Source organism: Xanthomonas sp. NCPPB 3218 (assembly GCF_056725185.1).
Genome location: NZ_CM161516.1, coordinates 1,199,695 through 1,314,327, shown reverse-complemented (window position 1 = coordinate 1,314,327; position 114,633 = coordinate 1,199,695). Strand labels below are relative to the sequence as shown.

Here is a 114,633-nt window from a genome sequence, read left to right as displayed (position 1 = left end):
AGCTTGCGGTCGCTATCGCCAGCCAGATCGTTGTCCCAGCCAAACAGGTCTTCGGTATAGGCGTTAAAGTACAGCGTGTCGCGAGCATCTTCCTGGCGACCGATGTTCTTGAATGCCATCGACAACTGGGTTTTGCCGACACCATTATGGCCGTAGAGCAGCACAAAGTGCTTGGCTCTTTCTGGCGTATTCGCTGGACCGTCTAGCGTCGTCCGAACATGGGTGGCTAGTGCAAGAAGATCGGCGAAAGGCGGGAGTGGACTCATGGTGTGCTCGCTTCCATGGCTGGGAACAAGCCCTGCATCAGTCCCTTTTTATGTTGCTGCAAAAAGATAATCTTCCCGGACTGCGCAATGATCAGCTCGTCAAGCCCCGACAGAATATTGAAGATGCATCGTTGCTCCTCCGGATCAACAGGAAAGAGAACGGCTTTTTCCTTCAGAATGGAAAAGTGGCGCCGATATTCCTGCATGACCAGGGGACGAGCCAACAGAAACTGGTAAAGGAAGCCCGTCGAAATACCTTTCTTTGCACAGAAAATCTTGATGCCATCCGCACCTTGAGCGAATAGCCTAGTCGCTAATTTCAGCTTACAAGTATGATCGCCGAAAACAATCAATGGGAATGGACCTTCGACAAGTTTATCCTTATCATTTGTCCATCCAGCTATTGGCTCCTGCGACTGATCAATAATGGGATAGCGACCTTGCGCCATATATTCCGATGTCTGCAGTTTCTCAGGAGGCGCCACCGTCTGAATGCAGCTCCCCAGTTGAGATTCTTGCCACCCGCCATTAAAGCCTGGAAAGCGCAGGCGCGGCAAGCGCTGGCCTTCAGCGGGAAAAAGCTGATCCATCAGGCCCTGTTTGTGGGTCTTAAGGGCGTCAAGCTTGCGGATTTCCGCACCAATGCAGTCATCAAGGGAGGATAGGCAGTCCGCGATTTTTTGCTGTTCGGCAGCACAGGGGACTGGCACTTTCATACTTGCAAAAATTGAAATCCAGTGCCGCCCGTGCGCACCCACCTCATAACTAATAATCTGTAACAGCTCGTAGAAGAATCTGATACTAGCATTATTCCTTGGCAGCAAAATCTTCATCGCTGATGACTTCACTTTAAATGGGAAATTTACAAATTTTGATGAAGTCGTAAAATCATCAAAAATAATAACAGGCAAATTCTGATCGAAAACTCCATCAACCTCATCCGTATAACCAAGCACAAATGTCTTTCCAGCCGTTAACACTGGCACCAGATAATTATTGTTGTAGCTCGTGGCACTTACCAAGTACGGCGTCGGCTGGAGATAGTCCAAATGATCCCCTAATTTTTCAAACTGCCAGCCGCTAGCATCAAAATAAGCGGGGAAACGCAACCTTGGGACTATTTCCAGGGTCTTAATTGCGTTTGATATCTTAACTTTTCCATTACTGCTCATGCGCACTCAACCTCTTGATCTCCCGCCTCTGCGCCAATCGCTCCAGCACCGAAGTCAGCTGCTCCCTCAAACTCAGCTTGTGACGTGCGCGGTCATTCCAGCCCAACACTAGCGGCGCCATCAAAGCACTCAATGCCTCGCCATCAAACACGCAGCAGTGCAGGATCTCGTTCAAAACCATCTTGAACGCTACCAACGCGCTCAGCGCGCAATTCGCAGACACTATCGGGCTACTCATCGCCCTCCAGCCTGCCGGGGTTCTTGAGCGCCGCTTTCTCCGCCGAAGCCAGACGACGCTCCACCTTCTTCACATCTTCAGCCGGTGCCAGACTCTCTGGACGAATGCCACGACTGAGCAAGGTGTTGCGCACCGCTTCATTGTTGGTCACATGCTCGCTTGAAATCTTCTGCTCGCTGCGCATCTGCTTCTCGCGCGCATTGTGAATGGTGATTTCGGTGGCGAAGTCCTTGGCCTTCAGAACGATAGTAGGCGCGAAGTCCGCCAGAGGCCGCGTATCCGGCACACGCCAGTGGGCTTTCATGGCTTGGGTGCTTTTACCAAACAATGCCTGATCTCCTTTGCTACGGATCAACGCAAAATTCTGGTTGCCACCAGTTTGTTCGAAAATGACATGCGACAACTCTTTTTCCGTGTCGGAGAGCTTCTTGCGCGCCGAAACCCGCTCCGCATCCAGTAAATGCTGCTCGATCAACTCTGCCTTGCGTGTCTGCATGGCAAAGTAGGTCTGCGCGAATGCAATCTCCTGTTTCCTGGGGTCGCCATTCTGGGCAATCAGGTAGCAGGCGTAACGGGTCAGCATGACATCGTCGATCTCACGCTGGCTGCCGGAGCCGATATCGACCATTTTGTTGACGTCAACAAAATGGTCGGCCACCCGCTGGCCCGAGACCTCGCAGGCAGTTTCGGCCTTATCGATGATCTTCAGGAAGTTACGCCACTCGGTATAGCCCAGCAAGGCTTGTACGTCGCGCGCCAACCAATATTCCACGCCATTGTCGGCCTGTTGTGCATGGCCTTCGAAACTGGCGGTCAATGCTTGAATGTGCTGTGTTTCCATTCTCTTATCCCTATCCCTTACTGCGCATATGCACTCAGCCCCGCAATCTCGCGCCCCTGCGCCAACCGTTCCAGCACTGGCGTCAAGTACTCCATCAATTCCAGCTCGCGGCGTGTGCGGTCCTTCCAGCCCAACCCCAGCGGCGCCATCAGCGTACTCAGTGCCTCGCCATCGAACACGCGGCGGCGCAGGATGTCGTCCACGAAAGCCTTGAACGCATCAGCTTCCAGCCCGTGCGCCTGCGCGATGACGTTGAGCTCGTCCGTCCGGCGGTACGCCTTGAAGGTCTCGTATCCTTTGCGGATAGCGGCTTCCTCCAGCGGCTGGTCCATGGGCAGGCTGCGCAGGTAGTCGGCAATCAGGTCGCGCTCATCCAGGAACTTGGCATCGGCCTGAATTAGGCCAATCAGCTGCTCGCGGGTCATGCTGCGCTCGGCTGCCGGCTTGCCGCTGTCGCGTGCCACCAGCGCCATGATGTAGTCGTAGTCGATCAGGTTGGAGGCGAACAGCACGAACTCGAACTCCAGGTTCTGCACCTCCTGCGACGCGGTGCTGCCTTGGGCCTGCTGCTGGGCCTTGAGCCGCTGCGCGGTCTCCAGGTAAGTGCCGCGCCAGGCGCGCAGGTCGTCAGGGCTGATCACCTTGTCTACCTGCGCCTGTTGCTCGGGCGTGATGTCGGTGTACTGGTCCACCTGGGTCTTGAGCCGCTGCACTTCCTTGAATAGCTCCACGAAGCGGCTGCGTGCGGTGTCGCCGCGCAGGTTGGCCACTTCATCGGGCGCGTTCTGCAAACCTTGCGACTGCATGAACTCGTCCAGCCGCTGCATGGCGCCCGCAAGCTGATCAATGACCTCGGGCACCGGATCCACCAGCCAGATGCGCGCGGGCGCTTCATTGCCTTCGCCGGAGAACAGCTTGATGGCCTCGTTCACCGGGTCCTGCTGTTGACGGAAATCAAGAATGCTGCCGTAAGGCTTGGCATCGTTGAGGACGCGATTGGTGCGCGAAAATGCCTGGATCAGGCCGTGATACTTCAGATTCTTGTCCACATACAAGGTGTTGAGATATTTGGAGTCGAAACCAGTCAGCAGCATATCCACCACGATGGTGATATCGATTTTCTCAGCGCCCTTGCCAGGCAGATCGGTATCGGGGATCTGCTGCAGCTTGATGCGCTGTTGCACGTCCTTGTAGTACCCGTCGAATTCGCCGATACGGAAGTTGCCACCGTACTGGGCGTTGTAGTCGGCGATGATCTGCTTGAGCGCGGCGTATTTGCCTTCCGGGTCTTCGCGGTTGTCAGCTTGCTCTTGCGGCAGGTCTTCTTGCAGCTGGCGTACGTCGGCGGCGTTCTTGCTGGCGTCTTCACCGCCCTCGGCGGCCACCGCTTGCGCCGGTGGGGAGAACACACACGCAATTTTCAGCGGACGATAGTCGGCCTCTTGTGCCTGGCGCTCGGCTTGCATCTTGCTGAACTGGGCGTAGTACTCAATCGCGTCGTTGATCGATGCGGTGGCAAACACCGCATTGAACCGACGCTGCGACGTCGCTGCGTCATGCTTATTCAGAATCGTCTCGATCACTTTTTGCTTGAGGATAGCCTCGCCCGGCTTGGGCGGATGCTTGCCCTCAGGCTTGAAGTGATCCACATGGAACTTCAGCACATTCCGGTCATCAATGGCGTGGGTGATGGTGTACGCATGCAACTCGCGCTGAAACAGATCTTGGGTAGTGCGGTAGCGGCCGCTCTGGCCCTCGCGCTGAACGCTGGCGGCGTTCTTGTCGAAGATCGGCGTGCCGGTGAAACCAAACAACTGCGCACGCGGGAAGAACTCCTTGATGGCCTGGTGGTTGTCACCGAACTGAGAGCGGTGGCACTCATCGAAGATGAAGACCAAGCGCTTGTCACGCAGTGGTTCCAACCTTTGCGCATAGTTGCGCCGATTGTTGCCATCCAGCGCCAAGCCCAGCTTCTGGATGGTGGTAACGATGACCTTGTCGGCCTTGTCGTCGGACACCAGCCGGCGCACCAGCGCCTCGGTATTGGTGTTTTCTTCGACGCAGCCTTCCTGGAAGCGGTTGAACTCTTCCCGTGTCTGGCGATCCAGGTCCTTACGGTCCACCACGAACAGACACTTCTCGATATCCGGGTTGTCCTTGAGCAGGGTGGATGCTTTGAATGAGGTGAGCGTCTTGCCGCTGCCTGTGGTGTGCCACACATAGCCGTTGCCGCCGTTCTTCTCGATGCAATCGACAATCGCCTTGACCGCATAGATCTGATAGGGACGCATCATCATCAGCTTCTGTTCGTTCGCCACCAATACCATGTAGCGGCTGAGCATCTGCCCTAGTGTGCATTTGGGCAAGAAGGCATCGGCGAATGCGTCAAGGCGGCCGATTTTGCGGTTGGCCTCGTTGGCAAACTGGTAGATGGGCAGAAACTGTTCCTGCGCACTGAAATTGAAGTGGCGCGGGTTATTGTTGGCAAAGTAATACGTTTCCGTCCGGTTGCTGACGATGAACACCTGCATGAAGCACAGCAGCGTGCGGGTATAGCCATTGCCCGGGTCGGCTTTGTAGTCAACGATCTGCTGCATGGCCCGACGTGGGTTGATTCCCAACGTCTTCAGCTCGATCTGCACGACCGGCACGCCGTTGATCAACAGGATCACGTCGTAGCGATGATGGCTGTTGTCGCTGTTGATACGCAGCTGGTTAACCACCTCGAAGGTGTTCTTGCACCAATCGCGGGTGTTGACCAACGTGTAATGCAGTGGCGTGCCGTCGTCGCGGATGAATGTTGAGGTCTCGCGCAAGCGTTGCGACGCGCTGTAGACGTCGCTGGTCACGATGTCTTCAAGAAGCCGCTGGGATTCGGTCTGAGTCAGGTAGACGCGGTTAAGCACCTCAAACTTCCTTAGGAAGTTGCGCTCAAGTGCCGATCGATCCCGCAAATCCGGGCGCAGCGTGTACTTCAGCTCGTCGAGCTTGGCGATGAGATCCCGCTCGATATCACTTTCCTTGACGTACATGAGAACCTCTTGATCTGGCGGCCAGCCCCTCTTGGACTAGAGCATGGTCATGCGGAGCATTTTAGCTGCTGACTACAGGTGGTGCTGGTTCTGACCAAAGAACCAGAGCTACGGCCCAGCCGCGTCGCCAATCCCCAGTAACTGCTTGAGATAGCGCGCTGCCAGCGTGCGCTCGCGGGCGCGCCCGCTACGCAGCGCGTCCTGCAGCGCCAGCAGCTCATGCAAGGCAGGGTCGGCCAGCGCAGCGTTGGGCACACCGGTCGACAACGGCGACAAGCTGGGGCCTTTGGCCGTGCCCTGCGCGCTTGGCCACACCGGTGCATCCCCTGGGGAGCTGGAAATGGCAATGGACAGTGGGGGCACGCCGAAGGCCGTAGGAATGCCACGCCTTAGCGGCCCGATGACGGCAGGAAAGGCGTAACGCACACCGTGAACCGCGAACTCATGCAGCGCCGTGCGTACCGTCTCCCACTCGCCGCGGCCTTTTTCCAGCGCCAAGCCGGATGCCACCGCGCGCTTGACGCTGCGATGCACCTGAGACGGGCTCATGCCCAGCGCTTTTCCAAGGGATGCATACGTCCAGACCTGGCCCGCCTGCGCGACCTGCTTGTACAGCACCACCAGATCCTGGGGCTTCAGTTCCACAGCCGAGCCCGCCTTATTCCATATTCCGGAATATGGAATATCCAGCGAGCGAGCTGTTTTTGCAAGCAGTCTTCGCTAAGCGCTCTGACTAAACGAGAGTCTACCGCTCAACGGCGGAAGCCAGACACGCTCACCCAATTCCCCGCAGCGCCGCCCGAATCCCCTCCCCCGCCAAGCGCGCACTCGCCAACAGACGCTCCAGGCTCTGCCCATGCCGGGCGCTGGCGGACAGCCCGGCCATGGTGGTGCTGACGAAATCCGCCAGCCGGTCTGCGTCGTGCGGGCACTGCTTGGCGATGTGGGAGCGGATCAACTCCTGGGCCGCGACATGAAAGCCGCAGGCGGCCTCGCGCGCCTGCGCGTCGTTGCTGCGCGTGCCTTCCAGCACCAGGCAGCCGGTGGCAGCGGGATCTGCGGCATAGCAGCGGGCGGCCTGCTCCAGCACGTCGGCCAGCGCGTCGGCCAGCGGGCGGGCGGTGTCTAGGATCTGTGGCAACGGGATGGCCCCGGTCTGCGCGTAGCGGTCGAGGATGCGCGCATACAGGCCGGCCTTGCTGCCGAAGGCGGCGTAGAAACTGGGCGGGTTGATGCCCAGCGCTTGGGTGAGGTCGGCCACGCTCAGTGCGTCGTAGCCGCGCGCATGAAACAGCTGCTGCGCGGTGGCGACCGCTTGGTCCGGGTCGAACGCCCGTGGCCGGCCGCGCGCCCGGGGGGTTTCTGTAGTCATAGTTACAAAATCCTTGACGGCAGACGAGATCTATTATGTATTACTCGCTACATTAATTGCGAGGTGGTGCATGTCAGCGTTCAAAGACAAGTCGGTATTGGTGCTCGGTGGCAGCCGGGGGATTGGGGCCGCCATCGTGCGGCGCTTCGTGGCCGAGGGCGCACGGGTGACGTTTACCTATGCCGGCTCTGCCGAGGCGGCGCAGCGCCTGGCCGGTGACACCGGCAGCACCGCGGTGCTGGCCGACAGCGCCGACCGCGATGCGGTCATCGACACGGTGCGCCGCAACGGGCCGCTGGATGTGCTGGTGGTCAACTCCGGCATCGCCTTGTTCGGCGATGCGCTGGACCAGGATCCGGACGCGGTGGACCGGCTGTTCCGCATCAACGTGCACGCGCCCTACCACGCCGCCGTGGAGGCAGCGCGGCAGATGCCACCCGGCGGGCGGATCATCGTGATCGGCTCGGTCAACGGCGACCGCATGCCGCTGCCCGGCATGGCGTCCTACGCGCTGAGCAAATCCGCACTGCAAGGGCTGGCGCGCGGGCTGGCCCGCGACTTCGGGCCGCGTGGCATCACCATCAACGTGGTGCAACCGGGCCCGATCGATACCGATGCCAACCCGGAAAACGGGCCGATGAAAGACCTGATGCACAGCTTCATGGCGATCAAACGCCACGGCCGCGCCGACGAAGTGGCCGGCATGGTGGCCTGGCTGGCAGGCTCGGAAGCGAGTTTTGTCACCGGGGCGATGCATACGATCGATGGTGCATTTGGGGCATGACGCGGCGACGTCTGCGTTGACCACGCTGCAGCTCGACACTTAGTGCGATCAAGGGCGGCAAACGCCCTTCTTCGGCACACGTGGCGAGCTGCCGTTGCACCGCCCGCGTTTTGATCCACGCGCCTTTCCTGCCGGCGGAGCGTGATCGCATTCCCATGTCGTGCGGCGCATGGCACGGACAATCTCAGGCTTCGCCCTTGCTGTCGCGCTGATCCCAAGTTGCCTATAGTTGCGGCGAACCCTGCAATGGATTGACCAATGCACATGATGTCATCCGGCCGGTGCCTGGCTCTTGCACTCGCCGTCGCCGTGACCGGCAGTGCCTGTGCACGGACGCCATCACCCGAACAAAAAAGGACTTCCCCCATGTCAGGCACCGTTACCACAGGCCGCACCATCAACGGGCACACCTATTCGGACGCGCCGGTTGACGTAAAGCTGGGTCCGAACACCTTCCGCATCCCCGCCAACTACCTGGACAGCCAGATCGCACCATGGCCGGGCGAAGGCGTGACGCTGGTCATCGAGTGGCCAGATATGACCCCCACCCCGCCCGGAGCACGGGCCAACCCGCGTACGAATGATTTCCGAAAGGAGATCTCAGTTCGAATCAATTACATCGACCGGGCTCCTATCGAGACATCATTAGAGCGACATTCTTCCAATGATGCGATAACCGAGGCCAATTCAGTGGAACGTCGAGATCCGAGGCAGCGCCTCGATCTCCGCCTTGCCCAGCAAGACACGTTGGACCTAACGCCTTACGCAATCGACGAAGCGAAAATGCTGGCGTATTCGAAAGAGTACGAAGACCACTACGGGAAACCGCCGATTCGCAACCCTGCCTACGAAGATGACTGGTACGTCGCGCGCGACTCAAGCGGCGGCCTCATCACCTTCATCAAGTGCGACAGCACCAAATTTCGTGGAGACGGTGTGCGGCTGGAGGGAGCTGAAGTAGTACACGAGAAAGGCGCTGTTGCTGCAAGTTGTGTCCACTACTTCTCTGATATCGAGAACAAGCTTTCTATCACCCTGAACTATAAGCGCGCCTTCTTGAAGGACTGGAAACGCATGGAAGACGCGGTAAGGACCGTACTGGCCCGCACCAAAGTCAGGTGATCGGCGCGACGATAAGGAGCAGGACATGAGCGGATTGAAAGAGCAGGACCTCAAGATTCTTTCCAGCTATGCGGACGCGGGCAACCGCGAGCTGTACTGGAATTATCTTTCGCAGCTAGATGGTGCAGATGGCTACGGGACACTGGCACTGGGCGTGGTGCGTAACGATAGCTTGCCCGGTCAGGTTGCAAATAGTTACGCACAGAATTATGCCAGGACACAGCACGATAACGGCTCTCACTTTGCCAACGCGAACCTGAGCGAGAGGCAGTGGGAAGCGTTTGGGCAAACCCTCCTCAAAAAGGATCTTGAAGCCAGGCAATACTGGATGAGCGAACACCGTCCGGACCTAGCGCAGAATTTGCCTGGTGCTGATGTCATGCGGGCACACGATCAAGCCTTCCTGGACCATGAGCTCGACCCCAACTGCTGGACCCCACGCGTCCTCCTGCAAGCGGCCCTGGAAAAAAGCGGTCCCCAAAAGCTGGAACAGATCTGGACCAACATGCTCGACAACGAGTACGGCGGCGCTGCCCGTATCAGGAACACGGGCTACGAGACCTTTGCGCAGATGGGACTGGCGGCCGGCAGCCAGTACCTGGCCAAGCTCGGCACCACCGAGGCGATCCAGATGCTGGAAGGCCGCTCAGCCGTCGACCCCAACGTCATCGGCAGCAACAGCTTCTACGCGATGTACTTTGAAAAAGAGCAGAAATGGGTGAACGTCAGCGCAGGCGGTGGGCATCTTTCCATGCGCGAAGAAACAAATCCCGGCCGTATCGCCGAACTCGACGATGCCCGCGCCGTGCGTCTGGAACGGCAGCAGAAAGCCACGCAGTTCCATGAAGACGATTCGCACCGCTCCATTACCCGCAGCCCGCTCACGGTATCGGTCGACGGGCTGCCCGATCGGATGCAGCCGCCCACCAAACTCGCCGATATCGGCCCTGAGCACCGGGACTACGCATTGCTGCAGCAGGTGCGCGCAGGCGTGAACGCGATCGATGCGCAAGCCGGGCGCACACCAGACGAGAACAGCGAGCGCCTCATCGCCAGCGTGATGACCCTCGCCCGCCAGAACAACCTGGACCGGGCCGACCACGTGGTACTGAGCGAGCAGACGACCGACAGCCCGGCCGGCCGCAATGTGTTTGTGGTGCAGGGCGAGTTGAACAACCCGACGCACCTGCGCGCCCACATGCCGACCGACGTGGCCGTGCAGACGCCGGTGGAGCAGTCGCTGCAGCGACTGGAAGTCGCCAGTACCGATCGCCAGCAGGCGTTGGCACAGAGCCAGCAGCAGGAGGCGGACAACCGGCAGCGTGAGAGTGCGTCGATGCGCATGGGATAACGGCGCTAGGCGGGTGGCGAGGCATTGCGGCGGCTTCTTGGGCTATGGCGTGCAGGCGATACCGGTTGGCAACGTCGGCGTGGCGCGCGACGATCTCCAGCACCGGCTTGTGCGGGTCGGGTGGCAGTGCATCGAATAACAGGGACACCGGCTGCAGCGATCAGGGAACTGCCGACATCACGGCCCCGCAAAGCCCGCCTCACGTTGCGAGCGAACGGCCAGCACAAACACCATGGCGATCTGCGCGACATGGCAGTACAGCGCCAGATTGCCGTGCGCGCCGTGACCGATCGCCAGTTCGCACTTGTCGCCGCCGGCCGGCCGATCAGCGGATTGGTTTCCAGCGCACCGATTGCCGCAATGACCTCGTACAGGCGTGCTGCGACATGTGCGGCCTCATGGCGCTGGAGCTGGTCGAAGATCTGCTCAAGATCCTATGCAACCTCCGGTGCCAGCGCGATACGCGCCATGCTACCGGGCTGGTTTGCGGGCCGTGGGACGCTTTGCCGGCTCGCCGGCCATGCGCTTTTCCAGATAGCCACGCATGTCGTCCCAGGCGATGGTCTTCCCGGACGCCACGATGCCGGCATCACGCTGCTCGGCGGCCTCGCTCCCACCTCCAGGTGACTGCCGGCGCGGCAAAGAAAAAGCCCGGCAAGACCGGGCTGTTTCCTGTGCTGCGATGACCGCAACGCTCAGCGCTTGCGCGCCTTCAACCATGCCTTGATCTGCGGCAGCGACGCCGCCCGCAGCTTCACCCGCGTCTGGATCGTGTTGACGGCGTTGTCTGCGGCCTGCCGCGAGGTCGGCGCGATGTACTGCTCGGCATAGGCCTTGATCCGGTCGGCCGTGGCAAGCTCGGCCGAGTCCATGCCCAGGCCGGGGTAGTAGCGGGCACGCGAGGTGGAGTCCACCAGGGTGTCCACCTGCGTGCGATGCGCCACCGCGAAGTCGAAGGCAAGCTCCGGGTGCCGGGAAGCGACCCGGTCGATCATGCTCGCACCGGTGGTGGCGCCCGGCTCGGCTGTCAACGCCAGTTCCAGCGCGCGCCTGGCCAGTGCCTCGTTGTTGGGCATGGAGAGGAAGTCGTAATAGGTGTCGCGCACCATCGACGAGGTTTCCTGCCTGGCCAAGGCATGCAAGGCGTCCCAGGTGGCGGCGTCGGCATTGTGCGCAACCGCGCCCAGCACGCTGTCGCGCAGCTCCGGCGACAGCGAGGCAGGGTTGGCCTGGAAGGCGGCAAAGCGCCGGCGCGCCTCGGCGATCACGGCGGCATCGCCCATGTCGCTGAGGGTGGCGATCAGGCGGGTACGCAACTGCTGGATCTGCGCCGAATCGCCAGCGCGCTCGTCCCAGCCCAGCGTTGCGAATTCGGCCGCCAGCCGCGGCACGGCATAGGCACGCCACGTGGCGCGCGCAGCCGGGTCGCGCTCGAAGCTGCCATCCACATCGTCGTAGATGCTGGCCACCATGTCCCAGACATCGGGCGATGCACCTGCCGCCACCTGGGCGGTGAGATCCAGCACGTCGGCCTGTGCCTGCACGCCGGCACCGGCCAGTGCGTTGGTGTCGTTCAACACACCCACCTGGTCCACCACCGGCAGCAGTCCAAACCTGTCGGTCAGCGCCTTGAACTGCGCGGGCGCATACCAGGTGCGGAAGTAACCCTTTTGCCCGGCATTGACCACCACCGGTGCGTCGCAGCCGGGCACCTGCACCTGGGCGGTGCCGTCTACCAGCACGCGCACCGGCGCGCCATTGCCGCTGCGCAGGACGACCGGCACATGCCAGTGCAACGGCTGCTTGTCGGGGCGGTCCAGCGTGAACTCGCCCTGCTCCAGCGTCACCGCGGTCTGGCCGCCGACGCAACGGCTGGTGGCCTTGATCAACGGCACGCCCGGCTGCAGGGTGAAGTCGTGCGCCACCTGGGTGAATTGCTTGCCCGGGGCCACCGCGTCGATCTGCTGCCACAACTGGTCGGTCACCGCGTTGCCGTACTGGTGCTGCTTGATATAGCTGCGCACGCCGGTGCGCCAGTGGTCCGAGCCGACGTAGTCTTCCAGCATGGCAATCACCGCCTCGCCCTTCTGGTAGGTGATGGCGTCGAAGGCCTGGCTGGCCTGCTCCACGGTGGCCACGTGCTGCACCACCGGGTGGGTGGTCGCATACGCATCGCGCCGCATCGCCGCGCGGCTTTTCAGCGCCGGGCCGGTCTTGTCGATATCCCATTCCGGATGCAGTTTTGCCGTGGTGCGCGCCTCCATCCAGTTGGCGAAGCCTTCGTTGAGCCACAGGTCGTCCCACCACGCCATGGTCACCAGGTTGCCGAACCACTGGTGCGCGATCTCATGCGCGGCCACGGTGAACACGCCTTGCTTGGTGTCGATGTTGGCCACCGCCGGATCCAGCAACAACGAGTATTCGAAGGTGAAGATCGCGCCCCAGTTTTCCATGGCGCTGAAGAACTGGCTGCGCCCGGGCGCGGCGATGTTGTCCAGCTTGGGTAGCGGGTACGGGATGCCGAAGTAGGCGTTGTATTCGTGCAGCACGTCGCGGCCGGATTCCAGCGCGAACTGCGCCTGGCCCACCTTGCCCTTCTGCGCGATCACGCCGATCTCGGTGCCGTTGTCGGCGGTGACGGTGGCACGCTCGAAATCGCCCACGCTGACGAACAGCAGGTACGTGGACATCTTGGGCGAGGTCTGGAACGCGATGCGGGTGCGCCCGTTTGCGCCCGGCTTGGATGAGGCCACCGGCATGTTGCTCACCGCCATCTGCCCGGCCGGCGCATTGATCGCCAGGTCGAAGGTGGCCTTGAAGTTGGGCTCGTCCCAGGAGGGAATGAAGCGGCGCGCATCGGAGTTTTCGAACTGGGTGAACAACGCGCGGCGCGCACCTTGCGCGGTGGTGTAATCCAGCGCGAACAAGCCGTTGGCCTGTGTGTTGATCACGCCGCTGTAGTCGATGGACAGCACGTACTCGCCCACTGCCAGCGGCTTGTCGAACGCGAACGTGGCGGTTTGCGCCTCGGCATCGGTGCTGACCTTGGCAGCTTGCGGCTTGCCGCCCTTTTGCGTGAGCGTGCCCCGCGCCAAGCTCAGGTTGGCGGCCTGCAACACGATGCGGTCGGTGGCCTGCAGCACGCTGACGTCGATGGCGACCTTGCCGTCGAACGTCATCTTGTCGGCATGCGGCGTGATCTCCACCGCGTAATGCGTGGGCTTGGCCGTGCGCGGCAACTGGGTGGTGATGGACGAGGCGGCGGCGCTCGTCGGCGCGGGCGCGGCGGCGAGCACGCAGGCAGCCGGACTTGTACCGAGCAGGGCCAGTGCGATGGCGGTCACCAGGGGAAGACGCATGGGAAATTCTCGATGTGGGCGAAGTGGGCAGGCAAGCGGCGCCAGGCCGCGGATGATCCGCCGGAACGGTGCGCGCAGGCACCGCCGGAAGTCATGGCAAATCTCAGCAATCCTCAAATGCCAACGGCCCGGACAAGCCGGGCCGTTGGACGATGCCGCGTCTGGCGTCAGCCGATCAGGCGAACGGATCCTGCAGCACCATCGTGTGGTCACGATCCGGGCCGGTGGAGACGATCGAGATCGGGCAGCCGGCCAGTTCTTCCAGCGCGCGCAGGTAGGCACGCGCGGCCACCGGCAGCTTGTCCCACTCGGTGATGCCGTGGGTGTTTTCGGTCCAGCCCGGGAACTCCAGGTACACCGGGGTGCACTCTTCCCAGCCCTGCGCGTCCAGCGGGGCGTATTCGGTACGCTTGCCGCGGTATTCGTAGGCGATGCAGACCTTGAGCTTTTCCATGCCGTCGAGCACGTCGAGCTTGGTGATGCACAGCCCGGAGATGCCGTTGATGGCCACCGCACGCTTGAGCGCGACGATGTCCATCCAGCCGCAGCGGCGCGGGCGGCCGGTGGAAGCACCGTACTCGGCACCGCGGTCGCGGATGCCCTGGCCCACTTCGTCGTCCAGCTCGGTCGGGAACGGGCCGCCGCCCACGCGGGTGGCGTAGGCCTTGGCGATGCCCAGCACGTAGTCGATCGCATCGGCGCCCACGCCGGTGCCGGCCAGTGCGCCGCCCACGGTGGTGTTGGAGCTGGTGACGTACGGATAGGTGCCGTGGTCGATGTCCAGCAGCGCGCCCTGCGCGCCTTCGAACAGCACGCGCTTACCCTGCTTGCGCAGGTCATGCAGAATGCCGGCCACGTCCGACTTCATCGGCTGCACGTAGTCGCCGAAGGCCAGCGCTTCGTCGAAGGTCTTCTGGAAGTCCACCGCTTCCACGCCCAGGTACTTGGTCAGCACGAAGTTGTGGTAATCCAGCGCGGTGCGCAGCAGCTCTTCCAGCTGCGGCGGGTAATGCAGGTCGGCGATGCGGATACCGCGGCGGGCGACCTTGTCTTCGTACGCCGGGCCGATACCGCGGCCGGTGGTGCCGATGGCCTTGCCGCCGGCGGCCTTCTCGCGGGCCTGATCCAGGGCGATGTGGTACGGCATGATCAACGGCGCGGCCGGGGAGATCTTCAGGCGCGAGCGCACTTCCACGCCGGCACCTTCCAGCTCGCTGATTTCCTTGATCAGCGCGGCCGGAGAGATCACCACGCCATTGCCGATCAGGCACAGCGCGTCGTCGCGCAGGATGCCGGACGGAATCAGATGCAAGACGGTCTTCTTGCCGTTGATGACGAGCGTGTGGCCGGCATTGTGGCCACCCTGGAAGCGGACCACCGCACCGATCTCTTCGGTAAGCAGATCGACGATCTTGCCTTTGCCTTCATCGCCCCACTGGGCACCGAGCACGACAACTGACTGACCCATGACGGGTGAACTCCTGAGTTTTGCTGCGGCCATCGGGGCCGCGGGATGGGACCGGTTCACGGCTGGCGGAGCCGCCTGGCGCGCGGCTCCATCGGGGAGCGTTGCAGCGGCGCGTGAAGCCCTGACACGGAAAAAGCCGAACGAGGTGCCCTGTGTGAGCGTGCCCGGCCGGCTTTTGTGCATTATCCGGGTTTCCGGTGACGTGCACTACCCCTGGCGGCCGGCGGACCGGGCGCGGGTCAGATTGCGGCTGGCCGTCGGTTACACGGTGCTCCGAGCGCTGCCGGCCCCTAGCCCGGGAGATCCCGTCGCGACAATCCCAATGGCTCGTAGGAGCGCACCAGGGCGCGACCGGCATTACCGGTAACGCCGTCGCGCCCAGGTGCGCTCCTACGCTGCCCGTTGCGGTCGGAATGGACCCACTCAGTGACGCACGATCCACAGTGCAATCGCGCCTAGCACCAGCGTCACACCACCAATCGTGCGCCCCATCCATCGGCTGACGCACGCCCTGCGTAGGAGCGCACCTGGGCGCGATTGCCTTACCGGGCATGCCCGTCGCGCCCGGGTGCGCTCCTACGGTGGGGGGGACGGCAGTGACAGGCACATACGACAACGCCCGCATTCCGCGGGCGTTGTCGATTCAGCGCAGAGCGATCAACGATCGCTCTTGAGGTACTGCAGGAACGGGTCGTTCTTGTCCAGCACCACCACGCCGTTGCCGTCGGTCATGGAGCCGCGGTACGCCTCCAGGCTGCGATAGAACGCGTAGAACGACGGATCCTTGGCACCGGCCTGGCCGTAGATGCGGGCGGCGTCGGCATCGCCTTCGCCGCGCAGCTTCTGCGCATCGCGCTCGGCGTCGGCCACGATCACGGTGGACTCGCGGTCGGCCTGGGCACGGATGGTCAGGGCCTGCTCCTCGCCTTCGGCGCGCAGCTTGCTGGCTTCCTGCTTGCGCTGGGCGCGCATGCGCTCGTAGACGTCGGTGATCACCTGGCTGTCGGTCGGCAGGTCGATCTGCTTGATGCGCAGGTCGGTGATCTGCATGCCCAGGCCCTTGATCGCGCCGTTGATGCCCTTGAGCTGGTTGGCGATCAACTCGCTGCGGTCGCCGGAGACCAACTGCTGCAGGGTGCGCGAGTTGATCTGGTTGCGCAGCGAATCGGTGATGATCGGGGCCAGGCGCGAATTGGCGACCGACTCCTCACCACCGGTGGCGCGATAGAACGCCCGCACATCGGAGATGTAGCCGATGGCGAAGAAGTCCACGCTGACGTCTTTTTGCTCGGCGGTGAAGTAGCGCGCCGGGGCGGTGTCCAGCACCTGGAAGCGGCGATCGAACACGCGCACCGATTCCACCACCGGGATCTTGAAGTGCAGGCCGGGCTTGAGGTCGGCACGCACCACGCGGCCCAGGTTGAGCACCATGGCGGTCTGGTCCTCGCGCACCACGAACACCGAGCCCATCAGGGTCAGCAACACGGCGACGATCAGGCCGATGACTAGCGAATTCTTCATTATTCGGTTCCCTCACGGCCGGTCGGGCGCGGGCCGCGCTCCGGATTGCGGATGCCCTCGCTGCCGCCACTGGTTTGCGGCGGATTCAACAGCACATCCTGCGGCACCATCGACGGCATGCTGCCGTTGCCCGCAGTGCCGCTGTTGCTGGCGGACTTGCTGGCGTCGGCCGGCAGCGGCACATAGATGACCTGGCGGCCATCGCTGCCGATCACCTTGCGGTTCTCCGACAGCACCTTCTGCACGGTTTCCAGCCACAGGCGCTTGCGCGTGACCTCGGGAGCGTTGGCGTACTGCTCCTGCAACAGCGTGAAGCGATCGGCGTCGCCCTCGGCCTTGGAGATCACCGCCTGCTTGTAGCCTTCGGCGCCGGTCCGGGTGCGCGCACCCTGGCCGCGTGCCTCGGGCACCACCTTGGCGGCGTAGGCCTGGGCTTCGTTGATCAGGCGCTCGCGCACCTGCTGGGCGCCGTTGACCTCGTCGAAGGCCGGCTTCACTTCTTCCGGCGGACGCGCGTCCGGCAGGGTCACACCGGTAACGGACAGCCCTGTGTTGTAGGCGTCCAGTGCCGCCTGCAGGCGGTCCTTGGAGGCGATGGCCAGCGGGCCGCGATTGTTGAGCACGGTATTGAGGTCGGAACGACCCACCTGCTCACGCACGGCGCTTTGCGCGGCCTGCTCCAGCACCAGGTCGGCATTGCGCGAACCGAACAGGTACTTGCGCGGATCGCTGATCTGGTACTGCACGTTGAGCGAGACGTTGACGATGTTCTCGTCGCGGGTCAGCACCGGCACCTGGTTGCTGAAGGTCTTGATCTCGGTGGCGTTGACCTTGCGCACCGACTCGACCGGCCAGGGCAGCTTGAAGTTGGGGCCGGGCTGCAGGATGCGCGAGAACTGGCCGAAGCGCAGCACCACGCCGCGCTGCTGCTCGCCGATGAGCTGGAAGCTGGAGAACAGCACCATCAGCACCACCGCGACCAGTATCCAGCGCCCCACGCCGCCATCGAACAGCTCCTTCAACGGTGCGGGCAGATTGCCCCAGCCACCACCGTTGCCACCACCGCGCGGGCCCCAGGACCTGCGACGGTTGGGGTCCGGGCCGTCTCCGCCCTTGTTGCCGGGTGTGTTCCAGGCCATGCACGCTCCATGATCGAGGGGCTGTGCGGGCCAGTCCCGCAGTGCCGCCGTGTTGTGTGATTCGATGATTCTACTAGATGGGGCAGACCGACCGTTTTGAAAGGCCCCGATTGGCACATCCCGGTTTAGCCGCTGGGGTGGATCGGGCGGCGACGCATCGGGCGACAGCAGGGCCCGGTCCGGTCCAGGCGCGTGTCGACGCGGTCCCGGGGGCCGGAAAGGCGCGCGTGTGCTGACCTTGGCACGGGAGTCAGGCAAGGCTGGAGGTGAGCGGCCTTCGATGCGTGTTGCTGCCGGTGGTCGCGTGATGCGCGCGGGCGCGCGGCGCCAGCCGGTCTGCCGATTCCACGCTGCGCGAAGCTGGATCAGGCAGGCCTTCGTCGATCGCGCCAGCCGCGGTCAGCGCCGGCTTGTCGCACTGCGGAGCGAACCCGCGCCCCGGTCGCACCTCGTCGGCGCGCTTAGACGGTCGGCGGTTAGTCTTTCTGGTTGAACACGCGCTCCATCACTTCCAGCAACTCGTCTTCGGAGAACGGCTTGGTGATGTAGGCGCGTGCGCCCTGGCGCATGCCCCACATGCGATCGGTGTCCTGGTCCTTGGTGGTCACCAGGATCACCGGGATGTGCTGGGTGGTCGGCTCGCGCTTGAGCGTGCGCGTGGCCTGGAAGCCGTTGAGGTTGGGCATCACCACATCCATCAGCACCAGATCCGGCAACGAGGACTTGGCCGCTTCCACGCCGGCGGCACCATCGGTTGCGGTGATGGTTTCGTGCCCCAGCTTCTCGACGATGCGCTGAATCCCCAGCAGCTGCGACGGCGAGTCGTCGACGATCAGAATGCGTGCCATGTGTTTCCCCTAGTGTGCGCGGCGAGTGTAGTGCGCCGGCCGCGCTTTCGGTAGCAGGCCAGGCGGTGCGCCCGGCGATGCTGTTGCGATGTGCGATCCGGTGACGCGTTGCTGTTGTGCTGTGCAACGCGTACTACGTTGCACAGGGGGCAACTGGATTCAACAACGTCGCAGAAGGTCGTTCACCGCTGCATCGCGTGCATGCTGCCCCGCCCTCAATCCCTCACCACAGGAGAGGCAATTGGTCCCTTCTCCCATCGGGAGAAGGTAGCGCAAAGCGCCGGATGAGGGGACGGCAGAGATCCAATGCCGCAGATCGACGCTGACTGGTGCACCGCTCGTCCGCCGAACCCCTACCGCGATCCCTCCCTCGAAAATGTCGGCTGCTCCCTTCTCCCACCCGGAGAAGGTGGCGCAAAGCGCCAGATGAGGGGACGGCGGCGATTCAACGCCGCAAATCGACGTCCACTGGCGCACCACCTGCCTGCCGAACCCTCACCCAGTTCCCGCTCGACCCACGCGGCCTACACCGATTCGCCGAACGCCTTGGCCAGGTTGCGGTAGGCCTTCTTCTGCGCATCGTCGGTGGGGGCCGGGGCCAGGATTTCCAGCTCCACGATCTGGTCGCCCGGCGTGGCGCCCGGCAGGCCACGGCCGCGCAGGCGCAGCTTGCGCCCGGCGTCCGAGTCGGCCGGCACCTTCAACTCCACCGACCCGCCCAGGGTCGGCACGCTGATGGTGGTGCCCAGTGCCGCCTGCCAGGGCATGACCTGCAGGGTGTACAGGATGTTGCGCCCGTCCACCTCGAACTGCGGGTGCGCGGCGTATTCGATCTCCAGCAGCAGGTTGCCGCCGCCATTGCCCTGCCCGCTCAGGCGGATCACCTGGCCGGGCTGCACGCCCTTGGGCACGCGCACATCCAGCTGCTTACCGTTGATGGTGATGCGCACGCTGTCGCCCGCATACACCGCTTCCAACGGCACCGTCAGCTTGGCGCGGGTATCCCCGCGCGCCTGCGGACCCGCGCCTGCACCAGGGCCGGCGCCCGGACCACGCGGACGGCCGCCGCGCTGGCCGGCGAACAGGCTTTCGAAGAAATCGCTGAAGCCGCCACCGGCGCCGCCGTTGCCGAACACTTCCTCGTAGTCGTAGCCCTGCCCACCGCCGTAGCTGGGCGGGGCCTGGAACTCGTCGCCCGGGCGGAAGCCCTGCGCCTTGAGCTGGTCGTAGGCCTTGCGCTTGGCCGGGTCGCGCAGCGCCTCGTAGGCTTCGTTGATCGCCTTGAACTTGTCTTCGGCACCGGCCTCCTTGCTGACGTCGGGGTGGTACTTGCGCGCCAGCCGGCGGTAGGCGGTCTTGATCTCCGCATCGCCCGCGCTGGGCTCCACGCCCAGCGTTGCGTAGTAATCCTTGAATTCCATCTAATCACCTCTGAAAAAAACGGCCCGCAGCCGAGGCCACGAGCCAGTCATATCGCAGCCGGGCAGGCAACCGCACCTATTCTACGGTGCGGTTGCCGCCGGGAAGCGAAGCATGCCGCTCCGCTCCAGGTTTTGCTGCCTTACTGCACCGTATTGCCGGCCGGGTCCTGGCCGTTGCCGACCTGGATGCGGCGCGGGGTGGCCGCCGGGCGCTTGGGGATGCGGATTTCCAGCACACCGTTGTGCCCGGTCGCGGTGATGCCGTCGGGGTCGGCACTGTCGGGCAGCGCGAAGCGGCGGTGGAAGCTGCCGTAGCGGCGTTCGATGCGCGAGAAGCGCTCGGTCTCGGTGCTGGACTCGCCCTTGCGCTCGCCCTTGATCGACAGGATGCCCTTGTCCATCTGCACCTCGATCTGGGCGGGGTCGATGCCCGGCAGGTCGGCATACAGCACGAAGTGGTTGGCTTCTTCCTTGATGTCCACGCGCGGCACCCACTGCGCGGTCACCACTGCCGATTCGTCGGTGTCGCCGTTCTGCTCGAAGAAACGGTCGAACACGTGCTTGATCTCGTTTTGCAGCGCATGGGTGGGCCACTGGGGATAACGAACGATGTTCATTGCGAGCCTCCAAAAGGTTGGGTGAGGGGCCGGCTGCCGCGGCGCGCGCCGTTGCGCCGGCCATGTGCGTCAGATAGGCGTGCCGCTGTGGATTTCAAGCGCGTTGACGCGCTTTTCCCTCGCCCCTTTCTAGACTTCGTTCAGCCGCAGGAGCCCCGCCCCATGACCATCCACGTTGGTGACCGCATTCCCGAAGTCGTGCTCAAGCGCCTGCGCGAGGGCATCGAGGCGGTGGACACCCACAGCCTGTTCGCCGGCCGCAAGGTGCTGCTGTTCGCGGTGCCGGGCGCCTTTACCCCGACCTGCTCGGCCAAGCACCTGCCGGGCTATGTGGAGCACTTCGACGCATTCCGCAAACGCGGCATCGAAGTGCTGTGCACCGCGGTCAACGACCCGTTCGTGATGCAGGCCTGGGGCCGCAGCCAGCTGATCCCCGACGGCCTGCACCTGCTGCCCGACGGCAACGCCGAACTGGCCCGCGCACTGGGCCTGGAGATCGACGCCAGCGGCTCGGGCATGGGCCTGCGCTCGCGCCGCTACGCACTGTATGCCGACGACGCCGTGGTCAAGGCCTTGTTCGTCGAAGAACCCGGCGAATTCAAGGTGTCCGCCGCCGATTACGTACTGCAGCACCTGCCCGATTGATGCATTGATTCCCCCCAACCACTCAGAAGGAAACCGGCCAGCCATGTCTAACCAGCCAGCCAAGCAACTCCCCGACGGCATCACCGATACCGCCACCTTGCGCAGCCGCGCACGCCAGAGCATCGAAGACGGTGCCATCACCGAGAGCTACCACGCCGACCGCGAGGCGGTGATCGATCTGCTCAACACCGCACTGGCCACCGAATACGTGTGCACCCTGCGGTATTACCGCCACTATTTCATGGCCAAGGGCATGCTTGCCGACGCGGTCAAGGGCGAGTTCCTGGAGCATGCGCAGCAGGAACAGGCGCACGCGCACAGGCTCGCCGAGCGCATTGTGCAGCTGGGCGGCGAACCGGACCTCAACCCGGACACGCTGACCAAGCGCTCGCATGCCGAATACAAGGAAGGCAGCGACCTGCGCGACATGGTCAAGGAAAACCTGATCGCCGAGCGCATCGCCATCGACAGCTACCGCGAGATGATCGATTTCATCGGCGACAAGGACACCACCACCAAGCGCATCCTGGAAGACATCCTGGCCCAGGAAGAAGAGCACGCCGACGAATTTGCGGACCTGCTGGAGGGCTGGATCGGCGAGTGAGCCGAGCGATTGCAATGCAGCGATGCGTTGCGATCGATGATCGGTATCGACATTCACCGTGATGTTGAAAGTTGAAATCGGCTCGATGATTTAAGCAGACAGGGCGCCTCGAGCGCCCTGTCTGTTTTCTATGCCGCAGGATGCTGTGTGGTTGCCTGCGGCGGTAGGAGCGCACCCGGGCGCGACGGGGCATTCCCTGTAACGCTTCATCGCGCCCAGGTGCGCTCCTACGGGTGTTTGCACTGGTCGGGCGCAGCACGTGCGCGGTCAGCGCAATACGCGAAAGCGCAGCTGCGTCCAGGCACCATCGCTGGCCATTGCGGTGAGCGTATGCGTGCCGACCTCGGCAAATTCGCGCTGAAATCCCTGGCGTCCGTTGGTCTGTGCGATCCAGCGGCCATCCAGCAACCAGTCGATGCGCGCGTCGCTGCCCAGGGCACGCAGTTGCAGGCGCACCGGACGCGAGGTAGCGTTGGCACGCGCCAGCGTGGCGCGATCGCTCAGCCCGTCGATACGCAGCACGCCGCCACCGGTCATGCGCCCATCGGGCAGACAGTCCGCCGCAAGTGGCGGCAGCTGCGCAGCATTGCGCTCGGCTGTGCTGAGCCAGGGCGACACCAATGCCGGCCAGCGCGCCACTGCATGCGGCACGCGCTCATGCGCCTGGCTGCACTCCTGCGACAGCCGCTGGCCACTGCGCGCATCCACATCGAAATGCAGCTGCCCGCTTTGCCATAGCCGCGCATCGCGCTCGGCAAAGGTGGGAGGCACTGCGCCATCGAGCACGTAGGCGTCGGCGCGGCGTGCGCATTGTGCCGGTGGTGTCTGATCGGCCGCGCCGCCGAGCGGCCAGCAGATGTCCAGCGCCTGCACGGTGGCTGGCATCGGCACCGGCGCGCTATCGCCGGCGCTGCGCGGCAAGGCATCGATGACTTCGAACATCAGCGGCAGCGCGGTGACGGCGCCGTACTGGCCCGGCAGCGGCGTACCGTCCGGACGCCCCACCCACACCCCGACCGTGTAGCGACGCGTGCCGCCGATCGCCCAGGCATCGCGGTAGCCGTAGCTGGTGCCGGTCTTCCAGGCCACGCCCGGGCGCGTGGCGGTGTCGAAGGTGCCGCTGCCGTACCCGGGGCGTGGATTGCTTTGCAGGATCTCGCGCACGATCCAGGCCGCACCCGGCGACATCAGCCGGCGCTCGATGCGCGGATCGTCCGGCGTATAGCGCACACGCCCGGCGATGCCGCCGCGATTGAGCGCTGCGAATGCGCCGACCAGTTCCTGCAATTGCGCGCCTGTGCCACCCAGGATCAACGCCAGATTGGGCACGCTGCCGTGCGCAAAGCGCAGCTCGATCCCGGCATTGGACAGCCGCGCAGCAAACCGCGCCGGGCCGATCCGGTCGAGCAGGTCCACCGCCGGCACGTTCAGCGACAACCGCAACGCCGTCGCCGCGCTCACCGGCCCATTGAAGGCCGCATCGAAATTGCCGGGCCGGTAGCTGCCAAAACTCTGCGGCGCATCCACCAACAGGCTTTCGGAGTGGATCAACCCATCGTCCAACGCCATGCCGTACAGGAACGGCTTGAGTGTGGAACCGGGCGAGCGCCAGGCCTGCACCATGTCCACATGCCCCAGCCGCTTGCGATCGCCGAAGCTGGCCGAGCCCACATACGCGCGCGCTTCCATGGTGGTGTTGTCCACCACCAGCAATGCCGCAGAGGTGCGCTCGGGCAGCTGCGAAAAGTATGTGGTGACGCGTTCTTCCAGGGTGCGCTGCAGCTCCACATCCAGCGTGGTCACGATGCGTGGCGCGCGCGGTTGCGCGCTGTGCAACCGCTGCGCGAGCAGCGCCGCATGCAACGGCGGTTTGAGCGAACGCGTCACCACCGGCTCGATCCGCGCATCGTCCACCTGCGCGCGCGACCACACGCCCAGCTCCACCATGCGATCGAGCACCTTGTCGCGCGCGCGTTGCGCTGCTTCGGGATGGCGATCCGGGCGCAGGCGGCTGGGCGATTGCGGCAACACCGCCAGCAACGCAGCTTCGGCCTGCGACAAGGCCTTGGCCGGCTTGCCCAGGTACGCCCAGCTGGCCGCTTCCACGCCTTCGATGGTGCCGCCATAGGGCGCGCGCTCCAGATACAGCGTCAGAATCTCGCGCTTGCTCAGGTGCGCTTCCAGCTGCAGCGCGCGCAGCAGCTGCTTGGCCTTGCCCCACGGCGTGCGCGTATGCGGGTCGAGGATGCGCGCCACCTGCATGGTCAAGGTCGAACCGCCGGAGACGATGTGCCCCTGCCCGATCCATTGCCCGCCGGCACGCAACAGGCCCCACGGGTTGACTCCGGGATGGCGCCAGAACCAGCGGTCCTCGTAGTTCAGCAATGCCTGCAGGTACAGCGGCGACACACTCTGCGGGCTGGCCGGATAACGCCACACCCCGTTGCGGTCGGCGAACGCGCGCAGCGGCGTGCCATCGCGTGCCACCACCAGCGTGGAGGTGTCCCGTGATCTGGGCAGTGGCAGTGGGAAGGCCAGGTCCAGCAGCAACACCGCAGACAACAGGGCCACTGCGCTCCAGCGTAGCCCCGTCAACCAGCGCCGGCCACGCCGGGCCACACCCTCCTTGCCAGCGACGCGTTCCTGCGTCTGGTCGATCCTTGCCTGCGCGTGCTGCTGCTCATCCATCCTGCCAAGGATGCAGGGCAAAACGCATTTCGGCCACCATCGCGCGCGGCAAGCTGCGGCGTTGAGCGATCAACGTGACTGGACGCTCCTGCTTGCGCGACGACAGGTGCGCTAGCCCACCACGTCCGCGTGCGGCGAGCGACGCGGCCTTACGAACAGCCGCAGCAACCCCATCGCCAGGAATACCGCAGACAGGCGCAACGCAATGCCGAGCCAGCCGCTGGCCGCCGAATCGGAGACCGCAAAGACCGTCCAGGCCGCGTTGAGCGAGACATGCAACACCCAGCCGCTCCAGATCGTGTAGCCATCCTGCGCGTCCACGATGGCAAACAGCAGCGCACCGATTCCGGTAATGGCGAAGATCAACAACGCCTCGCCACCTCCACCGCCGGCCCCGAGCCAATGCACACCGCCAAACACAACCGCCTGCACCAGCGCGGCGATTGCCGGACGCCAGGCCAGCGCACGGCAGGCAAAGACGAAGCCGAAACCGCGAAACACGATTTCTTCCGCTAGCGGAAACAGCAGTGCCAACCAGAGCAGGCCAAGCAGATCGTCGGTACCGACCGAGCTGGACTGCGTCCACAGCCCCAGCCAACACGGCAGTGTGGCCAGCAACGTCAGCGCCGGGCCGCGCAAGCCGTTCCAACGCAACCCCAGACGCGCCGCGAGCTCGCCTGGCATGCCAGGACGCAGCAACGCCGCTGCGACGAGCACGACCACTACGCTGAGCAGATTGTCGAGAATCCCACCGCCGTAAGGCACCGGAATTTTCAGGATTGGAAAACCAAGGGCCTTGGCCACATCGCGCACCTGCAGCGCGACCAGCAGCACCAACAACCAGACGACATGCGGCGTGAGTCGGCGCAGGGATGTATCGAGCGGCATGCAGACGCCCTTGCGTGCAAACGAACGCTGACTATAACGGCAACACCACCGCCGCAGTTCCACGGATCACATTGCGCGGCGACATCCGCTCCCGTCGCATGCCAGCTGCATGCGGTGATGCAACGCGACGCTCACCGCTGCTCCAGCGACGCGCGATAATGCAGCAAGGCTTCCGGCGCATCGGTCTGGATGATCGAAACGCCCTCGCGGTACAGGCGGCCCCACACCTTGTCGGGATCGCGCTCGGCGTCGGCGTCGCCGCCGTAGCCGGCGATGAAGCCTTCCCACAGCGAGTTGACCATCAGCCGCACCTTGTGTGCCTTGCTCACTGCAACCAACGCGGGCAATCGCGCTGCCGACATCTTGGGCAGCTCGAACGCGACCGGATGCGCGTTGCGTGTCTGCGCAGTGGCGATCGCGGCCAGGTCGGCAGTGCCATGGGCGTTGATCAGGATCGGAAAGAAATACACCTTGTCGAACGGCAGCATCGCCGCCAGGGGCGGCGTGGCGATGCCGGCTTCGGCCTTGACGATCACCTGGTGCTGCATGCCGGCACGGGCAACCGCATCGACCACCTGCACGTAGATCGCATCCTTGACGTCCAGGTTGAGCAGGATGTGGCCCTTGGACCTGGCCAGCATCTGCTCGAGCGTGACCACGCGTTGATCGGTCAGCGGCGCCTGCGCGCCACCTTCGTCGCTGCGCAGCCGCAATTTTTGCAGGTCGGCCAAGGTCAGCTCGGACAGCTTGCCGGTACCGTCGGTGGTGCGGTCCACGGTGGCGTCGTGCAGCATCACCAGGGTGCCGTCGGCGGCGCGCCGCACATCGGTCTCCATCACGTCGGCACCGATGGCGATGCAGCGCTCCAGCGCGGCCAGCGAGTTCTCCGGTGCGCTGGCCTTGAAACCATGATCAGGCGCAGGCGCATGGCAACCGCGATGAGCCACCACCACGATGCCGCCGTCAGGATTGATCAGCCGGGCCTGGATTGCGGCCACGCCGGTGGGCGCCGCGCCCGCATGGTTGGCCAGTGCCGCGCACAGCATGGCCGCGACGGTGGCGGCAGTACGTAAGCTCATCGAACAACTCCACTATGAAGGAATTAACAGAACCATTGCGCTACCGTCAGGTGAGCGCGGTCGGCACACGGCATGGCATCAGCCAGGTGCACATCTTGATTTCCACGCACTGCACGCACCTACCTGGGCTCTACTCGTCATGCCAGCCTCGCCGCGCCTAGAACGTCGGCGTAAAGCGCAGACCGAACCAATACGTCGTAGGCACCGAATAGCTGTCCTTGAGCAGGTTCTGCCCGGGGCCGGTCACGCTGGTGATGCGGCTGTGGGTGAGGTTGCTGACCTGGCCGATCAGGCCGAGCTGTTTGCTGATCGCATAGGTCGCGGTGAAATCCAGCTGCGAACGCGGCGACCAATACAGGTCCTGCCAGTCGATATTGCTGACGATGGCACGCAAGGCCTTGCCCTGGCGATTGTAGGCCGCGCGCAGCTCCAGCCCGCCGCTGTTGTAGAACAGCGTGGCGTTGGCGGTGTAGTCGGGCTGCCCGACCAGGTTGTCGAGCTTGCGCTCGCGCTGGCTCATATTGCTGCCGCTGCCAACGCTGTAGGGCACATCCAGGCTGCCATCGAGCACCGCAAAATTTGCACTGAAACCGACCCCACTCAGCCACGGTGCGATCGGCGCCAGGGTGTTGACGATGCCGTTGAACTCCACCCCGCGGATACGCGCCTTGGCGGCATTGGCCGGCGTGCTGATCAGCGCGTTGGCGTAAGTGGTGCCGTCGAAGGTGAAGCTGTCGGTGCGCGACAGCGTAAAGATCTCGTCCTGGATGCGCTTGTCGAACACGGCCGTGGACGCGAACGCGTCGAAATCGCCGGGCAGTTGCCATTCCAGCGACAGATCCAGGTTGTTGGACACGCGCGGCTTGATGTCCGGGTTGCCGATGGTGACGGTGACGCCTTGCGCATTCGGGTTGCCGGCATCGGCCGTGTTGACGAAGCCGATCGAGGTGCGCGCCGCGTACGCATCGTATGGCGGGCGGCCGAGCGTACGGCTTGCGCCGGCGCGCAGGTCCAATGCATCTGTCAGGTGGTAGGTCATGATGGCCGAGGGCAGCAGATAGTGGTAATCGGCACTGGTCGGGTTATCGACATACACATAGCGGTTGGTCGCGGCATCCAGCTGCCGCTGGCGGCCGACCGTATCGAGCCTGGTGCTGTCGAAATGCAGACCGCCCTGCACATTGAAACGCTCGCTGCGATAGCTGACCAGGCCATAGCTGCCGAAGGTCTTTTCGGTATGGGTGAAGTTGTCCTGATTGCTGAAGGCCTGCTGGTCGGTGCTGTTGAACGCGCTCAACGGCGTTGCAGCCAATGCGCGATTGGCCTTGTCTGGATCGATGGTGATCAGGTTCAGGCCGGCGTAGCGCATCGGTGCCCGGCCGGTGCCCGCCACATCGGCCAGGCCGAATGCCGGCGCACTGGTATTGGGTTGATACTCGACGCGATAGATGTCGTAGGACGGTTTGTCGGTGGTGTACGACACGCCTGCTGCAAAGCCGATCCCTTGATCGCTTTCACCCTGATTGAAGCCGTAATCGAGCCGACCGGTCAGGATGCGATCGGCCGCGGTGCGTTTGTAGTCCGGGCGCCAGTACGACAGGCTGTAGTTGCCCAGATCGTTGTAGGCCTGCGGCGACACCCCGAAGCGCTGATCGAAGCCGGAGGTGTCGTAGTTGAATGCGTAGTTGGGCGTGGCATTGATGGTCACACCGCTGCCGGTCTGGCCCACCGGTACCGGTGCGGCGCGGGTGATGCCGGTGGCGTACTTGATCATGCGGATCGGCTCGTCGTAGGTCGCATCCGACCACGCGCCGCGCGCGGAGAACTGTTGCCGATCGGTGGGCCGCCAGATCGTGCCCAACTGCGCGACCTTGGTGCGCGTGGTCACGATCTGGTTGGAATAGCCCACCTCGATGTCGCCGCCGGGATAGCTGCCGGAGCTGGCGGTCTGATTGAACACCTGGCCACGGTTGCGCGGGTCGATGATGACCTCGTTGCGCTCCATGTTGTCCTTGAAATAGTAGTAGCCGGCCGTTGCATAGGCTTCCAGTGCGGCACTGGGATGCACTTCGAACTTGCCGGTGACGCCATAGCGGTCGCGCTGGTTCTGCACGTACCAGTACTTGTCCTGCTGCGGCACCGCCCAGCCATTGCCGAGATTGGCGCCGGTCTGCAGCGCGCCGTTGTTGTCGTAGAACCCGTAATGCACCGTGTCGGTGGTCATATGGGTTTCGGTGTAGCTGCTCAGCGTCTGGTAGTTGGCCGACAGGGTGACCCCGTACTGCTGCTCGCTGCCGAAGGTACGGCTGCCGGTGGCGTTCAGGCGATAGCCCGGGTCGTCCTGATCGCGCGGCTTGCCGACATCGTTGGCGTGGCCCAGCGCCGCTTCGGCACTGAAGAAGGGCTTGCCGCCGTTTTCGAACGCGCTGCGTGTCTTGAGGTTGATGGCCCCGCCCGTTGCGTTGGGGTCTAGGTCGGGCGTGAAGGTCTTGACCACCTGCAACTCGCTGACCATCGATGCCGGCAGCAGGTCCAGACGCACGCCGCGGGTGATCGAGCCGAGCGTGCCGTTCGGCGTGCCGGGCGAGGCAATGGTCAGCCCATCGATGGTGACGTTGTTGTAGGACGGGCCCAGGCCGCGCAGTACCGGTGTAGCGGCCTCGTCGCGCGGATGCTCGTTGTCGGTGGCCGGCAATACCGACAGACCGGGCACGCGGCGCAGCGCTTCGACGATGGTGCTGTCGGGCAAGGCGCGCACATCGGTGGCGCTGATCACATCGGTGATATTGGTTGCCGCGCGCTTGCTTTCCACCGCAGCGGCATTGGCACGGCGCACGCCGGTGACCTGCATGGCATCAAGAGTCTGCACGCCGGTTTTGGTGGGGGTGGCCGGTGCGTCGCTAGTGGATGCCTCGCCTTGTGCCGATGCAGGGGATGCAGGGGATGCAGGGGATGCAGGGGATGCAGGGGATGCAGGGGATGCAGGGTCTATGGAATCAGCGGATGCATCTGCTGGCAATGGAGAACGTTGCCTTGCAGTCGCAACTTCAGCCTCGGGCGTGGATGCCTCGTCATTATTAGCTGTAGGTGCATCTGTAGTTGTAGCTGCGCTCGCTGATGCGCCCGCGGTCGCGGTCATGGCCGCAACAGACGTTTGAGCGAAGTCATCGGCTGCAATAGCCGCCCACTCGTGTGCGCAAGCCTGCGGAGCTGGCGAACACGCCGCAATGGCAACGGCGAGAACGGACAAGTGCAAACGGTAAGAATCGGAGCGCTGCATGGAATCCCGAGATCGCGCAGCGGGAATGCCGCGCCTGTGAGAAAGCACGCCACCGTAGCCAGCAAAAATGACCCCTGCATGTCGCTGGCATCGCATCGAAAAGACAGTGCGCAGCGATGTCGCCGTAAGCGAAGAAGCGCTGGCGTAGGAGCGCGCCTGCGCGCGATGAGGCTTTCCAGGTGATGCCCAATCGCACGCAAGCACGCTCCTACGGCAGCTAGATTGCATCCCAGAATGGATAATCGCCGACCCGCTCGACCAGCTCGGCGCGCAGTGGGTTGGCGATCAGGTAGCGAGCCACGGTGCGCAATCGTCTTCCAAACGATCCTTGCGTGTCGCTTACATCGCATCGAAAAGACAGTGCGCAGCGATGCCGCCGTAAGCGAAGAAGCGTTGACGTAGGAGCGCGCTCGCGCGCGATGGGGCGTTACCGGTAACGCCCCATCGCGCGCGAGCGCGCTCCTACTTTGTCGCCCTACGGCTGCACCACCGTCATCGTCGCTGGCGTGCTGCGCCCCACGCCGCGCAGCTCGGGGCGGTACATGTCTTCCACCAACGATGGCGGCACCGTGTACGTGCCCGGGGTGACTGCACGCACCAGGTAATACAGCTGCGCCTTGCTGCCCGAGGACAGCGCCAGCGCGGCCACATAGCGGTCGTCGCGGAACTCTTCGTGCTTGACGTCGGCGGCGCTGGAACGCTCGCTGATGCCGATGCCGTCCACCACCACATCGGCCCATTGCTTGGCATCGCCGAGATTGAAGTTCTCGATCTCCAGGCCGGCCGGCAGCAGGTCGGTCAGCAGCGCGTCGGGCATGTCGCTGTTGGCGGTGATGGTGACGCGCACGATCAGCGCTTCGCCTTCCTTCAATGCACGCGGGGTCCACGGTTTACCGTCGGTGGTGTACCAGCTGCGCTCCACGCTGAGGTTGCGCGTGTCCGGCTCCGGCGCGCTGCGCGGGATGCCGGCCACTTCCAGGCTGGCGTACATCGGTGCCTCGCCCTGCGGTGCGAACTGCACGCCGCGCGCCAGGGCGGCGCTGTCGAAACTGCGACCGAAAAGGCGTGCCGGCGCAATCTCCTGCGTCTCGCCGCCAACAGTCAAGGTGCCGGACACCTGCTTGCCCTGGCCGACCATCAAGGCCTTGCCCAAGCGCGCCAGCGCCACCTGCTCCTGCGTGCTCAGCCACAGCCAGCCGGTGGCGCGGCGTGCATCCAGCGCCCGGCCCAATGCCACTGCGCGGGTGTCGTACTCGGGCTTGGACAAGCCACGCTCGTGCAGCAGCGCCATCATCAAGGCATCGTCGCGGATCGCGCTGCCGTAATCGGCGAAGTACGGCGGGCGCTCGCTGCTGTCCTTGGCAAAACCCGCCTTGATCGCCGCCTGCCCACGCTTGGTGTCGCCCTGCAGCGACAATGCCGCGCCCAGATGCACCAGCGACAAGCCGGTCAATGCCTTGTCGCGCTGGTTGTCGTACAACGCGCGCAGCGTGCCCAGCGGCGCGCGGTTGACGCGTGCCAGCACATAGCCGGACCAGGACTGGTTGGCGAACTTCAGGCTATCGCGACGGTCCTGCCCGTAGAACTCGTTGCCACCGGACAGCAGGTCCTCGCTGAGCCGATTGAGCGCCTTCTGCAGCACATTGTCGGGCACCGCAAAGCCGGCGTCCTTGGCGTCGAGCAGGAACTCGGCGATGTACGGGGTCAGGCCCGGATTGACGTAACCGTCGTCGCCCCACATCGAAAAATGCCCGCTGGCGATCTGCATCGAGGCCAGGCGACCGAATGCGCCTTCCATGCGCTCGCGGCGCTTGGCCGCCTCCAGCCCCTTGGTGCCCAGCGCCCTGGCGGTGGCATCGTCGAGCAAGAGCGCGGCGTAACCCTTGCTGGTGGTCTGCTCGGCGCAGCCATACGGATAGTCCAACGCCCCCTGCAGGGCGCTGGCGAACGGAATCGGCGGCAGCGGGCTGACCACCATGCGCGCGGTCACCGAGCCGGCCATCAGGCCATCGGCAAAGCCGCTGTCCAGGGTGATCGGCGCCAGCGGATCGAGCACGCGCGTCTGCGCACGCAACACCTGCGGCCAGCCGGCACGCACCGGCAGGTCGTAACTGCGGTCGGCCTTGAAGCCGTTGCCGTCCACACGCACGCGCACCTTGGCCACGCTATAGCCTTCGGTGGCGCTCAGCGGGAAGCTCAGCGTCTGCTTGGCATCCACACCAAGCTTGACGCTGCGCGCCGCCTCGGCGATGGCCAGCGGGCCGATCCCGTCCACGCGCACATTGAACTCGCCCGGCTTGCCGGTGAAGTTCTGCACATCCAGCGTCACCGTGCTGCGGTCGCCCGGCGCCATCACGCGCGGCATGCTGGCCTCGGCCAGGATCGGGGCGCGCACCACGGTTTCCACCGCGTGGTTGCCGAACCGCGTATCCGAATACACCAACGCCGACACCCGCAGCGTGCCGTTGAAATCCGGCACCGGCAGTTGCACGCGCGCATTGCCCTTGGCATCGAGCTTCACCGAGCCGGAGAACAGGTCCACGGTCTGCACGCGCGCGGTCGGGCGCTTGGCCTGCGGCAAGGCTTCCAGCGCCATGTCGCCGCCGAACTTGAGCTTGCCGCTGGCGCCTTCGAAGCTCTCGATCACGCGGCCGTAGATGTCGTAGGCATCGGTGCCCAGACGACGCTGCGCGAAGAACTGCGCGTTGGCATCGGGCACCGGGAAGCGGGTGATGTTGAGGATGCCCACGTCCACCGCCGAGATGGTCACGTGCGCCGCCTTGCCGGCCAGCTCCGGCACGCTCACCGTCACCGGCAACGCCTGCTCGGGGCGCATCTGCTTGGGCGCAGCCAGGCCCACCGCAACGCGTCGCGCCTTGCGATCCATCGGCACATACGCCACGCCCACCGCACGCGCCGGGGTGATCTTGCTCGGCGCACTGCCGCCGCGGAACACCAACGCGGTGACGTAGACATCGTGGCGTTCCCACGCGTCGGTCACCGGAATTTCGAAGCTGCTGCCCGGCTTGACGTCGATGTCCTGCACGTACAGCAGCTTGTCGCTTTCCACCAGCAGCACGCCCTTGCCGGCATGCGGCGGGGTCAACGTGACGGTGAGCGTGTCGCCGGCGCGATAGGCGGTCTTGTCCAAGGCCAGCTTGACCTTGTCCGGGCGCGCGTCCAGGCCGCGGTTTTCGTCGTTCCAGCTCCAGCCGGCGCGGAACGGGTAGCGCGTGGTCAGCCCGGTGGACGGGTCGAACACATCCAGGCGGTACTCGCCCCACTCCACCGGGACCTCGAGCTTGGCGTTGCCGCCGGCGATGTCGAGCGTGCGCGTGTCCTTGTTCTCGAAGCGGCGGGTGAAGTCGTAATCCCAATGGTCGTCGGTGTAGTTCCAGTGGTAGTCGCGCAGCTCGCGCACCAGCGTGGCCTTCAGGCCCTTGGCCGGCTGCGGCTTGCCATCGGCATCCACGCGGGTGATTTCGAAGCGCGCGGTGCCGTTGGCGTCGGTGCCGTCCTTGTCGTCGAACAGGGGGCGCACGCCGACCAGCGCCTTGGCCGGCCACAGCACGCGCTTGACGCTGCGGGTGACGGTGCGCCCGCCGGTCTCGTACACGCTGCCCGAGACCACCGCCGCAATCGTGCTGACCGGCTTGGCTTCGGCAGGCAGCGCGATGTCTTCGCGCAATACGCCATCGCTGCCGAACTCGGTGTCGATCACGTCCTTGGCGTCGCGCGGCAGCTCCAGCGTGGGGTCGCCGAAGAACCAGCCCGGCAAGGACTCGAGCGGATGCTGCTCAACGCTGACCGCAAGCTTGGCGGTGAAGCGGTTGCCGTCGGCCGGCGCGCCATACAGGTACGCGGCATTGGCGACCAGCGTGAACGGCTGGCCGGCGCTCAGGGTCTTTTGGGTGCTGTCCAGATCCAGCTTCATGCGCTCGGGCAGGAACTCTTCCACGCGCACGGTCATCCCCTGCACGGCGTCCTTGCTGGCCGGATCGGTGCGGAATTCCACCTGCCAGCGGCCGGTCGGCGCATCGGCCGGAATCTGCTGGCTGAATTCGAAATAGCCCTGCTCGCCCGGCTGCAGCTTGGTCTCGCGGAAGGTCTTGCCGTCCGGCTGCTTGAGGCGCAGGAACACCGGCTGCGGCTTGGTAGGCTTGCCGTCGTTGTCGCGCAGGATCGCCGACACGCGCATGGTCTCGCCAGGGCGATACAGGTCGCGGCCGGCCCAGGCGAACACGTCGAACCAGGCGCTCTCGCGCCCGGCCACTGCGAATTCGCTCAAATCCAGCGCCGGCTGGTTGAACGGCAGCACCGAGATATCGGTCTTGCTGCGGGCCACCAGCACGTGGCCGGCATCGAGCGTGTAGTTGAGCAGCGCATTGCCGTTGCCGTCGGTGGCACCCTTGAGGAACAGCTCGCCCTTGGCATCGAGGACGCGCACTTCCACGTTTTTGATCGGCTCGCCGCTCTGCAGCGAGGCGGTGTGCACGAACAGCTTGTCCTTGTAGGCGCGCGTGTGCAGGCCGATGTCGCTGACGGTGAAGAACGCGGTGTCGAAACCATTGTCGAAACTGCCGGCACGCTTCATCACCGCAAAATACAGGCCCGGCTCCTGCAGTTCCTTGATGTCCTGCGTGGGCAGGTAGGTCAGCACGCGCTCGTTCTGCTTGCCGCCGAGAATGAAACGATTGACGTAGACCGGGTCGGCCAGCTTGGACAACGGCTGCTTGTCGGTATATTCGCTCTCCAGCTCCCAGCTGCCGCGACGACCGCCGCGCTGGAACTGCTGGAAGAACGCGGGCAGCGACTTCTCGCGCACGCGCAGGAACTCCACGTCCACTTCCGGTACGTTGACCGACACCACCGGCAGACCGCGGCTCTCGCGTGCCGGCAGCACGCTGCCTTGTGAAGCGAACCCGGCCACTGGCTTGAGCGCGCCGGTGTAGACCTTCTGCTTGAGCGGCTTGCCCAGGCGGCTGCCATCGGCGGCCAGCAGGTTGGCGTCGACCAGGACGGTGTAGTCCTTGGCCGCTTCCACGTACGGGTAGCGCAGCGTCTTGCCGTCGTCGGACAGGGTCCAGCTGCTGTCGCCGGTGCCGACTTTTTCCTCAAAACGCACCAGCGCATCAAAGTCCTGCGTCCCCACCAACGGCCGCGAGAATTCCAGCGCCAGCGATAGCCCATCGCTGGCCTGGTCGGGATAGGCGCGCGCCAGCGCGAAACCGGTGATGGCCTGCTTGTCGGCCTTGATCGCCTCGCCACTGGCGGCAGGCAGTTGGCCGCTTTCGTTGCGCTTGCACGCCACCGCGCCGATCGCCACGCCCAGCAAGACCACCCACAGCAACATGCGCCGCGTGCCCGACCACGTCATCCCTGATTCCCGGCTGTCCATTCGCACTACCCCATGACTGAGGACGCAAGTATAGCGATGCCGTTCACTTCACCGATGGCGGCATGAGACGACGCAAGGACTTGCCGATGGGCGGCGATGATGCGCCATCGGGCCAGCGCTGCGACGGCACCGGCGCGCCCGACCAGTGGTGAGCGCAATGGTTTGACACCGGTCCATGGCAGGCCGCTGAGTTGCGGCTTGGCTGCAGGGCCCTTGCCCGCCCACCATCGCAGGACACGCCGCAAGTACGTCCATGTAGGCTCTTACGCGGCATCCATGCCGCGTAAGGTCCCGCGACGGTGGCCGGGCAAGGACCAGTCGAGATGGTCGGTGTGCAGGGGCGCAAACAGGGCATGGCGTGCATTGTTCGGATGATGGTGCATCCAACAAACGTTCCATCACAAGCAGAGCAACAAGCAGGCATTCAACAAAGCAGCCGACGCATTTTCTGGTGCGGTGTCCTCGCCGATTGCGGGACCGTGTGGCGGCATGGATGCCGCCACCGAGCCTACAAGGACGTACTTGCGGCGTGTCCCGCGAGCGGTGAGGGCACCACGCACACGACCAACCAGGCTTTTGACTGCATCCCAAAGTACGGCCAATAAAACCACTGCGCTCGCCACCAAGCCGGCGCTCACCACATTTGATAGCCACTCCTAGCGCAACTGCAGCATCGTGCGCATATACAGGTCGATCAACGCCGGCTTGTCCGCGCGCAGGCAGGCCTGCACGTTCGGCGTGCCTGCGCCTTCGCGGGTGTAGCCCTGCGCATCGACGTCCAGATGCAACGGCGTGGTCGGGCACAGGTCGGGGCGCAGCAGCCAGGCCACCGGCACTGCGTCGAACAAGGTCGGCGTGGCGCTGGCCCAGGGCTGGTCGGTATTGCGCCACTGGTAATACAGCTGGGTGAGCGCATCGGTGAGCCCATCGCCATGTGCAAACAAGGCGATGCGCTCGGGTTCTTCCAGCGTGATCTGGGTGGCGTCCAAGGGCAGCAACACGATCGGCACGCCGGCCGCGAACACCCGCTGCGCCGCCGGCACATCGGCCAGGATGTTGTACTCCGGCGCCGGCGCGCTGGCCGGACGGTAGGCCGACTTGCCGTAGCCGACGCGTACCGACCCGCCCATCGCCACGATACGCTTGAGCTTGGCAAAGCCGGCCGGGTCGCGCTGCTGCGCCACTGCGGCGTCGGTCATCGGCCCCAATACCAGCAAGGTCACCTTGCCAGGGTGCAGGCGCGCCTGCTGCAGGATCATCGCCGCCGCATCCGGCAGCTTGCCGGGCAACTGTCCCCTGGCGGCCCAGCGCGCCTGGCTGAAGGGGATCGCGCTGGTGGTGCGTGCGCCCACCGCCAACGGAATCTCGCTGCGCCCGGCCTGCTGCAACAGGCGCTGCAGCAGTTGCGCACGCAAGCCGGTGTCGCCCCAGGCCGATGCGATGCCCAGCACATGCAGCTGCGGGCTACGCAGCAACAGCCCGAGCGCAAACGCATCGTCGATGTCGTCGCCGATGTCGGTGGAGACCACCAGCAACTCGGAGGACGTCGACGTAGACGTGGGCATTGGCGCCAGCTGCGCGGCAGTGGCGGCAGGCGTCTGCGCCCATGCCACTGCCGACGCACACCACAGCCCCAGCATCCACCACATGTTTCGCCATCTCCGCTGCATGCATCCACTCCTGCGACCATAAAAAAACCGCCGGCATGTTGGCCGGCGGTTCGATAGTGCTACACCACGACGCCGATCAGAAGTTGGCGCGGAACTGCGCACCGACGATGCGCGGGTCGTTGATGAAGCCGGTGAGGTTGTTGAAGTCGATCGCACCGGTCACGCGGATCTGGTTGGTGCAGTTGCGGCAGAACACCGACAACTCGTACGCGCCCGCGCCCCAGTTGTAGCCGATCTTGGCGCCGCCCTCGACCAGCGGCTGGCCGGTGAACTCCTTGGAGTCGTACAGGAAGAAGTTCACTTCGCTGCGGTAGGACCAGTCGGTGTAGAAGAACAGCTCGCCGTCGTTGCCCATCGGGATGCCGTAACGCAGGGTGGCATTGGCCATCCATTTGGCAGCCTGCGGCAGGTCGTTGCCGTCGATGATGGCGTTGCCGGCCGCATTGAGCGGGTCGGTCACGGTGCAGGTGCGGCACACGCCCACCGACAGGGTCGGGTCGTCGATGCGGGTCCAGTTGTAGGCGCCGCCGGCGGTGACGCGCAGGTTCTGGGTGAGCAGCGCTTCGAAGTCGAACTCGGCGCCGCGCGCCTTGGTCTTGTCGGCGTTGAGCAGGCGCACGTCGTTGGAGACGCCGCCCACTGCGGTGAGCTGCTGATTCTTGACGCGGAAATCGTAGATGTCAAAGCTCAGACGCGCGCGGTTGTCGAACAGGTCGGACTTGATGCCGATCTCGAACGAATCCACCGTCTCCGGCTCGGCCACGGTCAGCGGCGCGGTGCCCGAGGGCACGCCGAAGCTGGCGCCGCGGAAGCCGCGTGCGGCACGGGCGTACACGTTGACGTCGTCGTTGATGGCGAAGGTGGCCGCCAGATCGCCGGTGACCTTGGAATTGTCGGTCTCGCCGCTGGACGGCTCGACCAGCGTGACGCGGTCCAGTGCCAGCACGTCGAAGGTCTTCTTGTCGTAGGTGTAGCGGATGCCGGCGCGCAGGTTCAGGCGATCGGTGGCCGCATAGTTCAACGAGCCGAACGCCGCCCACGAGGTGTTGCGCTGGCGGGTCAGCTGGTAGCTGGCCAGATCGCCGCCGCTGAAGGTGTTGTAGGTGTAGTTTTCGCCTTCCACATCGTCGTGGAAGTAGTACAGGCCGGCCTGCCAGTTGAGCGGGCCTTCGTATTGCGATTCGGCACGCAGTTCCTGGCTGTACTGGTCCAGGCTCTTGATGCCGCCGGCGGTTTCCACCGGGAACGGAATCACGCCCGGGCCGGACGGCGGTGCGAACACCGCGCCGAAGCCGCCATCGATATCGCCGCGGCTGTAGTACTTGCCGATGCCTTCGTAGGCAGTGATCGAGTGCAGCGCGATGTCGCCCAGGTCCCAGGTCAGATTGGCGCTGCCGCCGTAGGTCTGCAATTCCTGGTTGTTGGCGCCGTCGATGAAGGACTTCTCTTCGTCGAAGCCGTCCACCAGCTGGTTGGTGCCGGGCTGGATGATGTTGGCGCGGAACAGCCGCGCGGTGCCGTCCAGGTGACGCGCATGCGCGTTGAACAAGGCGCTGAAATCGTCGCTGGCCTGGTACAGCAGCTGCAGGCGCACGGCCGAATCGGTATAGCCTTCCAGATCGCGGCCATCGCGGTTTTCCACCCAGTCGTCGCGGCGCTGGCCCAGCGTGGACAGACGCGCCGCCCAATGGTCGCCCATGGCGATGCTCAGGCCGCTTTCCAGGGTCATGGTGCCGTAGGTGCCGTAGGACAGGCTGGCGTAGCCGTCATTGGCGCCGATGGCCGGCTTGACCGAGTTGAACTTGACCACGCCGGCCGGCGTGTTGCGGCCGAACAGCGTGCCCTGCGGGCCGCGCAGCACTTCCAGGCCTTCCAGATCGAAGATCGGGAAGCCCTTCAGGAATGCGTTTTCCTGCACCACGTCGTCATAGATCAGCGACACCGGCTGCGAGGCATAGGTGTTGAAGGCGGTGTTGCCGTAGCCGCGGATGTACACGCGCGGGAACACACGGCCGTTGGACGATTCGATGTTGAGGCTGGGCGCCTTGCCCGCGAGCACGCGGATATCCGAGCCGCTGGTGGAGATGGCATCCAGGAACTCCGGACGCAGCACCGATGCCGAGACCGGCACGTCCTTGGAATCTTCCGAGCGGCGCTCGACCGTGACCTTGACCGCGTCCAGGCGCACGACACCGTCGTCGCCGGGCGCCTGCTGGGCAGCGGCATGGAGCGGGAGAAGGGAAGCAACGGCAACGGCGAGCGCGCTGATCTTGAGCGACCGGCTGGCGGACATGGGAAGACTCCGAATTCGGTTGGCGGAGCGGCCTGATCTGCATGCCGCGTTGCAACAGAATTAACACGATTTACACAAATTTGGCAGAGCGCGTGCGAAAAAGTTTTCCGAATTCGAAAAGGCGTTCGAATTAATGCAACACGCGCATGCAATTTGTGCGTTGGGGCCTGCCCGGCCTCAGTGGGCGATCAGCCACCCCCGGCCGCATCGACCGGCACCCGCACCCAGCCTTCCATCAGCACCCGCGCACTACGACTCATCAGCGCCTTGGTCACCTGCCACTGGCCGTCCACCAGCTGCGCCACGGCGCCGACGCGCAAGGTTCCGGAGGGATGCCCGAAACGCACCGCAGAACGCGCCGCGCCGCCCGCTGCCAGATTGACCAGGGTGCCGGGCACGGCGGCCGCGGTGCCGATCGCCACCGCGGCGGTGCCCATCATGGCGTGATGCAACTTGCCCATCGACATCGCGCGCACCAGCAGATCGAGTTCGGCAGCGTGCACCGGTTTGCCGCTGGAGGCTGTGTAATCGGCCGGCGGCGCCACGAACGCCACCTTCGGCGTGTGCTGCCGCGTCGCCGCGTCTTCCACCTTCGCAATCAAGCCCATCCGCACCGCGCCGTGCGCACGCAGGGTCTCGAACATCGTCAATGCACGCGGGTCGCCATTGATCGCTTCCTGCAGCTCGGTACCGGTATAGCCCAGGTCGCGCGCGTTGACGAAGATGGTCGGAATGCCGGCATTGATCAGCGTTGCGGCGATCGTGCCCAGGCCGGGAATCTCCAGCTGATCGATCAGCTGGCCGGTGGGGAACATCGCCCCGCCCTCGCCTTCGGCATCGTCGGCCGGGTCGAGAAATTCCAGCTGCACTTCGGCGGCAGGAAAGGTCACCCCATCCAGTTCGAAGTCGCCGGTTTCCTGCACCTGGCCATCGGTCATCGGCACATGCGCCACGATGGTCTTGTCGATATTGGCCTGCCAGATCCGCACCGTTGCCACGCCGTCGCGCGGCACCCGCGCGGCATCGACCAGGCCATTGGCGATCGCAAACGGCCCCACCGCCGCCGACAGGTTGCCGCAGTTGCCGCTCCAGTCCACGAACGCGCTGTCGATGGACACCTGCCCGAACAGATAGTCCACATCGTGCCCGGCACGCGTGCTGGCCGACACGATCACGCTCTTGCTGGTGCTGGAAGTCGCCCCGCCCATGCCATCGATCTGCTTGCCGTAGGGATCGGGGCTGCCGATCACCCGCAGCAGCAACGCATCGCGCGCAGGCCCGGGCTGCTGCGCGGCAGCGGGTAGATCCTGCAGGCGAAAGAACACGCCCTTGCTGGTGCCGCCACGCATATAGGTGGCCGGGATGCGGAGTTGGGGGAGCGGGGTCATGGGAGGGCCGGGATTGGGGATTGGAGAATGGGGATTGGGTGGCAGACCCACGGCAAGGGCCATTGACGCTAGTGCGCTTGCGGTACTGATGTCGCTTTCAACAAATCTCGATTCGCGACTCCCGATTCCCGGCTCTCAAGAAAATCCTGCGCAAATCGTTGCAGCACGCCGCCCGCCTCGTAGATGGACACTTCCTCGGCGGTATCCAGGCGGCAGATGACCGGCACCTGCACCTGCTCGCCGTTGCGCCGATGGATCGACAGCGTCAGCGTGGCGCCCGGCGTGCGCTCGCCGACCACATCGAAGGTTTCGCTACCGTCGATGCCCAGCGTCTTGCGGTCGGTGCCCGGCTTGAACTCCAGCGGCAACACGCCCATGCCGATCAGGTTGGTGCGGTGGATCCGCTCGAAGCCTTCGGCCACGATCACCTCCACCCCGGCCAGACGCACGCCCTTTGCGGCCCAGTCGCGCGAGGAACCCTGCCCGTAATCGGCACCGGCAATGATGATCAGCGGCTGCTTGCGCATCATGTAGGTTTCGATCGCCTCCCACATGCGCAGCACCTGCCCTTCCGGTTCCAGCCGCGTCAGCGAACCGGCGGTGACCTGCCCATCGACCACCGCCATTTCGTTGACCAGCTTGGGGTTGGCGAAGGTGGCGCGCTGCGCGGTGAGGTGATCGCCGCGATGGGTGGCGTAGGAATTGAAGTCTTCCTCCGGCACGCCCATCTGCGCCAGGTATTCGCCTGCCGCGCTACCGGCCAGGATCGCATTCGACGGCGACAGATGGTCGGTGGTGATGTTATCGCCCAGCACCGCCAACGGGCGCAGGCCCTGCAAACTGCGTGCACCGGCGAGCGCGCCTTCCCAGTACGGCGGGCGCCGGATGTAGGTGCTGGCCGGCCGCCAGTCGTACAACGGGCTCACCTGGATGCCCTGCCCCACGCTGCGCTTGAACATCGGGTCGTAGACGCTGCGGAAGTGCTCTGGCTTGACGCTGCGCGCCACCACTGCATCGATCTCCGCATCGCTCGGCCACAGGTCCTTGAGCGTCACCGCCACGCCATCGGCATCGATGCCCAGCACATCCTTTTCGATATCGAAGCGCACCGTGCCGGCGATGGCATAGGCGATCACCAACGGCGGCGATGCCAGAAACGCCTGCTTCGCATACGGATGGATTCGCCCGTCGAAATTGCGGTTACCCGACAACACCGCGGTGGCATACAGATCGCGGTCGATGATCTCCTGCTGGATCGCAGGGTCCAGCGCACCGCTCATGCCATTACAGGTGGTGCAGGCAAACGCGACGATGCCGAAACCCAGTTGTTCCAGCTCGCCCAGCAACCCGGCCTCTTCCAGGTACAACTGCACCGCCTTGGAGCCCGGCGCCAGCGAACTTTTCACCCAGGGCTTGCGCGTCAATCCGCGTGCATTCGCATTGCGCGCCAGCAAGCCCGCGGCAATGACATTGCGCGGGTTGGAGGTATTGGTGCACGAGGTGATTGCGGCGATGATCACCGCGCCATCGGGCATCTGGCCCGGCACGGCATCCCAGACGCCGGCAATGCCGCGCTCGGCCAGCTCGCTGGTGGCCACGCGTTTGTGCGGATTGGATGGCCCGGCCATGTTGCGCACCACGCTCGACAGGTCGAACTGCAGCACACGCTCGTACTGCGCTGTGACCAGGTCATCCGCCCACAGGCCGGTGTGCCGCGCGTAGGTCTCCACCAAGGCGATCTGTGCGTCCTCGCGCCCGGTCAGGCGCAGGTAATCCAGCGTCTGCTGATCGATATAGAACATTGCCGCAGTGGCACCGAATTCCGGCGTCATGTTGGAGATGGTCGCGCGATCGCCGATGGTCAGCGCGCTGGCGCCGGCCCCGTAGAACTCCAGATAGGCACCGACCACACGTTGCTGCCGCAGGAACTCGGTCAGGGCCAGCACGATGTCGGTGGCGGTAATGCCGGGCGCCGGCCGGCCCAGCAGTTCCACACCGATGATGTCGGGCAGGCGCATCCAAGAGGCGCGCCCCAGCATCACGTTTTCCGCTTCCAGCCCGCCCACGCCCACTGCGATCACACCCAGCGCATCCACATGCGGGGTGTGGCTGTCGGTGCCTACGCAGGTATCCGGGAATGCCACGCCATCGAGCGTATAGATCACCGGCGACATCTTCTCCAGATTGATCTGATGCATGATCCCGTTGCCCGGCGGAATCACTTCCATGTTTTCGAATGCGCGCTTGGTCCACTCGATGAAGTGGAAGCGGTCGGCGTTGCGCCGATCTTCCACGCTGCGATTCTTGGCGAAGGCCTGCTTGTCGAAACCGGCGTATTCCACCGCCAGCGAGTGATCGACGATCAACTGCACCGGCACCACCGGGTTGACCTGCGCCGGGTCGCCACCCTGCTCGGCGATCGCATCGCGCAGCCCGGCCAGGTCGACCAGCGCGGTCTGCCCCAGAATGTCATGACAGACCACACGCGCCGGAAACCATGGAAAATCCAGGTCGCGCCTGCGCTCGATCAGCTGGCGCAGGTAGGCCTCCAGCATCTGCGGTTCGGCGCGCCGCACCAGATTCTCCGCGTGCACACGTGCGGTGTACGGCAGCCCTGCGTAGGCGCCGGGTTGCAGCGCATCCACGGCGGCGCGTGCATCGAAGTAGTCCAACGAGGTGCCCGGCAAGGGCTTGCGGTACTGGCTGTTCATGGCTGGCGATATCGAAGCGGGCGGGGGTATTTCGGGATTCGGGATTCGGGATTCGGGATTCGGGAATCGGGGGAATCGGGAATCGGGAATCGGATTCAGGATTTCCGGCGTGTGGGGGGGGGGACTGCCATCTCTCGTTGCGGTTGCCATCGTCTGATCGCCTTCGTTGAGCGAAGGCGATCGGCAGATTAATCCAACCGCTGGCGCGTCCTCAGGAGCGTTGATCCAGCGGTACGAAGACCTGATCTTCCGGGCCGGTGTAATTGGCCGAGGGACGAATGATCTTGCCGTCCATGCGCTGCTCGATGATGTGCGCGCTCCACCCGGCAGTTCGCGCCAGCACGAACAGCGGCGTAAACATCGCCGTCGGCACGCCCATCATGTGGTAGCTGACCGCACTGAACCAATCCAGGTTCGGGAACATCTTCTTGATGTCCCACATCACCGTCTCCAGGCGCTCGGCAATGTCGTACATCTTGCGGCTGCCCTGCTCGTCGGAGAGTTCGCGCGCCACGTCCTTGATGACTTTGTTGCGCGGATCGGACACGGTGTAGACCGGGTGCCCGAAGCCGATCACCACTTCCTTGCGTTCCACACGCGCCTTGATGTCGGCCTCGGCCTCGTCCGGGGTGTCGTAGCGTTTCTGCACCTCGAAGGCCACCTCGTTGGCGCCGCCATGCTTGGGACCGCGCAATGCGCCGATGCCGCCGGCGATGGCGCTGTACATGTCGCTGCCGGTGCCGGCGATCACCCGGCTCGCAAACGTGGAGGCATTGAACTCGTGTTCGGCGTACAGGATCAGGCTGGTATGCATCGCACGCACCCACGAGTCCTTCGGTGCGAACCCGTGCAGCAGATGCAGGAAGTGCCCGCCGATCGAGTCGTCGTCGGTTTCCACCTCGATGCGCTTGCCGTTGTGGCTGTAGTGGTACCAGTACAGCAGCATCGAGCCCAGCGAGGCCATCAGCTTGTCGGCGATATCGCGCGCGCCAGGATGATTGTGATCGTCCTTCTCCGGCTGCAGGCAACCCAGCACCGACACGCCGGTGCGCATCACGTCCATCGGATGCGCCGACGGCGGCAGCTGCTCCAGTGCGGTTTTCACTGCCGCCGGCACGCCGCGCAGCGAACGCAGCTTGGCCTTGTAGCCGCGCAGTTCGCCGTTGTTGGGCAGCTTGCCGTGCACCAGCAGGTAGGCAATTTCCTCGAACTCGCTGGTGGTGGCCAGATCCAGGATGTCGTAGCCGCGGTAATGCAGATCGTTGCCGCTGCGGCCCACCGTGCACAGCGCGGTGTTGCCTGCAGCAGTGCCGGACAGTGCGACGGATTTCTTCGGCTTGAAGCCGGGATTGACGGTGTCGTTCATGCGATGCGCTCCCAAACGGTGTCGTGTTGCGGTGTCACGGATGAAGTGGCCAAACCTGCACGCAGCAAGGCGCGATCATGCGCCTTTGCGTGCAAACAAGGCGTCCAGGCGCTGCTCGTAGCCGTGGTAGCCGATGCGCTCGTACAGCTCTTCGCGCGTCTGCATGGTGTCCAGCACGGCCTGCTGATGGCCATCGCGCCGAATCGCGGTATAGACCGCCTCGGCCGCCTTGTTGGCCGCACGGAATGCCGACAGCGGAAACAGCTGGATCGCCACACCGGCCCGCGCAAGCTGGTCGCGCGTGAACAGCGGTGTCTTGCCGAATTCGGTGATGTTGGCCAGCACCGGCACGCCCACTGCATCGACAAAACGCTTGTAGGTGTCCAGGTCGTACGCGGCTTCGGCAAAGATGCCGTCGGCACCGGCTTCCACGCAGGCGATCGCACGTTCGATCGCCGCATCCACGCCTTCCATCTGGATCGCATCGGTGCGCGCAATCAGGAAGAACGCCGCATCGGTCTTGGCATCGGCCGCCGCTTTGACCCGGTCGACCATCTCGGCCTGGCTGACGATCTCCTTGCCCGGCCGATGCCCGCAACGCTTGGCGCCGACCTGGTCCTCGATATGGCAGCCGGCTGCGCCCGCCTTGATCAGCGACTTGATGGTGCGCTCGATATTGAACGCGCTCGGCCCGAAGCCGGTGTCCACATCCACCAGCAGCGGCAGCTCGCAGACATCGGTGATGCGGCGCACGTCGATCAGCACGTCTTCCAGCGTATTGATGCCCAGGTCCGGCAGCCCCAGCGAACCGGCCGCCACACCGCCGCCAGACAGGTAGATGGCCTGGTAGCCGGCACGCTGCGCCAGCAGCGCATGGTTGGCATTGATCGCGCCGATCACCTGCAGCGGCGATTCGGCAGCCAGCGCAGCGCGGAAGCGCGTGCCGGCGGAAGCGGTGGGTGAGGACGTCATGGCGATTCCAGAGGTGGGATACGGGATTAGGCGCAAATGGCATGCCAACGCCAAGCCATTGATTTCATTCGGCCAGGGCAAACCATTTGTTGCAAACCCGAAACGCAGCGCGCAGCATGCAACATCTTTGCAACGTGGCACCAACGATGCGCAGCCCCAGGTTTACCGAGCCGATGGAGCCCTCTCCACCGGTCGTCTGGACCGTCAGCGTCTCTCGCCTGACCGGCCTGCTGGCCGACGTCATCCCCGAGTTCGACCAGCGCGCGCGCATCGAGCAGGTCAACCTCGGTTTTGCCGAGGCGGTGGAGGTCATCGGCCAGCGCCTGCGCCGCGAGCGCTGCGACGTACTGGTCGCCGGTGGCTCCAATGCCGCCTATCTGCGTAGCCGGCTCGCACTGCCACTGGCGCCGATCCAGGCCACCGGGTTCGATCTGATGGAAGCGCTGGCGCGCGCACGCCGCATCGCACCGCGCATCGGCGTGGTCACCCATGCCACCGACGTGCCCTCGTTCCGCGCCTTCCAGGACAGCTTCGACCTCGACATCGAGCACCGCCGCTTCGTCACCGCCGAAGACGCGCGCGACTGCATTGCCGACCTGCGCGCCAGCGGCATCCAGGTCATCGTCGGCACCGGCATGGCGATCGATTTCGCCGAGCAGGCCGGCCTGCCCGGCGTGCTGCTGTACTCGGCAGATTCGGTCCGCCTGGCGCTCGAACACGCCATCGCGCTGGGTACCGCACCCGGCAACGAGCGCGGCGGCAGCCGCACCGGCACGCGCCGGGTGCGGCGCACCGACGCATTACTTGGCCAAGACGCCGCAATCGCGCATGTGCGCGAGCTGGTGCAGCTGTACGCCCCCCATCCGGGCACCGTATTGATCAGCGGCGAGACCGGCACCGGCAAGGAACTGGTCGCGCGCCAGTTACATGCCGGCAGCCGACGACGCGGCCGTTTCGTCGCCATCAACTGCGGCGCCATCAGCGAATCGCTGCTGGAAGCGGAATTGTTCGGCTACAGCGACGGCGCCTTTACCGGCGCACGCCGCGGCGGCCATGTCGGCCTGATCGAAGCCGCGCAGGACGGCACGCTGTTTCTCGACGAGATCGGCGAACTGCCGATGCCGCTGCAGACACGCCTGTTGCGCGTGCTGGAAGAGCGCGAAGTGCTGCGTGTCGGCGCCACACTGCCGGTCGCCGTCGACATACGCGTCATCGCCGCCAGCCTGCAACCATTGCAGACCCTGGTCGAACAGGGGCGCTTCCGCCGCGACCTTTTTTATCGCCTGGCAGCGTTACGCATCGCCCTGCCGCCGCTACGTCATCGCCCCCACGAGATCGCCTTGTTGCTGGCACATTACTTCCAGCAACTCGGCGCGCTGCCGTCGCCATTGTCTCCAGCAGCGCTGCAGCGGCTGCAACAGCACACCTGGCCGGGCAACGTGCGCGAACTACGCAACTTGGTCGAACGCCTGTGCATCCACTGGAAGGCCCAACCGCACGACAGCCTGGACCTGGATCAATTGCAACGCTGGGCACCCGAGCTGTTCGACATGCGCATTGGCGGCAGCGTGGCGCCCCCCGAACACAGCGATCTTGCAACCTCGCGCATGCAACTCACTGCCGCAGCGGTCCGCGCCGCGCTCGATCGCGCAAACGGCAATCGCGCCCTCGCCGCCCAGGCGCTCGGCGTCTCGCGCACGACGTTGTGGCGCTGGATGCAGGCGCACGCGTCGGCATCGCCTGCTTGAGATGCAGCTGCGGGCTTTGGCTTGCGCGCTCGGGCCGCAAGCGCAGAGGTTGGTCGGCGAGTCGTCAGCACGCAAGACTGGCGGTCGGCGGCGACCGGTCATGCGACACGATCACACGACAGGGTCGGCGCGACGTTGGTGATGCGATCCCGCCGCAGATGCAGCACGCCACCCAGCACTCACCTAGTGAGCGAGCGCGCAGCGATCACTTGACCCGCGTGTATTCGGTATCGCCCGTGCTCAGGTGCCCGGTCGCCTGGTCGATCGCGTAGTTGACGGTGCCATCGGCGTTGGATACCTGCAGCACGCCCTTGTTCAAGATCGCCGGATGATTCCTTGTCTTGACGCCACCGCCCAGCAGCTCCGGCGTGGTGTCGCGAATGATGAAGCTCTCGCCGTTGTGCTCGATGCTGAGCACGTTCTTCTCCGACTTCATGTTGACCCACTTGCCCACGTACTGCTCGCCCACGTCACGGGCACAGCCCGCCAGCAGCATCATTGCAACCAGAGCACTTCCAAGCAGCGCCTTCATCGCCACTCCTTCTTCAACGCGGGGGATTGCAGGATGGCGATTCGTTCCCGAGCCTGCAACAAGCAGGCACAACCGGATGAACACGGCTGTCAGCGACTTGAACAAATCACTGAATCAACAGGCCATGCACTCGACTCGCACGGATGTCGGCGACAACGACGATTCGACGGCATCGGCCACGTCCATACCAGCACTTCAACCGAGCCAGGTGCCCAGGCTTTGCAGGACACTGCAGGACAACAAAAAAGCCGGCCCATGGCCGGCTCTTCTCTCGCGCTTAAACCCCTTGCTGTTGCTGGGTTTCGATGGTGGGCGGTACAAGGTTCGAACTTGTGACCCTTGCCGTGTGAAGGCAATGCTCTACCGCTGAGCTAACCGCCCGATGACGCGAGCCGCACATTATAGGGCAGCTGCGGCGATCGTCAACAGGTTCATCCACTGCCATGATGATGCGGTCGAAAACGCCGCGTTCCGGTGACCGGGCGCGGCATTCGCGCTAGCTGGCAGCGATGACGCGGCGATCGATTCGGCGCCGTTCAAACGCCCGATGCGCAGCTTCGATGCCCCGCGTCCAACACGGTTGCGATCGCGCGCACCCGCACCCCGCCTCACATCGTATGCGTCGGCTTGTCCGAGGTCGTCAGGCCCGCCAGCAACATCTCGATCTTGTTGCGCACGCCCTCGCCTTCCGGGCCGTCCGGGAACTGCACGCCGATGCCGGCGGCGCGGTTGCCCTGCGCGCCAGCGGGGGTGGTCCAGACCACCTTGCCGGCCACCGGCAGGCGTTCGCTGGAGTCCGGCAGGGTCAGCAGCAGGAAGACTTCGTCGCCGAGCATGTAGCGCTTGGGCGTGGGTACGAAGATGCCGCCGCCTTTCACGAACGGCATGTAGGCGCTGTAGAGCGCCGGCTTGTCCTTCAACGCCAGCGACAAGATGCCCTGGCGTGCATTCATTGCACTCATCGAGTTCCCCTAGAACGTGCCGGACGCTCTCCCTCGCGCCAGGCCAGCAACAATTCCGTCACCGCCAGATCGGCGCGGACGGTGGTGCGCAGCAGGTCGCGGGTGCGATTGGCGGCGTCGAACCAGGTCGCCAGCTTGTGCAACCGCGATGGATCGGTCAAGCCGGCCGATGCCTGTGCCAGCGCAAGGTCTGCCGCGTGGCGCAGACGTTGGTCGGCCTGGCCGTCGTTGGTCCAGCGCTGCGCGATATCCACTGCGCTGGCGCGCCCGGCGGCGATCTGCTCCAGGTCCTGCGCCACCGCGCGGCGCACCGCCAGGCCATCCTCGCGCAGCCACTGCGCCGCAAGCCCCGGATGACCGCGTGCGGCATCCAGCGCTTCCTGTGCAGCCCGTTCGTCGACACCTTGCGACAGCAGCCAGGCCAGCGCCTCGTGCGCGGGCGGCAGCTTGAATTCCAGACGCTGGCAGCGGCTGCGGATGGTTGCCGGCAGGCGCGCCGGCTGCGCGCTGATCAACCACAGGTAGCGCCCCGGCGAGGGTTCTTCCAGCGTCTTGAGCAAGGCGTTGCAGGCGGCGCGATTGATCGCATCGGCCGGGTCGACGATCACGATCTGGGCAATGCCGTATTGCGGGGTCAGCGACAGCTTTTGCGAAATCTCGCGTACCTGCTCGATCACGATCTCGGTGCGCAGCTTGTCGCCAGTGCGGTTGGGAATGAACGAGATCAGCTGCAGGTCCGGGTGGGTTCCAGCGGCGATCAGCTGCCGGCTGCGCTGCGCCAGCGCCGGGTCCGGCGAGCTGGCCAGCACATGCTCGGCCAGCGCCAGCGCCACCGCACGCTTGCCCAGGCCATCCGGCCCGCAGATCAGCAGGCCGTGCCCGAGCCGGCCGGCGTCCAGTGCCGCTAGCGTCTGGTCGTAGGCGCGCTGCTGCCAGGGTGAAAACGCAGTGGTCATGGAGTGGGCTCCGATTGCGGCAGGCGACGGCGCTGCAGGTAACGCGCCACCGCGGCATTGTGTTCGGCCAGGGTGGCCGAGAACGCATGCGCGCCGGTGCCATCGCCGACCGCCACGAAGTACAGGGCGTTCCCCGGCGCCGGACGCACCGCCGCCAGCAAGGCCTCACGGCCGGGCATGGCGATCGGCGTCGGGGTCAGGCCGGTACGCGTGTAGGTGTTGTACGGCGTATCGGTGGTCAGGTCGCGGCGGCGGATATTGCCGTCGTAACTGCTGCCGATGCCGTAGATCACGGTAGGGTCGGTCTGCAGCTTCATACCCAGTTGCAGGCGGCGCAGGAACACGCCGGCAATCAACGGGCGCTCCGAGCCCAGCGCGGTTTCCTTTTCGATGATCGAGGCCAGGATCAAGGCCTGTTCCGGCGAGCCGAGCGGCAGATCCGGCGCGCGCTGCTCCCAGGCCTGCGCCAGCGCCTTGTCCATGGCCAGGTGGGCACGCTTGAGCACGTCCAGATCGCTGTCGCCGCGCTGGTAGAGATAGGTTTCCGGCAGGAAGCGCCCCTCCGGGTGCTGGTTGGCGAACCCCAGCCGCGCCATCAACGCCGCATCGTCCAGCGCAGCGATGGATTGCTGCAGCGGCGTGGCGGTGGCGATCGCGGCGCGCAGCTGGCGGAAGTTCCAGCCTTCCACGATGGTGAAGCGGTACTGGATCACCCGGCCCTGGCGCATGCGTTCGAGCAGCTCGCGCGGCGACAGCGCCGGCGCCAGCGCGTATTCGCCCACCTTGAGCTTGCCGGCCGCATCGACCTGGCGCGCGAGCAACTGCCATTCCAGATCGGTGCCCTGCGCCACGCCGGCGGCGCGCAATTTGCGCAACGTGGCCTTGAGCGAATCGCCGGGCGCGATCACCACGCTGGGCGCGCTCGCGCTCACCGGTGTCCCGGCAAAGTGCAGGTAATGCCGCCACGCCACCAGCCCCGCAATGGCCAGCAGCGCCACGAGCAACAGAGCCGTGCCCAGCACAGCCAGACATCCACGTTTGCCAGTCACCGCCACACGCACCTCGTCATTGCCCCAGCGCCGCGCAGGATACCGCGCGCCGGTGATGTCCCGTTGAAGCGCTCATGCCTGGTCCAAGGCGCGCAGCACGCCGCGCGCCTTGGCGCGGGTCTCGTCCAGTTCGCGCTGCGGGTCCGAATCCACCACGATCCCGGCGCCGGTGCGGAAATGCACCTGCTCCCCGGCCACCTCGGCGGTGCGGATCAGGATGTTCAGATCCATGTCGCCGTCGCGATTGAGCCAGCCGAATGCGCCGGTATAGGCGCCCCGCGCGGTGCGTTCGAGCTCGGCGATGATCTGCATGCAGCGCACCTTCGGGCAACCGGTGATGGTGCCGCCGGGAAACACCGCGGCGATCGCCTCGCCCGGAGTGACGTCGGCGCGCAGACGGCCGCGTACATTGCTGACGATGTGGTGCACGTGCGCGTAGCTTTCCACGCCCATCAGCTCGTCCACCTCCACCGTGCCGGGCGCGCAGATGCGTCCCAGGTCGTTGCGCTCCAGGTCGATCAGCATGACGTGCTCGGCGCGCTCCTTCGGATGGCCGACCAGCTCGCGGATGCGTGCGGCATCGTCGTCGCCAACAAAGCGCGCGCGCGTGCCGGCGATCGGGCGCGTCTGCACCACATCGCCCTGCACCGACACCAGCCGCTCCGGCGAGGAACTCACCACCGCGCGTCCTGCCGCAACAAACAGGCCGGCAAACGGCGCGGGATTGGCCGCGCGCAGGCGCGCATGCAACGCCGCCGGATCGACCGCCGCAGCGAACCTCGCATGCCAGGCGCGCGAGATATTGGCCTGGAACACATCGCCGGCGCGCAGATAATCGAGCACGCGCTCCACTGCATCGGTGAAGCGCTCCGGCGCGTCCTCATCGACAGCCAGCGGCCCGACCCAGCCGGGCAATGGTGGCAATGCGGCGCAGGCGGCGATGTCCTCGACGATGCGGGTCAGCAGATCCTCGCGGTCCGGCTCGGCCAGCGCGATGCAGCGGCCTTGTACCCGGTCGCGCAGCACCGCGGCGGGCGCACGCAAGGCCAGTGCGCTCGGCAGGCCATCGCTGCGCGTGGGCAACTGCAGAATCGGTTCGACCTGCGCGGCCAGTTCGTAGTCCAGCAATACCGCCCAGCCACCGCGAAACGGCCAGGGGCTGGTCGCATCGTGCGGCACGCGCTCGGCCTGCCAGGCCGCATCCAATGCCTGCAGAAAGCCGCCGTCCAGCACGCGTCCATCGCCGTCGCGCGTGCGCCCATCGGCATCCAGCCGCAGGCGTGCGCCGTCTGCAAGCAGCAGCACATCCCAGCGACCGTGCGCGGTGCCGGAGGCGGTGGATTCGAGCAGTGCCGGATACCGCTGCGGCGCCAGCCGATGCAGCGCCAGCAGGTCGATGTCGGCGTGCAGGGGTCTGGTGAGCGTCATCGGCCGGTTGGGCGTGGGGTGCTAAGAGGCGCCGCCCTGCGAGAGAGGCAGGGCACACATGAAGAGAAGGATCAGCTCGCGGAGCGACGTTCGGCCGCGTACACGCCCTGCCCGACCGCCGTAACCTGCGTGCGGCGTGTACCGCGAAGCATTGTTCGCGGTACACCAACGCCGGGACGTCAGACGCGCTTGAACACCAGCGTGCCGTTGGTGCCGCCAAAGCCGAAGCCGTTGGACATCACCGCATCCACCTGCACCTCGCGCGCCACGTTCGGCACGTAATCCAGGTCGCAGCCTTCGCTGGGCTCTTCCAGATTGATGGTCGGCGGAATGATGCCGGTATGCAGCGCCATCACCGAGAAGATCGCTTCCACGCCGCCGGCCGCGCCGAGCAGGTGGCCGGTCATCGACTTGGTCGAGCTGACCATGGTCTTGTAGGCGTGGTCGCCCAGCGCGCGCTTCATCGCCAGGGTTTCGGCCAGATCGCCCAGCGGCGTGGAGGTGCCGTGCGCGTTGAGGTAGCCGATCTGCTCGGGATTGAGCTTGGCATCGCGCATCGCCGCGGCCATGCTGCGCGCCGCACCCTCGCCATCTTCGCTGGGTGCAGTCATGTGGAAGGCGTCGGAGCTGGCGCCGAAGCCGACCAGTTCTGCATAGATGCGTGCGCCACGCGCCTTGGCGTGTTCGTACTCTTCCAGCACCAGCACGCCGGCACCGTCGCCCAGCACGAAGCCATCGCGCTGCTTGTCCCACGGACGCGAGGCGCCGGTCGGGTCGTCGTTGCGGGTGGACATGGCCTTCATCGCGCAGAAGCCGCCCACCGAACTCGGCGAGGAGCCGCGCTCGGCGCCGCCGGCCAGCATCACATCGGCGTCGCCATGCTGGATCATGCGCATCGCGGTGCCGATCGAATGGTTGGAGGTGGCGCAGGCCGATACGGCCGAGAAGGTCGGGCCTTTCAGGCCCTTGATCAGGCTGACCTGGCCCGGCAGCATGTTGATGATGGTGCTGGGCACATAGAACGGCGAAATCTTTCGCGCGCCGCCCTCATGGAATTTGATGGTCTGCTCTTCGATACCGAGCAGCCCGCCGATGCCGGAGCCGAGAATGGCGCCAACGCGTTCGGCATTGCTTTCGTCGATTTCCAGGCCGGAGTCGTCCAGCGCCATGAACGAGGCACCGACACCGTAATGGATGAACGAATCCATCTTCTTGACGTCCTTGGCGGACACAAAAAGCGTGGGGTCGAAATTCTTGATCTCGCCGGCGATCTTTGTGGTGAACTGCGAGGCATCGATCTGCGTGATCGGGCCGATGCCTGAGCGCCCGTGGATGATTCCATCCCAGCTGGTGGCCAGATCATTGCCCAGCGGCGACACCATGCCCATGCCGGTAACGACAACACGACGACTCATTGCAGATCTCCTCACCACGGAACGGACGGTGCTTGCGGTTTGCGGATGACGCTTGAAAAACACAGGGCCGCATCAGCGGCCCCATGGAATGTCTGACGCAGCAGCGGCTTGACGCACGCCACCGCCGTCAGGAACAACGCATCAGCTCTTGACGTGAGCCTTGACGTAATCGATCGCCTGCTGGACCGAGGTGATCTTCTCAGCCTCTTCGTCCGGGATCTCGCACTCGAACTCTTCTTCCAGCGCCATCACCAGCTCGACGGTGTCCAGCGAGTCGGCACCCAGGTCATCGACGAACGATGCGCTGGTGGTGACTTCCTCTTCCTTGACGCCGAGTTGTTCGACGACGATTTTCTTGACGCGTTCTTCGATGGTGCTCATTGGGGATATCGCTCCAGATGGAGTAGTGGTGGTACGAAAAAAACGCCATCGGGCTGCGATGGCCGCGTTGGATAGTGTAGTGGAAGCGACCGAGCCTTGCATTGCATCACAACTCCCGGCCGATCAGCCACTTAGCGCCTCCCGGCGCCGCACGCTCACGGCATGTACATGCCGCCGTTGACGTGCAGGGTCTCACCGGTGATGTAACCGGCGCTCGGGCCGGCCAGGAACGCCACCGCGTTGGCGATGTCTTCCGGCGCGCCCAGATGCCCGAGCGCGATCTGCTGCAGCAGGGCGGCCTTGGCCTCCTCCGGCAGCGCCTTGGTCATGTCGGTATCGATGAAGCCGGGCGCCACCACATTCACGGTGACCCCGCGCGAGCCGATTTCCTTGGCCAGCGACTTGGAGAACGCGATGATGCCGGCCTTGGCCGCAGCGTAGTTGGTCTGGCCGGGGTTGCCGGTCACACCCACCACCGAGGCGATGTTGACGATGCGGCCCTTGCGCGCCTTCATCATGCCGCGCATCACCGCCTTGGAGGTGCGGAACACGCTGGTCAGGTTGGTGTCGATGATCGCCTGCCAGTCGTCGTCCTTCATCCGCATCAACAGGTTGTCGCGGGTGATGCCGGCGTTGTTGACCAGGATCGAGATCGCGCCGAACTCCTTGCCGATCGCATCGATCAGGCCATCGACCGCCGCAGCGTCGGTGACGTTGAGCTCGCGGCCGTGGCCGCCCTGGTCAGCCAGGCGCGCGCCGATCGCCGCAGCGCCGGAGGCCGAGGTCGCGGTGCCGATCACGGTGGCGCCCTGGGCGGCCAGCGTATCGGCGATGGCCGCGCCGATGCCGCGACTGGCACCGGTGACGAGGGCGATCTCGCCCTGCAGAGGCTTGCTCATGAATGCTGTTCCTCGAGTGGGGAGCCCGCGACCGCAGCCGCGAACGGTGAGGGCTGCCGGCAGCGCCGGCAGGTGCGTCGAATCAGTGCGTCCACGCCTCGAGCGCGCCGGCGTAATCGGCAGGCGTGGCCAGCGGACGGGCGTCCAAGCTCTTGTCGATGCGCTTGATCAGCCCGCTCAGCACCTTGCCGGGGCCGCATTCGGCGACCCGGGTGATGCCCTGGGCGGCCAGCGCCTGCACGCAGCCGGTCCACTGCACCGGCAGGTACAACTGCTCGGCCAGCGCCTGGCGGATCGCGTCGCTGCCGGTGTGCACGCGCGCATCGACGTTCTGCACCACCGGAATCTGCGGCGCGTGCCAGCTCAGTCCGGCCATCGCTTCGGCGAGCTGGTTGGCGGCATCGCGCATCAACGGGGTATGCGATGGCACGCTCACCGCTAGCTTGACCGCCTTGCGCACGCCGCGCTCGGCCAGCAGAGCCAGCGCGCGATCCACCGCCGCCGCATCGCCGCCGATCACGATCTGACCGGGCGAGTTGAAATTGGCCGGCACCACCACCTGGCTGCCGGCCGCCTCGGCACAGACCTCCAGCACCAGCGCATCCTCGGCGCCCAGCACAGCCGCCATCGCGCCGACACCGGCCGGCGCGGCGGCCTGCATGAACTGGCCGCGCAGCCGCACCAGGTGCGCACCGTCGTGCAGCGACAGGGCGCCGGCAGCGACCAGCGCGGTGTATTCGCCCAGGCTGTGCCCGGCCAGGACCGCCGGGCGCTGCCCGCGCTGCGCATTCCACAGCCGCCACACCGCCACGCCGGCGGCCAGCAAGGCCGGCTGGGTGTATTCGGTGCGGTTGAGCATCTCTTCCGGGCCGCCCTGGGACAGCGCCCACAGGTCGACGCCAGCGCCTTCGGAGGCTTCGGCGAAGGTTTCGCGGATCTGCGGATGCAGCTCGGACAGTTCGGCCAGCATGCCCAGGGACTGCGAGCCCTGGCCGGGGAACACGAAGGCGAGAGTGGATTCGGTCACGCGTTGCTGCCTACAAAAATCGAGCCGGGATGATACGTGCGAAATCGCCCCGGCGTCTGTACTGCCGCGTATGCAAGGCCCGTCCGGCGCGACCGCCGGCGCACTTACAGCAAGGCGTTGAGCAGGTCCATTTCGCCATCGGCGAGCCAGTCCACGCACATCACCAGTACCAGCACCACGGCCAGGGAGGTCGCCGCGTGGATGGCCAGGATGGCGCGCGCCAGCGCCCCGGCCGAGCGCCCCAGGCGACCGGTGAGCTGCGCAAACCGCTGCAGGCGCCCGGTCACCACGTGCGCATGCGCCGCCACCGCCGGGCCGGCCGCATCGAAGGCGCCCGTCATCAACCGCTGCAGCACCTCGCGGCGGCCACGGTAGTACTTGGCCACGCCGTAGCCGAACACCAGCCAGTCGCGCGCCTGGGCCTGGGCCAGGTCCATCACTTCCAGCGGGTCTTCTTCGAAATCGATGAAGCCGACCGCCTGCCCGTCGAAGGTCATGTTGCGCGGAAGCGGCTGGCCGAAATACGCGCCATCGCGATGGGCAGCGGCAATGGCCGCCACCGCCAGCGCGATCAGGCGGTCGCGCTCGGGCGCGTCGGCCTCGCGCAGGCAGCTGGCAAAGGAACGGCCGTTGTCGCTGAGCACCAGGGCTGCCTGCCCGCAACCGACCACGCGCGGCACATTCACCGCCTGCGCCTGCAGTTCACCGAGCCGGCGCGCTTCCAGATCGCGCGCGGCATCGCCGCCACGGTGCGGCGGTGGACGCAAGGCGTCCAGGCCCCAGCGGCGGGCGACGAAGTTGAGTGCTCCGAGCGAGACCGCCCGGCTGTCGCGGCGGTACTGCTTCAGCCAGACGCGCTGTCCGGCGATGATGATGGGTTCTGCCATAACGGGTCCGTCCCTGACGCTGTCAGGCATCGCCGGCGGACGCGGCGCTGCCTGCGGAACTCAGTAGCGCAGCAGCGCCGAGCCCCAGGTAAATCCACCACCGAACGCTTCCAGCAGCAGCAATTGACCCCGCTGCACGCGGCCGGAGCGGACCGCTTCGTCCAGTGCCAGCGGCACCGAGGCCGAGGAGGTATTGCCGTGGCGATCCACGGTGACGACCACCTGCTCCATCGGCAGATCCAGCCGCTTGGCGGTGGCTTCGATGATGCGCAGGTTGGCCTGGTGTGGAATCAACCAGTCCAGGTCGTGTTTGTCGTAGCCATTGGCGGCCAGGGTCTCGTCGACCACCGAATCCAGCGCCTTGACCGCGTACTTGAACACGTCGTTGCCCTTCATCAGCAACGCGCCGCCGCCGTTCTTGCCTTCACCGAAGCCCACCGACACGCCGACCGGATCCCACAGCAACTCTTTCTTGCTGCCATCGGCATGCAGATGGGTGCTGAGGATGCCGGTGTCTTCGTCGGCCTTGAGCACGACCGCGCCAGCGCCATCGCCGAACAGCACGCAGGTGGTGCGGTCGGTCCAGTCGACGATGCGGGTCAGGGTTTCGGCGCCCACCACCAGCACGGTCTTGGCGTCGCCGCTGCGCACGAACTTGTCGGCCACGCTGAGCGCGTAGACAAAGCCCGAGCAGGCGGCGTTGACGTCCATCGCGCCACACCCGACATTGCCCAGCCGCGCCTGCAACAGGCAGGCAGTGGACGGGAAGATCAGGTCCGGAGTGGTGGTGCCGACGACGATCAGATCGAGCTCGTCGGCGGTGACGCCGGCCGCTTCCATCGCCTTCAGCGAGGCGAAATACGCCAGGTCGCTGGTGGTCTGGTCGTCGGCGACGATGTGACGCTCACGGATACCAGTGCGCGAGAAGATCCATTCATCGCTGGTGTCGACGATCTTGGACATGTCGTCGTTGGTCAACACCTTTTCGGGCAAATAGCTACCCGTGCCCGCGATCCTGGAATAGATCCGCTTGCTCATACTGTTCCCTGTTGCAAGAGCCGCGGTGGTCGGCGGCTCCGGAAGAAGCGAGGGTCACCCGGCAGCGTCGAACGCGCCGGGTGCCACGAATCAATCTTCTTGGACGGCCGACGACTTGGTCGCAATCACCTTCTTGCCACGGTAGTAACCGTCAGCGGTGATGTGGTGGCGCAGATGGATCTCGCCGCTGGTCGGATCGGTCGACAGCTGCTTGGCGGTCAGGGCATCGTGCGAACGACGCTGGCCGCGACGCGACGGGGTAACTCGGGATTTCTGCACAGCCATGGGATTGCTCCAACTTAAGTTCGATAACTTGTCTGTCGAGTCGAACAGGACGCTTCACGCCCGCGCCGACCTGTCTTTCCGCCCTTCACAGCGGCGGTTACTGTTTTTTGAACGCTGCCAGCGCCGCGAACGGACTGGCCTTGTCTTGCTCTTCCTGGGTCGGAACCCACTCGGCCTCGACGGCTTCGCTGCCCGGCGCCATCGGCACCACCGGTATCGACAGGACAAGTTCGTCCTCGACCAGATCCGCGGCCCGCAGCATGCCATCTTCCGGCACCAGCAAGGCCTCGTACTCGGCCGGCAACGCAGCTTCGTCGGCTTCGTCACGGATCAAACCAAGACGCTGTCTGATTTGCACCGGATACAGAAAACGCTGCAGGCTGCGCTGGCAGGCCAGCGGAAGCTCGACATCGACACTGAGTTCGACATAGGCGACCTTCAACAGGTCGTCATGATCGAATTGGAGCGAATAGACACACTCGCCCTCGGTATCGACCAAGCTCCCTTGCAGGCGGGTCATCGCAGAGAGCGGGATGCGGCCATCGAAGCGCCTGCGCGCTACGACCATCCGCCAAGCATCCAGCATTTCGGGTACGTTCGCGGACATAAGCCGCAGAATGTTAAAGACCCGCCGACGCCCTGTCAAATACCCCTATTCACGCGCCTCGCAAGGCGCCAACGCTGGCAGACTTCCCTGCCCGTCCTGTGCAGCGCCCCATGATGCCACGCCTGATTCTTGCCTCCACCTCTGTCTATCGACGCGAGCTGCTCGGCCGGCTGCGCCTGGAGTTCAGCACCGCCCGGCCGGAGGTCGACGAGCAGGCGCAGCCTGGGGAGCGCCCGGACGCGCTGGCCAGCCGGCTGGCTGCCGAAAAGGCAGCAGCGGTGGCTGCGCAGGCGCCCGACGCCTGGGTGATCGGTTCGGACCAGGTCGCCGACCTGGATGGCCTGGCCCTGGGCAAACCAGGCACGCTGGAGCGGGCGCATGCGCAGCTGACCGCGATGTCCGGCCGCGTGGTGCGCTTCCATACGGCAGTGAGCCTGGTCGGCCCTGGCCGCACCGCGCACGCGCTGGACCTGACCGAGGTGCAGCTGCGCCCGCTGATGCCCGCCGAAATCGACCGCTACCTGGCCGCCGAGCCAGCGCTGGATTGCGCCGGCAGCTTCAAGTGCGAGGGCTTCGGGATCAGCCTGTTCGACGCCATTCGCTCGCAGGACCCCACTGCCCTGGTCGGTCTGCCGCTGATCGCGCTGGCACGGCTGCTGCGCCAGGCGGGGTTCGAGATTCCGTAAGAATTGCCGTGCGACCAGGAGTGAAGGCCGCGCACGCACGGAAAAGATCGGGCACAAGCAAAACTCCCCAATCTCGAATCTCGAATCTCGAATCCCCAATCCCCAATCCCTGCACCAGGCACGCAGCCCTAACCGGGCCGAGTCAACTCACAGAACTGATACGGATAATCAGCCTGCCCCACGCGCGAGGACAGCGTGCGGCAGCGTGCAGGGTCCAGCGTCAGCCCGTACGCGGCCAGGCGCTGCTGCGCGGCCTCGCGCACGGCACGGTCGGCGGCGGCGATGTCCAGCGCCCTACCCTTGGCAATGTTGAGCACGCAGCGGCCCGGCTGCGATGCATCCAGTTCGGCACGCAGGCCGCGCGCGATCAACCAGCGCAGGCGCGTGCATTGCGGTTGCACGCTCCAGCCCAGTTGCTGCGCCCAGCGATTCATCCGGTCGATCCGCAGCTGCTGCTTGTCGCGCGCCGCGCCCAGCACGGCGTAGAGCTGCGGCCGCCCGGCAATCAGCGTGCGCACGCGCTGCCGGTACTGGTCGGTCTCGGCGATATTCGTCGCCACACCGATGTAACGCGCCTGCCGCGGAAGCAGCGGCACCCGCCAGGATTGCGGCTCGTCGCCGACCAGCAACACCGTGGAGGCGGCAGGTTCGCCCATCGCCGGTTGCTGCACCTGGAAGCTGTCGCGTGCCCAGGCTTCATGCCCCCAATCCTTCCACCCGACCACCGCGACCAGGGCACATAGCCCGATCAACCAGGCCGCCTTGCGATCGGCGCGTGCGGCAAATGCGTGCCGGCACACGATCCAGAGCACCAGCGGCGCAAGTAGCTCCAGCACCACCAGATAGCGATGAATGCTGAAAATGGCCTGCCACAGCGCGTACGCAACGCCGAAGAACACCAGCAGGACCACGGCCGAGCGATCCAGCCCGACCTGTCGCACGGGCCGGCGCAGCAACCTGCGCCCTGCAGCGACCAGCGTCACCGCATACAGCACCGCCCAACCGGCCTGCACCAGACCGAGATCGCCGATCCGCTGCGGCTTGAAGGTAAACAGCAGTGGCCAGATCAGCTGCTCGCCGAGATTGCGCGGCAACCACCGCACATCGGCGATCGACACCGGCTGCGCCAGCGGCGATTTGAAGACTCCGTTGAACTGCGGAAACAGCGGATTGCCCAGGTGTTGCCAGACCTGCCAATACCAGGGCCCGGCCACCAGCACCAACACCAGCGCCGCAATGCCGGAAAGCACACCAAGGCCCAGCACGCGGGAGCGCAGGCGCCCGCCATCGCACAGGACCGCTGGCACCAGCGCCAACGCGTAGAGCGCATTGGTGAGCTTGAGCGAGACGGCCAGGCCGATCAGTGCGCCGGCGATGGCCCATCGATGCACCGCATGCGCGCCCTGCCGCGCCCGCGCCTGCGCCGACAACACCAGCGCCAGCGCCGCCAGCACCGGGATCGCGCTGGCGGTGTCGCCCATGGTGCCGCCGAGCTCGGACAGAAACACCGCGCTGCACATGCCGGCCACTGCAAGCAGCGGTGCCCACTGCGCGCGCCGCGTTTGCCCGGCCAATACGCGCCATGCCAATGCCGCCACCGGAACGAACACCAGCGCATGCAAGCCGCCCAGCAGCAGCCCGGCCACCGGCCCGGGAAGCTGCAGCATCAGCCAGGCATGCAGCACATCGAGTAATGGGCTGAAGTAACTCTGCATCTGCGCCGGCGCCAGATCCACGCCCAGCCGGTCGTGTGCCCAGGCGTCGCCGATGTAGAGGTGGTAGTTGCGCAGGTCCCAGTTGGCGTCCTGGCCGAGCCCAAGCGAGAGCAGCGCACCCAGCAGCACGACCGCCGTCACCGCCGCGGCGATCTGGCGTGGTGAATGAAAGCCGAAATGGCGATCGGCCCAGCCCAACAGCCGCTGCCGCCGACCCACCGGCGTCGATGTCGCGATGGCTGCCATCAGCGGGCGGCTCCAGGTGCACGCGCAGCGACAACAGTGGCGACGCCCGGCTCGGCCAGATACGCCAGATGCTTGGCCTCGACGCGTCCGCGCGTGACCGTATCCAGGATCAGCCCGCACGCCAGCAACAGGAAACCCAGCAGCATCAGCGCCACGCATAGGATCGCCGTGGGAAACCGCGGCACCAGCCCGGTCTGGAAATAGGTTTCGAACAATGGAATCGCCAGCACGATCGACAACGTGGCGCTAAGCACAAAGCCGATGGAGAAGAACAACAACGGCCGCTCGGCCTTGAACAACTTGGCGATGGTGGTGAGGATACGCCAGCCATCGCGCCAGGTATTCAATTTGCTTTGCGAGCCCTCCGGGCGCACACCGTAGGCGGTTTCGACCTCGGCCACCGGCATGCGCAACTGCAATGCGTGCACGGCCAGTTCGGTTTCGGTTTCGAATCCCTGCGCATGCGCAGCGAAGGATTTGACGTAGCGCCGCGAGAACACCCGATAGCCGGACAGCATGTCGTCGAAACTGCGGCCGAACAGCAGCCCCGCGCACCGCGTCAGCAACACGTTGCCGACGCGATGACCGGGCCGATACGCGGCCTGCTGCTGATCGCGGCGCGCGCCGACCACCATGTCCAGGCCTTCGTCGATCAGCTTGCGCACCAGCGCCGGTGCGGCGGCCGCATCGTAAGTCGCATCGCCATCGACCAGCACATAGATGTCCGCTTCCACATCGGCAAATCCACGCCGCACCACATTGCCCTTGCCCTGCAGCGCCACGCGGCACACCTGCGCGCCGGCCGCCGCGGCGATCGTCGCGGTGGCATCGCTGGAATTGTTGTCCAGCACATGGATTGCCGCGCCCGGCAAGGCAGCAGCAAACGCAGCGACCACCGAGGCGACCGTCGCCGCCTCGTTATGGCAGGGCACCAGCACGGCGATTCGGATCCCGGGCACAGGCACGGGAGGGACAACAGTCATGGCGTCGGTCATTGCGTGATCTAAGGTGCGGAAACGGTGATGGGCTGTTCCCACCAGTCCTCGACGCTGCCGTCGTGGCCATGCAGGCGTAGTCCCAGCCAATGCGTGCCCGGCGGCAGCGCATGCGTATCGAAGGTGGCGTTGAAACCGACGTTGGGGTGCTGCGGGTCGGTGGAGATCTTCCAGTACGGGCGCACATCCAGTGGCGTGCCGTACTCGGCCTGCGCGACCGGGCGCCCGTCCAGCAGCAGCTCCACCTGCGACAGCCCGACGCCGTCCTTGAATGCCCAGCCGCGCACCTGCACCCGCCCGGCCACGCGCACGTCCGGCAGCGGCGTATCGATCCAGGCCATCGCCGGAGCGATGCACGGCCCGGGCTGGCGTTGCGCCGGCAGCGCGAACAGCAGGAAGCGCTGGTAACCGTGATCGGTGGACACCACGGTAGGCGGCGGCAGCGGCCCGACCATCTCGCAGATGTCGTGGTAGCGCTTCAACAGGTCGCGGTAGCGCTGATCGCTGGGCGAGAGCACCAGCAGCCGCGGCCCGGCGCGCGTGCCATCGCTGAGCAGCCCCCACTGCTGCAGCTGGGCACTGCGCCCGTGCTTGTCGTTCAACTCCGCGCGCAGCACTTCCACGTTGGCATCGTGCAGTTGAAAGCCCAGCTCGGCACCGACCTTGAAGTTTTCCGCCAGCACGCGCGTGCCCGGCGGCATCTGCGCAAGCCGGAGCTCGACCGTGCGCGCCAGATCCTTCCATCCGGCAAAGTTGCGCGGATAGTATTTTTCGCCGGCCGCATGCGCGCGAATCGAGGGCACCGACACGGCCAGGTAATAGCCGTACGCACCCAGGGTGCCGAGCAGCGCAATCGCCCAGGCCGCGCGACGCAGCGTATGCGGCCAACGCATCAGGATCACCGGCACCGCCACCAGCAAGGCCAGGTAGCCCGGCAGCGGCCAGTGGAAGCTGATCCGCTCGGCATCGCTGAAGAAGCCGAGCACGAAGATCGCCACGGTCGAAATCCCGCCCAGCAGGCCGAAATACCGCCATTGCGCACGCGAACCGCCACCGGCGCGCGTGCCGGCCAGGCCGACCTTGAGCATCGCCCAGGCCAGCAGCGGGGTCACCAGCACCGCCTGTATCAGCAAGAACCACAGCCCGGTGATCTGAAAGCGCCAGGGATGCCGGTCGACCAGTTGGAAGCGCAGCCCGGCCTCGTCATGCTCGGTATTCCAGAACAGCAGCGGCAGCCAGCTCACCGCACCCACCGTCAGCGCCATCCAGATGCGCGGGTCGCGCATGACCGCGCGCCCCTGCGGAATGCACAGCAGCGCGATGCAGCCCACCCCGATCACCCCGGCAAAGCGGTAATGACTGAGCGCGCCGATCACCAGGCCGATGGCGAGCTCGAGCGCACTGGTGGCATCGACCTCGCGCAGCAGCCGCGCGCCGGCATCCATGCACAGCACCGCCGCCAGCGCCATCGGCACATCCGGCACCGCCAGGATGCCGAGCGTGGCCGACAGCGGCATCAGCAGGGTCAGGCTGCCGGCCTGCCAGCCCAGCGTGGAGCCGAACCAGCGCGTGGCGATATGCGCGATCAACCAGGGAATCAGCGCGGCAATGGCCAGAAACGGCAGGCGCAGGGCCAGCAGATGATGCCCGCCCAGTTCCACGCCCAGCCGCGCCAGCCAGGCGGTCATGCCCGGCAGATCCGAATACGCAGCGGCCAGATGCTGGCCTTCCTGCCAGTAGAACGCCTCGTCGACGAACAGCGGCAGCCGCGCGGCGATCAACAGCTTGACGGCCGTCGCCAGTGTCCACAGGATCACGAAGGTGCGATGTGCGCGTTGGTCCCCTTGCATTGCCCTGTGCACTCTTCTTCCACCTACGGAATTGTGATGTCGACACCGCTGCGTTCCACGGAAATGCTAACCGATGCGCTGCGCCAATCGCTGCGGCGCGCACAGGACCAGGTCAATTCGCTGCTGCTGGGCAAGGCGCAGGAAGTGCGCCTGGCGTTCGTGGCACTGCTGTCCGGCGGCCATCTGCTGATCGAAGACCTGCCCGGCCTGGGCAAGACCACTCTCGCCCACGCGATGGCCTCCAGCCTGGGGCTGGGCTTCCAGCGCGTGCAGTTCACCTCCGACCTGCTGCCGGCAGACGTGCTGGGCGTATCGGTCTACGACGCCGCCTCGCGCCAGTTCCAGTTCCATCCCGGCCCGGTGTTCACCAACGTGCTGCTGGCCGACGAAATCAACCGCGCCCCGCCGCGTACACAAAGCTCGCTGCTGGAGGCCATGGCCGAACAGCAGGTCACGCTCGACGGCGTCACCCATGCGTTGCCGGAGCCGTTCTTCGTGATCGCCACGCAGAACCCGGTCGACCTGTCCGGCACCTTTCCGCTGCCGGACTCGCAACTGGATCGTTTCCTGCTGCGGCTCAGCCTGGGCTACCCCAGCGCCGACGCCGAGCGCGCGTTGCTGTCGGGCGTGGATCGACGCGAGCTGATCGCCCAGGCCGCACCGCAGCTCAGCGACGCCGACGTGGTGGCGCTGCGCACGGTGGTGGGCCAGATCCATACCAGCGATGCGCTGATCGGCTATGTGCAGGCCTTGCTGCTGCGCAGCCGCCAGCACGCCGGGGTGCGCGTGGGGCTGTCGCCGCGCGCCGGCATCGCGCTGCTGCGCGCGGCCAAGGCCTACGCGCTGCTGCTCGGGCGCGAGCACGTGCTGCCGGAAGACGTGCAGGCGTTGTTCGTGGCGGTGGCCGGGCACCGGCTGGTGCCGGAAGCCGAATCCTCGTCCGGGCCGGCGCTAGCCAAGGCGCTGCTGCACAGCGTGCCGGTGGACTGACCCAGGTGCGTGCGCACGTGCGCGGCATCGGTCGCCGACTCAGCCTGCTGGCGCGTCCGCGGGGCGCGGAGGCCTTGCCGATCGTGCTGGATCGGCGGCGCATCTACGTGCTGCCGACGCGCTTCGGGTTGTTCGTCACCGCCTTGCTGCTGGCGATGCTGCTGGGCGCATTGAACTACAACAACAACCCGGCCCTGCTGCTGGCGCTGCTGCTGGCCACCGCCGGGATTGCCAGCAGCATCATGGCGCACCTGCAGTTGTCGGCACTGCGCGTCGAGGCGGTGTCGGCCGAACCGGTGGTCGCCGGCGAACCGTTGCGCATGCGGGTGTCGCTGGCACGCCGCGACAGCCGCGTACGGCGTGGGCTGCGCCTGGATCACCTGGACAGCAGCGGCTTCTGTGCGTTGCTCGAGCACGATATGGCCGAGGTCGACCTGCCGGTGCCCACCGAGCGGCGCGGCTGGCAGGACATCGAACGCATCCGCCTGTCCAGCACCCAGCCGCTGGGGCTGGTGCGCGCCTGGTCGTGGGTCTGGCCGGAGACACCGCTGCTGGCGTATCCCAGGCCCGAGGAACAGGGGCCGGCATTGCCCGAGGGCGCCGGTTCGCCCAACCAGACCCGCCTGCACCCGCAAGGCGAGGAGCTGCACCAACTGCGCCCGTATCGCGCCGGCGATGCGCCACGCACGATTTCCTGGAAGCACTCGGCACGCCGCGACAGCCTGCTGGTGCGCGAATACGAGCAACCGCTGGGCATTGAAGTCACGCTGGACTGGCGCATGCTCAATGCGCTGCCGTACGAGCGCCGCATCGCGCGGCTTGCCCGCTGGGTCAACCTGGCCGAGCGCGACGGGCGGCGCTACCGCTTGCTGTTGCCGGGCCAACCGCCGCTGGGGCCTGCACAAGGTCCGGCCCACCATCACCTGTGTCTGCGCGCCCTGGCCCTGCTTCCCCATGACTGAGCCGTCCGTTCCGATCACCCAGGCCAGCCGCGCCTGGGTGCTGGTCACCAGTTGGCTGGCACTGGCGCCGTTGCTGTTGCAGCTGCCCGGCCTGCTCGCCGGCACCATTGCCGTGGCCGCCGTGCTGGTCGGCGTGCTGAGCTGGCGCGGCACCGTGATGGCACCGGTGCGGCTGTTGCTGGTAGTGGCGATGCTCGGTGCGGTGTACTGGCAAATCGGCATGCGCTTCGGCCGCGACACCGGCTGCGCGGTGCTGGCCGCGATGCTGGCGATCAAGGCCTCCGAGTTGCGCACCTTGCGCGATGCGCGCAGCCTGCTCGGCTTTGCGTTGTTCGCCCCGTTCGCGGCGTTTCTGCTCGACCAGGGGCCGGCGACGATGGGGCTGGCGCTGCTGGCGGTGGTGAGCGCGCTGCTGAGCATGCAGCGGCTGGCCGACGAGGAACACCGCACCGCCACGCCTGCGCTGCGGATGCAGTTGCGCGGCATCGGCAAGCTGGTCGCCATCGGCGTGCCGCTGGCCCTGGCCACGTTCTGGCTGCTGCCGCGCCTGAGCTCGCCGCTGTGGGGTGTGCCCGAGCGCGCGCTGTCGCGGCCGGGCCTGTCGGACAACATGTCGCCGGGCGAATGGATCGACCTGATGGCCGACGACAGCCCGGCGCTGCGCGTGCAGTTCACCGGCAACGCGCCACCGCCGCAGCAACGCTACTGGCGCGGGCCGGTGATGTGGGACTTCGATGGCCGGACCTGGCAGCGCGCGCGCTGGACCGGCCGCGGCCAACCCGCCTCGGTCACCGCCGGGCCGCAGCGCTATCGCTATCGCCTGGACTACGAGCCCACCGATCGTCGCCAGCTGGTGTCGTTGGACCTGCCCACGCAGGCGGTGGCCAATGCCGAGCTGTCACCCGACTACGAACTGTTCGCGCAGCGGCCATTGAGTGCGTTGACCCGCTGGGAGCTGCAATCGGCGCCACCGGCACGCTTCGACACCGACCTGCCCGATCAGCTGCGCAAGCGCGCCCTCGCCCTGCCGCCGGGCTTCAATCCACGTACGCTCGCGCTGGCACGGCAATGGCGCGCGGAAGCCGGCAGCAACGACGATGCCGTTGTGCAGCGCGCGCTGCAGTGGATCACCCGCGACTTCGCCTACACCCTGGACACCCCACTGCTCGGCCGCAACAGCGTCGACGAATTCCTGTTCCAGCAGAAGGCCGGGTTCTGCGAGCACTTCAGCTCTTCGTTCGTGGTGCTGATGCGCGCGGCCGGCATCCCCGCGCGCGTGGTCACCGGGTATGCCGGTGGCACCTACAACGGCTTTGGCAATTACTGGGTGGTGCGGCGCATGGATGCGCATGCCTGGACCGAAGTCTGGCTGGCCGGGCGCGGCTGGGTGCGGGTGGACCCCACCGCCGCAGTGGCGCCGGAACGCATCTACGACACGCTGGAAGACCGCGTGCAGGTCGGCGCGGGCGACAATTTCGCCCAGCTCGGCATGTGGGCCAGCCTGGGCCAGGTCAGCGACCTGCTGCGCCGCGGCTGGAACGATCTGGTGCTGTCCTTCGACGCCGACCGCCAGCAACGGCTGCTGCAACCCTTCGGCATCGATCGCCTGGATAGCTCGCAGCTGGCCGCCATCTTCGGCGTGTTTGCGGTCAGCGCGCTGGCGTGGATGGGCTGGCTGCTGGCGCGCGGCGAGCGTGAACGCGACCCGTTGCTGCGCGCCTGGCATCGCCTGGGCCGCCGTTACGGCAAGCTCGGCCTGGCCCGCGAACCACACGAACCGGCCATCGCCTGGGCGCAACGTGTCGCCCGTTCACACCCGAATCCGGCATTGTTGGCACTCAGCCAACGTTTCGCTGCCGCGCGCTACGCTGGCGCTGATTCGGACAGCGCCTCACTCCTCAAAGATCTGCAGCAGCATCGCCCGCGAACCGGAGCTTCCTCATGAGTACCCGCTTTCTTCTTCCCATTGTCGCCGCGCTCGGGCTCGCCGCCTGCGCCACCGCGCCCAAGCCGCTGCAGGGTCAGTTCCCTACGGTCAGTCCGAGCGATTCCACCGCCAGCGCCCAGGTCGGCACGTCGGTGCGCTGGGGCGGCAAGATCATCCAGACCAAGCCCGGGCAGGGCCAGACCTGCTTCGAGCTGATCTCGCGTCCGCTCAATGCCAGCGGCCGTCCGGATCGCAACGCCGTGGACGCCAGCGATGGCCGCTTCCTGGCTTGCCGCTCGGGCTTCTACGACCCGGCCGTGTTCGAGCCCGGCCGCGAAGTGACCTTCATCGGCAAGATCGAAGGCTACGAAACCACCAAGATCGGCGAGTACGACTACAAGCTGCCAAAGGTGAATGCCGACGTGGTCTACCTGTGGCCGGTCGTGCGCGAGGTGGATGTGGTGCCGGCCTACCCGTACGGCCCGTGGGGCGACCCGTGGGGCCCGCGCTGGGGCGGCGGCTGGGGCTGGGGCCGCGGCTGGTGGTAATCGACCGCTGAGTCAGTGACACGCAAAAACGCCGCTCGCAGGGAGCGGCGTTTTTGTTTATGCGATACGGCTGCTCGAACAGGCGCTGATGCGCTCGATCGTGTAACCAGGTCAGGGCGTGCCGAACCGTCCCAGCGGCGCGCCGGCCAGCAGATGCAGATGGATGTGGAACACCGTCTGGCCGGCGTGCTCGCGGCAGTTCATCACGATGCGATAGCCGTCCTGCGCCAGCCCCTGCTCGCGTGCATACGACGCTGCAGCGAGTGCGAGCCTGCCCACCAACAGCGCCTGCTCCGGCGGCACATCGTCCAGCGTGGGAATCGCATGCTGCTTGGGAATGAACAGCACATGCACCGGCGCCTGCGGTGCGATGTCCTGAAAGCCCAGCACCTCGTCGTCTTCATAGACGATGTTGGCCGGGATTTCGCGACGAATGATCTTGCCGAAGATGGTGTCGGTCATGGGTGGGGATTGGGGATTGGTCATGAGGGATTGGCAAGAGCTTACCGCGCGCTTGTGATGTTTTGCTTTTGCCAATCCCCAATCCCGCCTCCCCAATCCCCGCCCTCAAAGCACCTCACCCCGGGTGCCAAAGGCATGCGACAAGGTGCCGCGATCGACGTATTCCAGCTCGCCGCCCAACGGCATGCCCTGCGCGAGCCGGCTCGGGCGCACCGCATGCTGGCGGGCAAGCTGCGCCAGGTAATGCGCGGTCGCCTCGCCTTCCACGGTGGCATTGGTGGCGATGATCATCTCGGTGACCTCGCCGGTGGCCAGACGCTCGCCGAGCCGGTCCAGCCCCAGCTCGCGCGGGCCGATGCCGTCCAGCGGCGACAGCCGGCCCTGCAGGATGAAGTACAGCCCGCGGTAGCCGGTGGCATGTTCGATCGCCAGGCGATCTGCCGGCGATTCCACCACGCACAGCTGCTGCCGGTCGCGGCTGCTGCTGGCACAGATCGCGCAGATCTCCGCCTCGGTGAAGTCGCGGCATTGCACGCAATGGCCGACCTTTTCCACCGCATTGGCCAGCGCCGCAGCCAGGCGGCGGCCACCCTCGCGCTCGCGTTCGAGCACGTGGTAGGCCATGCGCTGGGCCGATTTCTGGCCCACACCCGGCAATACCCGGAAGGCCTCGATCAGTTGTTCGAGAAGAGAGGACATTGGGTCGGGAATCGGGAATCGGGATTGGGGAATCGCAAAAGCCAAGGACAACCTCGCTCTTACGATTCCCGATTCCCGACTCCCGAATCCCCTCGCTCAGAACGGCAACTTCATGCCCGGCGGCAGCTGCATGCCGGCAGTGGCCGAGCCCATGCGGTCCTTGGATTCGGCGTCGATCTTGTTGGAGGCGTCGTTGAAGGCGGCGGCGATCAGGTCCTCGGCCATTTCCTGGTCGGAGAGGATGCTCGGGTCGATGCGGACCTTGCGGCACTCCTTGGCGCCGGTCAGCGTCACGCTGACCATGCCGCCGCCGGCGGTGCCGGTGACTTCCAGCTTGGCCAGTTCTTCCTGGGCGCGCTGCAGGTTTTCCTGCATCTTCTGCGCCTGCTGCATCAATTGGGCAATGTTCCCACGCATGTGTCGTTACTCGTCGTAAGGGCGGATGGAATCGGGGACGACCCGCGCGCCTTGCTGCTGAATCAGCTGCTGCACGTTCGGGTCGTTCATGAACGCTGTTTCGGCCGCGCTCTGGCGCTCGCCTTTCTGGCGGCTGGCCCGCTCGTGCAGGGTCTCGACATCGGCGTTGCCGGTCTCGATGACGATGCGCGGCGTATTTCCCAACTCGGGCGCGAGTGCCTGCGCAAGGTTGGCGATGGAACGCTCGGAATTGAGATATTCGAAGCCCGGTGCCAGCGCCAGGCGCAACACGCCGTCGCGATGGCCGATGAAGGCGGCATTGGCGGCGAGCTGTCGCGAGGGGCCATTCAAGCCGCTGCGGGTGACCAGATCCAGCCATTGCTCGGCGTCGGCGATGTGGCCGTTGTCGAGCAGGGGCGACGGATCGGTTGCCGATGCCGATGCCGGTGCCGGTGCCGGTGCCGGTGCCGGTGCCGATATGGAGGGTGCGGCAACCGATGGCCTCGACATCACCGCCGCTGCAGATGCAGGCACCTCAGCCGCTGCGGCAACTGCCATCGCCGCTTCGGGCGCAGCCGCAGCGGGCAACGCCGTATCGCCTGCTGCGGGTGGCGCCATTGCCGCCTCCGGCGCCAGCACGGGCGCCGCCGCAGTGACGGGGGCAGTGTTGGCACGCACCGGCGCATCGTCCATCGCCCAGGGCGGCGTGTCGTCGCTGCGCGTGGGAGCTGTCGATGGGCGGCTATCGGTCGATGCCTGCGCAGCGGGCAGCACCACGACAGGCGCGGGCGCAGCAGCGACCGGCGCCGGCGCGGCGACCGCAGCCACGGCAGCAGGCGCGGCCTCCAGGTCGGCCGGTTTCGCCACCGCTGCGGGTGCTGGTGCGGCTGCCACCGGCGCGGCGGCCTGCACGCCAGTTGCCGCAGAACGCGCATGACCGCCGGCGCTGGCACCACGTCCATCGTCGCTGCCGCCAGCCGGCACTGCCGCCGCTGGGCGGAAGGCCAGCATGCGCAGCACCGCCATCTCGAAACCGGCGCGCGGACTCGGCGCCAGATACAGATCGCGACGGCCATTGAGCGCCATCTGGTACCACAGCTGCACCACTTCCGGCCGCAGCTGCGCGGCATAGGCAGTCGGGTCGATGCCATCGCCGACGAATGCCACCGACGGCACCAACTGCTGCACCTGGATGCGGTGCAAGGCCTCGGCCAGCGCCTCCAGCACGCCGCTCCAGTCGGGCGAGAACTCGGCCAGCGCGGCGACCACCTGCATCAGGCGCGCGCCATCGCCGTCGGCCAGCGACTGCAGCATCGCGCCGACCTGGGTGCGATCGACCGTGCCGAGCATGGTACGCACCACGTCCTCGCGCAGCGCGCCGCCGGCATAGGCAATGGCCTGATCGAGCAGCGACAGACCGTCGCGCAGCGAGCCGTCGGCGGCCTTGGACAGCTGCACGATCGCCGATGGATCCGATTCGATCTGCTCGGCGGCCAGGATCCGGGTCATTTGGCCCTGGATCTGGTCTTCGTCCAGCCGCTTGAGATTGAACTGCAGGCAGCGCGACAGCACGGTCACCGGCAGCTTCTGCGGGTCGGTGGTGGCCAGCAGGAACTTCACGTGCTCGGGCGGCTCTTCCAGCGTCTTCAGCAGCGCATTGAACGCCGCCTTGGAGAGCATGTGCACTTCGTCGATCAGATAGACCTTGAACTTGCCGCGCGAGGGCATGTACTGGGCGTTCTCGATCACCTCGCGCACATCGTCCACACCGGTGTTGGACGCGGCGTCGATTTCCAGCAGGTCGATATAGCGGCCGGCGTCGATATCCAGGCAGGCCGGGCACTGGCCGCACGGATCGGCACTGGTGCCGGTCTCGCAGTTCAGCGATTTGGCGAAAATGCGCGCGATTGTGGTCTTGCCCACGCCGCGGGTGCCGGTGAACAGGAATGCGTGGTGCACACGCCCACTGTCGAGCGCGTTACTGAGCGCGCGGACCACGTGTTCCTGGCCTACGAGTTCGGCAAAACGCTTCGGGCGCCACTTGCGGGCGAGAACAAGATAAGACATCGGGCAACCAGCTTCCTCTGAACCGATATTGTGCCATGGCGCGTCAAGTTGATCGTTCAGCGGCCGTGGTGCCCCCGGCGTTGCCACCCACCGGAGGACTGACAAACAGCGTCGATGGCCGGCCAACCACCTGCGCTGGCACCGTCATGCCGGACCGGCAGATCCTTTACCTTGTTAATGGCGCCCGCGGCGGCTAGAATCCCGCTCCTGCCGACGACCCGGTCGCACGGCAGGTACGGAGAGGTGTCCGAGTGGTTGAAGGAGCACGCCTGGAAAGTGTGTAAGCGTCTAAACCGCGCTTCGGGGGTTCGAATCCCCCTCTCTCCGCCAGTTTCATGATCCTGCAATGCGATTGCATGGATCCAGGGTCACGCCAGTGACCCACGTCTTATGGTGGCCCCGTCGGTCCCTCGCGACGCTAGATCGAAAATCCCGCCAGGGCCGGAAGGCAGCAACGGTATCGATTGATGCGGGCGCCGAGGTCAACCGGCGGGGACACCACCCCAACCCCAAACTGATGTCGCATCGATAGATGCCGCACGCGCTCGGCGCGTAATGCAGACGATGCACAGCCGCCACTGCGACGCGGCACTTTGCGGCCATGCTCAAAGCTGGCCAGTGATTTGCAGCGCCGTGGCGACGGCTCGGAAATACGCGCAGCGTCAGGCGCTTTCCGGCGCGCTCAACCGGCGGAACACCAACCTGATCTTTTGATGTTCCCGCAGCGCGTGGCCTGCGAGCGCACTACTGCGTCTGCGATTCCGGATGCAGCCAGCCGGCATCGCCTTCCAGGTAATGCTCGTGCTTCCAGATCGGCACGCGCGCCTTGACCTCGTCGATGATGAAGCGGCAGGCATCGAATGCGGCGCCGCGGTGCGCCGCGCTGACGCCGACCCATACCGCCATGTCGCCGATGCTCAGCTCGCCCACGCGGTGCACGCAGTAGGCGTTGACGATGGCAAACCGACCCATTGCCTCGTCGAGCACGCGCTGGCCTTCGGCCTGCGCCAGTGCGGCGTAGGCCTCATAGCGCAGCCCGGCCACGCTGCGGCCCTCATTGTGATTGCGTACCCAGCCTTCGAAACTGGCGAATGCGCCGGCATGCGGGTGTTCCAGCGCAGCGCGCAAGCTGTCGACCGGCAAAGGCACCTCGGAAAGCGCAAAGAGGGCGGAAGTCTGCTCGCTCATGCTCAACCTCCCGACACCGGCGGAATAAACACGATTTCACTGCCATCGCGCACGCCGTCTTCCCAGCGCGCAAACGCGCCATCCACTGCCACGCGCAGCTGCGCCGGTGTCCAGCGCAGGCCATGGCGCGTATCGAGTTCGGCATATAGCGTGCGCAGGTCCTGCGCCTGCGATTGCACCTGCTCGCTGGCAATGCCTGCTGCCTCACGCAGGCTGGCGAAATACAGCACTGTCACTGTCGTGCTCATTGGCTTGCTCCGATATCGCGCTTGCCACCACGTTTGGACACCAACCTGGTCGGGCCGATGCTCATGCTGTGCGACAACGCCTTGCACATGTCGTAGACCGTCAGGGCCGCCACGCTGGCGCCGGTAAGCGCTTCCATTTCCACACCGGTGCGATGCACGCAGCGCACCGTGCAACGGATGTCCAGCAGCTGCCCGCCCGCCCAGTCAATCTCGAACCGGCACGCATCGATCGGCAACGGGTGGCAGAACGGAATCAACTCGTGCGTGCGTTTGACCGCCATGGTGCCGGCGATCACCGCGGTCTCCACGATGCCGCCCTTGGCGCTGCGCAAGCCATTGGCGCGCAACTGCGCGGCGACGGCGGCCGGAAAACGCACCCGGCTTTGCGCGGTGGCGCTGCGTGCGGTGACCGCCTTGTCCGAGACATCCACCATCGTGGGCAGTCCGGAATCGTCCAGGTGGGTCAGGCGTGCGGAACGGGATTTTGCAGGCATGGGAAACGACACGATGACAGGCGCTCAGGATGCGACATTCTCGGTGAACGGGGCGCCTGGATGGAACAGCAGTGCCTTACCCGCCGATCAGGAACATCTCCACCGGCTTGCCACGGCGCGGTGTCGATGCGCGCACCTCGCTGTAGCGGTCGCCACGTATGCTCCAGCGCGCACGTAGATGCTCGGACAATCCATGCTCGCCCTCGGCCAGGGCCGGCTTGAGGTCATGGCCCTGGCTGGCGAACAGGCAGGTGTACAACTGTCCGTCGGCCGACACGCGTGCGCGCTGGCAGTCGCCGCAGAACGGCACGCTGACCGAACTGACAAAACCCACCTCGCCGGCGCCATCGGCAAATGCATGCCGCTGCGCCACTTCGCCGGTGTAATTGGCATCCAGCGGCAGCAATGGCCAGCGCGCGTGGATGCGCGCGTGCAGTTGCGCCGAAGTCACCACCGCATCGGCGGTCCAGCCATTGCAACTGCCCACATCCATGAACTCGATGAAGCGCAGCACATGGCCGCTGCCACGGAAGTGCTCCACCAGGGGCAGCACCTGATCTTCGTTGACGCCGCGCTGCACCACGCAGTTGATCTTCAGGCGCTGGAAGCCGGCCTGCTCGGCAGCGGCGATACCGGCCAGCACCTGCGCGATCTCGCCGCGGTTGCCGCTCATGCGCCTGAACAGCTCCGGATCCAGCGCGTCCATGCTCACCGTGATCCGGCGCAGCCCGGCCTGGCGCAGCGCCACCGCCTGACGGGCGAGCAGGGTGCCGTTGGTGGTCAGCGCCAGATCCTCGATGCCCTCGATCGTGGTCAGGCGCGCAATCAGGCTGGGCAGATCGCGACGCAACAGTGGCTCGCCACCGGTCAGGCGCACCTTGGTGACGCCGACCAAGACGAAGGCACGCACCAGCGTTTCCAGCTGATCGAAACTCAGGCGCTGCTGCGCATCGAATCCGTAGTCGTCGGGCACGCGATCGGCCGGCATGCAGTAACCGCAGCGGAAATTGCAGGCCTCGATGACCGACAGACGCAGGTCGCGTAGCGGCCGGCCATAGCGGTCCTGCATCGGCGCGGCGGCCAGGTTCGGCAACAGCAGGGCGCCCATCAGGGCACCATGGCGGCAGTCGGCTCCGCCAGCGGCAGATGTTGACCAGGCACGGCCACGCGATGGCCGCGTGCGCGGAGCACGTCGCCGTCGGCGTCGCTGGCGTAGTGGTACAGCAGCATGCGGCTCAACAGGTCCTGCGGGTACTCCCGCTCCAAATCGTCCACCCCAGTATGCGACGGGTTGCCGTGAACGCCGCAGTCATGCGCGATGAGCTCGCTGTCATCGGCGTAGCGGGCCAGCATTTCCGGGATCGGCCGGGTGTCGCCGCTCCAGACCAGCGCCCCCTTCAGCCGCAGCCCGTAGGCGGTCTCCGGCCAGTGGTGGCGCGCGGGGAACACTTCCAGCCGCACCCCGTCGTGCCAGAACGCGTCGCCGACCGGCACCAGCTGGAAGGCATCCCAGAAGTTTGCGCCGCCCTCGGCCAGCACGTTCGGGTAGTCGGCGATCCGCCGCTGCAGCAACGGCACCACCGGCGCCGGCACGTACAGGCGCGTGCGGCCGCGGCGTTGGGAGAAATAGCTGTCCACGAACAGCCGTTCCAGCCCGCCGACGTGGTCCAGGTGCACATGGGTGATGAAGACCGCCTGCGGCAGATGACCGTACTGGGCCTGGTAGGCGGTCAGCCCTTCGCTGCCGCAATCGATGGTCAGCCACGGCGCGCCGGCGCGCTCGATGGTGGCCATCGGCGAACCGAGCGCCACCGCCGACGCATTGCCGACCCCTTGCACCCGCAATGCCCAGTTCATCAGTAGCCCCGGCCCCAGGCCAGTTCGTACGCGCGGTGCAGGCGTTCGTAATCCTTGTCGACCTCTTCGCGGCTGCGGTTGCCGCGCAACTTCAGCAGCGAGCGATGCAGGCGCTTGAGATTGCGTTCGCGCCAGCGTGTAGCCGGAATGCGCAACACGCCGCGGTCGAAATCGATCAACCAGCCATGCCCGCCGGCATCGAACAGGATGTTGTGCGCGTTGAGATCGGCATGATCCAGGCCGGCGCGATGAAAGCGCGCGATCAGCCGCCCGGTTTCTTCCCACGGCGCACCGCGCCCGGCGACCTGCGCATGATCGGCGAGCGAGCGCACGTTCTCCAGGCGCTCCATCAACAATGCAGCGCGATAGCTCAGCCCCTCGCGCAAGTAGCAAGCCGCCAACGGGCGCGGCACCGGCAACTTGCGCTTGAGCAGTTCGCGCATCAGCCGGAACTCGGCAAAGCTGCGCGTGCGCCCGGCGCCCTTCCACAGATAGTGATCGCGGCTCACGCGCGCGGCCATGCCGCCGCGCAGGTACTGTCGCAACACGCTGTGACCGAACGGCGCATCCACGAACCACGCCCCACCCCGCCCGCCTTCGTCGACCGGCCGCGCCCTGTCGCCCCAGCGTTGCGGCGAAAACAGCCCGGCATCGGCTTGCCGCAGCCGTTCGCGGTCGAACAGAATGGCGCCATAGCCGCGGCCTTCGCGGTACGGCGCCAGCGCTTCAGTGGCGTCGAAAGAAACCATCTATCGAGTCTAACAACACCATGGCTTCTACGCCCGCCTCGTTATGCCTGCTGCGCCTGTCCGCCCTGGGTGACGTCACCCATGTGGTGCCGCTGGTGCGCACCCTGCAGGCGGGGTTTCCGGCAAGCCAGCTGCACTGGATCATCGACAAGGCCGGGCTGAAATTGCTCGACGGCCTGCCTGGCGTGCAGTTCCATGCCTACGACAAGCGCACCGGCGTGGCCGGCATGCGCGCGCTCCGCCGCTCGCTGGCGCCATTGGGTCGCTTCGATGCGCTGCTGCAGATGCAGGTGGCCTTGCGCGCCAATGTGCTGTCAGCCTTCGTGCCGGCGCGGCGGCGGATCGGCTATGACCGCAGCCGTTCCAAGGACCTGCACGGCCTGTTCGTCAACGAGCGCATCGCCGACCGCCCCGGCATCCACGTACTCGACGCCATCGGCAGCTTCGCGCAGCCGCTCGGCCTGACCCAGACCCAGGTGCGCTGGGACTTGCCGGTTCCCGACGAGGCGCATCGCTGGGCACGCGCGCAATGGGACGACGATGGTCGCCCGGTGCTGATGATTTCGCCGTGCTCCAGCCACGCACGCCGCAACTGGTATCCCGACCGCCATGCCGCGCTGGCCGACCATGCTGCAGCGCAAGGCTGGCGGGTCGTGCTGTGCGGTGGCCGCAGCGAGCTGGAACGCAGCACCGCCGATGCCATCGTCGCGGCCGCGCGCACGCCGGTGCTGGACCTGGTCGGCAAGGACACGCTCAAACAACTTCCCGCCCTGCTCGCCCGCGCCGATCTGGTGGTCACCCCCGATTCCGGACCGATGCACATCGCCAACGCGATGGGCACCAAGGTGCTCGGCCTGCATGCGGCCAGCAACCCGCTGCGCAGCGGCCCTTACTCGGACGTGCGCTATTGCGTAGACCGTTACGACGCGGCCGCCCGCAAATACCTAGGCAAGCCGGCCGACCAGCTGAAATGGGGCACCAAGATCGAGTTCGACCAGGTGATGGCGCTGATCACCGTGGACGATGCGATCGCCGCATTCGAGCGTTATCGCAGCGATCATCCGCACTGAAGATCAGCGTCGGATCGGCACTCGAACAGGCGTTCGATCGCGGCGCAGCTGCGCGCTGCGCCGTGGCGCAGACGCCCAGGACAGCCGGGAACACAAGAGCGAAACACCGCCGACTCACGCGCGCGGCAGCCAATCACCGCGGTGCCGGCCGACTCGGAGTGTGGCGGCGCACCAGAAAGCGCCGCGCACCCACCGACCACCACGTGAGTCGGTTACGCAGACCTGCAATCAGCGGCTCTCAGACACCGCTAGCGCGGTAGTCCTGGTACGACTTCTCTTCCACGTACGACGAACCCAGCGCCAGGTTGATCTCTTTCTTGATGCGCGCGCGTTCGTCGTTTTCGATATAGACGCTGCGCGCCAGCTGCACGAAGCCGTCATCGAAGGTCTGCGCCTGCTCCTTGAGCCGGATGTCGTCCTCGATCACCCACAGCCGCTCGTTGACGGCCTTGAGCGCCGCACGCAGACGCACGATGTCGTGGCCGGCGGCCGGATGCGTCATCCAGCTGGTCTCCAGCGCGGACAGCTCGCTGCGCACGTTGGCCAGCTTGACGGGGTCGCTCATGCGCTCGGACTTGATCTGCAGGATCGCGATCTTGTCGAGCAGCTCACCAAAGGACACGGGCACCAGGATCTCGGACATGACAGGCCTCCAACGGATATCGGGCGGATTGTAGCCAGCGCAGCAGCGCGCGGCGGCGACACATAAACAAAAGCCCCCTTGCGGGGGCTGATGCGAATCTGGCGGAGAGGGGGATTCACTCGGCACTCCGTGCCTTCGCCCTGCGGGCGGCTTCGCCGTGCAGACAGCGCTGCTGTCTGTCGAACCCGGGGCTTCTCACCCCCCAATGCCGCCGGCGAAACTCACGCGGCACTGGCACAACTGCTCGCCTCAATCTGGCGGAGAGGGGGGGATTCGAACCCCCGAGGCGCTATAAACGCCTGCCTGATTTCGAGTCAGGTACATTCAACCGCTCTGCCACCTCTCCAGATGGTCCCCAGTGTCCTGGGGCCGTGCATCATACGGGCACCGGCGCCCAGCCACAAGCGGCCCGGGCCGGCATCGCCGGCACGATCGAAGGTCCGGGCGTGAACCCGCCCTGCGGCACCGGCGATCGGCGTGTTGCTGCGGGCCGGCCGCGCCGCGATGATGGTCACGCACCTCCTTCCTTGGCGACCCGCCCCCATGCTCGAATTCGGACACCTTACCCATGTCGGCCTGCGCCGTGACCTCAACGAGGACACGTACTACGGCGACAGCGAGCTGGGGCTGTGGCTGGTGGCCGATGGCATGGGTGGGCATGCCTGTGGCGAGGTGGCCAGCGCCCTGGCGCGCGAAACCATCGTGCGCGAGGTGCGCGCCGGCACCCCGCTGGCCCAGGCGGTACGCATCGCCGACGAAGAGATCATCAAGACCTCGCGTCGCTGCAACGACACCTTGCCGATGGGCACCACCGTCGTCGCCGCGCGCGTGCTGGGCCAGCGCTTCGAAGTGGCCTGGGTCGGCGACAGCCGCGCATATCTGTGGCGCGACGGCCGGCTGGCGCAGCTGAGCCAGGACCATAGCTATGTGCAGGAACTGATCGCCCAGGGCACGCTAACCAGCGAACAGGCGCGCGCGCATCCGCATCGCAATGTGGTGACCCAGGCGCTGGGCGTCACCGATCCGGTCCACCTCAATGTCGCCACCATGCAGGGTGAGCTCAAATCCGGCATGCAACTGCTGCTGTGCAGCGACGGTCTCACCGAAGAAGTCGACGATGCCGCGATCGCCGCGACCCTGTCGCAGGCCGATTGCAGCGCGCAGGAATGTGTCGAATGCCTGGTCGCCGCCGCACTCGATGGCGGTGGATCGGACAACATCACCGCGATATTGGTGCGCAGCTACTGAAAGCGGCCAACAAGACCTAGCGAGCGCCCGGCTGGCGGTGAGCGCAGAATTTCGTTGGCTGCATATGGTTGGATGCAGACAAACGCTTGGTCGGTCGAGGGCGCGATGTCCTCACTGCCTGCGGGTCACGCCGTAAATCTAGCCCTAAGGACTCGCTGGCAGCATCCAGGCTGCCAAGGATCCCGGAACCGTCGAGAGCAGTGCACCAGAGCGGGAGTCGGCTACTTGGTTGAACACCATGCACTCCGACCATCTCGACTGGTCCTTGCCCGCCCACCGTCGCGGGACCTTACGCGGCATGGATGCCGCGTAAGAGCCTACACGGACGTACTTGCGGCGTGTCCCGCGATGGTGGGCGGGCAAGGGCCCTGCAGCCAGAGCAAGCTCATCGCGCTCCGCAATAGACCGGATCGAAGTAGCTGTTAGCCGCGCCAAGCACGGGCATTGAACCCGCACGGCAGCCATCATGTGCGCACTACTCGCGCCCAGAATCGCCAGGCTTCAGCGGCGCACTGCACTCCCACTACATCGCCACGCCGCGCGACAGCCGGACACCCCTTGCCGAAAGCCGCACTACCCGGCAGCAGCCACCTCTTCAACCGGCGCATCCCACAGCGCGCGCCCGGCCTTCTTGCGCAGGTATGCCAGACGCGCCTCGTGCGCCTGCGACTCCGACGCGGTCACCACCACCCGTGCGCGCGGCAACAGCAGCGCCGGATCGAAGGTGATCATGCCCTCGCCATGCTCGCTGCGCTGGCCGGTATCGGCGCTGGCAAAGCCAATCTCTTCCTGGCCCGAGGTCAGCGCGATGTACACATCGGCCAGGATCTGCGCATCGAGCAAGGCGCCATGCAACTGGCGATGCGAGTTGTCCACGCCCAGGCGCTTGCACAAGGCATCCAGCGAGTTGCGCTGCCCCGGATAGCGCTCGCGCGCCATCATCAGGGTATCCACCACGGTGGCGCGCTCGACGATACGGCCGTAGTTGTCGCCCAGCAGCGACAGCTCGTTGTCCAGGAAGCCCAGATCGAACGCGGCGTTGTGGATGATCAGCTCCGCGCCGTCGATGTAGGCCAGGAACTCCTCGACCACATCGGCAAACAGCGGCTTGTCGGCCAGGAACTCCAGGGTCAACCCGGTCACTTCCTGCGCACCGGGTTCGAAATCGCAATCGGGCTTCAGGTAGCGATGGAAGTTGTTGCCGCTCGGGCGCCGCTCCAGCAGCTCCACCGCACCGATTTCGACGACGCGGTTGCCCTTGCGCCATTCCAGGCCGGTGGTTTCGGTATCGAGAATGATCTGACGCATGAATCCTCTTGCTGATTGCTTACGCGGTTGCGCTTTGCTGATTGCTTACGCGGTTGCGCTGCCACCGCGCTGGGCGATGGCCTGATTGCGGGCGAGCACGTCGACGCGCTCGTTGTCCGGGTCGCCATTGTGGCCTTTCACCCAACGCCAATCGATGCTGTGGCGTTGCGTGGCCGCATGCAGCCGCTCCCACAGTTCACGGTTCTTGACCGGGTCGCCGCCGGCGGTTTTCCAACCGCGGCGCACCCAGCCGGACATCCACTCGGTGATGCCCTGGCGCACGTATTGCGAGTCGGTATGCAGCACGATCTGGCATGGCTCGGTGAGCGTTTCCAGCGCCATGATCGCCGCCATCAACTCCATGCGGTTGTTGGTGGATGTGGCTTCGCCGCCGGACAATTCCTTCTCGCGGCCGTTGTAACGTAACAGGGCCGCCCAACCGCCCGGCCCGGGATTGCCGAGGCAGGAGCCGTCGGTATGCACTTCAATGGATTTCATCAGCTTCTGGTGTTTGGAAAGTGGTCAGTCGTCAGATCGTGGCTACGGGCTGCGGCCAGCGCGAGGGCATCGCGATCGGGGTTGGCCCGATCGAAGCGGCGGCGCGCTTTTCCACTTCGAGCAGATACACCGCACGCCAGGGTGCGCGATCGGTGCCGGTAGCGCCACGCCCGGTGCGCCAGATCGGCCCCAGGTAGCGCTCGGCCTCCACGCATTGCAGCCCCGCACGCTGCGCCAGCAACCGCCAGCGATCCGGCCGCAACGCCACCGGACCGCGCCGCGCCCAGCGAAAGCGATACGGGCTCAGCGGATTGAGCGTGAACAGCCATAGCCGCCCGCCAGGCATCAGCAGCCGCTCGCATTCGGCCAGGAATTCCGCCGCGCCGCCCACCACCGCATGCTGCACCACGATGGCCTGCAGGCTTTCGGTCGGCAACGGAAACGGCATGGCGCAGCGCGCATCGCCCGCAAAGCGGCCAGCGTTGCGAGTCAGCCGCAGCCCGCGCCCTTGCAGCAGCTCGCGCGGCGGCAGCTCGGGCGTCGGCGTCAGCCACAGCCAGGGCTGCGAGGGACGCGTTTGCAACGCCGCAAGCGCCAATTTGCGCTCCAGCAGGAGCAGGCTGCGCCCTGCACCTGTTTCAAACCAGGATGAGACGCCAGCTTGACGGGAGAATGGCGTGGCAGGCATGGTCCCAATTCTATGCGACTGACCGCCCTGCCCGCATTCGACGACAACTACATCTGGGCGCTGGTCGCCAGCGATGGCCGCGCAGTCATCGTCGACCCGGGCCAGGCCGAGCCGGTGTTCGCCGCCGCAGAGCGCGAAGGCTTCAGCCCCAGCGCCGTCCTGCTGACCCACCACCATGCCGACCACATTGGCGGCGTGGCAGCGCTGCAGCAGCGTTGGCCGGACCTTGCGCTGTACGGCCCGGCGGACGAACGCATCCCGGCAGATGCCCACCGGGTGGGTCAGGGTGATCGCTTGAGCCTGCTTGGAAACAGCTTCGATGTGCTGGAAGTGCCCGGCCATACCCTCAGCCATATCGCCTTCGTCACTGACCGCCATCTGTTCAGCGGTGATACCCTGTTCAGCCTAGGCTGTGGGCGGATGTTCGAAGGTACCGCTCCTCAGATGTTCGACGCGTTGCAGCGCCTGGCCTCCCTGCCTGGCGAAACGCTCGTGTGTTGCGGCCATGAATACACCTTGGCCAATGCGGCCTTTGCGCTGCACGTCGATCCCACCAACGCTGCCTTGCAGCGCCGTCAACAGGAAGCCCAGGCCATGCGTCATGCAGCCCGTCCTACCCTGCCGATTTCGCTCAAGAGTGAACTGGCCACCAATCCGTTCTTACGCACCAGCAGTCCCGAAATCCGCGCTGCGGTGGCATCTCGCGCAGGTGGGGCAATTCCCTCTGAAGTTGACATTTTCGCCGAACTTCGGCGCTGGAAAGACGAATTTCGCGCATGAGGCGCCTGCTTCTGGCAGTGCTGACCGCATCGGCGGTCATCGCACCCGCAGCCGCATCGTCCAACGACGCAAGCCGCTCCAAACCCGCAGAGAGCTCGATCGCCCAGACCGCCACACCCCAGGTGCGCAACGGTCGGGAGATCTTTTCGTCGTTCCTGGACGGTCGCGCCGACCCTGGCTGCGACAGCGAACATAGCGACACCCGCTGGGAACAACATTTCTCGCGCGCGCCGGCCCGTCTGGCAGACGACGCACAGGATGTCTTGCCGCTGTTCGGCTACGTGGTCGATGAATTGCGCGAAGCCGACATGCCGACCGAATTTGCGCTGATTCCGTTCGTCGAGAGCGGTTATCGCCCGGGCGCCCGCAACGGCAGTGGCCCCGCCGGCCTCTGGCAGTTCATCGCTACCACTGCGCGCAACCACCATGTGCCGGTTGGCGCGCAATACGACGGCCGCCTCTCGGCAGTGGACTCCACCACCGCGGCGGTGCGTTATCTCAAGACGCTGTATGGCATGTTCGGCGGCGATTGGCGCCTGGCGCTGATGGCCTACAACGCGGGCGAGTATCGCGTGCTGCAGGCCATGCGCACGGCCGGCATGAACGCGCAGAACGCTCGCCCGTCCGAATTGCCCGGCATGTCCAAGGTCACCTACGAGTACGTGGAAAAGCTGCACGCGCTGGCCTGTGTGCTGGACCATGCGCAGCAGCAGGGCAATCTGCTGACCTCGCTCGACCGCCCGGTACCGGTACTCACCGAACATGCATTGCCGGCCGGCACCAGCCTCAACGCCTTTGCCGGACAACGCGATATCGAACCGCAGCTACTGGCCCGGCTGAATCCGGCGCTGGCCAGCGCGCGCGCCGCACCGCGGGGCGTGCATGTGCTCGCCCCGATCGCCCCTGCGCAGCCAAGTGCGACAGGTGCCGTGGTCGCATCTGCCGACACGGGCGGCATTGCCGACAACAGCGCTGCCGCTCCCACGGTCGTTGCCGCCGCGATGACGGATGCCTCCAGGCCACAGGCGCGCACCACGCATACGGTCCGCAACGGCGAATCCGCCTGGGCCATCGCACGCCGCTACGGCGTGACCGTCACGACACTGCTGACCAGCAATGGCCTGGACAAGCGTGCCGTGCTGAAGCCCGGCATGGTGTTGTCGTTCGAAGACACACCCTGACCTAAGCCGCCTGCGTCCGGCGCCGTTCCGGCGCCGCTGACACTGCAGCGGCATGCTTTTCGTCGACCTTGCACGGGGAAGTTGAGCGCCGCGCTGCGCAGGCGTAGGTCGGCTGCGAAGAGAGCGCCTGACACTTACATTTTGCGTGCGCTGCTAGCGACGCCGTAGGTAATCGGACACGGGTGGAATCGGAAACGGGCGTACTCGCAGCCGATTGGCCCGCTATCGTTGCAAGCCGACCGACATCGCAGTTGATGAGCGCGCCCGCAGCGGCTGCCGCCAACCGCCATGTAGCCACCCGTAGGCGCACCAAACGCGCAACCCGACGCTGGCTTTTCTGGCCTGGCAGATTGGCTCGGCAGATCAGCACGTTGAATGACGCACGTCTTCGCAACCGCACGCCTGCAATCCTGACGCGCGAAATCCGCAACCCCGGCAGACCTATCCCAAACGGATGGCAATACGCACGACGTCAGATCAGTTGCGGCGGGCCATCGCAGTGCCTTAGCCAGTTGCTGCGGGAATCCAGTGCCTGGTCCACGCAACCGCAGACTCGCCGCAGCGCCAGCGGCGGGATACCCCACACGAACGCTGGCACCTGCCCACGACGGCATCGGCCAAAGAAAAAGCCCGGTTCCCCGGGCTCTTTCTCCACCAGTCGAACAGCAGCGGTTACAGCTGGGCCTCTTCGATCTGGATCTTGTAGCGCTTGCGCATTTCCTTGACGTACGCCTGCGCCGCATTGTTGCCGTCGATCTGGCTCAGCTGCTCGCGCAGCATGGTCTGCTGCTCGGCCGGCATCTGCTTCAAGTCGCCCGGGGTCGCCTTGCTGATGACAAACACCGCAAAGCGCCCGCCATCCAGCTCCACCTTGCCCACCGACGGCTTGCCGTCGGTCGGACGCGGCGCGCTGAAGATGGCGCGGTTTGCCGCCGGCGTCGGAATCGGCGCGGTGCGCGGCAAGCCCGGAATCGGCTGCACCTGCAACTTCTCGCTCGCGGCCAGCGCCTGCAGGGTCTCGCCTTTCTGCACACGTGCCAGCAACGCGTCGGCAGCCGCTGCGGCGGCCTTCTCGGTGCGGTCCGCGCGGACCGCGGCGATCACCTTCTCGCGCACCTTGTCCAACGGCAGGGCCGCCTCGGCGGTGTGGTTGGTCACACGCAACACCACGCTGTGGTTCGGCCCGATGGTGATCGGATCGCTCACCGTGCCGTCCTGCACCAGCGTTTCGGAGAATGCCGAACGCAGCACCGCCGGATTGGCCGCGATACCGCTGGCATCGGCGCGCGAGAACGGACCCAGCGTCTGCACCGGCAGACCGACCTGCTTGGCTGCCGGCTCCAGCGCGGTGGGATTCTTGTAGACCTGATCCACCAGCTTGCCGCTCACGTCCGTAAATGCCTTGTCGGCATCGGCCTTGAGCTGCTCGGCGGCGAGCTGATCGCGCACCTGCTCGAACGACTTGCCCTGGCCGCCCTTGACCTCGCGCAGCTGGATCACGTGGTAACCGAACTCGCTCTTGATCGGGCCGACCACCTCGCCAGCCTTCATCGAGAACAGTGCATCTTCAAACGGCTTGACCATCGTGCCCTTCTCGACCCAGCCAAGATCGCCACCAGCGCCCTTGGAACCAGGGTCCTGCGAATTGGCTTTGGCCAACGCGGCAAAATCGGCGCCGGGCTGCTTGGCTTCCGCAGCCAGCTTGGCCGCTTTCTCCTCGGCGGCTTTCTGCGCGGCAGGATCGCTACCGGCGCTGATCAGGATGTGCGATGCCAGACGCTGATCCGGCTCGACAAAACGCGCCTTCTCCTCGTCGTAGCGCTTGCGCAGCGTCGCCTCGTCAGCGGCGGTTGCCGGCGGCAACTTGGCGGCATCGAGTTCGACATACTCGATCGTCACCGTTTCCGGCTGACGGAAATCCTGGGTATGCCCGTCGTACCACTGCTTGATCTGTGCATCGCTGACCGGCGCGGTATCGGCGGCCGGTGGCGGCAGCATGGCCAGCTGCACGTCGCGCGTTTCGCCCATCAGCTTGAGCAAGCGCTCGAACTCGGCCTTGGTCGCAAAGCCCGACTCGGCGATCGCCTGCGGAATCACCGACTGCTGCAGGCTGTCGCGCACCAACGCATCGAACTGCGCCGGCGTGCGCGGCGGCGTGCCCTGCGCAAGTGCAGCGCGGTACTGGTCGGGGCTGAATTTGCCGTCGACCTGGAATGCCTGAATGCCGGCGATGTAATCGCGCACCGTCGCATCGCCGATCACGATGCCGGCATCTTCGGCACCCAGACGCACGACTTGCTCGTCGACCAACTGGTCGAGCACCTGCAATTTGTTTTCGCGGGATTCGAACGTGCGCGGATCGAAATTCTCGCCCTGGCGCTGCCGCTCCTGCATGCGCGCCTGCTCGAAGCGGGCGCGGAAATCCTGGGTACTGATTTCATGGTGCTGCCACAGCAGCGAGACCGGCCACCACGACGGTGCCGATTTCCACCATGTCGGCGGTGCCTGCACCTTGGCCACATTATTGGCGCCAATGCCGCCGAGGTAGCTGTTGTCGATGACGAACAGGAACGGAATCATCAGCAACCCCAGGATGGCGGTAGCGATCCAGCCTGACGTCTTGTCGCGAAGTTTCTGCAGCATTGGCAAATCACGGCCTGTGGGCGAGCCGCGCAGTGTAACGCGCCTGACGCCGGGCACCCAGCCCAATCCCGCACCGCACCGGATCCGACATGGCTTTGGGCGCGCAATTGCCGCCATAGCGGCCAAAAAAAAGCCCCCGGCACGGAGCCGAGGGCTTTGTATAACTGGCGGAGCGGACGGGACTCGAACCCGCGACCTCCGGCGTGACAGGCCAGCATTCTAACCAGCTGAACTACCGCTCCGCTTTAAACTTGGACTGCTGCTTCTCCACCATTTCCGCAATGCGAATCCGGTGGAGAAAACGAAGCCCCCAATCGCTCAGGGGCTTCGGTATAACTGGCGGAGCGGACGGGACTCGAACCCGCGACCTCCGGCGTGACAGGCCAGCATTCTAACCAGCTGAACTACCGCTCCGCGCTTGAAACATTTGCCTGGTGCTTAATGGTGGGTGCTGAGGGTTTCGAACCCCCGACCCTCTCCGTGTAAGGGAGACGCTCTACCGCTGAGCTAAGCACCCTAGCGAGTCGATTAGTTTACTGCATCCTTCAGGGCTTTGCCAGCCTTGAATGCAGGATTCTTCGAAGCAGCGATCTTGATGCTGTCGCCGGTCTTCGGATTGCGGCCGGTACGCTCAGCGCGCGCGCGGACCTGGAAGGTGCCGAAGCCGACGAGGGTGACGGCATCGCCCTTCTTCAGCGCCTTGGTGATTTCGCTCACAACCGCGTCAACAGCACGGCCGGCCTCAGCCTTGGAGATGTCAGCGGCAGCGGCAACGCCATCGATCAATTCGGTTTTATTCATTCTTGAAACTCCCTTTGCGGCAGATGCCGCGGAATCGACAATCGGCGCTCTTGCCGTTAGCGAAGAACCCGACACAAGTGGTATCGCATGACGCATCACAATTTGCCGCGCCCACGAGTCGTGCATTTATACCAGCGCCCCCAACCGCACGCAAGCCAAAACCCAATAACGACGCGGGTTTTGGCTTGTTTTGCCTGGGTTTAGACAAGCGGTTTTAGTGCTTGACGCGGGTACCGGGAGTAGTGCGCGACTTGCCGCGGACCGCAACCCGCGAAGCCGTCTTGCGGGCCTTTTCCTTGCCCGCCTTCTTCGGTGCCAACGGACGTTCCAACGCAAGATCCAGCACTTCGTCGATCCACTTGACCGGTACGATCTTCAGATCGCGCGTGACGTTGGCCGGGATGTCGGCAAGATCCTTGCGGTTCTCGTCGGGGATCAGCACGGTGCGAATGCCACCGCGCAACGCTGCCAGCAACTTCTCCTTCAGGCCGCCGATCGCCGACACGCGACCACGCAAGGTGATCTCGCCGGTCATCGCCACATCGGCGCGGATCGGCACCTTGGTCAACACCGACACCAGCGAGGTCACCATCGCGATACCGGCGCTCGGGCCATCCTTCGGTGTCGCGCCATCGGGCACATGCACGTGCACGTCCTGCTTCTGCAGGAAATCCACGTCGATGCCGAGTCGCTCGGCGCGCGAACGCACCACCGACAAGGCGGCCGATGCCGATTCCTTCATGACGTTGCCAAGCTGACCGGTCAGGATCAGGTTGCCTTTGCCCGGCACCAGCGTGGACTCGACCTGCAGCAGCTCGCCGCCGACTTCGGTCCAGGCCAGACCGGTCACCAGGCCGATTTCGTTCTCTTCTTCGGCACGGCCGAAATCGAAGCGACGCACGCCCAGATACTTGTCGAGATTCTTCGCGTTGACCGTGACCAGGGCCTTGGGCTTGCCCTTCTTGGCGACCACCTTCTTGGCATCCGGCTGCGGGCCGGCAAGCGCGATCTCCTTGACCACCTTGCGGCAGATCTTGGCCACTTCGCGCTCAAGGTTACGCACGCCCGATTCGCGCGTGTAGTAACGCACGATGTCCTGGATCGCATCGCTGCCGATCTCGATCTCTTCCGGCTTCAGGCCGTTGGCCTTGATCTGCTTGGGCACCAGGTAACGCATGGCGATGTTGAGCTTCTCATCCTCGGTGTAGCCGGGGATGCGGATGACTTCCATGCGGTCCAGCAACGGACCGGGAATGTTGAGCGAGTTGGAGGTGGCGACGAACATCACCTCCGACAGGTCCAGGTCCACTTCCAGGTAGTGGTCGTTGAAGGAGTTGTTCTGCTCGGGGTCGAGCACCTCCAGCAGCGCCGAGGACGGGTCGCCACGGAAGTCCATCGACATCTTGTCGATCTCGTCCAACAGGAACAGCGGGTTCTTGCTGCCGACCTTGTTGAGGTTCTGCACCAGGCGGCCGGGCATCGAACCGACATAGGTCCGGCGATGGCCACGGATCTCGGCCTCGTCGCGGATACCGCCCAGGCTCATGCGCACGAACTTGCGGTTGGTCGCCTTGGCGATCGACTGCCCGAGCGAGGTCTTGCCCACGCCCGGCGGCCCGACCAGGCACAGGATCGGGCCCTTCATCTGCTTCACGCGCGACTGCACCGCCAGATACTCGAGGATGCGTTCCTTGACCTTGTCCAGGCCGTAGTGATCGGCGTCCAGGGTGTCCTCTGCGACCTTCAGATCCTTGCGGACCTTGGTGCGCTTCTTCCACGGCACGCCCAGCAGCCAGTCCAGATAGTTGCGCACCACGGCCGCCTCGGCGGACATCGGCGACATCTGCTTGAGCTTGTTGAGCTCGGCCTTGGCCTTGGTCTCGACCGGCTTGGGCATGCCTGCCTCGGCGATCTTGCGCGCCAGCTCTTCCAGCTCGCCCGGCGCATCGTCCAGATCGCCCAGCTCCTTCTGGATCGCTTTCATCTGCTCGTTGAGGTAGTACTCGCGCTGGCTCTTTTCCATCTGCGACTTGACGCGGCCGCGGATGCGCTTTTCCAGCTGCTGCACGTCGATTTCGCCGTCCACCAGCCCGACCAGCAGCTCCAGCCGCTCGCCGATCTCGGTGATTTCCAGCAGGCGCTGCTTGTCGGCCAGGCGCACGCCAATGTGCGCGGCGATGGTGTCGGCCAGACGGCCCGGCTCGTCGATGCCGGCCAGGGTCTGCAGCAGCTCCGGCGGCAGCTTGCGGTTGGTCTTGACGTACTGCTCGAACAGAGACATCAGCGAACGCGCGATGGCCTCCACTTCGCGCGGCTCGCGCGCGTCGCTGGCTTCGATCTCGATACCCTGGCCCTGCAGTGCGCCATCCAGCTCGACGACCTTGTCGACGGTGACCCGTGACAGACCTTCGACCAGCACCTTGATGGTGCCGTCGGGCAACTTGAGCAGCTGCAGCACCTGCGCGAGCGTGCCGACGGTATAGAGGTCGCTGGCGGTCGGGTCGTCGGTTTCGGCCGACTTCTGCGCAACCAGCAGGATGCGCTTGTCCGCCTCCATGGCTTTTTCCAGCGCGCGCATCGACTTGTCACGGCCGACGAACAGTGGAATCACCATGTGCGGAAACACCACCACGTCGCGCAGCGGCAACACCGGCAGATCGAGAACTTCTGGTTGGGACTGGGCCATGGGGCGCTCCGCAGGAATGGGGGTTTTGGGGCGTAAAAAAAGCCGATGGCCCCGTTATGGGGCCATCGGCCAGGTGTTGCAAGTAGCGTTCGGAAACCCTTTATCCGCGAGCGAGGCCGGGGCCCGGCGCGACGGCATCCAGGCCTCAGTCGCCGGACGCGGCCTTGGCCGGCGCCGGTTGCGCCTGGTAGATCAGATACGGCTCGGATTTGTGCTCGATCACCGACTCGTCCACTACCACCTTGCTGACATTTTCCTGCGAGGGCAGCTCGTACATCGTGTCCAGCAGCACCGATTCGACGATGGTGCGCAGACCACGCGCGCCGGTCTTGCGCTTGAGCGCCTTCTTGGCGATCGCCGACAGCGCATCGGGGCGGAACTCCAGCTCCACGCCTTCCATGTCGAACAGCTTCTTGAACTGCTTGGTGATGGCGTTCTTGGGCTCGGTCAGGATCTTGATCAGCGCCGGCTCGTCCAGTTCCTCGAGCGTGGCGACCACCGGCAGGCGGCCGACGAACTCGGGGATCAGGCCAAACTTGATCAGATCTTCCGGCTCGACCTCGGCCAGGATCTTGCCGACTTCCTGCTTGCGCTCACTGCTCTTGACCTTGGCACCGAAGCCGATGCCGCCGGCATCGTTGGAACGCTGCTGGATCACCTTGTCCAGCCCGGCGAACGCGCCGCCGCAGATGAACAGGATGTTCTTGGTATCGACCTGCAGGAATTCCTGCTGCGGATGCTTGCGACCGCCCTGCGGCGGCACCGAGGCCACCGTGCCTTCGATCAGCTTCAGAAGCGCCTGCTGCACGCCTTCGCCGGACACATCGCGGGTGATCGACGGGTTCTCGCTCTTGCGCGAGATCTTGTCGATTTCGTCGATGTAGACGATGCCCTGCTGGGCCTTCTCGACGTCGTAATCGCACTTCTGCAGCAGCTTCTGGATGATGTTTTCCACGTCCTCGCCGACATAGCCGGCTTCGGTCAGCGTGGTGGCATCGGCGATCGTGAACGGCACATTGAGCAGGCGCGCCAGCGTTTCGGCCAGCAGCGTCTTGCCCGAGCCGGTCGGACCGACCAGCAGGATGTTGGATTTCGCCAGCTCGACGTCATCGTTCTTGCTGCGGCTCTCGATACGCTTGTAGTGGTTGTACACCGCCACGGCGAGCGTGCGCTTGGCGCGCAACTGCCCGATCACGTATTGATCCAGCACCTCGAGAATCTCGCGCGGCTTGGGCAGACTGGAGCGTGCCGACTGCGCCTTCTCTTCGAGTTCCTCGCGGATGATGTCGTTGCACAGCTCAACGCACTCATCGCAGATGAATACGCTGGGACCGGCAATCAGCTTGCGGACTTCATGCTGACTCTTACCGCAGAACGAGCAGTAGAGAATCTTGTTGCTGTCGCCGGAACGACCTTGGCGGTCTTCGCTCATGCTTCTGTTACCCAGTTACCCCACCCGATGCACGGGGGTTCGATTTCGAGAATAGCACAGGGTCGGGAGGACATCCGCCCAGCCCGACCCTGCCGGTTTTTCCTGCAATTTCAGCAATCTGGCTATCAAGACGGCTGGATCGACTCTTCCGGACGGCGTTCCAGCACCTGGTCGACCAGGCCATAGGCCTGCGCATCGACCGCACTCTTGAAGTTGTCGCGCTCGGTATCGCGCGCAATCGTCTCCAGGGATTGGCCGGTGTGCTTGGCCAGGATCTCATTCAGACGCGAACGCAGGGTCAGGATCTCACGCGCATGGATGTCGATATCGGTGGCCTGGCCCTGGAAGCCGCCCAGCGGCTGGTGGATCATCACGCGCGAGTTCGGCAGCGCATAGCGCTTACCGGCCGCACCCGATGCCAGCAACAGCGCGCCCATCGAAGCGGCCTGGCCGACGCAGATGGTGCTCACGTCCGGCTTGATGTACTGCATGGTGTCGTAGATCGCCATGCCGGCGGTGACCACGCCGCCCGGCGAATTGATGTAGATGCTGATGTCCTTTTCCGGGTTGTCCGCTTCCAGGAACAGCAGCTGGGCCACGATCACGTTGGCCATGTGGTCGTCGATCGGACCGACCAGGAAGATCAGACGCTCCTTCAGCAGACGCGAGTAGATGTCATACGCACGCTCGCCGCGGCTGGTCTGTTCGACCACCATCGGCACCAGGTTCAGGGCTTTGGTCACAATGCTCATCAGTCTTCCTGTAGTGGCAGCGGCTTGCGCCGATGCCCGGGTTTGACATCCGCATCCCAGCCATCGGGATGCGGGTTGGTGTCACGCGGTCGCTTACCTTAGACCCGAATGGCGTCCTGGAACGACAGCGACTGCTCGGTGTGCTGGGCGCGCTCGGCGATCCAGTCGATCACCTGCTCTTCCATGACACGGCTCTGCAGTCCACTCATCAGTTGGGGGTCGTTGCGGTACATCTCAATGACCTGCTCCGGCTCTTCGTAGGTCGAGGCGATCAGACGCAGCGTTTCGCTGACGCGCTTGGATTCCAGGCGCAGCTCGTTGCGACGTGCCACCTCGCCCACCAGCAGACCGACCAGCACGCGCTTGGCAGCCGCGTCCATGAAACCCTGGTGGGCATCGGCCGGAATCTCGCCCGGGTTGCGGCCGCTGCGGCGGACCTGCTCGACCTGCTGCGCCAGCATCGAACGGGCTTCGTTCTCGACCAGACGCGGCGGCATTTCCACGTGCGCATAGGCGGCGATCAGCTGCTCGCCCACTTCGCGACGCAGGCGGTTCATCAGCGCGCCCTTAAGCTCGCGCTCCAGGTTGGTGCGGATGTCGGCGCGGAACTGCTCGGCATCGCCACTCTTCACGCCGAAGCTCTTGATGAACTCCTTGTCCACCACCGGCAGCACCGGCTCGGAGACCTCGACCGCCTTGACGTGCACCTGCACGGTCTTGCCGGCCAGCTGCGGCACGCGCCACTCGGCCGGGAAGTCGATGGTCAGGGTCTTGTCTTCGCCCTTGGCCAGGCCTTCCAGGCCCTTTTCGATCTGGTCGAACATCACACCCGAGCCCAGCACGCTGCTGCCGGTCTCCACGCCTTCGGCGGGCAGACGCTCGTCGCCGGCCTGCGACCAGGTCTCCAGCGCCACCAGGTCACCGACCTGAGCGCCGCGCTCGACCGGGTTCCAGGTGCGGCGCTGCAGACGCAGGTTCTCGATCATCTGATCGATGTCGGCATCGGTCACTTCGGCGGTATGACGCACCACCGACAGCTTGGCCACGTCGATATCGCCGAAATCCGGCACCACTTCGAAGGTGGCGACGAAGTCGAAATCGCTCTCGCCCTGGTCGATACGCGGGTTGCCGGCCAGACGCAGCGAATGCTCGCGCACTGCCGAATCGAAGGTCTCACGCAGCAGGCCTTCCATCGCCTCGGCACGCACCTGCTGACCGAAGCGCTGCTCGATGACCTTGGCGGGTACCTTGCCCGGGCGGAAACCCTTGATGCGCGTGGTCCGCGCAAGTTCGCGCAGGCGGCCACCGACATGCGTCTCCAGGCGCTCCTGCGGCAGGGTGAAGGTCAGGCGGCGTTCCAGATTGCCGGTGGATTCGATCGATGCTTGCATGTTGACTCCTGCCACCGACTGCACAAGCGTCGGCACGAGATGGAAGATGCGGGTTGACGGATGGCGAGAAAGCCGCCGAGCCTTGTAGTTTCGCCGATAACGGCGGCCGCTGCCAGCGGAATACGCGTCACTGCGCCGCGCAATGGAAAGCCCCCAGGCCTGCGGCGGGAAGCGGCCGGAACACGCACGGCCGCACTGCATTGGTGCGAAAGGGGGGACTCGAACCCCCACGCCTTGCGGCGTCAGAACCTAAATCTGGTGCGTCTACCAATTCCGCCACTTTCGCGATGCTGCCAGCCCGGCCATTGTTGCAGGGATGCCGGGAAAGAAAAAGCATCGCGAGGGCGATGCGGCTGGTAGAAACAGGAGCCGGCTTGCGTGCCTGCCGCCCGCACGGGCAGCACGATGCAAGGCGGCCCTGAATCCGACACACTAAAGGTAAATGCATTCATCATGCCACCCGGCCTGGCGGCGTACCTTCCGCCCCGCTAGCGCTGGGTAAAGCCTAGGTTCGCTAAAATTCCGTTAACACAAGTAGAGGCAGTCATCGCGATGAGAGATCGGTATCGGCAGATCGTGGCCCTGTCCCGCGACTGCATCAAGGAGATCGACCTCGATGGGCGGATTACCGCCATCAACGTCAATGGCCTGACCGAGCTTGGCGCCAGTCATCAGGATCAACTGATCGCGCGGAAGTGGCGCGACCTGTGGCCAGCGGAGGCAGCCGGGCTGGTGGATGCGGCCATCGCCGGCTCCCGTGCCGGTTCGATCCAGGAATTCGAGGCCGCCGGCGTGAACTTCGCCGGCGTGCGCCAGATCTGGCAGGTCGTCACCAGCCCGCTGTTCGATGCGCTTGGCAAGGTCGAAGCAATCCTGGCGGTGAGCAGGAACATTTCCGACCGCCGCGCGCTGGAGACCGCCTTTCGCACACTGGATTCGACCCTGGCCGCAGAGCGCGCGTTTTCCAGCGGCGTGCTGCGCCTGGCGCGCGCGCGCGAACATTCGCTGTCGAGCGAACTGCACAGCCTGCGCGATCTGCAAGAGCGCATCGAAGGCGATCTGGACATTGCGCGCGCCGCACAGAGCGCTGCCGAAAAGATTTCCGAGCAGGCGCAAAAGGGCGAAGCGGTAGGACAACTGCTGGCCGGCGTGGTGCACGATTTGAACAACGTGCTGCAGGCGGCAACCTCGGCCATCGAACTGGTGGTACAGCGCGCCAGGATCGATGCGCACGATGCCAAGCTGTTGAGCGTGGCCGACGCGGCGCTTCAACATGGCTCGGTCATGGCACAGCGCCTGGTCGGGTTTTCGCGGCAATATCCGTACAGCCCGGAATCGGTGGACCTGGCTGCCTTGACCGAACAGCTCGGCCCCCTGCTCGAACAGGTGGTCGGCGCGGATCTGCAATTGCAGCTGCGCACCACCGAAGGTGGATGCTGCGCAATGGTCGATCGCCATACGGTGGAACGCGCCATCTTGAACCTGGTGATCAACTCCCGCGATGCCTGCCAGGGTGGCGGCGTCATTCGCGTGGAGACCGGCGACGCCGTGGTCGCTGAAGAACAGGCCAGCCTGGCCAGGCGGGCCGGGCGCTACGTCACCATCGCCGTGGCCGACAACGGGCATGGCATGGATGCGCACGTGCAGGCGCACCTGTTCGAAGCGTACTTCACCACCAAGGATGCCGACAAAGGCGCGGGCCTGGGGCTGGCGCAGGTGTACAGCGCGGTCCGTCAGGCAGGTGGCTTTGTCGAAGTGACATCGGCGCCTGGCCAGGGCGCACGCTTTACGCTGGCGTTCCCACGCATGCAGCAGAGCGCGGCGCCCGCGCCCGCCGCAGCGCCGTAAGCGGCCACGGCTGCAGTTGCCCATCGCCTATCAGGCGTAGCGCATCGCTTCGGGGCCGTCAGCGCCATCCAGTGCAGCGAAGAACCTCTTCCTGCGTGTGCTGATGGACGTTGCCTGACGGCCCGTCACCTCGCGCGAGGCGACACTGCCAGGCGCGACCACATCAGCCAGACAAGCACGGCGCAGGCGCCACCTGCCGCCAGACCACACTGCAGCAGCGTCAGCATGACCGTGCGGTCGGACATCATCGACCAGCCGCCGATGATCGCCAGCAGCAGCACGATCACCCCGGTCGAGAGCAGACCGCTCAACGCACCGATGCCAACGTGGACCAGCAGGTTGGGCCGGCGCCCACGGTACCGCCAGGCACAGATGCGCGCACACAGCCATCCCGCCGCGGCGCAGGCAATCACCGGCAACACCAGGCCGTAGGACCAGGCAACGATCAACAACGCGGTCAGCAGGTCGAACTGGGTCAACAGCACCAGGCCCAGCAGCCCGCCGAGCGGAGGACCGACGATCGCGAAGACGCCAACCTGGCCCAGGATCGAATGCCGCAATGCTCCGGACACAGCAGGCCTTATGTGCGCTCGCTCGACCGGGCAGCGACGACCGGTGGCGATTGCGCACCTGACACAAGCCAGACATCGTGCCCGGCCGAGATCGGCACTGCGTTGCCGCGGCCGCCGACCGAGACGACAGCGAAGCTGCAGCCGATTCCTTGCGTCATCTTTTCCTCAGCACAAAAAGAAAAGCACCTAGGCGGATGCCTAAGTGCTTTTGTTTGGTGGGCCGTCAAGGATTCGAACCTTGGACCTATTGATTAAGAGTCAACTGCTCTACCAACTGAGCTAACGGCCCTGAAACTGGTCGCACATTGTATGCGCGTTTTTGCGTCGTTGCAACACCCCGCGATGCATCGGGTCCAACTTTTCCTGCAATCAGTGGGGTGGCTGAGGGGACTCGAACCCCCGACATCTGGAATCACAATCCAGTACTCTAACCAGCTGAGCTACAGCCACCACTGAAACCTACTTCCTACCGCACCGCCGATGGCGCGCCCGACAGGACTCGAACCTGTAACCGCCGGCTTAGAAGGCCGGTGCTCTATCCGGTTGAGCTACGGGCGCCCGGACCGAACTTCGCATTCCCACGCCGTCAAGAGCTCGGAATGGTCGGGGTAGAGGGATTCGAACCCCCGACATCCTGCTCCCAAAGCAGGCGCGCTACCAGACTGCGCTATACCCCGGCGGGACCTTTCAATCCCGAAGGCTGGAAAGGTCGGCTATTTTGGGAATGATTGGCCTTGCTGTCAATCACTCTGTGTAAATCGGACGATCCGGTATCCTCGCGGCATCGCTCGCCAAGTCGGCAGGCATCTACATTTCATGGAGAACACGCATGCGTAGCGGCAATCCCGCCCTTCGGGAATCCACCTTCCTCGACCTCGGTTCCGGCTCGGTAGTCACCCGCGATGGTCAGGCGATGACGCTCAACGGCACCGTCAACAAGACCGGCCTGCTGTTGCTGATGGCAGTGGTCACCGCCGCCTTCGCTTGGTCGCAGTCGATCGGGGCCGATGGCGCTCCGTTGCCTGCCGCGCGGCTGTACATGATCGCCGGCGCGATCGGCGGGCTGGTGTTTGCACTGGCGACCAGCTTCAAGCCGACCTGGGCCCCAGTCACTGCGCCGCTGTACGCGCTGGTGGAAGGCTTCTTCCTGGGCTCGATCTCGGCAGTCTACGAGGCGCGTTTCAACGGCATCGTGTTCCAGGCGGTCCTGCTGACCTTCGGCACCATGTTCGCGCTGCTGTTTGCCTATCGCAGCGGCATGATCAAGGCCACCGAGAACTTCAAGCTGGGCGTGGTGGCAGCCACCGGCGGCATTGCGCTGGTGTATCTGGCGACCATCGTGCTGGGCCTGTTCGGCGTGCGCATCCCTTTCATCCACGACTCTGGCCTGATCGGCATCGGCTTCAGCCTGTTCGTGGTGGTGGTGGCTGCACTGAACCTGGTGCTGGACTTCGACTTCATCGAAAGCGGTGTCGAACAGGGCGCTCCCAAGCACATGGAGTGGTATGGCGCGTTCGGCCTGATGGTGACGCTGGTGTGGCTGTACATCGAGTTCCTGCGCTTGCTGTCGAAGTTGCAGTCGCGGAATTGAGCGGGGAATCGAGCGTCGGGATTGGGGATTCGTAAGAGCGACTCCCCAAATCCCTGGACTCAACGCAAAAAAAAGGGCGCCTGGGCGCCCTTTTTTTGCTGTCGCCGTGTCGCTCAGAGGCGGCTGGCGATGGCCTTGGCAAAGCCCATGGTGTTGCCGGTGCCGCCCAGGTCGGGGGTCAGCGAATCCTTGGCTTCCAGGGTGGCCACGATCGCTTCGCGCAGGCGCTCGGCGTTCTGCGGCTGACCGATGTGGTCCAGCATCTGCGCGGCACCCAGCAGCAGCGCGCACGGGTTGGCCTTGCCCTGCCCTGCGATGTCCGGCGCCGAGCCATGCACGGCCTCGAAGATCGCCGCGTCCACACCGATGTTGGCGCCCGGGGCCAGGCCCAGGCCGCCGACCAGACCGGCGCACAGGTCGGAGATGATGTCGCCGAACAGGTTGGTGGTCACGATGATGTCGAACTGCTCAGGACGCATCACCAGCTGCATGCAGGTGTTGTCGACGATCATTTCCTGGAACTCGATTTCCGGGTACTGCGTGGCCACATCGCGCGCCACCTTCAGGAACAGGCCCGAGGTCGACTTGATGATGTTGGCCTTGTGCACCGCGGTGACCTTCTTGCGGCCGGTGGCGCGCGCCAGGTCGAAGGCGTAGCGCACGATGCGCTCGGAGCCCTTGCGGGTGACGCGGGCGCCGGAGAACGCGGTCTCGCCGTCCTCGGACACGGTCTGGCCTTCGCTCAGGTAGGCGCCTTCGGTGTTCTCACGCACCGTGATCAGGTCCACGCCATCGGCGAAACGCGACTTGGTGTTGGGGAACGACTTGGCCGGACGCACGTTGGCGTACAGGTCGAACTTGCGACGCATGGCGACGTTGATCGAGCTGAAGCCCTCGCCGACCGGGGTGGTCAGCGGGCTTTTCAGGGCCACCTTGTTCTTGGTGATCGAGGCCAGGGTGGACTCGGGCAGCAGATCGCCGTGCTTTTCCAGCGCGACCAGGCCAGCGTCGGCGTACTCGTAGGTCAGGCCAGCCTGCAGCGCGTCGAGCACGAACAGCGTGGCATCCATGATCTCCGGGCCGATACCGTCGCCGCGGATGACCGTGATTGTCTGCGTCATAACGTTGGGTTTCCGAACTTGAAGGGGGGAGCGCCAGCCGCAATACCCGGCAGAGCGGCGCAAGGAGGTTTCACAGGCAATTATGCCCGATGCCGGTGAAGGCGCCCAAACCGACCTTGGTCTAAGAGCCCCCAGCTGCGCACGGCGGCCATTCGGTGCAGCGAATGGCCGCGCGTACCACCGCCTGCAGGCACAACTTCGGTGCAGCTGCCTGAAAGCACCTGCCGTCCCAGCCAGCGGCCGGTGCCCAAATCGGACCACCTCAACGCAAAGCCGCCAACAACAGGCGGCACGTGCCCTCGCCCGCCGTTACGAATCCGAATCCCGAATCACCACTCCCGCCCCAATCACCCGTGCGCGTGCTGCTCCGGTGCCGGGGCGCCGCCGTCGAGCTGGTCGAGGAAGTCCACCGCGCGGCGCAGATGCGGGATGACGATGGAGCCGCCGACCACCAGGCCGACCGAGAAGGTTTCGAAGAATTCCTCACGGGTCACGCCGGCCTCCTTGCACTGGGCGACGTGGTAGCTGATGCAGTCGTCGCAGCGCAGCACCATCGAGGCGACCAGGCCGAGCAGTTCCTTGGTCTTCACGTCCAGCGCGCCCGCCTGGTAGGTCTGGGTGTCCAGCGCGAAGAACCGGCGCACCACCTGGTTGGGCTCGGCCAGGATGCGCTGGTTCATGCGCTGGCGGAATTCGGTGAACTCGCGCAGCCGGTCGTCGCTGCCGCTGCCGGTCTCGCTCATGCCTGGCCGCCTGTGTTGCCGGCCAGCAAGGGCTCGAGCTTGCCGGCCCGGTGCATCGCCATCATGTCGTCGTAGCCGCCCACATGGACGTCGCCGACGAAGATCTGCGGCACGCTGGTGCGCTTGGCCAGCGCAACCATCTTGTTGCGCTCGGCCGGGTCCAGATCGATGCGCACCTCGGTCCAGGTCCGGCCCTTGCTCTTGAGGAAGTTCTTGGCCGCCACGCAGTACGGGCAGATCGCGGAGGAATACAGGGTGATCTGCGGGCCGCTGGCCGCATCCTGCACGTTGGTATCTTGGCTCACGGGAAACTCCGTGGTTGGTCTGAGGTCTGACAATGGTACCGGGCGACTGGAATTTCCATGTCGTCACCGCAACACTGTGGATTAACCGATGATTCACGCCATCGCGCCGTGCTGCCCGCATGCTCCGCGCACCACCTGGGAGTTCCACTTGCGCCTGCTACCGCTCGCCACCGCCCTCACGCTGGCCGTTGCCATCGGGGTGGCACCCGCGCAGCAAAACCGCCTGCCCGACATCGGCTCCTCTGCCGGCGAGCTGCTGACCCCGGCGCGCCAGGCCGAGTACGGCAAGATGATGCTGGCCGAGTTGCGCAACTACGACTACGTGCTGGACGACCCGCTGATCACCGACTGGCTGCAGACCATGGGCACCCGGCTCGGCGCCAACAGCGACCAGCCGCAGCAGCCATTCACGTTTTTCATGCTGCGCGACCGCCAGATCAACGCCTTCGCCACGTTGGGCGGCTATATCGCGGTCAATGCCGGGCTGGTATTGACCGCCGAGCGCGAGGACGAGGTGGCCGCGGTGCTGTCGCACGAAATCGCCCACGTCACCCAGCAGCATGTGCTGCGCGGGGTGGAACGGGCGCAGCGCGACCAGATCCCGATCCTGCTCGGCATGCTGGCAGCGGTGGTCGCCGCGCAACAGGCCGGCGGCAATTCCAAGGGCGATGCCACCATGGCCGGCATCACCAGTGCGATGGGGCTGATGCAGCAGCGCCAGATCGACTACACCCGCTCCAACGAATCCGAGGCCGACCGGCTGGGCATCCGCACGCTGGTGCGCAGCGGCTACGACGTGGATGCGATGGCCGGCTTCTTCGAGCGCATGTCGGTGGCGATGCGCGCCAACGAGGGTGGCTACAGCGCGCCGGACTTTCTGCAGACCCACCCGGTCACGGTCACCCGCATCAGCGAGGCCAAGGCGCGCGCCGAGCAGATGAAGAAGAACACCGTGGTGCTGACCACCTCGGTGCCGGGCGGCACGCGCCAGGAACGGGTGGACCCGGCCGACCCGTCGCTGTCCGAACCGCTGAGCCGCAACGGCAACGCACTGCTGCCGTATGCGCTGCGGCTGCCGGTGGATGCGCTGAGCCGCAGCGGCGACCAGCAGAACTTCGACTGGGCCAAGGAACGCCTGCGCGTGCTCAGCGCCACCACGCCGGATGCGGCCATCCGCGAATACGAGACCCTGCGCCGCAGTGCCAAGCACGGCCTGACCGATGCGCAGCGCTACGGGCTGGCGCTGGCACGCCTGCGCAACAGCGGCGGGCGGCCCGGCGAGCCGGTGGCCGAACTGACCAGCCTGCTGGAGGCGCACCCCGACAACCTGTGGCTGACGCTGGGGCTGAGCGAGGCGCAGGCGCGGGTGGGCCAGCGCGAGGTGGCCAATGCGCGTTTCGACGCGCTGCTCAAGCAACTGCCGAACAACCGCGCGGTGGCGCTGACCTATGCCGGCGCGCTCAACGAGCAGGCCAGCAAGGAGTCCGGCCAGCGCGCGCGCCAGGTGCTGGAGCCGCTCCTGCATCGCAGCAGCGAAGATCCCCTGTTGCAACAGACCTACGCGCGCGCCTGCGAGCTGTCCGGCGACCATCTGCGCGCCAGCGAGGCCTATGCCGAAGCTGCGTACTTGAACGGACGTCCGGAACAGGCGCTGATCCAGCTGGAAGCGCTGAAGAAGAAAGATCTCGACTATGTGACACGGGCGCGGGTGGATGCACGCATCGCAGCGATCACGCCGACCGTGCTGGAGCTGCGCCGGCAAGGCATCCGCGACCCGGATCTGTCGACGCGCTAGCGCATGTGACGGTTGGCGCAATGGTCATTCGGGCGTGGGTCGACGGGTTCAACACCGCCCCTGCCAGCGGCACAGGCCGCTTCGGCCGCGGCGGCTGTCGTCAGGCATGTCACATTAGAGTCACAAAACCGTAGTCTACTGGCGATCAACCAAAGCCAGACGGTAAGCCCCGCGTGCAAAAACGCATTCTGATCGTCGACGACGAACCCGCGATCCGCGACATGGTGGCGTTCGCGCTGCGCAAAGGCGAGTTCGAACCCATCCATGCCGGCGATGCCCGCGAAGCGCAGACCGCCATCGCCGACCGCGTGCCGGACCTGATCCTGCTGGACTGGATGTTGCCAGGCACCAGCGGGCTGGATCTGGCACGGCGCTGGCGCAAGGAACAGCTGACCCGCGAGATTCCGATCATCATGCTGACCGCGCGCGGCGAAGAGAACGACCGCGTCGGTGGCCTGGAAGCCGGGGTCGACGATTACGTGGTCAAGCCGTTCTCGGCGCGCGAGTTGCTGGCGCGCATCCGCGCGGTGATGCGCCGCACCCGCGAGGACGACGAGGACGGCAGCGTGGCCGTGGGCCGCCTGCGCATCGACGGCGCCGCGCACCGGGTGTTTGCCGGCGATGCGCCGGTGCCGATCGGCCCGACCGAGTACCGCCTGCTGCACTTTTTCATGACACACCCCGAGCGCGTGTATACCCGCACCCAGCTGCTGGATCATGTCTGGGGCGGCAGTGTGTATGTGGAAGAGCGCACCATCGACGTGCACATCCGCCGCCTGCGCAAGACGCTGGAACCGTTCGGCCTGGAAAACATGGTGCAGACCGTGCGTGGCTCGGGCTACCGTTTCTCTTCGGCAACCTAGTGGTTGCCGCACAGCCGGTCGGCCCTGCAGGCCGGCCGGCTCGCACGCCTACTGACGCTCCGTGGTAACGCCTTCCATGCCTCAACATATCCGTTCCGCCTGGCTCAAGACGCTCGGCACTCTCGCGCTGTTGCTGGGCGCTGCCGTGCTGGTCGGCGTGCTGATCGAGCATGTGTGGATGGCGTTGACGCTGACCGCGCTGGGGGTGCTGGCCTGGCATTACTGGCGGCTGCGCCAGGTGCTGCAGCGCCTGACCGCGCGCCAGCGCGCCGAGCCCGCCGCCGGGATCGGCGCCTGGAACGAGCTGGATCGCCTGCTCTATCGCAGCCAGGCCGAAATGCGCGGGCGCAAGCGCCGCCTGATCGAGATGCTGCGTACCTACCGCGCCGCCGCGCAGGCGCTGCCGGATGCGGTGGTGGTGGTGGATCGCAACAGCCAGCGCGTGCAGTGGTTCAACCGCGCCGCGGGCGGACTGCTGGGGCTGCATCATCCGGGCGATATGGGCGTGTCGGTGGTGGAGCGGTTGCAGCCATTGCCGTTGGCGCACTGGCTGGCCGCCGGCCGCAATGCCGAGCCCATGCTCGACGCCGCCTCGCCGGTGGATCCGGACCTGCGCCTGAACCTGCGCCTGATCCCCTACTCGGACGATTACTGGCTGCTGGTGGCGCGCGATGTCAGCAAGCTGCTGCGGCTGGAGCAGGTGCGCCGCGACTTCGTGGCCAACGTCTCGCACGAGCTGCGTACGCCATTGACGGTGGTGCACGGCTATCTGGACATGCTCGACCCGGAAGACTTTCCCGATTCGGGCCCGATGCTGGCCGAGATGCGCAAGCAGTCGCAGCGCATGGCGCAGCTGGTCGAAGATCTGCTGACGCTGTCGCGGCTGGAATCGCAGGAAGAACTCGGCGAGGAACACGTGGCGATGGCGCCGATGCTGTCGACGTTGCGCCGCGAGGCCGAAGCGCACAGCCAGGGCCGCCACACCGTGGAAGTGTTCGACGAGGCCGGCGTGGACCTGCTCGGCTCCAACAAGGAACTGCATAGTGCCTTCTCCAACCTGGTCACCAACGCGGTGCGCTACACGCCCGGCGGCGGCACGGTGACGATCCGCTTCGTGCGCGAAGGCGATGGCGCGGCCCTGGCGGTGCGCGACACCGGCTACGGCATTCCCGCCTCGCATCTGCCGCGCATCACCGAGCGCTTCTATCGCGTCTCCAGCAGCCGCTCGCGCGAGAGTGGCGGCACCGGGCTGGGGCTGTCGATCGTCAAGCACATCCTGGGACTGCACCAGGCGCGTCTGGAAATCGAAAGCGAAGTCGGACGCGGGAGCGAATTCTCATGCCATTTTGTCGCTGCGCGCGTCGTGCAGCGCGATCAGTCCCTGCCACTGTCACGTTCGGCGTGATATGTAAGAGGTGCGCGCCGCACCACCGCGGTGCGATGCACGCGCGCATGACGCGCTACATCGCCTGCGCTGCCTCTGGCGCGCTGCCACGCCGCACACCATCTCCGTCTTGATGACCGATTCCAATGGGCCACGCCAAAGAACTGCACGACGTCACACCTTCCGAGGACATCGCCACCGATCCGTTGCGCGATCCGGCGCTGTACATCAACCGGGAACTGTCGCAGCTGGACTTCAATTTCCGGGTGCTGGCACAGGCGTTGGACGAGCAGGTGCCATTGCTGGAACGGCTGCGGTTCCTGTGCATTTCCTGCACCAACCTGGATGAATTCTTCGAGATCCGCGCCGCCACCGTGCGGCATGCGCAGGAGTTCGGCCTGCCGCCGGCACCGGATGGCCTGAGCCCGACCGCCATCCTCAACGCGGTGCACGACCGCGCCGCCAAGCTGGTCGAACAGCAGTACCACGCATGGAATGAAGTGCTGCGCCCGGCGATGGAAGATGCCGGCGTGGCCGTGCTCAGCCGCACGGCCTGGACCTCGCGTCAGAAGCGCTGGCTGCGGGCGTACTTCCGCAACGAGATCATGCCGGTGCTGTCGCCGCTGGGGCTGGACCCGGCGCATCCGTTTCCGAAGATCCTCAACAAGACATTGAACATCGTGGTGGTGCTGGAGGGCCAGGACGCATTCGGGCGCGCCGGTCATCTGGCCATCGTGCGTGCGCCGCGCTCGTTGCCGCGCATCATCCAGCTGCCGGCGAGCCTGTCGCCGGAGGGCGCGCAGAGCTTCGTGTTCCTGTCCTCGGTGCTGTCCGAGTTCGTCGACGAGCTGTTCCCCGGCATGCAGGTCAAGGGCTCGTATCAGTTCCGCGTCACCCGCAACTCCGAACTGGTGGTGGACGAGGAAGAGGTCGAGAACCTGGCGCTGGCCTTGCGCGACGAGCTGGTCACCCGCGGCTATCGCCCGGCGGTGCGCCTGGAGATCGCGCACGACTGCCCGGCGCCGATCATGCGCACCCTGCTGCAGAACTTCGGTCTGAACGAAAACGCGGTGTACCGCATCGTCGGGCCGGTCAACCTGAGCCGCGTCACCCAGGTCTACGATCTGGTGCAGCGCCCCGAACTGAAGTATCCGTTGTTCAATCCGCGCACCCTGCGCGACAACGACGGCATCTTCGAGATCGTCAGCAAGGGCGATGTGCTGCTGCATCACCCCTTCGATGCGTTCACCGCGGTGCTGGACGTGATCCGCCAGGCCGCGGTCGACCCGAACGTGCTGGCGATCAAGCAGACGCTGTACCGCACCGGCAAGGACTCGCTGATCGTCGATGCGCTGATCCTGGCCGCGCGCAACGGCAAGGACGTCACCGTGGTGGTGGAGCTGCGCGCGCGTTTCGACGAAGAGGCCAACCTGGGCCTGGCCGACAAGCTGCAGGAAGCCGGCGTGCAGGTGGTGTACGGCGTGGTCGGCTTCAAGACGCACGCCAAGATGCTGCTGATCGTGCGCCGCGAGGGACGCAAGCTCAAACGCTATGTGCATCTGGGCACCGGCAATTACCACAGCGGCACCGCGCGCCTGTACACCGACATCAGCCTGATCACCGCGGATGTGGAAATCGGCAGCGATGTGCACATGCTGTTCCAGCAGTTGTCCGGGCTGGCCCCGCGCATGAAGCTGGAGCAGTTGCTGCAGTCGCCCTTCACCCTGCACGCCGGCGTGTTGAAGCGGATCGAGCGCGAAACGCGGCTGGCCCGCAACGGCCGCCCGGGCCGCATCATCGCCAAGATGAATGCCCTCAACGAGCCGCAGGTCGTGCGTGCGCTGTATACCGCCTCGCAAGCCGGTGTGCAGATCGACCTGATCGTGCGCGGCGCCTGCACGCTGCGCCCGGGCGTTCCCGGCGTGTCCGACAATATCCGCGTGCGCTCGATCGTGGGGCGTTTTCTGGAACATAGCCGCGTGTACTGGTTCGGCAACGATGGCGCGGCAGAGTTGTATTGCGCCAGCGCCGATTGGCTGGAGCGCAACCTGCTGCGGCGCGTGGAGACCTGCTTCCCGATCCTGGACCCGGATCTGGCCAAGCGCGTCTACCGCGAAGTGCTGCAGAACTACCTGGACGACAACGTCAACGCCTGGGAGCTGGATGCCGACGGCGTCTATCACAAACGCCTACCAGGCCCTGGCGAGCCGGCCCATTCGGCGCAGATGACCTTGCTCGAGCGGATCTGAAAGCGGCGCGGGCGTGGCCCCTCACGGGGCCAACGGCCCATCGGCTACCATGCGCCCATGCCAATGCCCTCCCCCACGATCCCGCCCCTGCGCGATGGCGATTTCCTCGCCGCCATCGACTTAGGATCCAACAGCTTCCACATGGTCATTGCGCGCTACCTGATGGGTCAGCTGCGCGTGGTCGATCGTCTGCGCGAAACCGTGCGCATGGCCGACGGCCTGGATGGCAAGGGTGGCCTCTCCAACGAAGCGCGCCAGCGCGCGCTCGAATGCCTGGCGCGCTTCGGCCAGCGCATCCGGGAAGTGCCGTCGTTGCGCGTACGCGCGCTGGCCACCAACACGGTGCGTCAGCTGCGCTCGCCGCAGGCGTTCCTGATGCCGGCCGAAACCGCGCTCGGGCATGCGATCGAAGTCGTCAGCGGACGCGAGGAAGCGCGCCTGATCTATCTCGGCGTTGCGCATGCGCAACCGCCCAAGCCCGATCAACGCCGGCTGGTGATCGACATCGGCGGCGGCTCGACCGAGTTCATCATCGGCCGCGGATTCCAGACCCTGGAACGCGAGTCCCTGCAGGCCGGCTGCATCGCCAGCACGCGCCGCTTCTTTCCCGGCGGCAAGCTGTCGAAGAAGAAATGGAAGGATGCGCTGACCGAGATCGGCGCCGAGTTCCAGCAGTTCGCCAATCAGTACAAGGCGCTGGGCTGGCACGAGGCGATCGGCTCGTCCGGCACGCACAAGGCCATCGGCGAGATCTGTGCGGCGATGAAGCTCACCAAGGGCGCAATCACCACCGAGGCGCTGCCGGCGCTGCGCGATGAACTGCTCAAGGCCAAGCGCATCGAAGACATCCAGTTGCCCGGCCTGGCCGCCGAACGCCGGCCGATCATCGCTGGCGGCATCCTGGTGCTGGAAGCGGCATTCCAGGCCCTGGGGCTGGAGAAGCTGATGGTCAGCAAGGCGGCGATGCGCGAAGGCATCCTTTACGACATGCTCGGCCGCGGTGGCGAGAACGACCCGCGCGACAGCTCGGTGGCCTCGCTGGTGCAGCGCTACGGCATCGACGAAGTGCAGGCGCAGCGCGTGGAAGCCACTGCCTGCCGGCTGTTCGACCAGGTCTGCGAATCCTGGCAGCTGGATGGCGACGACGCGCAGGTGTTGCGCCGCGCTGCGCGCCTGCACGAGCTGGGCCTGATCATCGCGCACAGCCAGTATCACGTGCACGGCAGCTACATCCTGGAGCACTCGGACATCGCCGGTTTCTCGCGGCAGGAGCAGCAGGTGCTGGCATCGCTGGTGCGCACGCACCGGCGCAACGTGCCCAAGACCGCGTTCGATGCGCTGCCGGACCGCCTGCTGCTGCCGACCCGGCGCAAGGCCGCGCTGCTGCGGCTGGCGGTGCTGCTGCATCGCGCCCACGAATCGGACCCGATTCCGACCCTGGAACTCACCGCCGATGACACCCGCCTGTCGTTGATCCTGTCGCAAAGCTGGATCGACTCGCGCCCGCTGCTGCGCGCCGACCTGATCGGCGAAGTCGAGAGCATGGCCGGGCTGGGGATCGCGTTCAAACCGTTTGTGACCTGAGGCCTGCGGCCTCAGGCGGGATTTGGGATTTGGGATTCGGGATTCGTTGACCGCGGCACGTAATGTATTGCGTGTTCGCCCAGATGCGCAAAAGCCGCTTTTGCGAATCTCTAATCCCGAATTCCTAATCCCGTCGCACTTGTCACCGCCGCGACTTATCCGCGCAACATCCATGCCATCGCCCTCCCGGAAGCTAGCGAAAACCGGAGAACGGGCATGCGCTACGCGATCGTTACCGAAACCTATCCCCCCGAAGTCAACGGTGTTGCGCTGACCGTGCACGGGCTGGAAACCGGCCTGCGCGCACGCGGACACCAGGTGGACGTGGTGCGTCCACGGCAGAGCGGCGATACCGATGCGGCCACCGCCCTGCTGGTGCGCGGCGCGGCGCTGCCGCGCTACCCGGGACTGAAATTCGGATTGCCGGCAACCCAACGCCTCGTTCGTCATTGGCAAATCACGCAACCGGATGCGGTCTATGTGGCCACGGAAGGCCCCCTGGGCTGGTCGGCGATGCGTGCGGCACGCCGGCTCGGCATTCCGGTCGCCACCGGCTTCCATACCCGCTTTGACGAATACCTGCCCGACTACGGTGCCGCTTGGCTGCAGGGTACTGCGCTGCGCTGGATGCGCCGCTTCCACAATCAGGCCGAGGCCACCCTGGTGCCCACGCGCGAGCTGCAGCAGTTCCTGCGCGACGGCGGCTTCGAGCGCGTGCAGTTGCTGGCACGCGCGGTGGACAGCCAGCAGTTCGATCCGGCCCGGCGCGATCCGGCCTTGCGTGCCGAATGGGGCATCGAGGGCGAAGGCTTCGCCGCGATCTATGTCGGACGCATCGCCAACGAAAAGAACCTGCCGCTGGCGATTCGCGCGTTCCGCAAGCTGCAGCAGATCCGCCCGAAGGCGCGCTTCGTCTGGGTGGGCGATGGCCCGGCACGCGAAAAAATCGCGCACGAGAATCCGGACTTCATCTTCTGCGGCATCCAGCGCGGCGAGGCGCTGGCGCGCCACTTCGCCAGCGGCGATCTGTTCCTGTTCCCCAGCCGCAGCGAGACCTTCGGCAACGTGACCCTGGAGGCGATGGCCAGTGGTGTGGCCACCGTGGCCTTCGACTACGGCGCCGCACGCGAGTATCTGCGCAGCGGCCACAGCGGTGCGGCAGTGGAGAACGACGAGGCGTTCATCCAGGCGGCCGTCGCACTCACCAACGACGATGCGATGCGCCAGCGCCAGGGTGCGGCGGCCGCACAGGCGATGAAGAAACTGCATCCGGACAACGTGGTCTCCGACTTCGAGGCCTTGCTGATGGGCATCACTGCGGCACGGGGGCGTTATGTCGGCAACGCGGCTTGAACTTCTGCGCGGTCACGAAGCGCGCTGGTGCCGGCGCGCCAACCACTGGTGCCGGCGCCACCCGGTGCGGCGCGCATTCGCCACCATCAGCCGGCTCGGCGATGGGGTGTTCTGGTACAGCCTGATGGGTTTGCTGGTGCTGCTCGACGGCATGGACGGCGTGCGCGCATCTGCGCACATGGCCGCCACCGGCGTGCTCGCGCTGACCTTGTACAAATCACTCAAGCGCTGGACGCGTCGGCCACGCCCGTACGCGGCCGACGTGCGCATCCGCGCCTGGGTGGCGCCGCTGGACGAGTTCAGTTTTCCGTCCGGCCACACCTTGCATGCGGTGTCCTTCAGCATCGTGGCACTGGCCTACTACCCGTGGCTGGCGCCCCTGCTGGTGCCGTTCTCGGCCGGCGTGGCGCTGTCGCGCGTGGTGCTGGGCCTGCACTATCCCAGCGATGTCCTCGCTGCCACCGCGATCGGCGTAGTGCTGGCCAGCCTGTCGCTGTGGGGATTGCCGGTGTTGCTCGGCTGAGGATTGAGCGCTGTCATCGCGGCATCTGCCCGACCAGGCCGGTGATCCTCTCGTTGCCGCAGCCAGCCGTTCACCCGGCACTCGCTCCGCGATGCAACGCTCCACCGATTCCCGATTCCCGATTCCCGATTCCCGTCCCGCGCTCCCGCCGTACAATGGCGCGATGACGACCCTGTTCATTTCCGACCTGCATCTGGATCCGGCCCGGCCGGCGATCACCGAGCTGTTTCTGGACTTCCTGCGCACGCAGGTGCCCGGTAGCGACGCGCTCTACATCCTCGGCGATCTGTTCGAAGCCTGGATCGGCGATGACACGCCATCGACCGCTGCCGATGCGGTGGCCGTGGCGCTGCATGCGGTGGCCGATAGCGGCGTGCCGGTGTTCTTCATGCCGGGCAACCGCGACTTCCTGGTCGGCGAGGCGTACGCACAACGTGCGGGCTTCCGCATCCTGCCCGACCCCACCGTGGTCGATCTGTACGGACACCCGACCTTGCTGATGCATGGCGATCTGCTGTGCACCGACGACACCGCCTACCAGGCGTTCCGTGCGCAGACGCGCGATCCGGTCTTTCAGGCGCAGTTCCTGGCGCAGCCGCTGGCCGCGCGGGTGGCCTTCGCGCAGCAGGCACGCGCTGCCAGCCAGGCGCGTCATGCAGAACTCAAGCAGGGCGACCAGTCGCGCTTCGAGACCGTCACCGATGTCACCCCGGCCGAGGTGGAGGCCACCTTCGTGCGGTATGGCCTGGACCGCCTGATCCATGGTCACACCCATCGCCCTGCAATCCACACCCTGCAGGCCGGCGGCCAGACCTGCACGCGCATCGTGCTGGGCGACTGGTACGAACAAGGCTCGGTATTGCATGTGGATGCCGACGGCGTGTCGCTGGAGCAGTTGCCGCTTTAACGTGGCGCCAGCAGGTAGCGGGCGGCCAGCTCGGCGCAGACCGCTCGCCCGTACCCCGTTTGCAAGCGACGGACCGCGATGGGCACGTGCCGCTCCGTCTGCAGGTGAGCGCCGTGGTTTCGAGATCATGCCTGCGCGCCCTCGGTGTGCTGTTCACCCGTGCTGGAATGCAGCTTGACGGGTTGTCGGCACGCCTGATCGCGCCAGCCTGCTGATACGCAACCGCACGGTCCATGCAGCCTCCAGACGCATCACTGCATGCTGCGCGCATGTTCGGCGTAGTCGACAAAGTCGCCATTGACTATGTCGTACCAGAGCACCGTGCCATCGGCCTGCACGCGGAACCGATCGCGCACCGGGTTGGTCTGCGGATCGCCGGGGCACTCGTTGCCATGCCGCTCGCGCACTGCGAAGTCGAACGCATCCGCTGAGGGCTCAGCGTCGTCTTCGTCGACGATGCTGATGCAGTTGTCCGGATAGAAATGGTCGTTCTGCAGGCGGGTTTCCAGCACATCCAGCGCGCGGGCGCGGGCATCGTTGGCGGTCGTGGCTGCCGGCGCGGACACCGCCGGTTTGGGTGGCGCAGGGGCCGGGTCGGCAGGTTGCTGTTTGCAGCCGGCAACTGCCAGCGCGACCAGGCACAGCGCCGCATAACGCAGGGACTTGGACATGGGTGCTCCGCTCCGCAGGACACGCCGGCAGCTGCCGGCAGTGCCTCTAGTCTGCGCGATCACTGCGCCTGCGTGTAGCGGCAAAGGCCCGGCACCTGCGTGCCGGGCCCGACGACGGAACGATCGGCTTGGTCCTCAGCGGAAGCCGGCGATGGTGGCCTTGGTGTTGACCAGCACGCGCTGATTGTCGGCGGTGCTGGCGTTGCCCATGGGCACGCCGTTGTAGCTGATGTTGGGGTTGGACCAGTAATTCAGGCGCGGGCAGCTGCTGCTGCAGTCGTAGGCCATGATGGTGCGCCAGCTGTTGCCGTAGCGATAACCGTGCCCGTAGGCATATGGCGAGGTGCTGGGGTCGTTGGTGGCGTCGTGCCGGGCGCTCTGCAGGTGGCCGATTTCATGCGCGAAACTGTAATAGCCGGTGGCGCAATCCCAGTACACCGAGGCAAACGCGGTCGCTGCGGTTGAGCCGATGCCCGATGCCAGGCCGCAGTAGCTGCTGTTGTTCAATACGATCACGCCCACATCGGCGGTATAGGTGTTGCGGCTGGTGTGGATGCTGTCCATGTAACCGTCGTTGGTCACGCGGAAGCGCTGCAGGTCGGTGGTGAAATTGCCGGTTTCGCTGTAGCTGGTGGTCTCGTAACGCGCCAGCTGCAAGGTGATGCCGACATTGCTGTTGATGTAGCCCTGGTTGGCCTCGGCCACTGCCAGTTGCACCAGCGACTGCATGTTGCCGCCGTAGGCGGTCACCGCCTGATTGGTGGCCACTACCAGCACGCGGATGGTCGCCGGGCTGCCCGACGATGCGGCGGCCGCGGTGACGCGCCCGTCGCTGGGCATGTCGATCTTCGGCAGCAGGCTGTATTCGGCAGGGTGTTCCTGCGGCAGGCGGCTTTCTTCCACCTGCACCAGCACGTGGCGGCCATCGGCGAGCGGCCGCAGCCGATACAGCTTGCCGGCGTAGCGGATGGTGCCGGTGACGGTATCGCCGCTGCGTACCAGGATGGCCGAGTTCAGCGGATCCACACCCGACAGCGTGCGGGCACGGGTGCCGGCGCGCGGGCCGAGATTGCCGTACCACACGCTATCGCCGCCTTCCAGCGCATCGACCTTGGCCTGGGTGGCGGTGACGGTCTGGCCATCCAGCTGCAGTTCCAGCAGCTTTTCCGAGGCGGTGACGGCACCGGCGTCGAGCTGGACCACCTGCACGTTGGCGGTGGACGGTGCGCTGAGCAGGCGCTGCAACGAGGGTTCGGCAGTGGCGGTGGCGCTTGCGCTGCGGCTCAGCGCAGGGCCGGATTGATACAGCGGCTTGCCGGCAGCGGCGGCCGAACCGGCCAGACACATGGCGATCAGACCCACCGTGGTGCACATCGACTTCGACTTCATCGTCTCTCTCTCCTTAGACATGGAAGTAACGGATGTGAAACACCGGGCCCCTGCCCCCGGGACGCCATTAAGGCGCGTCGGTCCGTGCCGATTGCAAGTTGTTACAAGAGAAAATTACGGTTTTGTGATGTCTGCCGTTGAATGGATGCGATTCCGGCAGCTGTGCGGCAGGACCCAGCGCACAGTCCGGTGATCGAAGGCGCGTTGCCGCGCAGATGGCCTGTCGCGTTTGGCGGTAGCTAGGCGCGGGGCACGATGTCATGACGAAGGGATGCGATGCGCATCGCCCCAGTGCGCTGCGATCGTTCTGCCGCGCAATGCGCTCGGTCCTTCGAGAGCGAGGCTGCAAACGCGCATCACCCAGCGTGGCATCGGTACTGGCCGATTCAATCTGCTCCGCAAACAGTGATCACAGATCGCGCACTGCAGCCCGCCCACATATTCACCACCAGCGGCTCAGCCGGCCTGCTCCACCAGATCGGCCAGTTCGTCCTCATCGAAGCCGGCAAGCAGCCGCGCCTGCAGATTGAACGGGCCATGCAGGTAACCGCCGGCGTACTCGTGCAGCAGCGCCTTGAAGCGCGCGCGCGGCTCGATGCCGGCCTGCGCGCAATACCAGCGGTACCAGCGCGAGCCGGCCGCCACATGCGCCACTTCTTCGCGCAGGATGGTGTCCAGCACCTCGGCAGTGGCGGTATCGCCGAGCGAGCGCAGCTTGACGATCATCGCCGGTGTCACATCCAGCCCGCGCGCTTCCAGCACGCGCGGCACCAGCGCCATGCGTGCCAGACCGTCGTGCGCGGTTTTCTCGCACATTTCCCACAGGCCGTTGTGCGCGGCGAAGTCGCCGTAGTCATGGTCGTGTGCATGCAATCGCGCGCGCAGCAGCATGAAGTGGCGCGATTCGTCGTCGGCCACGCCAACCCAGTCGGCATAGAACGCCGCCGGCAACCCACGGAAGCGATACACCGCATCCCAGGCCAGGTCGATGGCGTTGAGCTCGATATGCGCGATGGCGTGGATAAAGGCGGCGCGGCCTTCCGGGTTGCCCAGCCCGCGCCGCGGCACCTCGCGCGGATGCACCAGCACCGGCCTTGCAGGTCGGCCAGGCATGCGGATCGGCTCCGGAGGCGCCGCCTGCGGCGGTGGCAACGGCAACGCACCGGCGCGGAACGCGGCCGCATGTCGCTGCGTCAACGCGACCTTCTCCAGCGGATCGGCCGCTTGCAGGCAGGCATGTGCGGCTTGCAGAAGATCCATCGTGTCCATCACTCCGTCGTTGCGGTAGCCGCCAGATCGACAACTGGCGCTTCGATCTGCAGCGGCGATCGAGATCCCTACGCAGCCGTCGCAGGTGCGATCTGCGTACAACCAGCGGCTGGCGCCACTATCGAACCAGCGCAGCGCACCCGCCTGTCGATCGGCAGCAATCAAATCGCGCGATCGCCACGCAGGTACTCCTGCGTGGCACTGCGGCTCTAGGCCACGTCTGGGTAGCGCCGAGCTGCAGCGCTACCGCACTGCCTCACGCGCGGCGACGCTTCTTGGCATCGTCCGAGCGCAATTGCTGGATGCGTTCGAAATAGCCCGGTTCGATGCCGGTGATGTACTCGCCGTTGAAGCACGAGGAATCGAACTGCTGGATGTCCGGGTTGCCTTCGCGCACGGCCACTTCCAGGTCTTCCAGATCCTGGTAGATCAGCCAGTCGCAGCCCAAAAATTCCTGGATTTCCAGCTCGCTGCGGCCATGCGCGATGAGTTCTTCGG

96 protein-coding genes, 11 tRNA genes, 1 other RNA gene and 1 pseudogene (2 of these 109 cut by a window edge) are annotated in these 114,633 nt (G+C 65.5%); 29 read left to right on the top strand and 80 right to left on the bottom strand.

Features of this window, described 5'->3' with window-relative positions; all coding sequences use genetic code 11:
* The 7 genes from AC1PLS_RS05780 to AC1PLS_RS05750 form a co-directional block, all read right to left on the bottom strand.
* Positions 1-266 carry the start of an AAA family ATPase gene (locus AC1PLS_RS05780; RefSeq protein ID WP_184431892.1) on the bottom strand. 853 nt of this gene lie to the left of the window's left edge, so the window shows 266 of its 1,119 coding nt (coding positions 1-266); it begins with the start codon at positions 264-266; its stop codon lies beyond the left edge, outside the window.
* A complete protein-coding gene (locus tag AC1PLS_RS05775) occupies positions 263-1,438 on the bottom strand; it encodes a restriction endonuclease subunit S (RefSeq protein ID WP_184431894.1) in 1,176 nt (391 codons plus the stop codon). Before AC1PLS_RS05775 ends, AC1PLS_RS05780 begins: the two co-directional genes overlap by 4 nt.
* Positions 1,428-1,613, bottom strand: a complete 186-nt coding sequence (locus AC1PLS_RS05770) for a hypothetical protein (RefSeq protein ID WP_481104277.1) — start codon at positions 1,611-1,613, stop codon at positions 1,428-1,430. Before AC1PLS_RS05770 ends, AC1PLS_RS05775 begins: the two co-directional genes overlap by 11 nt.
* 55 nt (positions 1,614-1,668) lie before the next feature.
* A complete protein-coding gene (gene dinD / locus AC1PLS_RS05765) occupies positions 1,669-2,517 on the bottom strand; it encodes a DNA damage-inducible protein D (protein ID WP_184431897.1) in 849 nt (282 codons plus the stop codon).
* Between the two features lie 17 nt (positions 2,518-2,534).
* Complete coding sequence (locus AC1PLS_RS05760) at positions 2,535-5,549, bottom strand: type I restriction endonuclease subunit R (protein WP_184431899.1); 3,015 nt, start codon at positions 5,547-5,549, stop codon at positions 2,535-2,537.
* 108 nt (positions 5,550-5,657) lie between these two features.
* Entirely contained in the window at positions 5,658-6,194 is a 537-nt protein-coding gene (locus AC1PLS_RS05755; protein ID WP_184431901.1) for a MarR family transcriptional regulator, read from the bottom strand.
* A 130-nt stretch (positions 6,195-6,324) separates the two neighbouring features.
* Complete coding sequence (locus tag AC1PLS_RS05750) at positions 6,325-6,921, bottom strand: TetR/AcrR family transcriptional regulator (protein WP_184431903.1); 597 nt, start codon at positions 6,919-6,921, stop codon at positions 6,325-6,327.
* 70 nt (positions 6,922-6,991) lie between these two features.
* On the opposite strand from AC1PLS_RS05750, the gene bdcA reads away from it, so the two are divergent.
* From bdcA to AC1PLS_RS05730, 4 genes are all read left to right on the top strand, one after another.
* Entirely contained in the window at positions 6,992-7,705 is a 714-nt protein-coding gene (gene bdcA / locus AC1PLS_RS05745) for an SDR family oxidoreductase (protein WP_184431905.1), read from the top strand.
* Positions 7,706-7,963: 258 nt separating this feature from the next.
* Complete coding sequence (locus AC1PLS_RS05740; RefSeq protein WP_184431907.1) at positions 7,964-8,827, top strand: Smlt3025 familytype IV secretion system inhibitor; 864 nt, start codon at positions 7,964-7,966, stop codon at positions 8,825-8,827.
* A gap of 25 nt (positions 8,828-8,852) precedes the next feature.
* The gene (locus tag AC1PLS_RS05735; protein ID WP_184431909.1) at positions 8,853-10,178 is read left to right on the top strand and encodes a Smlt3024 family type IV secretion system effector; all 1,326 of its coding nucleotides are present in this window, start codon (positions 8,853-8,855) and stop codon (positions 10,176-10,178) included.
* Positions 10,179-10,427: 249 nt separating this feature from the next.
* The gene (locus AC1PLS_RS05730) at positions 10,428-10,805 is read left to right on the top strand and encodes a hypothetical protein (RefSeq protein WP_481104276.1); all 378 of its coding nucleotides are present in this window, start codon (positions 10,428-10,430) and stop codon (positions 10,803-10,805) included.
* Positions 10,806-10,873: 68 nt separating this feature from the next.
* On the opposite strand, the gene AC1PLS_RS05725 is transcribed toward AC1PLS_RS05730, so the two are convergent.
* From AC1PLS_RS05725 to AC1PLS_RS05695, 7 genes are all read right to left on the bottom strand, one after another.
* Complete coding sequence (locus tag AC1PLS_RS05725) at positions 10,874-13,537, bottom strand: M1 family metallopeptidase (RefSeq protein ID WP_481104275.1); 2,664 nt, start codon at positions 13,535-13,537, stop codon at positions 10,874-10,876.
* A gap of 175 nt (positions 13,538-13,712) precedes the next feature.
* Complete coding sequence (locus tag AC1PLS_RS05720) at positions 13,713-15,005, bottom strand: adenylosuccinate synthase (RefSeq protein WP_024938603.1); 1,293 nt, start codon at positions 15,003-15,005, stop codon at positions 13,713-13,715.
* Positions 15,006-15,662: 657 nt separating this feature from the next.
* A complete protein-coding gene (gene hflC / locus AC1PLS_RS05715) occupies positions 15,663-16,526 on the bottom strand; it encodes a protease modulator HflC (RefSeq protein ID WP_039523939.1) in 864 nt (287 codons plus the stop codon).
* Positions 16,526-17,665, bottom strand: coding sequence for an FtsH protease activity modulator HflK (gene hflK / locus AC1PLS_RS05710; RefSeq protein WP_024938600.1), 1,140 nt, complete (start codon positions 17,663-17,665; stop codon positions 16,526-16,528). Before hflK ends, hflC begins: the two co-directional genes overlap by 1 nt.
* A gap of 476 nt (positions 17,666-18,141) precedes the next feature.
* Positions 18,142-18,513: a twitching motility response regulator PilH gene (pilH, locus tag AC1PLS_RS05705; RefSeq protein ID WP_184431914.1), complete on the bottom strand. Its 372-nt coding sequence runs from the start codon at positions 18,511-18,513 to the stop codon at positions 18,142-18,144.
* A gap of 524 nt (positions 18,514-19,037) precedes the next feature.
* Positions 19,038-19,934 (bottom strand): DnaJ C-terminal domain-containing protein, encoded by an 897-nt coding sequence (locus AC1PLS_RS05700; protein WP_481104274.1) that lies wholly within the window; start codon positions 19,932-19,934, stop codon positions 19,038-19,040.
* Between the two features lie 140 nt (positions 19,935-20,074).
* A complete protein-coding gene (locus AC1PLS_RS05695) occupies positions 20,075-20,551 on the bottom strand; it encodes an Hsp20/alpha crystallin family protein (RefSeq protein WP_039510602.1) in 477 nt (158 codons plus the stop codon).
* A 162-nt stretch (positions 20,552-20,713) separates the two neighbouring features.
* On the opposite strand from AC1PLS_RS05695, the gene AC1PLS_RS05690 reads away from it, so the two are divergent.
* Both AC1PLS_RS05690 and AC1PLS_RS05685 read left to right on the top strand, forming a co-directional pair.
* On the top strand, positions 20,714-21,196 hold the full coding sequence (locus tag AC1PLS_RS05690; RefSeq protein WP_016903926.1) for a peroxiredoxin: 483 nt from the start codon (positions 20,714-20,716) through the stop codon (positions 21,194-21,196).
* A 43-nt stretch (positions 21,197-21,239) separates the two neighbouring features.
* Positions 21,240-21,800 carry a ferritin-like domain-containing protein gene (locus AC1PLS_RS05685; RefSeq protein WP_481104273.1) on the top strand — a complete coding sequence of 187 codons (561 nt, stop codon included), beginning with the start codon at positions 21,240-21,242 and terminating at the stop codon, positions 21,798-21,800.
* Between the two features lie 267 nt (positions 21,801-22,067).
* Here the strand turns inward: AC1PLS_RS05685 and pbpC are convergent, their stop codons facing one another.
* The 12 genes and pseudogenes from pbpC to prpB all read right to left on the bottom strand — a co-directional run bounded on the left by pbpC (position 22,068) and on the right by prpB (position 45,533).
* Entirely contained in the window at positions 22,068-24,488 is a 2,421-nt protein-coding gene (pbpC, locus tag AC1PLS_RS05680; protein ID WP_481104272.1) for a penicillin-binding protein 1C, read from the bottom strand.
* Between the two features lie 111 nt (positions 24,489-24,599).
* Complete coding sequence (locus AC1PLS_RS05675; protein WP_184431919.1) at positions 24,600-25,376, bottom strand: CPBP family glutamic-type intramembrane protease; 777 nt, start codon at positions 25,374-25,376, stop codon at positions 24,600-24,602.
* A 131-nt stretch (positions 25,377-25,507) separates the two neighbouring features.
* Positions 25,508-26,455 (bottom strand): glycerophosphodiester phosphodiesterase family protein, encoded by a 948-nt coding sequence (locus tag AC1PLS_RS05670; protein WP_184431921.1) that lies wholly within the window; start codon positions 26,453-26,455, stop codon positions 25,508-25,510.
* Between the two features lie 157 nt (positions 26,456-26,612).
* Entirely contained in the window at positions 26,613-29,735 is a 3,123-nt protein-coding gene (locus AC1PLS_RS05665; protein WP_481104271.1) for a TonB-dependent receptor, read from the bottom strand.
* Positions 29,736-29,952: 217 nt separating this feature from the next.
* Positions 29,953-30,045 (bottom strand): annotated as a pseudogene (locus AC1PLS_RS05660) (REP-associated tyrosine transposase); the annotation flags it as partial.
* Between the two features lie 165 nt (positions 30,046-30,210).
* The gene (locus AC1PLS_RS05655; RefSeq protein WP_184431925.1) at positions 30,211-35,112 is read right to left on the bottom strand and encodes an alpha-2-macroglobulin family protein; all 4,902 of its coding nucleotides are present in this window, start codon (positions 35,110-35,112) and stop codon (positions 30,211-30,213) included.
* Between the two features lie 677 nt (positions 35,113-35,789).
* On the bottom strand, positions 35,790-36,773 hold the full coding sequence (locus AC1PLS_RS05650; RefSeq protein WP_184432935.1) for a nucleoside hydrolase: 984 nt from the start codon (positions 36,771-36,773) through the stop codon (positions 35,790-35,792).
* 106 nt (positions 36,774-36,879) lie between these two features.
* Positions 36,880-39,096 carry a TonB-dependent receptor gene (locus AC1PLS_RS05645; protein ID WP_481104270.1) on the bottom strand — a complete coding sequence of 739 codons (2,217 nt, stop codon included), beginning with the start codon at positions 39,094-39,096 and terminating at the stop codon, positions 36,880-36,882.
* 188 nt (positions 39,097-39,284) lie between these two features.
* The gene (prpF, locus tag AC1PLS_RS05640; protein WP_184431927.1) at positions 39,285-40,484 is read right to left on the bottom strand and encodes a 2-methylaconitate cis-trans isomerase PrpF; all 1,200 of its coding nucleotides are present in this window, start codon (positions 40,482-40,484) and stop codon (positions 39,285-39,287) included.
* 68 nt (positions 40,485-40,552) lie between these two features.
* Positions 40,553-43,195: a Fe/S-dependent 2-methylisocitrate dehydratase AcnD gene (acnD, locus tag AC1PLS_RS05635; RefSeq protein WP_184431929.1), complete on the bottom strand. Its 2,643-nt coding sequence runs from the start codon at positions 43,193-43,195 to the stop codon at positions 40,553-40,555.
* Between the two features lie 211 nt (positions 43,196-43,406).
* Positions 43,407-44,561, bottom strand: a complete 1,155-nt coding sequence (gene prpC, locus AC1PLS_RS05630; RefSeq protein WP_016903133.1) for a bifunctional 2-methylcitrate synthase/citrate synthase — start codon at positions 44,559-44,561, stop codon at positions 43,407-43,409.
* Positions 44,562-44,636: 75 nt separating this feature from the next.
* Positions 44,637-45,533: a methylisocitrate lyase gene (gene prpB, locus AC1PLS_RS05625; RefSeq protein WP_047125842.1), complete on the bottom strand. Its 897-nt coding sequence runs from the start codon at positions 45,531-45,533 to the stop codon at positions 44,637-44,639.
* Positions 45,534-45,679: 146 nt separating this feature from the next.
* Here prpB and prpR point away from each other — a divergent pair, with 146 nt between their 5' ends.
* Positions 45,680-47,281, top strand: coding sequence for a propionate catabolism operon regulatory protein PrpR (gene prpR / locus AC1PLS_RS05620; protein ID WP_184431931.1), 1,602 nt, complete (start codon positions 45,680-45,682; stop codon positions 47,279-47,281).
* 205 nt (positions 47,282-47,486) lie between these two features.
* Here prpR and AC1PLS_RS05615 read toward each other — a convergent pair whose 3' ends face one another.
* From AC1PLS_RS05615 to AC1PLS_RS05550, 14 genes are all read right to left on the bottom strand, one after another.
* On the bottom strand, positions 47,487-47,813 hold the full coding sequence (locus AC1PLS_RS05615; RefSeq protein WP_039523911.1) for a hypothetical protein: 327 nt from the start codon (positions 47,811-47,813) through the stop codon (positions 47,487-47,489).
* Positions 47,814-48,119: 306 nt separating this feature from the next.
* Positions 48,120-48,194, bottom strand: a tRNA-Val gene (locus AC1PLS_RS05610).
* 227 nt (positions 48,195-48,421) lie between these two features.
* Positions 48,422-48,775, bottom strand: coding sequence for a PilZ domain-containing protein (locus AC1PLS_RS05605; protein WP_024938459.1), 354 nt, complete (start codon positions 48,773-48,775; stop codon positions 48,422-48,424).
* A complete protein-coding gene (locus AC1PLS_RS05600) occupies positions 48,772-49,731 on the bottom strand; it encodes a DNA polymerase III subunit delta' (RefSeq protein ID WP_039523908.1) in 960 nt (319 codons plus the stop codon). Before AC1PLS_RS05600 ends, AC1PLS_RS05605 begins: the two co-directional genes overlap by 4 nt.
* Positions 49,728-50,792, bottom strand: coding sequence for an endolytic transglycosylase MltG (gene mltG / locus AC1PLS_RS05595; protein WP_184431933.1), 1,065 nt, complete (start codon positions 50,790-50,792; stop codon positions 49,728-49,730). Before mltG ends, AC1PLS_RS05600 begins: the two co-directional genes overlap by 4 nt.
* A 60-nt stretch (positions 50,793-50,852) precedes the next feature.
* Positions 50,853-52,208 (bottom strand): aminodeoxychorismate synthase component I, encoded by a 1,356-nt coding sequence (locus tag AC1PLS_RS05590; protein WP_481104269.1) that lies wholly within the window; start codon positions 52,206-52,208, stop codon positions 50,853-50,855.
* A gap of 179 nt (positions 52,209-52,387) precedes the next feature.
* Positions 52,388-53,623, bottom strand: coding sequence for a beta-ketoacyl-ACP synthase II (gene fabF / locus AC1PLS_RS05585; RefSeq protein WP_024938455.1), 1,236 nt, complete (start codon positions 53,621-53,623; stop codon positions 52,388-52,390).
* 141 nt (positions 53,624-53,764) lie between these two features.
* Positions 53,765-54,004, bottom strand: coding sequence for an acyl carrier protein (acpP, locus tag AC1PLS_RS05580; protein WP_002814322.1), 240 nt, complete (start codon positions 54,002-54,004; stop codon positions 53,765-53,767).
* 155 nt (positions 54,005-54,159) lie between these two features.
* A complete protein-coding gene (gene fabG / locus AC1PLS_RS05575) occupies positions 54,160-54,903 on the bottom strand; it encodes a 3-oxoacyl-ACP reductase FabG (RefSeq protein ID WP_054590839.1) in 744 nt (247 codons plus the stop codon).
* Between the two features lie 82 nt (positions 54,904-54,985).
* Positions 54,986-55,930: an ACP S-malonyltransferase gene (fabD, locus tag AC1PLS_RS05570; protein ID WP_024938453.1), complete on the bottom strand. Its 945-nt coding sequence runs from the start codon at positions 55,928-55,930 to the stop codon at positions 54,986-54,988.
* Between the two features lie 104 nt (positions 55,931-56,034).
* Positions 56,035-56,817 (bottom strand): BUD32 family EKC/KEOPS complex subunit, encoded by a 783-nt coding sequence (locus AC1PLS_RS05565; RefSeq protein ID WP_481104268.1) that lies wholly within the window; start codon positions 56,815-56,817, stop codon positions 56,035-56,037.
* A gap of 60 nt (positions 56,818-56,877) precedes the next feature.
* Positions 56,878-57,855, bottom strand: coding sequence for a beta-ketoacyl-ACP synthase III (locus tag AC1PLS_RS05560; RefSeq protein WP_024938452.1), 978 nt, complete (start codon positions 57,853-57,855; stop codon positions 56,878-56,880).
* Between the two features lie 90 nt (positions 57,856-57,945).
* A complete protein-coding gene (gene rpmF / locus AC1PLS_RS05555; protein WP_003483870.1) occupies positions 57,946-58,140 on the bottom strand; it encodes a 50S ribosomal protein L32 in 195 nt (64 codons plus the stop codon).
* A gap of 97 nt (positions 58,141-58,237) precedes the next feature.
* A complete protein-coding gene (locus tag AC1PLS_RS05550; RefSeq protein WP_046341941.1) occupies positions 58,238-58,747 on the bottom strand; it encodes a YceD family protein in 510 nt (169 codons plus the stop codon).
* 110 nt (positions 58,748-58,857) lie between these two features.
* On the opposite strand from AC1PLS_RS05550, the gene AC1PLS_RS05545 reads away from it, so the two are divergent.
* The gene (locus AC1PLS_RS05545) at positions 58,858-59,433 is read left to right on the top strand and encodes a Maf family protein (RefSeq protein WP_054590838.1); all 576 of its coding nucleotides are present in this window, start codon (positions 58,858-58,860) and stop codon (positions 59,431-59,433) included.
* A 128-nt stretch (positions 59,434-59,561) separates the two neighbouring features.
* On the opposite strand, the gene AC1PLS_RS05540 is transcribed toward AC1PLS_RS05545, so the two are convergent.
* The 3 genes from AC1PLS_RS05540 to AC1PLS_RS05530 are packed head-to-tail and all read right to left on the bottom strand — an operon-like array spanning position 59,562 to position 64,239.
* Positions 59,562-61,394, bottom strand: a complete 1,833-nt coding sequence (locus tag AC1PLS_RS05540) for a hypothetical protein (RefSeq protein ID WP_481104267.1) — start codon at positions 61,392-61,394, stop codon at positions 59,562-59,564.
* The gene (locus AC1PLS_RS05535) at positions 61,394-62,389 is read right to left on the bottom strand and encodes a glycosyltransferase (protein WP_087962302.1); all 996 of its coding nucleotides are present in this window, start codon (positions 62,387-62,389) and stop codon (positions 61,394-61,396) included. The genes AC1PLS_RS05540 and AC1PLS_RS05535 overlap by 1 nt, the downstream gene beginning before the upstream one ends.
* A gap of 8 nt (positions 62,390-62,397) precedes the next feature.
* Complete coding sequence (locus AC1PLS_RS05530) at positions 62,398-64,239, bottom strand: glycosyltransferase family 39 protein (RefSeq protein WP_481104266.1); 1,842 nt, start codon at positions 64,237-64,239, stop codon at positions 62,398-62,400.
* Positions 64,240-64,275: 36 nt separating this feature from the next.
* Here AC1PLS_RS05530 and AC1PLS_RS05525 point away from each other — a divergent pair, with 36 nt between their 5' ends.
* Genes AC1PLS_RS05525 through AC1PLS_RS05510 form a run of 4 tightly spaced genes read left to right on the top strand, consistent with a single transcriptional unit; the run spans position 64,276 to position 68,666 of the window.
* The gene (locus AC1PLS_RS05525; RefSeq protein WP_016902524.1) at positions 64,276-65,229 is read left to right on the top strand and encodes an AAA family ATPase; all 954 of its coding nucleotides are present in this window, start codon (positions 64,276-64,278) and stop codon (positions 65,227-65,229) included.
* Positions 65,230-65,234: 5 nt separating this feature from the next.
* Positions 65,235-66,191, top strand: a complete 957-nt coding sequence (locus AC1PLS_RS05520) for a DUF58 domain-containing protein (protein WP_481104265.1) — start codon at positions 65,235-65,237, stop codon at positions 66,189-66,191.
* Complete coding sequence (locus AC1PLS_RS05515) at positions 66,184-68,136, top strand: transglutaminase TgpA family protein (protein ID WP_434982930.1); 1,953 nt, start codon at positions 66,184-66,186, stop codon at positions 68,134-68,136. The genes AC1PLS_RS05520 and AC1PLS_RS05515 overlap by 8 nt, the downstream gene beginning before the upstream one ends.
* Entirely contained in the window at positions 68,133-68,666 is a 534-nt protein-coding gene (locus tag AC1PLS_RS05510; RefSeq protein ID WP_016902527.1) for a Slp family lipoprotein, read from the top strand. The genes AC1PLS_RS05515 and AC1PLS_RS05510 overlap by 4 nt, the downstream gene beginning before the upstream one ends.
* Positions 68,667-68,777: 111 nt before the next feature.
* Here AC1PLS_RS05510 and AC1PLS_RS05505 read toward each other — a convergent pair whose 3' ends face one another.
* The 4 genes from AC1PLS_RS05505 to dnaX form a co-directional block, all read right to left on the bottom strand.
* A complete protein-coding gene (locus AC1PLS_RS05505; RefSeq protein ID WP_016902528.1) occupies positions 68,778-69,128 on the bottom strand; it encodes a histidine triad nucleotide-binding protein in 351 nt (116 codons plus the stop codon).
* A gap of 105 nt (positions 69,129-69,233) precedes the next feature.
* A complete protein-coding gene (recR, locus tag AC1PLS_RS05500) occupies positions 69,234-69,827 on the bottom strand; it encodes a recombination mediator RecR (RefSeq protein WP_016902529.1) in 594 nt (197 codons plus the stop codon).
* Between the two features lie 96 nt (positions 69,828-69,923).
* Positions 69,924-70,244, bottom strand: coding sequence for a YbaB/EbfC family nucleoid-associated protein (locus tag AC1PLS_RS05495; protein WP_005913896.1), 321 nt, complete (start codon positions 70,242-70,244; stop codon positions 69,924-69,926).
* Between the two features lie 6 nt (positions 70,245-70,250).
* Positions 70,251-72,311, bottom strand: a complete 2,061-nt coding sequence (gene dnaX / locus AC1PLS_RS05490) for a DNA polymerase III subunit gamma/tau (RefSeq protein ID WP_481104264.1) — start codon at positions 72,309-72,311, stop codon at positions 70,251-70,253.
* A gap of 237 nt (positions 72,312-72,548) precedes the next feature.
* On the opposite strand from dnaX, the gene AC1PLS_RS05485 reads away from it, so the two are divergent.
* The 3 genes from AC1PLS_RS05485 to AC1PLS_RS05475 all read left to right on the top strand — a co-directional run bounded on the left by AC1PLS_RS05485 (position 72,549) and on the right by AC1PLS_RS05475 (position 73,025).
* Positions 72,549-72,641 (top strand) — tRNA-Ser (locus AC1PLS_RS05485).
* Positions 72,642-72,710: 69 nt separating this feature from the next.
* Positions 72,711-72,807, top strand: an RNA gene (ffs, locus tag AC1PLS_RS05480) — signal recognition particle sRNA small type.
* A 59-nt stretch (positions 72,808-72,866) separates the two neighbouring features.
* Positions 72,867-73,025, top strand: coding sequence for a hypothetical protein (locus AC1PLS_RS05475; RefSeq protein WP_481104263.1), 159 nt, complete (start codon positions 72,867-72,869; stop codon positions 73,023-73,025).
* 30 nt (positions 73,026-73,055) lie between these two features.
* Here the strand turns inward: AC1PLS_RS05475 and AC1PLS_RS05470 are convergent, their stop codons facing one another.
* The 6 genes from AC1PLS_RS05470 to AC1PLS_RS05445 all read right to left on the bottom strand — a co-directional run bounded on the left by AC1PLS_RS05470 (position 73,056) and on the right by AC1PLS_RS05445 (position 76,847).
* Entirely contained in the window at positions 73,056-73,505 is a 450-nt protein-coding gene (locus tag AC1PLS_RS05470) for a molybdenum cofactor biosynthesis protein MoaE (protein ID WP_184379688.1), read from the bottom strand.
* On the bottom strand, positions 73,502-73,747 hold the full coding sequence (locus AC1PLS_RS05465; protein ID WP_184379686.1) for a MoaD/ThiS family protein: 246 nt from the start codon (positions 73,745-73,747) through the stop codon (positions 73,502-73,504). Before AC1PLS_RS05465 ends, AC1PLS_RS05470 begins: the two co-directional genes overlap by 4 nt.
* Positions 73,744-74,241, bottom strand: coding sequence for a cyclic pyranopterin monophosphate synthase MoaC (gene moaC, locus AC1PLS_RS05460; protein WP_184431949.1), 498 nt, complete (start codon positions 74,239-74,241; stop codon positions 73,744-73,746). Before moaC ends, AC1PLS_RS05465 begins: the two co-directional genes overlap by 4 nt.
* A 76-nt stretch (positions 74,242-74,317) precedes the next feature.
* Entirely contained in the window at positions 74,318-75,349 is a 1,032-nt protein-coding gene (gene moaA, locus AC1PLS_RS05455; protein ID WP_184431951.1) for a GTP 3',8-cyclase MoaA, read from the bottom strand.
* Positions 75,349-76,098, bottom strand: coding sequence for an MBL fold metallo-hydrolase (locus tag AC1PLS_RS05450; RefSeq protein ID WP_016902535.1), 750 nt, complete (start codon positions 76,096-76,098; stop codon positions 75,349-75,351). Before AC1PLS_RS05450 ends, moaA begins: the two co-directional genes overlap by 1 nt.
* Positions 76,098-76,847 (bottom strand): 3-deoxy-D-manno-octulosonic acid kinase, encoded by a 750-nt coding sequence (locus AC1PLS_RS05445; protein ID WP_024938433.1) that lies wholly within the window; start codon positions 76,845-76,847, stop codon positions 76,098-76,100. Before AC1PLS_RS05445 ends, AC1PLS_RS05450 begins: the two co-directional genes overlap by 1 nt.
* Before the next feature lie 20 nt (positions 76,848-76,867).
* On the opposite strand from AC1PLS_RS05445, the gene AC1PLS_RS05440 reads away from it, so the two are divergent.
* Positions 76,868-77,917, top strand: a complete 1,050-nt coding sequence (locus AC1PLS_RS05440; protein WP_184431953.1) for a glycosyltransferase family 9 protein — start codon at positions 76,868-76,870, stop codon at positions 77,915-77,917.
* 238 nt (positions 77,918-78,155) lie between these two features.
* On the opposite strand, the gene AC1PLS_RS05435 is transcribed toward AC1PLS_RS05440, so the two are convergent.
* Entirely contained in the window at positions 78,156-78,560 is a 405-nt protein-coding gene (locus AC1PLS_RS05435) for a DUF6165 family protein (RefSeq protein ID WP_167708529.1), read from the bottom strand.
* Positions 78,561-78,815: 255 nt separating this feature from the next.
* Positions 78,816-78,906 (bottom strand) — tRNA-Ser (locus AC1PLS_RS05430).
* A gap of 197 nt (positions 78,907-79,103) precedes the next feature.
* Here AC1PLS_RS05430 and AC1PLS_RS05425 point away from each other — a divergent pair.
* Positions 79,104-79,808, top strand: coding sequence for a PP2C family protein-serine/threonine phosphatase (locus AC1PLS_RS05425; protein WP_024938430.1), 705 nt, complete (start codon positions 79,104-79,106; stop codon positions 79,806-79,808).
* Between the two features lie 573 nt (positions 79,809-80,381).
* Here the strand turns inward: AC1PLS_RS05425 and dnaQ are convergent.
* The 3 genes from dnaQ to AC1PLS_RS05410 are packed head-to-tail and all read right to left on the bottom strand — an operon-like array spanning position 80,382 to position 82,302.
* The gene (dnaQ, locus tag AC1PLS_RS05420; RefSeq protein ID WP_024938429.1) at positions 80,382-81,116 is read right to left on the bottom strand and encodes a DNA polymerase III subunit epsilon; all 735 of its coding nucleotides are present in this window, start codon (positions 81,114-81,116) and stop codon (positions 80,382-80,384) included.
* A 45-nt stretch (positions 81,117-81,161) separates the two neighbouring features.
* Complete coding sequence (rnhA, locus tag AC1PLS_RS05415) at positions 81,162-81,614, bottom strand: ribonuclease HI (protein ID WP_024938428.1); 453 nt, start codon at positions 81,612-81,614, stop codon at positions 81,162-81,164.
* A 31-nt stretch (positions 81,615-81,645) separates the two neighbouring features.
* Entirely contained in the window at positions 81,646-82,302 is a 657-nt protein-coding gene (locus AC1PLS_RS05410) for a hypothetical protein (protein WP_184431954.1), read from the bottom strand.
* Positions 82,303-82,314: 12 nt separating this feature from the next.
* Between AC1PLS_RS05410 and gloB the strand changes: the two genes are divergently transcribed.
* Both gloB and AC1PLS_RS05400 read left to right on the top strand, forming a co-directional pair.
* Complete coding sequence (gloB, locus tag AC1PLS_RS05405) at positions 82,315-83,082, top strand: hydroxyacylglutathione hydrolase (protein WP_184431956.1); 768 nt, start codon at positions 82,315-82,317, stop codon at positions 83,080-83,082.
* The gene (locus tag AC1PLS_RS05400; RefSeq protein ID WP_184431958.1) at positions 83,079-84,263 is read left to right on the top strand and encodes a lytic transglycosylase domain-containing protein; all 1,185 of its coding nucleotides are present in this window, start codon (positions 83,079-83,081) and stop codon (positions 84,261-84,263) included. Before gloB ends, AC1PLS_RS05400 begins: the two co-directional genes overlap by 4 nt.
* Before the next feature lie 672 nt (positions 84,264-84,935).
* On the opposite strand, the gene AC1PLS_RS05395 is transcribed toward AC1PLS_RS05400, so the two are convergent.
* The 10 genes from AC1PLS_RS05395 to AC1PLS_RS05350 form a co-directional block, all read right to left on the bottom strand.
* A complete protein-coding gene (locus AC1PLS_RS05395; RefSeq protein WP_184431960.1) occupies positions 84,936-86,906 on the bottom strand; it encodes a peptidyl-prolyl cis-trans isomerase in 1,971 nt (656 codons plus the stop codon).
* 165 nt (positions 86,907-87,071) lie between these two features.
* Positions 87,072-87,148, bottom strand: a tRNA-Asp gene (locus AC1PLS_RS05390).
* 95 nt (positions 87,149-87,243) lie between these two features.
* A tRNA-Asp gene (locus AC1PLS_RS05385) sits at positions 87,244-87,320 on the bottom strand.
* A 28-nt stretch (positions 87,321-87,348) separates the two neighbouring features.
* A tRNA-Val gene (locus AC1PLS_RS05380) sits at positions 87,349-87,423 on the bottom strand.
* An 11-nt stretch (positions 87,424-87,434) separates the two neighbouring features.
* On the bottom strand, positions 87,435-87,707 hold the full coding sequence (locus AC1PLS_RS05375; protein ID WP_024938423.1) for an HU family DNA-binding protein: 273 nt from the start codon (positions 87,705-87,707) through the stop codon (positions 87,435-87,437).
* Positions 87,708-87,921: 214 nt separating this feature from the next.
* Positions 87,922-90,393 (bottom strand): endopeptidase La, encoded by a 2,472-nt coding sequence (gene lon / locus AC1PLS_RS05370; protein ID WP_016904733.1) that lies wholly within the window; start codon positions 90,391-90,393, stop codon positions 87,922-87,924.
* A gap of 145 nt (positions 90,394-90,538) precedes the next feature.
* Positions 90,539-91,825, bottom strand: coding sequence for an ATP-dependent Clp protease ATP-binding subunit ClpX (gene clpX, locus AC1PLS_RS05365; RefSeq protein ID WP_003483788.1), 1,287 nt, complete (start codon positions 91,823-91,825; stop codon positions 90,539-90,541).
* A 125-nt stretch (positions 91,826-91,950) separates the two neighbouring features.
* The gene (clpP, locus tag AC1PLS_RS05360) at positions 91,951-92,577 is read right to left on the bottom strand and encodes an ATP-dependent Clp endopeptidase proteolytic subunit ClpP (protein ID WP_002806026.1); all 627 of its coding nucleotides are present in this window, start codon (positions 92,575-92,577) and stop codon (positions 91,951-91,953) included.
* 98 nt (positions 92,578-92,675) lie between these two features.
* Positions 92,676-93,968, bottom strand: a complete 1,293-nt coding sequence (tig, locus tag AC1PLS_RS05355; RefSeq protein ID WP_481104262.1) for a trigger factor — start codon at positions 93,966-93,968, stop codon at positions 92,676-92,678.
* Positions 93,969-94,169: 201 nt separating this feature from the next.
* Positions 94,170-94,254 (bottom strand) — tRNA-Leu (locus AC1PLS_RS05350).
* Between the two features lie 266 nt (positions 94,255-94,520).
* On the opposite strand from AC1PLS_RS05350, the gene AC1PLS_RS05345 reads away from it, so the two are divergent.
* Complete coding sequence (locus AC1PLS_RS05345; RefSeq protein WP_481104261.1) at positions 94,521-95,816, top strand: sensor histidine kinase; 1,296 nt, start codon at positions 94,521-94,523, stop codon at positions 95,814-95,816.
* A 125-nt stretch (positions 95,817-95,941) separates the two neighbouring features.
* Here the strand turns inward: AC1PLS_RS05345 and AC1PLS_RS05340 are convergent, their stop codons facing one another.
* The 5 genes from AC1PLS_RS05340 to AC1PLS_RS05320 form a co-directional block, all read right to left on the bottom strand.
* Complete coding sequence (locus tag AC1PLS_RS05340) at positions 95,942-96,388, bottom strand: hypothetical protein (RefSeq protein WP_226426743.1); 447 nt, start codon at positions 96,386-96,388, stop codon at positions 95,942-95,944.
* Between the two features lie 213 nt (positions 96,389-96,601).
* A tRNA-Lys gene (locus tag AC1PLS_RS05335) sits at positions 96,602-96,677 on the bottom strand.
* 84 nt (positions 96,678-96,761) lie between these two features.
* Positions 96,762-96,838, bottom strand: a tRNA-His gene (locus tag AC1PLS_RS05330).
* A 31-nt stretch (positions 96,839-96,869) separates the two neighbouring features.
* Positions 96,870-96,946, bottom strand: a tRNA-Arg gene (locus AC1PLS_RS05325).
* A 42-nt stretch (positions 96,947-96,988) separates the two neighbouring features.
* Positions 96,989-97,065, bottom strand: a tRNA-Pro gene (locus AC1PLS_RS05320).
* A 152-nt stretch (positions 97,066-97,217) separates the two neighbouring features.
* Here AC1PLS_RS05320 and AC1PLS_RS05315 point away from each other — a divergent pair.
* Positions 97,218-97,979: a Bax inhibitor-1/YccA family protein gene (locus AC1PLS_RS05315; protein WP_039523860.1), complete on the top strand. Its 762-nt coding sequence runs from the start codon at positions 97,218-97,220 to the stop codon at positions 97,977-97,979.
* A gap of 113 nt (positions 97,980-98,092) precedes the next feature.
* Here the strand turns inward: AC1PLS_RS05315 and AC1PLS_RS05310 are convergent, their stop codons facing one another.
* The 3 genes from AC1PLS_RS05310 to grxC form a co-directional block, all read right to left on the bottom strand.
* Positions 98,093-99,100: an isocitrate dehydrogenase gene (locus tag AC1PLS_RS05310; protein WP_005998180.1), complete on the bottom strand. Its 1,008-nt coding sequence runs from the start codon at positions 99,098-99,100 to the stop codon at positions 98,093-98,095.
* A 347-nt stretch (positions 99,101-99,447) separates the two neighbouring features.
* Positions 99,448-99,843 carry a carboxymuconolactone decarboxylase family protein gene (locus AC1PLS_RS05305; protein ID WP_046345833.1) on the bottom strand — a complete coding sequence of 132 codons (396 nt, stop codon included), beginning with the start codon at positions 99,841-99,843 and terminating at the stop codon, positions 99,448-99,450.
* Positions 99,840-100,148 (bottom strand): glutaredoxin 3, encoded by a 309-nt coding sequence (gene grxC / locus AC1PLS_RS05300; protein ID WP_016902239.1) that lies wholly within the window; start codon positions 100,146-100,148, stop codon positions 99,840-99,842. Before grxC ends, AC1PLS_RS05305 begins: the two co-directional genes overlap by 4 nt.
* Positions 100,149-100,296: 148 nt before the next feature.
* Between grxC and AC1PLS_RS05295 the strand changes: the two genes are divergently transcribed.
* The 8 genes from AC1PLS_RS05295 (at position 100,297) to lpxH (ending at position 110,806) form a co-directional block, all read left to right on the top strand.
* Positions 100,297-101,943, top strand: a complete 1,647-nt coding sequence (locus tag AC1PLS_RS05295) for a M48 family metalloprotease (RefSeq protein ID WP_481104478.1) — start codon at positions 100,297-100,299, stop codon at positions 101,941-101,943.
* A gap of 173 nt (positions 101,944-102,116) precedes the next feature.
* Positions 102,117-102,806 (top strand): phosphate regulon transcriptional regulator PhoB, encoded by a 690-nt coding sequence (gene phoB / locus AC1PLS_RS05290; RefSeq protein WP_002806631.1) that lies wholly within the window; start codon positions 102,117-102,119, stop codon positions 102,804-102,806.
* A 76-nt stretch (positions 102,807-102,882) separates the two neighbouring features.
* Positions 102,883-104,211 carry a phosphate regulon sensor histidine kinase PhoR gene (gene phoR / locus AC1PLS_RS05285; RefSeq protein ID WP_016902237.1) on the top strand — a complete coding sequence of 443 codons (1,329 nt, stop codon included), beginning with the start codon at positions 102,883-102,885 and terminating at the stop codon, positions 104,209-104,211.
* 125 nt (positions 104,212-104,336) lie between these two features.
* A complete protein-coding gene (gene ppk1 / locus AC1PLS_RS05280; protein ID WP_481104260.1) occupies positions 104,337-106,439 on the top strand; it encodes a polyphosphate kinase 1 in 2,103 nt (700 codons plus the stop codon).
* Between the two features lie 63 nt (positions 106,440-106,502).
* Positions 106,503-108,023 carry an exopolyphosphatase gene (gene ppx / locus AC1PLS_RS05275; RefSeq protein WP_184380451.1) on the top strand — a complete coding sequence of 507 codons (1,521 nt, stop codon included), beginning with the start codon at positions 106,503-106,505 and terminating at the stop codon, positions 108,021-108,023.
* 216 nt (positions 108,024-108,239) lie between these two features.
* The gene (locus AC1PLS_RS05270) at positions 108,240-109,376 is read left to right on the top strand and encodes a glycosyltransferase family 4 protein (RefSeq protein WP_104553641.1); all 1,137 of its coding nucleotides are present in this window, start codon (positions 108,240-108,242) and stop codon (positions 109,374-109,376) included.
* On the top strand, positions 109,357-109,899 hold the full coding sequence (locus AC1PLS_RS05265) for a phosphatase PAP2 family protein (RefSeq protein ID WP_016902233.1): 543 nt from the start codon (positions 109,357-109,359) through the stop codon (positions 109,897-109,899). Before AC1PLS_RS05270 ends, AC1PLS_RS05265 begins: the two co-directional genes overlap by 20 nt.
* A gap of 163 nt (positions 109,900-110,062) precedes the next feature.
* Entirely contained in the window at positions 110,063-110,806 is a 744-nt protein-coding gene (gene lpxH / locus AC1PLS_RS05260; RefSeq protein ID WP_016902232.1) for a UDP-2,3-diacylglucosamine diphosphatase, read from the top strand.
* A gap of 251 nt (positions 110,807-111,057) precedes the next feature.
* Here the strand turns inward: lpxH and AC1PLS_RS05255 are convergent, their stop codons facing one another.
* From AC1PLS_RS05255 to purF, 4 genes are all read right to left on the bottom strand, one after another.
* Positions 111,058-111,477 carry a hypothetical protein gene (locus AC1PLS_RS05255; RefSeq protein WP_184379673.1) on the bottom strand — a complete coding sequence of 140 codons (420 nt, stop codon included), beginning with the start codon at positions 111,475-111,477 and terminating at the stop codon, positions 111,058-111,060.
* Between the two features lie 135 nt (positions 111,478-111,612).
* On the bottom strand, positions 111,613-112,866 hold the full coding sequence (locus AC1PLS_RS05250; protein ID WP_481104259.1) for a zinc-dependent metalloprotease: 1,254 nt from the start codon (positions 112,864-112,866) through the stop codon (positions 111,613-111,615).
* Between the two features lie 456 nt (positions 112,867-113,322).
* Positions 113,323-114,126, bottom strand: coding sequence for a ferritin-like domain-containing protein (locus AC1PLS_RS05245; protein WP_126965175.1), 804 nt, complete (start codon positions 114,124-114,126; stop codon positions 113,323-113,325).
* A gap of 265 nt (positions 114,127-114,391) precedes the next feature.
* Positions 114,392-114,633 carry the 3' end of an amidophosphoribosyltransferase gene (purF, locus tag AC1PLS_RS05240; RefSeq protein WP_016902228.1) on the bottom strand. The gene runs 1,225 nt beyond the window's last position, so only the last 242 of its 1,467 coding nucleotides appear in the window; its start codon lies off the right edge, out of view — the gene reads right to left on this strand; the stop codon is at positions 114,392-114,394.

What these genes read in the sequence shown, in the direction of transcription:
- AC1PLS_RS05775 (WP_184431894.1), bottom strand. Translation starts at nt 1,438, where the DNA reads ATGAGCAGTAATGGAAAAGTTAAGATATCAAACGCAATTAAGACCCTG.
- dinD (WP_184431897.1), bottom strand. Translation starts at nt 2,517, where the DNA reads ATGGAAACACAGCACATTCAAGCATTGACCGCCAGTTTCGAAGGCCAT.
- AC1PLS_RS05760 (WP_184431899.1), bottom strand. Translation starts at nt 5,549, where the DNA reads ATGTACGTCAAGGAAAGTGATATCGAGCGGGATCTCATCGCCAAGCTC.
- AC1PLS_RS05750 (WP_184431903.1), bottom strand. Translation starts at nt 6,921, where the DNA reads ATGACTACAGAAACCCCCCGGGCGCGCGGCCGGCCACGGGCGTTCGAC.
- bdcA (WP_184431905.1), top strand. Translation starts at nt 6,992, where the DNA reads ATGTCAGCGTTCAAAGACAAGTCGGTATTGGTGCTCGGTGGCAGCCGG.
- AC1PLS_RS05740 (WP_184431907.1), top strand. Translation starts at nt 7,964, where the DNA reads ATGCACATGATGTCATCCGGCCGGTGCCTGGCTCTTGCACTCGCCGTC.
- AC1PLS_RS05735 (WP_184431909.1), top strand. Translation starts at nt 8,853, where the DNA reads ATGAGCGGATTGAAAGAGCAGGACCTCAAGATTCTTTCCAGCTATGCG.
- AC1PLS_RS05730 (WP_481104276.1), top strand. Translation starts at nt 10,428, where the DNA reads ATGGCAGTACAGCGCCAGATTGCCGTGCGCGCCGTGACCGATCGCCAG.
- AC1PLS_RS05725 (WP_481104275.1), bottom strand. Translation starts at nt 13,537, where the DNA reads ATGCGTCTTCCCCTGGTGACCGCCATCGCACTGGCCCTGCTCGGTACA.
- AC1PLS_RS05720 (WP_024938603.1), bottom strand. Translation starts at nt 15,005, where the DNA reads ATGGGTCAGTCAGTTGTCGTGCTCGGTGCCCAGTGGGGCGATGAAGGC.
- hflC (WP_039523939.1), bottom strand. Translation starts at nt 16,526, where the DNA reads ATGAAGAATTCGCTAGTCATCGGCCTGATCGTCGCCGTGTTGCTGACC.
- hflK (WP_024938600.1), bottom strand. Translation starts at nt 17,665, where the DNA reads ATGGCCTGGAACACACCCGGCAACAAGGGCGGAGACGGCCCGGACCCC.
- pilH (WP_184431914.1), bottom strand. Translation starts at nt 18,513, where the DNA reads ATGGCACGCATTCTGATCGTCGACGACTCGCCGTCGCAGCTGCTGGGG.
- AC1PLS_RS05700 (WP_481104274.1), bottom strand. Translation starts at nt 19,934, where the DNA reads ATGGAATTCAAGGATTACTACGCAACGCTGGGCGTGGAGCCCAGCGCG.
- AC1PLS_RS05695 (WP_039510602.1), bottom strand. Translation starts at nt 20,551, where the DNA reads ATGAACATCGTTCGTTATCCCCAGTGGCCCACCCATGCGCTGCAAAAC.
- AC1PLS_RS05690 (WP_016903926.1), top strand. Translation starts at nt 20,714, where the DNA reads ATGACCATCCACGTTGGTGACCGCATTCCCGAAGTCGTGCTCAAGCGC.
- AC1PLS_RS05685 (WP_481104273.1), top strand. Translation starts at nt 21,240, where the DNA reads ATGTCTAACCAGCCAGCCAAGCAACTCCCCGACGGCATCACCGATACC.
- pbpC (WP_481104272.1), bottom strand. Translation starts at nt 24,488, where the DNA reads ATGGATGAGCAGCAGCACGCGCAGGCAAGGATCGACCAGACGCAGGAA.
- AC1PLS_RS05675 (WP_184431919.1), bottom strand. Translation starts at nt 25,376, where the DNA reads ATGCCGCTCGATACATCCCTGCGCCGACTCACGCCGCATGTCGTCTGG.
- AC1PLS_RS05670 (WP_184431921.1), bottom strand. Translation starts at nt 26,455, where the DNA reads ATGAGCTTACGTACTGCCGCCACCGTCGCGGCCATGCTGTGCGCGGCA.
- AC1PLS_RS05665 (WP_481104271.1), bottom strand. Translation starts at nt 29,735, where the DNA reads ATGCAGCGCTCCGATTCTTACCGTTTGCACTTGTCCGTTCTCGCCGTT.
- AC1PLS_RS05655 (WP_184431925.1), bottom strand. Translation starts at nt 35,112, where the DNA reads ATGACGTGGTCGGGCACGCGGCGCATGTTGCTGTGGGTGGTCTTGCTG.
- AC1PLS_RS05650 (WP_184432935.1), bottom strand. Translation starts at nt 36,773, where the DNA reads ATGCTGGGGCTGTGGTGTGCGTCGGCAGTGGCATGGGCGCAGACGCCT.
- AC1PLS_RS05645 (WP_481104270.1), bottom strand. Translation starts at nt 39,096, where the DNA reads ATGTCCGCCAGCCGGTCGCTCAAGATCAGCGCGCTCGCCGTTGCCGTT.
- prpF (WP_184431927.1), bottom strand. Translation starts at nt 40,484, where the DNA reads ATGACCCCGCTCCCCCAACTCCGCATCCCGGCCACCTATATGCGTGGC.
- acnD (WP_184431929.1), bottom strand. Translation starts at nt 43,195, where the DNA reads ATGAACAGCCAGTACCGCAAGCCCTTGCCGGGCACCTCGTTGGACTAC.
- prpC (WP_016903133.1), bottom strand. Translation starts at nt 44,561, where the DNA reads ATGAACGACACCGTCAATCCCGGCTTCAAGCCGAAGAAATCCGTCGCA.
- prpB (WP_047125842.1), bottom strand. Translation starts at nt 45,533, where the DNA reads ATGACGTCCTCACCCACCGCTTCCGCCGGCACGCGCTTCCGCGCTGCG.
- prpR (WP_184431931.1), top strand. Translation starts at nt 45,680, where the DNA reads ATGCGCAGCCCCAGGTTTACCGAGCCGATGGAGCCCTCTCCACCGGTC.
- AC1PLS_RS05615 (WP_039523911.1), bottom strand. Translation starts at nt 47,813, where the DNA reads ATGAAGGCGCTGCTTGGAAGTGCTCTGGTTGCAATGATGCTGCTGGCG.
- AC1PLS_RS05605 (WP_024938459.1), bottom strand. Translation starts at nt 48,775, where the DNA reads ATGAGTGCAATGAATGCACGCCAGGGCATCTTGTCGCTGGCGTTGAAG.
- AC1PLS_RS05600 (WP_039523908.1), bottom strand. Translation starts at nt 49,731, where the DNA reads ATGACCACTGCGTTTTCACCCTGGCAGCAGCGCGCCTACGACCAGACG.
- AC1PLS_RS05590 (WP_481104269.1), bottom strand. Translation starts at nt 52,208, where the DNA reads ATGACGCTCACCAGACCCCTGCACGCCGACATCGACCTGCTGGCGCTG.
- fabF (WP_024938455.1), bottom strand. Translation starts at nt 53,623, where the DNA reads ATGAGTCGTCGTGTTGTCGTTACCGGCATGGGCATGGTGTCGCCGCTG.
- acpP (WP_002814322.1), bottom strand. Translation starts at nt 54,004, where the DNA reads ATGAGCACCATCGAAGAACGCGTCAAGAAAATCGTCGTCGAACAACTC.
- fabG (WP_054590839.1), bottom strand. Translation starts at nt 54,903, where the DNA reads ATGAGCAAGCCTCTGCAGGGCGAGATCGCCCTCGTCACCGGTGCCAGT.
- AC1PLS_RS05565 (WP_481104268.1), bottom strand. Translation starts at nt 56,817, where the DNA reads ATGGCAGAACCCATCATCATCGCCGGACAGCGCGTCTGGCTGAAGCAG.
- AC1PLS_RS05560 (WP_024938452.1), bottom strand. Translation starts at nt 57,855, where the DNA reads ATGAGCAAGCGGATCTATTCCAGGATCGCGGGCACGGGTAGCTATTTG.
- rpmF (WP_003483870.1), bottom strand. Translation starts at nt 58,140, where the DNA reads ATGGCTGTGCAGAAATCCCGAGTTACCCCGTCGCGTCGCGGCCAGCGT.
- AC1PLS_RS05550 (WP_046341941.1), bottom strand. Translation starts at nt 58,747, where the DNA reads ATGTCCGCGAACGTACCCGAAATGCTGGATGCTTGGCGGATGGTCGTA.
- AC1PLS_RS05545 (WP_054590838.1), top strand. Translation starts at nt 58,858, where the DNA reads ATGATGCCACGCCTGATTCTTGCCTCCACCTCTGTCTATCGACGCGAG.
- AC1PLS_RS05540 (WP_481104267.1), bottom strand. Translation starts at nt 61,394, where the DNA reads ATGGCAGCCATCGCGACATCGACGCCGGTGGGTCGGCGGCAGCGGCTG.
- AC1PLS_RS05535 (WP_087962302.1), bottom strand. Translation starts at nt 62,389, where the DNA reads ATGACCGACGCCATGACTGTTGTCCCTCCCGTGCCTGTGCCCGGGATC.
- AC1PLS_RS05530 (WP_481104266.1), bottom strand. Translation starts at nt 64,239, where the DNA reads ATGCAAGGGGACCAACGCGCACATCGCACCTTCGTGATCCTGTGGACA.
- AC1PLS_RS05525 (WP_016902524.1), top strand. Translation starts at nt 64,276, where the DNA reads ATGTCGACACCGCTGCGTTCCACGGAAATGCTAACCGATGCGCTGCGC.
- AC1PLS_RS05515 (WP_434982930.1), top strand. Translation starts at nt 66,184, where the DNA reads ATGACTGAGCCGTCCGTTCCGATCACCCAGGCCAGCCGCGCCTGGGTG.
- AC1PLS_RS05510 (WP_016902527.1), top strand. Translation starts at nt 68,133, where the DNA reads ATGAGTACCCGCTTTCTTCTTCCCATTGTCGCCGCGCTCGGGCTCGCC.
- AC1PLS_RS05505 (WP_016902528.1), bottom strand. Translation starts at nt 69,128, where the DNA reads ATGACCGACACCATCTTCGGCAAGATCATTCGTCGCGAAATCCCGGCC.
- recR (WP_016902529.1), bottom strand. Translation starts at nt 69,827, where the DNA reads ATGTCCTCTCTTCTCGAACAACTGATCGAGGCCTTCCGGGTATTGCCG.
- AC1PLS_RS05495 (WP_005913896.1), bottom strand. Translation starts at nt 70,244, where the DNA reads ATGCGTGGGAACATTGCCCAATTGATGCAGCAGGCGCAGAAGATGCAG.
- dnaX (WP_481104264.1), bottom strand. Translation starts at nt 72,311, where the DNA reads ATGTCTTATCTTGTTCTCGCCCGCAAGTGGCGCCCGAAGCGTTTTGCC.
- AC1PLS_RS05475 (WP_481104263.1), top strand. Translation starts at nt 72,867, where the DNA reads ATGCAGACGATGCACAGCCGCCACTGCGACGCGGCACTTTGCGGCCAT.
- AC1PLS_RS05465 (WP_184379686.1), bottom strand. Translation starts at nt 73,747, where the DNA reads ATGAGCACGACAGTGACAGTGCTGTATTTCGCCAGCCTGCGTGAGGCA.
- moaC (WP_184431949.1), bottom strand. Translation starts at nt 74,241, where the DNA reads ATGCCTGCAAAATCCCGTTCCGCACGCCTGACCCACCTGGACGATTCC.
- moaA (WP_184431951.1), bottom strand. Translation starts at nt 75,349, where the DNA reads ATGGGCGCCCTGCTGTTGCCGAACCTGGCCGCCGCGCCGATGCAGGAC.
- AC1PLS_RS05450 (WP_016902535.1), bottom strand. Translation starts at nt 76,098, where the DNA reads ATGAACTGGGCATTGCGGGTGCAAGGGGTCGGCAATGCGTCGGCGGTG.
- AC1PLS_RS05445 (WP_024938433.1), bottom strand. Translation starts at nt 76,847, where the DNA reads ATGGTTTCTTTCGACGCCACTGAAGCGCTGGCGCCGTACCGCGAAGGC.
- AC1PLS_RS05440 (WP_184431953.1), top strand. Translation starts at nt 76,868, where the DNA reads ATGGCTTCTACGCCCGCCTCGTTATGCCTGCTGCGCCTGTCCGCCCTG.
- AC1PLS_RS05435 (WP_167708529.1), bottom strand. Translation starts at nt 78,560, where the DNA reads ATGTCCGAGATCCTGGTGCCCGTGTCCTTTGGTGAGCTGCTCGACAAG.
- AC1PLS_RS05425 (WP_024938430.1), top strand. Translation starts at nt 79,104, where the DNA reads ATGCTCGAATTCGGACACCTTACCCATGTCGGCCTGCGCCGTGACCTC.
- dnaQ (WP_024938429.1), bottom strand. Translation starts at nt 81,116, where the DNA reads ATGCGTCAGATCATTCTCGATACCGAAACCACCGGCCTGGAATGGCGC.
- rnhA (WP_024938428.1), bottom strand. Translation starts at nt 81,614, where the DNA reads ATGAAATCCATTGAAGTGCATACCGACGGCTCCTGCCTCGGCAATCCC.
- AC1PLS_RS05410 (WP_184431954.1), bottom strand. Translation starts at nt 82,302, where the DNA reads ATGCCTGCCACGCCATTCTCCCGTCAAGCTGGCGTCTCATCCTGGTTT.
- gloB (WP_184431956.1), top strand. Translation starts at nt 82,315, where the DNA reads ATGCGACTGACCGCCCTGCCCGCATTCGACGACAACTACATCTGGGCG.
- AC1PLS_RS05400 (WP_184431958.1), top strand. Translation starts at nt 83,079, where the DNA reads ATGAGGCGCCTGCTTCTGGCAGTGCTGACCGCATCGGCGGTCATCGCA.
- AC1PLS_RS05395 (WP_184431960.1), bottom strand. Translation starts at nt 86,906, where the DNA reads ATGCTGCAGAAACTTCGCGACAAGACGTCAGGCTGGATCGCTACCGCC.
- AC1PLS_RS05375 (WP_024938423.1), bottom strand. Translation starts at nt 87,707, where the DNA reads ATGAATAAAACCGAATTGATCGATGGCGTTGCCGCTGCCGCTGACATC.
- lon (WP_016904733.1), bottom strand. Translation starts at nt 90,393, where the DNA reads ATGGCCCAGTCCCAACCAGAAGTTCTCGATCTGCCGGTGTTGCCGCTG.
- clpX (WP_003483788.1), bottom strand. Translation starts at nt 91,825, where the DNA reads ATGAGCGAAGACCGCCAAGGTCGTTCCGGCGACAGCAACAAGATTCTC.
- clpP (WP_002806026.1), bottom strand. Translation starts at nt 92,577, where the DNA reads ATGAGCATTGTGACCAAAGCCCTGAACCTGGTGCCGATGGTGGTCGAA.
- tig (WP_481104262.1), bottom strand. Translation starts at nt 93,968, where the DNA reads ATGCAAGCATCGATCGAATCCACCGGCAATCTGGAACGCCGCCTGACC.
- AC1PLS_RS05345 (WP_481104261.1), top strand. Translation starts at nt 94,521, where the DNA reads ATGAGAGATCGGTATCGGCAGATCGTGGCCCTGTCCCGCGACTGCATC.
- AC1PLS_RS05315 (WP_039523860.1), top strand. Translation starts at nt 97,218, where the DNA reads ATGCGTAGCGGCAATCCCGCCCTTCGGGAATCCACCTTCCTCGACCTC.
- AC1PLS_RS05310 (WP_005998180.1), bottom strand. Translation starts at nt 99,100, where the DNA reads ATGACGCAGACAATCACGGTCATCCGCGGCGACGGTATCGGCCCGGAG.
- AC1PLS_RS05305 (WP_046345833.1), bottom strand. Translation starts at nt 99,843, where the DNA reads ATGAGCGAGACCGGCAGCGGCAGCGACGACCGGCTGCGCGAGTTCACC.
- phoR (WP_016902237.1), top strand. Translation starts at nt 102,883, where the DNA reads ATGCCTCAACATATCCGTTCCGCCTGGCTCAAGACGCTCGGCACTCTC.
- ppk1 (WP_481104260.1), top strand. Translation starts at nt 104,337, where the DNA reads ATGGGCCACGCCAAAGAACTGCACGACGTCACACCTTCCGAGGACATC.
- ppx (WP_184380451.1), top strand. Translation starts at nt 106,503, where the DNA reads ATGCCCTCCCCCACGATCCCGCCCCTGCGCGATGGCGATTTCCTCGCC.
- AC1PLS_RS05270 (WP_104553641.1), top strand. Translation starts at nt 108,240, where the DNA reads ATGCGCTACGCGATCGTTACCGAAACCTATCCCCCCGAAGTCAACGGT.
- AC1PLS_RS05265 (WP_016902233.1), top strand. Translation starts at nt 109,357, where the DNA reads ATGTCGGCAACGCGGCTTGAACTTCTGCGCGGTCACGAAGCGCGCTGG.
- lpxH (WP_016902232.1), top strand. Translation starts at nt 110,063, where the DNA reads ATGACGACCCTGTTCATTTCCGACCTGCATCTGGATCCGGCCCGGCCG.
- AC1PLS_RS05255 (WP_184379673.1), bottom strand. Translation starts at nt 111,477, where the DNA reads ATGTCCAAGTCCCTGCGTTATGCGGCGCTGTGCCTGGTCGCGCTGGCA.
- AC1PLS_RS05250 (WP_481104259.1), bottom strand. Translation starts at nt 112,866, where the DNA reads ATGAAGTCGAAGTCGATGTGCACCACGGTGGGTCTGATCGCCATGTGT.
- AC1PLS_RS05245 (WP_126965175.1), bottom strand. Translation starts at nt 114,126, where the DNA reads ATGGATCTTCTGCAAGCCGCACATGCCTGCCTGCAAGCGGCCGATCCG.